Annotated in this window: 104 protein-coding genes and 6 pseudogenes (2 of these 110 cut by a window edge); 65 read left to right on the forward strand and 45 right to left on the reverse strand. The window is 68.9% G+C overall.

The genetic code is table 11. The features are described from left to right. Positions 1–517, reverse strand: partial view of a TetR/AcrR family transcriptional regulator gene (locus ACFYRX_RS25910; RefSeq protein ID WP_389104100.1) — the 5' portion only. 143 nt of this gene lie to the left of the window's left edge; the window shows 517 of its 660 coding nt (coding positions 1–517); its start codon is at positions 515–517; its stop codon lies beyond the left edge, outside the window. 160 nt (positions 518–677) lie between these two features. On the opposite strand from ACFYRX_RS25910, the gene ACFYRX_RS25915 reads away from it, so the two are divergent. The 3 genes and pseudogenes from ACFYRX_RS25915 to ACFYRX_RS25925 all read left to right on the forward strand — a co-directional run. Beyond that, complete coding sequence (locus ACFYRX_RS25915) at positions 678–2,099, forward strand: aldehyde dehydrogenase family protein (RefSeq protein WP_389104103.1); 1,422 nt, start codon at positions 678–680, stop codon at positions 2,097–2,099. Continuing rightward, positions 2,096–2,260, forward strand: a complete 165-nt coding sequence (locus tag ACFYRX_RS25920) for a hypothetical protein (protein WP_389104106.1) — start codon at positions 2,096–2,098, stop codon at positions 2,258–2,260. The genes ACFYRX_RS25915 and ACFYRX_RS25920 overlap by 4 nt, the downstream gene beginning before the upstream one ends. A gap of 59 nt (positions 2,261–2,319) precedes the next feature. Then, a pseudogene (locus ACFYRX_RS25925) lies at positions 2,320–2,610 on the forward strand (ATP-binding protein); the annotation flags it as partial. On the opposite strand, the gene ACFYRX_RS25930 reads toward ACFYRX_RS25925, so the two are convergent. Beyond that, positions 2,495–3,004 (reverse strand): hypothetical protein, encoded by a 510-nt coding sequence (locus ACFYRX_RS25930; protein ID WP_389104109.1) that lies wholly within the window; start codon positions 3,002–3,004, stop codon positions 2,495–2,497. The pseudogene ACFYRX_RS25925 and the gene ACFYRX_RS25930 sit on opposite strands and share 116 nt — an antisense overlap. A gap of 160 nt (positions 3,005–3,164) precedes the next feature. Further along, on the reverse strand, positions 3,165–4,085 hold the full coding sequence (locus tag ACFYRX_RS25935; protein WP_389104649.1) for a helix-turn-helix domain-containing protein: 921 nt from the start codon (positions 4,083–4,085) through the stop codon (positions 3,165–3,167). Positions 4,086–4,282: 197 nt separating this feature from the next. Here ACFYRX_RS25935 and ACFYRX_RS25940 point away from each other — a divergent pair, with 197 nt between their 5' ends. Both ACFYRX_RS25940 and ACFYRX_RS25945 read left to right on the forward strand, forming a co-directional pair. Continuing rightward, a complete protein-coding gene (locus ACFYRX_RS25940; protein WP_389104112.1) occupies positions 4,283–5,065 on the forward strand; it encodes an MBL fold metallo-hydrolase in 783 nt (260 codons plus the stop codon). After that, positions 4,956–5,978 (forward strand): nuclear transport factor 2 family protein, encoded by a 1,023-nt coding sequence (locus ACFYRX_RS25945; protein WP_389104115.1) that lies wholly within the window; start codon positions 4,956–4,958, stop codon positions 5,976–5,978. The genes ACFYRX_RS25940 and ACFYRX_RS25945 overlap by 110 nt, the downstream gene beginning before the upstream one ends. Positions 5,979–6,567: 589 nt before the next feature. Here the strand turns inward: ACFYRX_RS25945 and ACFYRX_RS25950 are convergent. The 6 genes from ACFYRX_RS25950 to ACFYRX_RS25975 form a co-directional block, all read right to left on the reverse strand. Beyond that, entirely contained in the window at positions 6,568–6,909 is a 342-nt protein-coding gene (locus ACFYRX_RS25950; RefSeq protein ID WP_389104118.1) for a hypothetical protein, read from the reverse strand. A gap of 375 nt (positions 6,910–7,284) precedes the next feature. Then, positions 7,285–8,364, reverse strand: a complete 1,080-nt coding sequence (locus tag ACFYRX_RS25955) for an XdhC family protein (protein ID WP_389104121.1) — start codon at positions 8,362–8,364, stop codon at positions 7,285–7,287. A gap of 178 nt (positions 8,365–8,542) precedes the next feature. After that, the gene (locus tag ACFYRX_RS25960; protein ID WP_389104124.1) at positions 8,543–10,675 is read right to left on the reverse strand and encodes a xanthine dehydrogenase family protein molybdopterin-binding subunit; all 2,133 of its coding nucleotides are present in this window, start codon (positions 10,673–10,675) and stop codon (positions 8,543–8,545) included. After that, positions 10,672–11,661 (reverse strand): FAD binding domain-containing protein, encoded by a 990-nt coding sequence (locus ACFYRX_RS25965; RefSeq protein WP_389104127.1) that lies wholly within the window; start codon positions 11,659–11,661, stop codon positions 10,672–10,674. Before ACFYRX_RS25965 ends, ACFYRX_RS25960 begins: the two co-directional genes overlap by 4 nt. After that, positions 11,661–12,167 (reverse strand): (2Fe-2S)-binding protein, encoded by a 507-nt coding sequence (locus ACFYRX_RS25970; RefSeq protein WP_389104130.1) that lies wholly within the window; start codon positions 12,165–12,167, stop codon positions 11,661–11,663. The genes ACFYRX_RS25965 and ACFYRX_RS25970 overlap by 1 nt, the downstream gene beginning before the upstream one ends. Positions 12,168–12,627: 460 nt before the next feature. Next, entirely contained in the window at positions 12,628–13,470 is an 843-nt protein-coding gene (locus ACFYRX_RS25975; RefSeq protein ID WP_389104133.1) for an NAD(P)H-binding protein, read from the reverse strand. A gap of 93 nt (positions 13,471–13,563) precedes the next feature. Between ACFYRX_RS25975 and ACFYRX_RS25980 the strand changes: the two genes are divergently transcribed. Continuing rightward, positions 13,564–14,379, forward strand: a complete 816-nt coding sequence (locus ACFYRX_RS25980; RefSeq protein WP_389104136.1) for a helix-turn-helix transcriptional regulator — start codon at positions 13,564–13,566, stop codon at positions 14,377–14,379. A 448-nt stretch (positions 14,380–14,827) separates the two neighbouring features. Here the strand turns inward: ACFYRX_RS25980 and ACFYRX_RS25985 are convergent, their stop codons facing one another. The 3 genes from ACFYRX_RS25985 to ACFYRX_RS25995 form a co-directional block, all read right to left on the reverse strand. Then, a complete protein-coding gene (locus ACFYRX_RS25985) occupies positions 14,828–14,956 on the reverse strand; it encodes a hypothetical protein (protein ID WP_389104138.1) in 129 nt (42 codons plus the stop codon). Further along, positions 14,953–15,399 (reverse strand): hypothetical protein, encoded by a 447-nt coding sequence (locus ACFYRX_RS25990; protein WP_389104141.1) that lies wholly within the window; start codon positions 15,397–15,399, stop codon positions 14,953–14,955. The genes ACFYRX_RS25985 and ACFYRX_RS25990 overlap by 4 nt, the downstream gene beginning before the upstream one ends. A gap of 219 nt (positions 15,400–15,618) precedes the next feature. Continuing rightward, positions 15,619–16,089, reverse strand: a complete 471-nt coding sequence (locus ACFYRX_RS25995) for a helix-turn-helix domain-containing protein (protein WP_389104652.1) — start codon at positions 16,087–16,089, stop codon at positions 15,619–15,621. On the opposite strand from ACFYRX_RS25995, the gene ACFYRX_RS26000 reads away from it, so the two are divergent. The 3 genes and pseudogenes from ACFYRX_RS26000 (at position 16,026) to ACFYRX_RS26010 (ending at position 17,165) form a co-directional block, all read left to right on the forward strand. Continuing rightward, positions 16,026–16,418: a hypothetical protein gene (locus ACFYRX_RS26000; protein WP_389104664.1), complete on the forward strand. Its 393-nt coding sequence runs from the start codon at positions 16,026–16,028 to the stop codon at positions 16,416–16,418. The genes ACFYRX_RS25995 and ACFYRX_RS26000 overlap by 64 nt on opposite strands. A 114-nt stretch (positions 16,419–16,532) precedes the next feature. Then, positions 16,533–16,649 (forward strand): annotated as a pseudogene (locus ACFYRX_RS26005) (hypothetical protein); the annotation flags it as partial. A gap of 9 nt (positions 16,650–16,658) precedes the next feature. Further along, on the forward strand, positions 16,659–17,165 hold the full coding sequence (locus ACFYRX_RS26010; RefSeq protein ID WP_389104144.1) for a nuclear transport factor 2 family protein: 507 nt from the start codon (positions 16,659–16,661) through the stop codon (positions 17,163–17,165). Positions 17,166–18,075: 910 nt separating this feature from the next. On the opposite strand, the gene ACFYRX_RS26015 is transcribed toward ACFYRX_RS26010, so the two are convergent. Next, entirely contained in the window at positions 18,076–18,672 is a 597-nt protein-coding gene (locus ACFYRX_RS26015; protein ID WP_358537432.1) for a TetR family transcriptional regulator, read from the reverse strand. 72 nt (positions 18,673–18,744) lie between these two features. Between ACFYRX_RS26015 and ACFYRX_RS26020 the strand changes: the two genes are divergently transcribed. Next, positions 18,745–19,587 (forward strand): SDR family NAD(P)-dependent oxidoreductase, encoded by an 843-nt coding sequence (locus ACFYRX_RS26020; RefSeq protein WP_389104147.1) that lies wholly within the window; start codon positions 18,745–18,747, stop codon positions 19,585–19,587. Continuing rightward, positions 19,584–21,011, forward strand: a complete 1,428-nt coding sequence (locus ACFYRX_RS26025; protein WP_389104149.1) for a coniferyl aldehyde dehydrogenase — start codon at positions 19,584–19,586, stop codon at positions 21,009–21,011. The genes ACFYRX_RS26020 and ACFYRX_RS26025 overlap by 4 nt, the downstream gene beginning before the upstream one ends. 756 nt (positions 21,012–21,767) lie before the next feature. Here the strand turns inward: ACFYRX_RS26025 and ACFYRX_RS26030 are convergent. From ACFYRX_RS26030 to ACFYRX_RS26055, 6 genes are all read right to left on the reverse strand, one after another. Beyond that, entirely contained in the window at positions 21,768–22,757 is a 990-nt protein-coding gene (locus ACFYRX_RS26030; protein ID WP_389104152.1) for an alpha/beta hydrolase, read from the reverse strand. 148 nt (positions 22,758–22,905) lie between these two features. Continuing rightward, positions 22,906–23,793 carry an SGNH/GDSL hydrolase family protein gene (locus ACFYRX_RS26035; protein WP_389104155.1) on the reverse strand — a complete coding sequence of 296 codons (888 nt, stop codon included), beginning with the start codon at positions 23,791–23,793 and terminating at the stop codon, positions 22,906–22,908. A gap of 90 nt (positions 23,794–23,883) precedes the next feature. Then, positions 23,884–24,894, reverse strand: a complete 1,011-nt coding sequence (locus ACFYRX_RS26040) for an oligopeptide/dipeptide ABC transporter ATP-binding protein (protein ID WP_389104158.1) — start codon at positions 24,892–24,894, stop codon at positions 23,884–23,886. Beyond that, entirely contained in the window at positions 24,891–26,870 is a 1,980-nt protein-coding gene (locus tag ACFYRX_RS26045) for a dipeptide/oligopeptide/nickel ABC transporter permease/ATP-binding protein (protein WP_389104160.1), read from the reverse strand. The genes ACFYRX_RS26040 and ACFYRX_RS26045 overlap by 4 nt, the downstream gene beginning before the upstream one ends. After that, a complete protein-coding gene (locus tag ACFYRX_RS26050; protein ID WP_389104163.1) occupies positions 26,867–27,805 on the reverse strand; it encodes an ABC transporter permease in 939 nt (312 codons plus the stop codon). Before ACFYRX_RS26050 ends, ACFYRX_RS26045 begins: the two co-directional genes overlap by 4 nt. Before the next feature lie 28 nt (positions 27,806–27,833). Next, positions 27,834–29,420 (reverse strand): ABC transporter substrate-binding protein, encoded by a 1,587-nt coding sequence (locus ACFYRX_RS26055; protein WP_389104166.1) that lies wholly within the window; start codon positions 29,418–29,420, stop codon positions 27,834–27,836. 286 nt (positions 29,421–29,706) lie between these two features. Here ACFYRX_RS26055 and ACFYRX_RS26060 point away from each other — a divergent pair, with 286 nt between their 5' ends. The 4 genes from ACFYRX_RS26060 to ACFYRX_RS26075 all read left to right on the forward strand — a co-directional run bounded on the left by ACFYRX_RS26060 (position 29,707) and on the right by ACFYRX_RS26075 (position 34,895). Beyond that, a complete protein-coding gene (locus ACFYRX_RS26060) occupies positions 29,707–30,732 on the forward strand; it encodes a LacI family DNA-binding transcriptional regulator (protein ID WP_389104169.1) in 1,026 nt (341 codons plus the stop codon). A 100-nt stretch (positions 30,733–30,832) separates the two neighbouring features. After that, positions 30,833–31,780 (forward strand): glycosyl hydrolase family 32, encoded by a 948-nt coding sequence (locus ACFYRX_RS26065; protein WP_389104172.1) that lies wholly within the window; start codon positions 30,833–30,835, stop codon positions 31,778–31,780. 74 nt (positions 31,781–31,854) lie between these two features. Further along, a complete protein-coding gene (locus tag ACFYRX_RS26070; protein ID WP_389104175.1) occupies positions 31,855–33,009 on the forward strand; it encodes a serine hydrolase domain-containing protein in 1,155 nt (384 codons plus the stop codon). A gap of 263 nt (positions 33,010–33,272) precedes the next feature. Further along, complete coding sequence (locus tag ACFYRX_RS26075; RefSeq protein ID WP_389104178.1) at positions 33,273–34,895, forward strand: CocE/NonD family hydrolase; 1,623 nt, start codon at positions 33,273–33,275, stop codon at positions 34,893–34,895. 309 nt (positions 34,896–35,204) lie between these two features. Here the strand turns inward: ACFYRX_RS26075 and ACFYRX_RS26080 are convergent, their stop codons facing one another. Beyond that, positions 35,205–36,122 (reverse strand): alpha/beta hydrolase, encoded by a 918-nt coding sequence (locus tag ACFYRX_RS26080; protein ID WP_389104180.1) that lies wholly within the window; start codon positions 36,120–36,122, stop codon positions 35,205–35,207. Positions 36,123–36,124: 2 nt separating this feature from the next. Beyond that, the gene (locus tag ACFYRX_RS26085; RefSeq protein WP_389104183.1) at positions 36,125–37,300 is read right to left on the reverse strand and encodes an alpha/beta fold hydrolase; all 1,176 of its coding nucleotides are present in this window, start codon (positions 37,298–37,300) and stop codon (positions 36,125–36,127) included. 221 nt (positions 37,301–37,521) lie between these two features. Here ACFYRX_RS26085 and ACFYRX_RS26090 point away from each other — a divergent pair, with 221 nt between their 5' ends. After that, entirely contained in the window at positions 37,522–38,370 is an 849-nt protein-coding gene (locus ACFYRX_RS26090; RefSeq protein ID WP_389104187.1) for an MBL fold metallo-hydrolase, read from the forward strand. Between the two features lie 35 nt (positions 38,371–38,405). Here the strand turns inward: ACFYRX_RS26090 and ACFYRX_RS26095 are convergent, their stop codons facing one another. After that, complete coding sequence (locus tag ACFYRX_RS26095) at positions 38,406–39,002, reverse strand: CGNR zinc finger domain-containing protein (protein ID WP_389104190.1); 597 nt, start codon at positions 39,000–39,002, stop codon at positions 38,406–38,408. 307 nt (positions 39,003–39,309) lie between these two features. Here ACFYRX_RS26095 and ACFYRX_RS26100 point away from each other — a divergent pair. Continuing rightward, positions 39,310–39,656 (forward strand): annotated as a pseudogene (locus tag ACFYRX_RS26100) (3-oxoacid CoA-transferase subunit A); the annotation flags it as partial. A 206-nt stretch (positions 39,657–39,862) separates the two neighbouring features. Here the strand turns inward: ACFYRX_RS26100 and ACFYRX_RS26105 are convergent. Beyond that, the gene (locus ACFYRX_RS26105; RefSeq protein ID WP_389104193.1) at positions 39,863–40,486 is read right to left on the reverse strand and encodes a TetR/AcrR family transcriptional regulator; all 624 of its coding nucleotides are present in this window, start codon (positions 40,484–40,486) and stop codon (positions 39,863–39,865) included. 276 nt (positions 40,487–40,762) lie between these two features. Between ACFYRX_RS26105 and ACFYRX_RS26110 the strand changes: the two genes are divergently transcribed. The 3 genes from ACFYRX_RS26110 to ACFYRX_RS26120 all read left to right on the forward strand — a co-directional run bounded on the left by ACFYRX_RS26110 (position 40,763) and on the right by ACFYRX_RS26120 (position 44,442). Beyond that, positions 40,763–42,004: an FAD-dependent monooxygenase gene (locus ACFYRX_RS26110; RefSeq protein ID WP_389104196.1), complete on the forward strand. Its 1,242-nt coding sequence runs from the start codon at positions 40,763–40,765 to the stop codon at positions 42,002–42,004. Between the two features lie 124 nt (positions 42,005–42,128). Further along, positions 42,129–43,064: an alpha/beta fold hydrolase gene (locus tag ACFYRX_RS26115; RefSeq protein WP_389104199.1), complete on the forward strand. Its 936-nt coding sequence runs from the start codon at positions 42,129–42,131 to the stop codon at positions 43,062–43,064. A 370-nt stretch (positions 43,065–43,434) separates the two neighbouring features. Beyond that, complete coding sequence (locus ACFYRX_RS26120) at positions 43,435–44,442, forward strand: NAD(P)H-binding protein (RefSeq protein WP_389104202.1); 1,008 nt, start codon at positions 43,435–43,437, stop codon at positions 44,440–44,442. A 542-nt stretch (positions 44,443–44,984) separates the two neighbouring features. Here ACFYRX_RS26120 and ACFYRX_RS26125 read toward each other — a convergent pair. The 3 genes from ACFYRX_RS26125 to ACFYRX_RS26135 form a co-directional block, all read right to left on the reverse strand. Further along, positions 44,985–45,155, reverse strand: coding sequence for a hypothetical protein (locus ACFYRX_RS26125; RefSeq protein WP_389104205.1), 171 nt, complete (start codon positions 45,153–45,155; stop codon positions 44,985–44,987). 223 nt (positions 45,156–45,378) lie between these two features. Next, positions 45,379–46,149 (reverse strand): methyltransferase domain-containing protein, encoded by a 771-nt coding sequence (locus ACFYRX_RS26130; RefSeq protein WP_389104208.1) that lies wholly within the window; start codon positions 46,147–46,149, stop codon positions 45,379–45,381. 198 nt (positions 46,150–46,347) lie between these two features. After that, positions 46,348–46,971 carry a TetR/AcrR family transcriptional regulator gene (locus ACFYRX_RS26135; RefSeq protein WP_389104211.1) on the reverse strand — a complete coding sequence of 208 codons (624 nt, stop codon included), beginning with the start codon at positions 46,969–46,971 and terminating at the stop codon, positions 46,348–46,350. Between the two features lie 139 nt (positions 46,972–47,110). Here ACFYRX_RS26135 and ACFYRX_RS26140 point away from each other — a divergent pair, with 139 nt between their 5' ends. The 6 genes from ACFYRX_RS26140 (at position 47,111) to ACFYRX_RS26165 (ending at position 53,181) form a co-directional block, all read left to right on the forward strand. After that, positions 47,111–47,926: an oxidoreductase gene (locus tag ACFYRX_RS26140; RefSeq protein ID WP_389104214.1), complete on the forward strand. Its 816-nt coding sequence runs from the start codon at positions 47,111–47,113 to the stop codon at positions 47,924–47,926. A 35-nt stretch (positions 47,927–47,961) separates the two neighbouring features. Beyond that, positions 47,962–49,680 (forward strand): FAD-dependent oxidoreductase, encoded by a 1,719-nt coding sequence (locus tag ACFYRX_RS26145; protein WP_389104217.1) that lies wholly within the window; start codon positions 47,962–47,964, stop codon positions 49,678–49,680. After that, positions 49,677–51,158, forward strand: a complete 1,482-nt coding sequence (locus ACFYRX_RS26150) for an ATP-binding protein (protein ID WP_389104220.1) — start codon at positions 49,677–49,679, stop codon at positions 51,156–51,158. The genes ACFYRX_RS26145 and ACFYRX_RS26150 overlap by 4 nt, the downstream gene beginning before the upstream one ends. Beyond that, complete coding sequence (locus ACFYRX_RS26155; RefSeq protein WP_389104222.1) at positions 51,155–51,505, forward strand: UBP-type zinc finger domain-containing protein; 351 nt, start codon at positions 51,155–51,157, stop codon at positions 51,503–51,505. The genes ACFYRX_RS26150 and ACFYRX_RS26155 overlap by 4 nt, the downstream gene beginning before the upstream one ends. Before the next feature lie 229 nt (positions 51,506–51,734). Beyond that, positions 51,735–52,613 carry an alpha/beta fold hydrolase gene (locus tag ACFYRX_RS26160; RefSeq protein WP_389104225.1) on the forward strand — a complete coding sequence of 293 codons (879 nt, stop codon included), beginning with the start codon at positions 51,735–51,737 and terminating at the stop codon, positions 52,611–52,613. A 52-nt stretch (positions 52,614–52,665) separates the two neighbouring features. Beyond that, on the forward strand, positions 52,666–53,181 hold the full coding sequence (locus tag ACFYRX_RS26165; RefSeq protein WP_389104228.1) for a DUF302 domain-containing protein: 516 nt from the start codon (positions 52,666–52,668) through the stop codon (positions 53,179–53,181). 347 nt (positions 53,182–53,528) lie between these two features. Here ACFYRX_RS26165 and ACFYRX_RS26170 read toward each other — a convergent pair whose 3' ends face one another. Beyond that, positions 53,529–54,443, reverse strand: coding sequence for a TIGR03564 family F420-dependent LLM class oxidoreductase (locus ACFYRX_RS26170; RefSeq protein ID WP_389104231.1), 915 nt, complete (start codon positions 54,441–54,443; stop codon positions 53,529–53,531). 299 nt (positions 54,444–54,742) lie between these two features. On the opposite strand from ACFYRX_RS26170, the gene ACFYRX_RS26175 reads away from it, so the two are divergent. Genes ACFYRX_RS26175 through ACFYRX_RS26185 form a run of 3 tightly spaced genes read left to right on the forward strand, consistent with a single transcriptional unit; the run spans position 54,743 to position 57,852 of the window. Continuing rightward, positions 54,743–55,576: a TauD/TfdA dioxygenase family protein gene (locus tag ACFYRX_RS26175; RefSeq protein ID WP_389104234.1), complete on the forward strand. Its 834-nt coding sequence runs from the start codon at positions 54,743–54,745 to the stop codon at positions 55,574–55,576. A gap of 1 nt (position 55,577) precedes the next feature. Further along, on the forward strand, positions 55,578–56,156 hold the full coding sequence (locus ACFYRX_RS26180; protein ID WP_389104237.1) for a nuclear transport factor 2 family protein: 579 nt from the start codon (positions 55,578–55,580) through the stop codon (positions 56,154–56,156). Between the two features lie 55 nt (positions 56,157–56,211). Then, the gene (locus ACFYRX_RS26185; protein ID WP_389104240.1) at positions 56,212–57,852 is read left to right on the forward strand and encodes a glycosyl hydrolase family 79 C-terminal domain-containing protein; all 1,641 of its coding nucleotides are present in this window, start codon (positions 56,212–56,214) and stop codon (positions 57,850–57,852) included. Between the two features lie 8 nt (positions 57,853–57,860). On the opposite strand, the gene ACFYRX_RS26190 is transcribed toward ACFYRX_RS26185, so the two are convergent. Further along, a complete protein-coding gene (locus ACFYRX_RS26190) occupies positions 57,861–58,616 on the reverse strand; it encodes a sensor histidine kinase (RefSeq protein ID WP_389104243.1) in 756 nt (251 codons plus the stop codon). A gap of 630 nt (positions 58,617–59,246) precedes the next feature. Between ACFYRX_RS26190 and ACFYRX_RS26195 the strand changes: the two genes are divergently transcribed. From ACFYRX_RS26195 to ACFYRX_RS26205, 3 genes and pseudogenes are all read left to right on the forward strand, one after another. Next, positions 59,247–60,260, forward strand: coding sequence for an NAD(P)/FAD-dependent oxidoreductase (locus tag ACFYRX_RS26195; RefSeq protein WP_389104246.1), 1,014 nt, complete (start codon positions 59,247–59,249; stop codon positions 60,258–60,260). A gap of 98 nt (positions 60,261–60,358) precedes the next feature. Then, a complete protein-coding gene (locus ACFYRX_RS26200; protein WP_389104249.1) occupies positions 60,359–61,858 on the forward strand; it encodes an MFS transporter in 1,500 nt (499 codons plus the stop codon). A 93-nt stretch (positions 61,859–61,951) separates the two neighbouring features. Then, positions 61,952–62,167, forward strand: a pseudogene (locus ACFYRX_RS26205) (TetR family transcriptional regulator); the annotation flags it as partial. A 75-nt stretch (positions 62,168–62,242) separates the two neighbouring features. Here the strand turns inward: ACFYRX_RS26205 and ACFYRX_RS26210 are convergent. The 3 genes from ACFYRX_RS26210 to ACFYRX_RS26220 all read right to left on the reverse strand — a co-directional run bounded on the left by ACFYRX_RS26210 (position 62,243) and on the right by ACFYRX_RS26220 (position 66,389). Beyond that, entirely contained in the window at positions 62,243–62,920 is a 678-nt protein-coding gene (locus ACFYRX_RS26210; RefSeq protein ID WP_389104251.1) for a response regulator, read from the reverse strand. Positions 62,921–62,952: 32 nt separating this feature from the next. After that, positions 62,953–64,131: a sensor histidine kinase gene (locus ACFYRX_RS26215; protein ID WP_389104254.1), complete on the reverse strand. Its 1,179-nt coding sequence runs from the start codon at positions 64,129–64,131 to the stop codon at positions 62,953–62,955. A 77-nt stretch (positions 64,132–64,208) separates the two neighbouring features. Then, entirely contained in the window at positions 64,209–66,389 is a 2,181-nt protein-coding gene (locus tag ACFYRX_RS26220) for an MMPL family transporter (RefSeq protein WP_389104257.1), read from the reverse strand. A 154-nt stretch (positions 66,390–66,543) separates the two neighbouring features. Here ACFYRX_RS26220 and ACFYRX_RS26225 point away from each other — a divergent pair. The 12 genes and pseudogenes from ACFYRX_RS26225 to ACFYRX_RS26280 all read left to right on the forward strand — a co-directional run. Then, positions 66,544–66,720, forward strand: a pseudogene (locus ACFYRX_RS26225) (NAD(P)/FAD-dependent oxidoreductase); the annotation flags it as partial. 322 nt (positions 66,721–67,042) lie between these two features. Continuing rightward, positions 67,043–68,581, forward strand: coding sequence for a class I adenylate-forming enzyme family protein (locus ACFYRX_RS26230; RefSeq protein WP_389104260.1), 1,539 nt, complete (start codon positions 67,043–67,045; stop codon positions 68,579–68,581). A gap of 220 nt (positions 68,582–68,801) precedes the next feature. Then, the gene (locus tag ACFYRX_RS26235) at positions 68,802–69,455 is read left to right on the forward strand and encodes a TetR/AcrR family transcriptional regulator (protein WP_389104263.1); all 654 of its coding nucleotides are present in this window, start codon (positions 68,802–68,804) and stop codon (positions 69,453–69,455) included. Between the two features lie 370 nt (positions 69,456–69,825). Next, the gene (locus tag ACFYRX_RS26240; protein WP_389104266.1) at positions 69,826–70,617 is read left to right on the forward strand and encodes an SDR family NAD(P)-dependent oxidoreductase; all 792 of its coding nucleotides are present in this window, start codon (positions 69,826–69,828) and stop codon (positions 70,615–70,617) included. Between the two features lie 97 nt (positions 70,618–70,714). Continuing rightward, the gene (locus tag ACFYRX_RS26245) at positions 70,715–71,647 is read left to right on the forward strand and encodes an NmrA family NAD(P)-binding protein (protein ID WP_389104269.1); all 933 of its coding nucleotides are present in this window, start codon (positions 70,715–70,717) and stop codon (positions 71,645–71,647) included. Positions 71,648–72,004: 357 nt separating this feature from the next. Then, positions 72,005–72,202, forward strand: a complete 198-nt coding sequence (locus ACFYRX_RS26250; RefSeq protein WP_389104272.1) for a ferredoxin — start codon at positions 72,005–72,007, stop codon at positions 72,200–72,202. A 2-nt stretch (positions 72,203–72,204) separates the two neighbouring features. After that, positions 72,205–73,497 carry an NAD(P)/FAD-dependent oxidoreductase gene (locus ACFYRX_RS26255; RefSeq protein ID WP_389104275.1) on the forward strand — a complete coding sequence of 431 codons (1,293 nt, stop codon included), beginning with the start codon at positions 72,205–72,207 and terminating at the stop codon, positions 73,495–73,497. Positions 73,498–73,511: 14 nt separating this feature from the next. Then, positions 73,512–73,649 carry a hypothetical protein gene (locus ACFYRX_RS26260; protein ID WP_389104278.1) on the forward strand — a complete coding sequence of 46 codons (138 nt, stop codon included), beginning with the start codon at positions 73,512–73,514 and terminating at the stop codon, positions 73,647–73,649. A gap of 102 nt (positions 73,650–73,751) precedes the next feature. Next, a complete protein-coding gene (locus ACFYRX_RS26265) occupies positions 73,752–74,120 on the forward strand; it encodes a hypothetical protein (protein WP_389104281.1) in 369 nt (122 codons plus the stop codon). Beyond that, complete coding sequence (locus ACFYRX_RS26270; protein ID WP_389104284.1) at positions 74,015–74,434, forward strand: SDR family NAD(P)-dependent oxidoreductase; 420 nt, start codon at positions 74,015–74,017, stop codon at positions 74,432–74,434. The genes ACFYRX_RS26265 and ACFYRX_RS26270 overlap by 106 nt, the downstream gene beginning before the upstream one ends. A 111-nt stretch (positions 74,435–74,545) precedes the next feature. Then, complete coding sequence (locus tag ACFYRX_RS26275; RefSeq protein ID WP_389104287.1) at positions 74,546–74,812, forward strand: carboxymuconolactone decarboxylase family protein; 267 nt, start codon at positions 74,546–74,548, stop codon at positions 74,810–74,812. 73 nt (positions 74,813–74,885) lie between these two features. Continuing rightward, positions 74,886–75,539 (forward strand): TetR/AcrR family transcriptional regulator, encoded by a 654-nt coding sequence (locus ACFYRX_RS26280; RefSeq protein WP_389104290.1) that lies wholly within the window; start codon positions 74,886–74,888, stop codon positions 75,537–75,539. Between the two features lie 287 nt (positions 75,540–75,826). Here the strand turns inward: ACFYRX_RS26280 and ACFYRX_RS26285 are convergent, their stop codons facing one another. From ACFYRX_RS26285 to ACFYRX_RS26295, 3 genes are all read right to left on the reverse strand, one after another. Further along, a complete protein-coding gene (locus tag ACFYRX_RS26285; protein WP_389104293.1) occupies positions 75,827–76,954 on the reverse strand; it encodes a hypothetical protein in 1,128 nt (375 codons plus the stop codon). Between the two features lie 75 nt (positions 76,955–77,029). After that, positions 77,030–77,602: a TetR/AcrR family transcriptional regulator gene (locus ACFYRX_RS26290; protein WP_389104296.1), complete on the reverse strand. Its 573-nt coding sequence runs from the start codon at positions 77,600–77,602 to the stop codon at positions 77,030–77,032. A 363-nt stretch (positions 77,603–77,965) separates the two neighbouring features. Further along, positions 77,966–78,595, reverse strand: a complete 630-nt coding sequence (locus ACFYRX_RS26295) for a TetR/AcrR family transcriptional regulator (RefSeq protein WP_389104299.1) — start codon at positions 78,593–78,595, stop codon at positions 77,966–77,968. A gap of 75 nt (positions 78,596–78,670) precedes the next feature. On the opposite strand from ACFYRX_RS26295, the gene ACFYRX_RS26300 reads away from it, so the two are divergent. From ACFYRX_RS26300 to ACFYRX_RS26315, 4 genes are all read left to right on the forward strand, one after another. Next, on the forward strand, positions 78,671–79,513 hold the full coding sequence (locus ACFYRX_RS26300; RefSeq protein ID WP_389104302.1) for an SDR family NAD(P)-dependent oxidoreductase: 843 nt from the start codon (positions 78,671–78,673) through the stop codon (positions 79,511–79,513). After that, entirely contained in the window at positions 79,510–80,769 is a 1,260-nt protein-coding gene (locus ACFYRX_RS26305; protein ID WP_389104304.1) for a cytochrome P450, read from the forward strand. Before ACFYRX_RS26300 ends, ACFYRX_RS26305 begins: the two co-directional genes overlap by 4 nt. 60 nt (positions 80,770–80,829) lie before the next feature. Beyond that, positions 80,830–81,834, forward strand: a complete 1,005-nt coding sequence (locus ACFYRX_RS26310) for an LLM class flavin-dependent oxidoreductase (RefSeq protein ID WP_389104306.1) — start codon at positions 80,830–80,832, stop codon at positions 81,832–81,834. A gap of 167 nt (positions 81,835–82,001) precedes the next feature. Beyond that, positions 82,002–82,724 carry an SDR family NAD(P)-dependent oxidoreductase gene (locus ACFYRX_RS26315; RefSeq protein ID WP_389104309.1) on the forward strand — a complete coding sequence of 241 codons (723 nt, stop codon included), beginning with the start codon at positions 82,002–82,004 and terminating at the stop codon, positions 82,722–82,724. Positions 82,725–83,010: 286 nt separating this feature from the next. Here ACFYRX_RS26315 and ACFYRX_RS26320 read toward each other — a convergent pair whose 3' ends face one another. Further along, positions 83,011–83,817 (reverse strand): enoyl-CoA hydratase/isomerase family protein, encoded by an 807-nt coding sequence (locus ACFYRX_RS26320; protein ID WP_389104311.1) that lies wholly within the window; start codon positions 83,815–83,817, stop codon positions 83,011–83,013. 197 nt (positions 83,818–84,014) lie between these two features. Between ACFYRX_RS26320 and ACFYRX_RS26325 the strand changes: the two genes are divergently transcribed. From ACFYRX_RS26325 to ACFYRX_RS26375, 11 genes and pseudogenes are all read left to right on the forward strand, one after another. Next, a complete protein-coding gene (locus ACFYRX_RS26325) occupies positions 84,015–85,283 on the forward strand; it encodes a phenylacetate--CoA ligase family protein (RefSeq protein WP_389104314.1) in 1,269 nt (422 codons plus the stop codon). Positions 85,284–85,356: 73 nt separating this feature from the next. Further along, the gene (locus ACFYRX_RS26330; protein ID WP_389104667.1) at positions 85,357–85,677 is read left to right on the forward strand and encodes a hypothetical protein; all 321 of its coding nucleotides are present in this window, start codon (positions 85,357–85,359) and stop codon (positions 85,675–85,677) included. A 517-nt stretch (positions 85,678–86,194) separates the two neighbouring features. Beyond that, positions 86,195–86,779: a hypothetical protein gene (locus ACFYRX_RS26335; protein ID WP_389104317.1), complete on the forward strand. Its 585-nt coding sequence runs from the start codon at positions 86,195–86,197 to the stop codon at positions 86,777–86,779. A 181-nt stretch (positions 86,780–86,960) separates the two neighbouring features. Then, positions 86,961–87,209, forward strand: a pseudogene (locus ACFYRX_RS26340) (helix-turn-helix domain-containing protein); the annotation flags it as partial. Positions 87,210–87,357: 148 nt separating this feature from the next. Next, positions 87,358–87,933: a TetR/AcrR family transcriptional regulator gene (locus ACFYRX_RS26345; protein WP_389104320.1), complete on the forward strand. Its 576-nt coding sequence runs from the start codon at positions 87,358–87,360 to the stop codon at positions 87,931–87,933. 88 nt (positions 87,934–88,021) lie between these two features. Further along, a complete protein-coding gene (locus ACFYRX_RS26350; protein ID WP_389104323.1) occupies positions 88,022–88,810 on the forward strand; it encodes an SDR family oxidoreductase in 789 nt (262 codons plus the stop codon). Between the two features lie 87 nt (positions 88,811–88,897). Then, a complete protein-coding gene (locus ACFYRX_RS26355; protein WP_389104326.1) occupies positions 88,898–89,437 on the forward strand; it encodes a hypothetical protein in 540 nt (179 codons plus the stop codon). 71 nt (positions 89,438–89,508) lie between these two features. Then, the gene (locus ACFYRX_RS26360; RefSeq protein ID WP_389104328.1) at positions 89,509–89,937 is read left to right on the forward strand and encodes a tautomerase family protein; all 429 of its coding nucleotides are present in this window, start codon (positions 89,509–89,511) and stop codon (positions 89,935–89,937) included. Positions 89,938–90,178: 241 nt separating this feature from the next. Then, a complete protein-coding gene (locus ACFYRX_RS26365) occupies positions 90,179–90,430 on the forward strand; it encodes a UTRA domain-containing protein (RefSeq protein ID WP_389104331.1) in 252 nt (83 codons plus the stop codon). Between the two features lie 271 nt (positions 90,431–90,701). Then, the gene (locus tag ACFYRX_RS26370; RefSeq protein ID WP_389104334.1) at positions 90,702–91,526 is read left to right on the forward strand and encodes an SDR family oxidoreductase; all 825 of its coding nucleotides are present in this window, start codon (positions 90,702–90,704) and stop codon (positions 91,524–91,526) included. Positions 91,527–91,814: 288 nt separating this feature from the next. After that, a complete protein-coding gene (locus ACFYRX_RS26375) occupies positions 91,815–92,597 on the forward strand; it encodes a hypothetical protein (RefSeq protein WP_389104337.1) in 783 nt (260 codons plus the stop codon). Between the two features lie 168 nt (positions 92,598–92,765). Here the strand turns inward: ACFYRX_RS26375 and ACFYRX_RS26380 are convergent, their stop codons facing one another. Then, positions 92,766–93,752, reverse strand: a complete 987-nt coding sequence (locus tag ACFYRX_RS26380) for a helix-turn-helix transcriptional regulator (protein ID WP_389104340.1) — start codon at positions 93,750–93,752, stop codon at positions 92,766–92,768. 359 nt (positions 93,753–94,111) lie between these two features. On the opposite strand from ACFYRX_RS26380, the gene ACFYRX_RS26385 reads away from it, so the two are divergent. After that, positions 94,112–95,053: a haloalkane dehalogenase gene (locus ACFYRX_RS26385; protein ID WP_389104343.1), complete on the forward strand. Its 942-nt coding sequence runs from the start codon at positions 94,112–94,114 to the stop codon at positions 95,051–95,053. A gap of 409 nt (positions 95,054–95,462) precedes the next feature. Further along, positions 95,463–96,314 (forward strand): helix-turn-helix transcriptional regulator, encoded by an 852-nt coding sequence (locus ACFYRX_RS26390; RefSeq protein ID WP_389104346.1) that lies wholly within the window; start codon positions 95,463–95,465, stop codon positions 96,312–96,314. A 22-nt stretch (positions 96,315–96,336) separates the two neighbouring features. Here the strand turns inward: ACFYRX_RS26390 and ACFYRX_RS26395 are convergent, their stop codons facing one another. Beyond that, the gene (locus ACFYRX_RS26395) at positions 96,337–97,674 is read right to left on the reverse strand and encodes a flavin monoamine oxidase family protein (RefSeq protein WP_389104348.1); all 1,338 of its coding nucleotides are present in this window, start codon (positions 97,672–97,674) and stop codon (positions 96,337–96,339) included. Continuing rightward, a complete protein-coding gene (locus ACFYRX_RS26400) occupies positions 97,671–98,906 on the reverse strand; it encodes a M24 family metallopeptidase (RefSeq protein ID WP_389104350.1) in 1,236 nt (411 codons plus the stop codon). The genes ACFYRX_RS26395 and ACFYRX_RS26400 overlap by 4 nt, the downstream gene beginning before the upstream one ends. A gap of 139 nt (positions 98,907–99,045) precedes the next feature. Here ACFYRX_RS26400 and ACFYRX_RS26405 point away from each other — a divergent pair, with 139 nt between their 5' ends. Beyond that, on the forward strand, positions 99,046–99,477 hold the full coding sequence (locus tag ACFYRX_RS26405; RefSeq protein WP_389104351.1) for a nuclear transport factor 2 family protein: 432 nt from the start codon (positions 99,046–99,048) through the stop codon (positions 99,475–99,477). On the opposite strand, the gene ACFYRX_RS26410 is transcribed toward ACFYRX_RS26405, so the two are convergent. Next, the gene (locus tag ACFYRX_RS26410) at positions 99,417–100,328 is read right to left on the reverse strand and encodes a helix-turn-helix transcriptional regulator (protein ID WP_389104354.1); all 912 of its coding nucleotides are present in this window, start codon (positions 100,326–100,328) and stop codon (positions 99,417–99,419) included. The genes ACFYRX_RS26405 and ACFYRX_RS26410 overlap by 61 nt on opposite strands. 143 nt (positions 100,329–100,471) lie before the next feature. On the opposite strand from ACFYRX_RS26410, the gene ACFYRX_RS26415 reads away from it, so the two are divergent. Together ACFYRX_RS26415 and ACFYRX_RS26420 are read left to right on the forward strand one after the other, a co-directional pair. Then, a complete protein-coding gene (locus ACFYRX_RS26415; protein ID WP_389104357.1) occupies positions 100,472–101,413 on the forward strand; it encodes a zinc-binding alcohol dehydrogenase family protein in 942 nt (313 codons plus the stop codon). Then, complete coding sequence (locus ACFYRX_RS26420) at positions 101,406–102,170, forward strand: SDR family NAD(P)-dependent oxidoreductase (protein ID WP_389104359.1); 765 nt, start codon at positions 101,406–101,408, stop codon at positions 102,168–102,170. Before ACFYRX_RS26415 ends, ACFYRX_RS26420 begins: the two co-directional genes overlap by 8 nt. 52 nt (positions 102,171–102,222) lie before the next feature. Here ACFYRX_RS26420 and ACFYRX_RS26425 read toward each other — a convergent pair whose 3' ends face one another. Beyond that, the gene (locus ACFYRX_RS26425; RefSeq protein ID WP_389104361.1) at positions 102,223–102,486 is read right to left on the reverse strand and encodes a hypothetical protein; all 264 of its coding nucleotides are present in this window, start codon (positions 102,484–102,486) and stop codon (positions 102,223–102,225) included. Between the two features lie 594 nt (positions 102,487–103,080). Between ACFYRX_RS26425 and ACFYRX_RS26430 the strand changes: the two genes are divergently transcribed. Next, positions 103,081–106,836, forward strand: coding sequence for a S8 family serine peptidase (locus ACFYRX_RS26430; RefSeq protein ID WP_389104364.1), 3,756 nt, complete (start codon positions 103,081–103,083; stop codon positions 106,834–106,836). A gap of 264 nt (positions 106,837–107,100) precedes the next feature. On the opposite strand, the gene ACFYRX_RS26435 is transcribed toward ACFYRX_RS26430, so the two are convergent. The 5 genes from ACFYRX_RS26435 to ACFYRX_RS26455 form a co-directional block, all read right to left on the reverse strand. Then, on the reverse strand, positions 107,101–110,043 hold the full coding sequence (locus ACFYRX_RS26435) for an AAA family ATPase (protein ID WP_389104366.1): 2,943 nt from the start codon (positions 110,041–110,043) through the stop codon (positions 107,101–107,103). Positions 110,044–110,420: 377 nt separating this feature from the next. Further along, complete coding sequence (locus ACFYRX_RS26440; RefSeq protein ID WP_389104369.1) at positions 110,421–110,810, reverse strand: hypothetical protein; 390 nt, start codon at positions 110,808–110,810, stop codon at positions 110,421–110,423. Positions 110,811–110,847: 37 nt separating this feature from the next. Next, positions 110,848–111,081, reverse strand: a complete 234-nt coding sequence (locus tag ACFYRX_RS26445) for a hypothetical protein (RefSeq protein WP_389104372.1) — start codon at positions 111,079–111,081, stop codon at positions 110,848–110,850. A 6-nt stretch (positions 111,082–111,087) separates the two neighbouring features. Then, on the reverse strand, positions 111,088–111,783 hold the full coding sequence (locus ACFYRX_RS26450; RefSeq protein ID WP_389104375.1) for a DedA family protein: 696 nt from the start codon (positions 111,781–111,783) through the stop codon (positions 111,088–111,090). A gap of 5 nt (positions 111,784–111,788) precedes the next feature. After that, positions 111,789–112,112 carry the final stretch of a hypothetical protein gene (locus tag ACFYRX_RS26455; protein WP_389104377.1) on the reverse strand. Its footprint extends 396 nt past the window's final position, so only the last 324 of its 720 coding nucleotides appear in the window; the start codon falls outside the window, past its right edge; it ends in the stop codon at positions 111,789–111,791.

The raw sequence follows: 112,112 nt of genomic DNA on the forward strand, positions 1-112,112 counted from the left end.
GGGTGAGGAAGAACCTGCTCATCATGGGACCGATCACCAGATCGCCGAGCAGGTCGGCGTGCTCCACCGGCGGGATCTCACCCCGGTCCACCGCACGATGCGTTATCTCCTCCATGCGTTGGCGCACTGGCACCATGAAGGCGTTCGTGAGTGCCTCGGCCAGGGAGGGGCTGTACGCGGCCTCGCCGATCAGGGTGCGCAGCACCCCTCCCTCGTTGCCGGTCAAAGAAGCCGCCTTGTCCCGGAGCAGGGCGCGCAGGTCACCTTCGAAGGTGCCGGTGTCCGGCTGTGCCGTCAGTTCCTTGGCGTAGGCAGCGGCGGCATCGACGACCATGACCTCTTTGGACGGCCAGCGGCGGTAGAGGGTGGCGGTGGATACTCCGGCGCGGGCGGCTACGGCGCCGGTGGTGAGCCCGCTGTAACCACTCTCGGTGAGCACAGCCAGAGTCGCGTCCAGCAGCGCACGGTCGCGGGAGGCGTCGCGGGGGCGCCCCCGGCGTGCTGGTGTCCCGGTCATCAGACGGCTCCCGAAGAGATCCGGCGGCACACGTGGGCGGTGGAGCTGACGGGACGGACGGGCCGCCGTACGGACCGTTGAGTAAGGGTGCGGTAGGTCACATGGCAAAGCATACAAGCAAGCGAAACGAAAGGCTTTCGTTTCGTATATGGTTCTGGACATGGACACCAACGCACCCACCGGCGGGCAGCCGGACATTGCCGTCACCACGGCGCCTGCGGCGGAGACCGTCGCGCGACTGCGGGCCACGTTCAACACCGGCCGCACCAAGCCCGTCGCCTGGCGCAAGCAGCAGCTGCAGGCGTTGAGGAGTCTGCTGACGGAGCATGCGGACGTGTTCGTCCAGGCGCTGCAGGCTGACCTCGGCAAGAGCGCGACCGAGTCGCGCATGACGGAAATCGGCTTCCTCGTCAGGGAGATCGACCACACCCTGGGTCATCTCGACCGGTGGCTGCGTCCGAAGAGAGCCTCCGTGCCCTTGTCGCTCGTGCCGGCCCATGCCTGGACCGTGCGTGAGCCGCTGGGTGTCGTACTGGTCATCGCCCCCTGGAACTACCCGGTCAATCTGGCGCTGGCGCCGGTCATCGGTGCCCTGGCTGCCGGCAACGCGGTCGTCCTCAAGCCCAGCGAGGTCGCCCCCGCGACCTCGGCCGTGCTCGCCCACTGGCTGCCCCGGGTCCTGGATCCGCAGGCGGTGGCGGTTGTCGAGGGAGGCGTGCCGGAGACGACCGCCCTGCTGGAGCAGCGCTTCGACCACATCTTCTACACCGGCAACGGCGCGGTCGGGCGCATCGTCATGACCGCCGCGGCCCGTCATCTCACTCCGGTCACCCTGGAGTTGGGCGGCAAGAGCCCCGCCGTCGTCGAACCCGGCGCCGACCTCGCGGTGGCCGCCCGCCGCATCGCCCTGGGCAAGTTCATGAACGCGGGCCAGACCTGCGTCGCACCCGACTACGTGCTGGCGATAGGTGAGGCGGGCGCCGAGCTGGAGGCGCACCTGACGCAGGCGGTCCGCGAGATGTACGGCACCGATCCGGCCAGCAGCAAGGACTACGGCCGCATCGTCAACGAGCGCCACTTCGACCGGCTGGCCGGCCTGCTGAACGACGGCCGGACCGTCGTGGGCGGCGACCACGACCGCGACACCCGCTACATCGCGCCGACCGTGCTGGCCGACGTCGACCCCGACTCCCCGGTGATGCGCGACGAGATCTTCGGCCCCGTCCTGCCCATCGTCCGGGTCCCCGACCTGGACGCGGCGATCGCCTTCATCGCCGAACGGGACAAGCCGCTGGCCCTGTACGCCTTCACCGCGTCCAAGCAGTCCAAGCGGCGCCTGACCGCGGAGACGTCCTCCGGCGGCCTGGCCTTCGGCGTCTCGCTCCTCCAGCTCGGCGCGCTCGACCTGCCCTTCGGTGGTGTCGGTGAGAGCGGCATGGGCCGCTACCACGGCTCGTACTCCCTGGACACTTTCAGCCATCTCAAGGCCGTCCTCGACAAGCCTCTCAAGCCGGACACGCTGGGCGTGGCCACCCCGCCCTACACCCCCTTCAAGGACCGCATCCTGCGACGCATCGCGTGAGCCGGATCAGCGATGAGCAAGGGCGCGCGGTCGACGTGATCACCGCCCCGCAGCCAGGGATGACGACCCTGATCGTCCCGACCATCGCCGAGGCGGGCTCCGAGCCTGCCTCGGCAACGGATGAGCACCTGATGACGGTCGCAAACCGTCGCAAGGATTGAAAGGAGAAGGGGTGGAGGCGCCCGCAAGGGCACCGTGTCCCCGACCGCCATGAACAAGACCGGCCGACCCGTCCGCGGTCGCCCAGACCCGCAAGGACGCGTTGGCTCAGGTCGAGGCCTGGGGGCTGGAGGACGCCGCCTTCGTCACCGAGCTGGTCGTCAGCGAACTCGTCACCAACGCCATCCGGCACGGGGAACCTCCGATCCAACTCCGCCTGATCCACGACAAGACCCTCATCTGCGAGGTGTCGGACGGCAGTAACACAGCCCCGCACCTCCGACGCAGGATGCGGTGGTCGCCTGGCCAAGGCCGTGACCTTGTTCGGCCAGGGCGCGCAGGACGGGGCTGACGAAGGCGCCCGTACCGCCCGTGGTCCGGAACGGTACGGCGGTGACGTGCTCGGCGACGGCGCAGCGGGAGGTGAGCATCGCGCGGGGTATCTGAAGGACCACCGAGCGGAACGGGCGATCGAAGCGGAACACATAGGGGTGGGCGCTGTCGACGATGGCGAAGTCTCCGGGTCCCATTTCGGCGGCTCGGTCGTCTTGCCGGAGCCTGGCCGATCCCTCGGTGAGCAGCGTCAGGAAGAAGTCCTCTCCTGCCGCCCTCCTGACCAGGTCAGGCGTACGAGCGGCCTGATGCGGATCCGTCCGCATGGTGCTGACCAGCAGCCCGCCCGTCACCTGGGCGACAGCGGACGCAGCGAAGCCGTGCTTACCTGGGACGGGAGCCGTGTCGGGCACGAATTGCTGCGACCGGCTTCGACGTCCCCTTTCGAGCCGGCGAGGTCGGCCCACTCAGGCTTTTGGCCCAAGGGATGGAATCCGTTGCACGTGACTCAACGGTCCGCCGCCCGAAGCAGCCCTCGCCGAACTCGTTCACACAGTCAGGTGGCGTGGGCGGCTAGGCGGGCGGCGACGCACGTTGGGAGGCGCGGAAGGCCAAGGGGGTGCGGCCGGTGTGGCGTTGGAAGAACTTGCCGAAGTGGGTGGCGCTGGTGAAGCCGAGGTGGGCCGCGATGGTGGAGGCTGGTTCGGTGCCGTGGGCGAGGAGTCGCTTGGCCTCCAGTGCGAGGCGCTGGTCGAGGTAGTCCTTGGCGCTGAGGCCCGCCGCGGCCTGGGTGGCGCGGGTGAGGGTGCGGGTGGAGTAGCCGAGTTCGCGGGCGTAGTCGTCGATGCGATGGGTGCGGGAGAAACCTCGTTCGACAGCGTCACGGAAGCGTAGGAAGGGCTCGGGGGCGGATTCCGCGGCCTGGCCGTGCTGTTGCAGGTGGGCCAGGCGCAGGAGTACGACGTCGAGCAGGCGGTGCAGCAGGGCGGTGTGCACCGGCAGCGGATGGCGGTCCGCCTGGGAGAACTCCGCGGCCAGTTGCTCGGCGGCAGCTGCCAATACCGGGGCCTCCGAAGGATCGGGGCTGTACAAGGGCATCGGGGCAGTGCCGGTGCCCAGTCCGGCCAGTTCCGCGGTCTCGGGGGCGACGAAGTCCTCCTGGAAGAAGATCAGGATGGCCTCGACCTGGTCAAGGTTCTGCCACTGGTGCACCTGGCCGGGCCGGATCCACAGCCAGGAACCGGGCGGCAGTACGTACCCGGTGAAGTCGACGCGGTGGCGCAGGGTGCCGGCGGTGACCAGCATCAGGCCGTGGAAGTCCTGCCGGTGCGGGGTGGCGATGTGCCAGGGCCAGTCACGGGTGCGGTCGCGGAAGTCGGCCAGGGTCATGACCTCCACGCCCGCCGGGGTTCCGGCCGGCGGATGGAAAACCACCTTCGGCAGTCCCGTCTCCCGCCGACCGGACTTCTGCTGTGCTTGTCGCCTGTGGACCATCACGAGACCGCAGCGTACCTCGCTGGAACTCCGGTTCCGTCCCAGTATGGAGTTGTTCCAGGGGTGCGGGCCCGTAGGCATGGAAAGCCGGCCGTGTCCGTTGCGGCCGATGGCCGACCGCGAGCCGGCCATCAACAATCCGCCCCTTCCCGCGTCCCCTCATCACCGCTCATCCGCATTCCGACAGGAGCACAGTCATGCACGGCACCCTCACGGTCATCGACAAGGGCCAGGTCCGCATCCACAGCTACGTCTCGCCCGAGGACGGCCTGGGCGTCACCACCCAGCTGGTCGAGACGCCGTCGCGGATCATCGCCGTCGACGCGCAGTTCGTTCTGGCCTACGCCGACGAGGTCGTCGCCTACGCCAAGAGCCTGGGCAAGCCGCTCGACCGCCTCGTCGTCAGCCACGCGCATCCGGACCACTACCAGGGCGCGGCCCGCTTCGGTGTCCCCGTGCACGCGCTGCCGGAGACCACCGCGGAGATCGTCGCCATGGGTACCAAGACGGACCTGCCCACCGGCGCCGAGATCCCGCTCGCCGACATGACTCCGACCGTGGAGATCACCCCGGGCACCGAGGTCATCGACGGCATCCCGTTCGTGTTCGAGAAGGTCACCGGCGGCGAGATCCACACCACCCTCGTGATCAAGCTGCCCGAGCAGGGTGTCCTGGTCGCTCAGGACGTCGTCTACAACCACACCCACCTGTGGTTCCTGGACAAGGACTTCGACGGCTGGCAGGCCAACATCGACCGCTTCGCGGCCGAGACCGAGTACGACACCATCCTGCCCGGCCACGGCGAGCCGACCACCCCGGCCGTCTGGGCCGAGCTCACCGACTACGTCAACGCCGGCCGGGAGCTGCTCGGTGACGACGGCGACGCCTACAAGAAGGCCATCACCGAGCGCTACCCCACCTACCAGGGCGCAGCCCTCATCGACGTCGCCAACGCCTACATGTTCGGCCCCAAGAACTGAGTCCGCTCCGTCCTTCCAGCACATCGCCACGTCCGCCCTGCTGGGCGCCGCGACCGTACCCGCCTTCGCCTCGCCGCCCGTCAGCGCGGGTCACGTCATCGGGCACGTCGACGGCGGCGCCCGGCTCGACTACCAGAAGACCGTTGCCGTACGCGTCCTCAAGGAGGCGTTCGAGCGGGGTGACACCGAGGTCGTGGACAGGTTCGTGCGGGCCGACTACATCCAGCACAACCCCCTCGCGTCCAATGGCGCCGAGGCGTTGAAGAACTTCGCTGCCGGGTTGCATCAGCAGTTCCCCGACACCAAGTACGACGTCAAGCGGGTCATCTCCGAGAACGACCTTGTCGTGGTGCACTCCAACCTCGTACTGACGCCGCGAAGTCGAGGCTTGGCCGTATTCGACATTTTCCGGTTCCAGGACGGCAAGATCGCCGAGCATTGGGACACCCTGCAAGATGTCCCCGGCAGCAGTGTCAACGGCAACGACATGTTCTCCACCATCAGTCGGCCGCAGACCGGGCAACCTGGTCCGCGCGGGCTCACCGCCTCCAACAAAAAGCTCGTCACCAAGGCGTTCGACCGGCTCATCGTCGACAGGGATCTGTCCGCGCTCGACACGTACTGGAGCGCCGGGTACCACCAGCACCATCCCGGCATCGCGGATGGTCTGGCCGGTGCGCGAGACGGCCTCGGGGCGTACTTCCGGGTGTTCCCGGAACTGGCCGTCTCCCGCAAGCGGGTTGTCGCCGAGGGGGATCTGGTCGCCGTCCACAGCCACTACGTGAACGCGCCCGGCGAGCGCGGGCAGGCCGTCGTGGATCTGTTCCGGGTGCAAGGCGGGAAGATCGTCGAGCACTGGGACGTGCTTCAGGACGTGCCGGCCACGTCCGCCAACGACAACACGATGTTCTGAATCTGAGGGGCGTCCAACGAAGACAGAACACCCCCTGACGGCCCTCAGCGAGCCGCCCATCAGTCCGTCCGTGTGTCCCGACTTCTCTGGGGGAGTGAGGCTGTCGTAGTGGTGTGCACCTCGGGTTTGTGCAGCTCAGCCACTCGTGGTCGAACTCTAGCTAGTGCAACAGCTGTTGTGCTATCGCTGGTTGGAGTGTCTCTGATGGCAACTGAGCTTGACTCTGTCGGGGATCTTGGGGTTTCGCCGTGCGACTGCATGATCAGCGGGCATGCTCGGGTAGTTCCGATTGCCGATTGCCGATTGCCGATGCAGCTGTCGCGGTGCTCGTTGTCCCCCCGTTCCGGTGAGTAAGTCCCGCCTCTGACTGCGCAGGTCGGGTGGGCGAGCAACCCGGACGGAACGACGGCGATATGGGTGCGCGGCCGCCTTGATGGGCTGTGGCGCGACGAGGACTTACCTGCTCAGGCGTGGGCAGGTCCAGCCCGACCGCACCCGCCCCGGGCGCGGTCGGGCCATTAATCCGACCCCCCTATGTGCCGTGTCTCGCCAGTACCGGCCTGCCCCTCACACCGACGGCTTCATGAGTTCAAGCTCCGCAGATGATGCGGTAGCAGTCGGCCGCGAGTTCCATCTGCTCGTCCGGGTCAGCCACCATCGTGAAGAGGACCAGCTGGGCGCCCGCTTCGATCACTTCCTGCACACCGCGGACGCATTCCTTAAAAGCCCGGGCTACTGCGACGTCTTCGAGACTCCGGTTGCCGTAGTCCGTCCGGAGCTCGTTGGCGACGTGTTTGCGGGCCCTGTCACCCTTGTCGTCCACGCCGATGTACGCGATGGGGAAGTCGGGTCTGCCCCTGGAGCGCACGATCTCCGCCTGCTCGGCGAACTTCTCGGTTGCTTGTCGAGCCCACGCCGAAGCAGCCGTCACCAATGAGATCGTTTCATCTGGAACTCGCAGGCCGGGCCGCTGGTGTGGGTGGAGATGGACGCGCTCGTGCTGGTCTCGGACGTGATCATTAGCAGGTGATCGTCTGTCATGGACGGGTTCACGGGTACTGGGGTGTCCGCCCGAGGCGTCTCGTAGGTTCCGCGGCGGGAGGGAGGTGCATGGTGGACGTCCATGCTGCCGATGATCGGCCAGGGACATGCCATCACCTGCCCGTCATCGAGGCAGCCCGGTCGGGTCGTCCCATCTGATCCAACCTAGGGAAGAGCACCTCGGGGTTGTGTGCGCCGCATCCATCGGGAATGTAGGTAATCGTTGTTGTTTGGGGAGCGTTTCGAGGTGGTCTGCCGATGGTTGTCAGGCCACAGCAGCCGACGTAGTTCGGTCGTGGTGGATCGGTCCGTTGGTCTGGGCGAGGGGGAGGGCGGTGCCTCCGCGGCGTTCGGCGACGAACTCCGCCGCGATGGCCACGGCTGTCTCCTCGGGGGTGCGAGCGCCGAGGTCGAGACCGATGGGCGAGCGCAGGCGCGCCAGTTCCCCTTCAGTCAGGCCGACTTGGCGAAGCCGAGCGAGTCTCTCCGTATGAGTGCGACGCGAGCCCATCGCGCCCACGTAGCCGACGGGTAGCCGGAGAGCGACTTCCAGCAGAGGCACATCGAACTTCGGGTCGTGAGTGAGGACCACGACGATCGTGCGGGAGTCGACCTCGGTTGATGTGAGGTAACGGGACGGCCAGTCGACGACAACCTCGTCGGCGTCGGGGAACCGGGCTTGCGTGGCGAACACCGGGCGTGCGTCGCAGATCGTCACCTGAAAGCCCAGGAACTTACCGAGCGTTGCCACTGCGGCTGCGTAGTCGATCGCGCCGAAGATGAGAAGCCTCGGCTTGGTCGCGTACGACTGGATGAAGACCTGCCTGCTGGGATGGCAGCGAGCCGACCAGATGCCGGTCGCGCCGCCGTCCAACATGGCTCTCGCCTGTCCGACCACTTCGGCGTCGAGGTCTGGCAGGCCAGTGGTGCCGTGGACCCGCTCGGGCCAGACTGCGAGGGTCGCGCCCGAATCGTCCAGAAGGCGTGCAACGGCTACCGGAGACGTGCCGAGGGCTGCCTCGACGACCTCCGGTGAGGGGGCGGGCTGCACGAACACCTCGATGGTGCCTCCGCAGGTCAGGCCCACGGCGAACGCGGTGTCGCCGGAATAGCCGAAGCTCTCGCGCACCGCCACACCGGTCTGCATGACCTCGTGGCACAGCTCGTACACCGCGCCTTCGACGCAGCCGCCCGACACACTGCCCACCGCCTCGCCGTCCTCGGCGACGGCCATGGCGGCACCGGGCTGTCGCGGAGCGCTGCTGGCCACTGCGATGACGGTAACCACGGCATACTTCACGCCCGCGCGGTTCCAGGCTCTGAGTCGTTCGGCGATTTCGCGCATGAAGTGCTCCTTGGGTGATCCCGAGAACCGTCGAAGCGGGGCAGTGGCGATGCGGCCGACGATCGGCACGCCGAGTACGTGGGCGGCGCACGGATCTCGGGAAGTTTGTCCTTCCCGGCCTTCGGAAGGGCGAAGGCCGGGACGCCGTTGCTGGGCCGGCGATGATGCCGGCGACAAGTTAGACGAGTTTGTCGGGGGTGATGGGGAGTTCGCGGATGCGTCTGCCGGTTGCGTGGAAGACGGCATCCGCGACAGCCGCGTCGACGCCGGTAGCGCCGATTTCACCGATGCCCTTGCCTCCGATCGGGCTGGCGTGCTCGTCGACCTCGTCGATGAACGCGACGTCGATGTCGGAGGGGATGTCGGCGTTGACGGGCAGCGCGACGCCGGCGAGGTCCTTGGAGAGCCAGCGGCCCAGATGCTCTTCGTGGCGGCTGGCTTCCATCGTCGCCTTGCCCCAGCCCCAGACGATGCCGCCGAGGATCTGCGCGCGGGCGGTGCGTGGGTTGAGGATCCGTCCGACGCTGTAGCGGCCGACGGCCCGGCGCAGTCGCAGGATCCCGAGGTCGGGGTCGAAGCCGATCTCCACGAAGACCGCGCCGAAGGTGTGCAGCGCGTACTCGGTGTCCTGCGGCGTGAACGAGCCGGCACCTACCAGCTCCTGAGCGCCGGCTGCTTGCATCGCCGTCGCCATGGCATCGGCTCCCGGCGCCTCTTCCAGTGGGTGCCCGGAGCGTTCGCGGAGCTTTGCCAGAACGTCCTTGGCGGCGCTCATCACGGCGGCGCCGACACCCATGGTCGACGACGACCCGAACGTCGGGCCGGCTTCTGGGAGATTGGTGTCGCCGATCTCGCACCGAACCTGGTCGGGCGTGAGCCCCAGCACGTCACACGCGATCTGAGTCATGATCGTCACGATGCCGGTGCCGATGTCCTGTGTGCCGGACTGGATCACCGCCCGGCCGTCTGCCAGCAGGCGCACTTGCGCGCCGGCGCCGAACCGAATCGTGCCCATGGCGCAGTCGGCCATGCCCTGGCCCACCACCCACGGTCCGTCGCGCTCGGGCTTGTTCGGACGTCGCCGCCAGCCGAAAGCGCGTGCGCCCTGTTCGTAACACTCGCGCAGCTTCTTCGACGACCACGGCCGGCCAGTGAAGGGATGTACGTCGGCGTGGTTGGCCAGGCGCAGGTCGATGGGGTCGATCTGCAACTGCGCCGCGAGTTCGTTCATGGCGCTTCCCAGCGCCCACAGCCCGGTCCCTTCGAGTGGTGCCCGCATCGCAGTGCCCAGGTTGATGTTGGCGCGCTGTACTCGCTGGCTCACCCGGATGGCCGGTGCCGCATACATGGTCCGGGACGCCAGGGTGGCGTACTCGACGAAGTCGTCGTCCACCGATGTCACGTTGACCGACTCGTGCTCGATCGCCGCCAGGCGTCCGCTGTCCGAGGCTGCCAGAGACACGGTCTGCACCATCTGCGGCTGGTAGGGGATGATGCTGTACATCTGCGCTCGCGACAGGGCGATCCGCACGGGGTGACCGCTGATCCGCGCCGCCACTGGGGCGAGCATTTCGTGGGGCCAGACAACGCTCTTGGCACCGAAGGCGCCGCCGGTGTGCGGCGAGCGCACCCGCACCTGCTCCGGAGCGAGGTCGAACAGCGCGCACATCACCATGCGTACGCCGTAGGACCACTGGGTCGAGTCGACCACGGTCAGCGTGCCGTCGCGCCATTCGGCGAGGGTTGCTGAGGGCTCCATCGGGTTGTGGTGACGCGAAGGCTGGACGTAGGTCCCCGTGTGACGCGCCTGCGCCCCGGCGACCGCCCCCTCGACATCGCCCTTCTCGGCATCCGTCCCGTGGGACAGGTATCCGCTCTCACGCGGCACCACGGCCCCAGCGCGTTCCCCACCGGGGTGGGCCACGAATGGTTTCGACTCGATGTCCGCGCGCACCAGTGACGCGGCGTACTCGGCGGCTTCGAGCGTCTGGGCCAGCACGATCGCGATCGGCTCGCCCTCGTAGTGGATCTCGTCATCCTGCATCGGCATGCGGGACGACCCCGCAACCGGCACCGGAGGAACGCCGAGCTTCGGTATCTCGGCATGCGTGAGTACGTGCGACACGCCAGGCACTGCCAGCGCGTCATCGGCGTCGATCCCGCGCACCCGTCCTGCCGGGACCGATGCGCCGACCAGAACCCCGTAGAGCATGCCTTCTGCGACATGGTCCGCCGTATAGAGCGCGGTACCGGTCACCTTCGCGAAACCGTCCTGCCGCGGCAGTCCGGTCCCTGATCCCGCACTGTTCATGAACGCACTCCCGCCGCCGTTATCAGTGCACGCCGCATGGCTCCGCGGGCGATCGCCAGTTTGTAGGCGCTGCCGGGGACAGGTCGGGCCTGAGCGAGTGCCGCTTCGATCGCGCCGGTCACAGCGTCGTCACCGGGCGCGAGGCCCACGACCCGGTGCTCGGCCTCGGCCAGGCGCCAGGGGCGCATCGCGACCGACCCCAGCGCGATCCTCGCGCTGTCGATCACGCCGTCGTCGCGCAGCCGCAACGCCACCGCCGCCGACACGATCGCGTATTCATACGACTCGCGCTCGCGGACCTTGACGTAGGCCGAATGCGGTGCGGGGGCGCCCAGTTCGATCGCCTCGATCAGCTCACCTGGTTCGAGCACCGTGTCGCGGTCGACGCCGTCGGCCGGCAGCACGTGGAACTCCATCACCGGGATGCGCCGCCCGCCGGTGACGGTGCGAGTGATCACGTGTGCGTCCAGCGCGGCGAGTGCCACAGCAGGGTCGGACGGATGGGTGGCGATGCAGTCGTCCGTCCAGCCGAACAGGGCGTGGCGGTCGTCGTGGCCCTCCTGGGCCGCACATCCCGAGCCCGGTACGCGCCGGTTGCACGGCGTCGGCTCTTCTGAGCGGAAGTAGGCGCATCTCGTCTTCTGGAGGAGGTTGGCGCCGATCGTGGCGAGGTTGCGCAGCTGGGCGGAGGCCGACTTGTGGATCGCCGTCCTGAGCGCCGGCCAGTCACGGGCAACGCTCGGGTGGGCTGCGACGTCGTTGAGTCGCACGAGGGTGCCGATGCGCAGTCCGCCGCCAGGCAGCGGCTCGATCCGGTCGAGGCCGGGGATGCGGGAGATGTCGACCACGCGGTCAGGCACGGCGATACCGAGGCGCAACCAGTTGATCAGCTCGGTCCCGCCGGCAAGTACGGCGGTCCCCGGCGTGTGCGCCGCGTCCAGCGCCTCGTCGAATGTCGTGGCGCGGGCGTAGGTGAGCGGGATCATCAGCTCGGAACCCTCTCGTTCTCGGACGCCGCGGCGGCCTGGACAGCTTCAACGATCTGCGGGTACGAACTGCAGCGGCAGATGTTCCCGCTCATCCACTCGCGGATCTCGTGCTCGTCGTTCGTGTGGCCCTCTGCGATGCAGGCGACAGCAGAGAGCACCTGGCCAGGCGTGCAGAACCCACACTGGAACGCGTCGCAGTCGATGAACGCGCGCTGGACCGGGTGCAACTGCTCACCGTCGGAGAGACCCTCGACAGTCACGACTTCGCGCCCATCCACGGCCGCCGCAAGCACAAGGCACCCGTTCACACGGCGGCCGTCGAGCAGCACCGTGCACGCGCCGCACTCGCCGCGGTTACAGCCCTTCTTCGCGCCGGTCAACGCGACGTGCTCGCGCAGCAGATCGAGCAACGAGGTCCGCGCGTCAACCGCCTCAAGGTGGGTGTCGACGCCATTGACGCGAAAACGAAGATCGATACGGTCGGTGAACTTCAACGCCGTCATCGGACATCACCCAACAGAACCGACGTCGCGCCTATGGTGTTCGAGCAGCTCATGGCCAACTCCGTTGTCTCGATAGAGGAACTGCGGGGCGGTGCCACATACGCGAAGCCCCTGCATGTCAGGAAAGTCGCCGGCGATTCAGATGGACGCCCCCACACTCCCCAGGCGGGCCCATGCGCGTTGACTGCGGAGTTGCCGGCCAGGCCCCAGCCGCGCAGGACCGGGATACGCGGTTTTCCTCACCATCTCGCGAGGTCAGCCCCCATCCGTGCTCGGGATCGGCGGCCCGCGCCCGGTCCCGCAGCGCGTCCGACGAGCGCCGGGAGTGTGCACGAGCCGACTCCGGCAGCGCTGCGGTGGATCGGGGTTATTCGCTCAGGCGAGCAGAAAGAACGGGGCAGTCCGAGTCGAAGATCAAGGGCGGGCCGCCCGCCCTTGATCCCTACGGCCGGTTCTCTTCTCAGGCCCGTGCGAACGAACCCTTGTGGTCTTGTGCCCACTCCCGGTATGTCCGCGCCGGCCGGTGCAGCACCTCCCGTACGTCCTCCGTCACGATGTCGCTGCAGCCCTCTCGGATGTAGTCGGCGGCGTCCGCGAATGCTTCGTCGATGCCCATCGCGCGCATGCCCTCGCGTGCCTCGGCCGCCGACAGGTCGAGCCTCTCGACCGGGTGCCCGAGGACATCGGCGAGTACTCGGACCTGCTCAGGGACGCTCAGTGCCTCCGGGCCGGTCAGCGTGTACGTCCGTCCCGTGTGCCGCCCGTCGAGCAGCGCCTCGACGGCCACCGCGGCGACGTCCCGCGGGTCCACCAGAGCCTGCTTGCCATCGCCGTAGGTGTTGGGCACGGGAGCGCCCTCTCGTACGGCGGACGCCCAGGCCAGCGTGTTCGAGGCGAAGGATGTCGGGCGCAGGATCGTCCACTCAAGCCCGCTGTCCCGTACGGCCTGCTCGCCGGGCACGTGCCAGGTGCCGAACGGGCCGACGGCCGGGTCGCCGGTGCCCAGAGAGGAGAGCTTGACGATACGGCGCACGCCTGCCGCCCGCGCCGCCTCTACCAGGCCCCTGTCATGGTCGGCGTCGTCGGGCCCGAAGGCCCCGATCAGGAAGGCGGCCTGGGCCCCCTCCATCGCCGCCGTCACCGAGGCCCGGTCGCGATGGTGTCCGCGCGCCGCCTCCACTCCGGCGGGCACCTCGGCCTGCGCCGGGTCCCGGGTCAGAGCGCGCACCTTCTCGCCGCGCGCCGCGAGCTGCCGTACTACTTCACTACCGATGGTGCCGGTGGAACCTGTCACAACGATCATGCCTCCACTGTGCGCGGCCCGGGGACATGGTCTATAGGAAATTCCGGCACAGCTGCGAAGCAGTGCGTGTGTGCCCGCGACTACAGTGGAGGGGTGAGTTCCGCCCGCCACGCCACGACCTCTCTGGCCGAGCGTGCCCTGCCCCTCCCCGAGGTAGTGCGCGCCTGGTTGGACAGGGCCGCCCTCGTGTCGATCGTCGGTCGGCTGCAGGGGCGGCCCATCGTTCATTTCCCGGATACGGCGACGAAACTGGTCGTGCGCGTCGAGGAGAACGGCCGCCGTGAAGCCGTCGTCATCGGTCCTCGCATCCACGCCTCGTACCACACGGGCGAGCCACTCCGGTCCTTGGTGCAGCTACGCCTGGCACCGGGCACGGTCAGGCCCCTGCTCGGTGTGCCCGCCGTACAACTGCTCGGCCGCATCACCCCGCTCGGCGAACTGCCGTCCCCGGCGGCGCGTCGGCTGGCGGTCGAGCTGCCCCGCATGGACGCCGACCACATCATGGATCATGTGGCGGACGTACTCCCCAGCCGCCTCGCCGAGACCGCCGACACCTCCCACACCGAGTTGCTGCGGACCGGCGTCGACGCGATGACCATCCGGCCGGGCCGCGTGCCCGGGCAGGTGCGGGAGGTGGCACGCGATCTCGCCATCAGTGAGCGGCATCTGCGCAACCTGTTTACCGAGGGCGTCGGCCTCTCCCCCAAGCGCTATACCCGCATCGACCGCGTACGCGCCGTGCTGGCCGCCGCCGACTACTCCTGGGCTGAACTGGCCGCCCTCACCGGCTACTACGACCAGTCCCACATGACGTCCGACTTCCGCACCTTGATGGGCGTGCCGCCCCACTCGTACGTCACCGGTCACCTCCCAGGTGCCGGGCCCTGCCAAGCCCTCACCGGGTTGTGAGAGGGCGCGGCGAGCCCGGCGGGACGTACGCCGACACCGCCGACGCTCTGCCGCGGATAGCGTCAGCGGGCCTGGTTCAGTGCCCGGGTCAGTTCTCGGTCAGCCGCCCGCGCGGCATCAAGTTCCTCGGTTCGCTCATCGAGCTGGCCTCTTATGTCGGCCAGGTCTTGTTCGAGCAACATGATGAGGCGTTGAAGCTGGTCGATGTCGGCGGACGCACCAAGGCCGGATTCCTGCCATGCGGTTTCACCGAGGCTCTCGGAAGACGCTTCTCCAACAGGCGGACCCGGACTGTCAGCCGCCTGTTCCGCTCCAGTGCGTTGCTCAGGTCTGCCCGCAGCGAGGCCCGGCTGACGGCCGCGATCCGGCCCTCTTTTGGCGGGGCTGCTGCGGCGGCGTGGACGCGTTCGAGGAGGTCGCGGTGTCGGTAGAGGTAGGTGCGGTCCACTCATGCCGCGCGGGCCAGTCCGGAGACGGTGATGTCCTGGTCGCTGCGCAGCAGGGCATCGAGGGCTTTGAGGAAGCGTTCGCGGCGGCGGGCCGAGTCGGCCCGCCACCCGTCGGTCATGCTGGTCATCCGGTTCTCTCCGGGCGAAGGTCGGGCAGGGGCTGGCGGACGCGCGGCATGCCCAGGGAGACGCCGCGGCTGCGGCGGACCAGCGCGACTGCCTCGCGAATCTGGGCCCGGTCCTCGTCGGTGAGCTCGTCGAGGTCCTGGCGCACCCGCTGGACCAGGCGGCGGATCCGGGCGATCTCGTCGTCCGATGGTGTGGCCTCGGCCGTGGCCCAGGGGTCGGCGTTGGCGAAGGCGGCCAGACGTTCACGGTTGCGCAGCAGGTCGGCCAGGTATGCCTCTAGGTCGGGGAGGTAGGAGACGTCGGTGCGGGGAAGTGTCCGCAGCCCACGCAGCGGAAGCGCACGGGGCAGTCGTGGCCGCCGGCGGCAACGTTGGAGGGTTCGGTGCAGGTGCCGTAGGGGACTTGAACGGACCGATGGCGCGGCGGGCGTGTTCGGAGTCAAGCAGGGTGTTGGCCTGGCGCCAGACGCGTGGGCCGTGCCGGTCGAACTGCATGGAGGTGACCCGCTCGACCGCTTCGCCCACGCGAAGCCCGCGAGAACACCTCTGGCCGGGCGACTTCGGGCTCTGCTCTCGGCGACCGAGTGGATGTCGGAGTCGACTCGTTTCGCCACGCCCTTGCCGGAAGTGGAGCCGAATCCGCAGGACGCACGTCCGCAGCGTCAGGGCTCGCCTTGCGGACGTGGGACCTGCCGGGCCGCGTTCCTGAACTGGATCGGGCTCTGTCCGGCTCGGGACTGGAAGTATTTGCTGAAGTTGGTGGCACTGCTGAAGCCGAGGTGTGCGGCAATACGGACGGCGGGCTCGTCGCTGTGGGCCAGGCGGCGCTTGGCCTCCAGCATGACTCGTTCGTCAATGAACCCCTTGGCGCTGGTGCCGACCGCGGATGCGGTTGCCCTCGTGAGCGTGCGCGGGGAGTAGCCCAGGTTTCTGGCGTAGTCAGCGACCTCACGGGTTTTGGTGAAGTCACGCTCGACCGCCTCGCGGAATCGGCGGAAGGTGTCGCTGTCATCCGTGCTGGAAAGCCCACCCGGCTGGTGGCCAGCCGGAGCACCAGCACGGACAGCAGATGTCGCAGGACGGCGATGTGCACGTCGAGCGGACTGCCGCCGACGGCACCGAACTCGTGACAGAGGTGCTCGATCGCCAGATCGACGCCGTGGTCGTCGGCCGCGTCGTACTGCACCGGGCTGCCCGGCGTCTCCAAACGCGCCGCGACCACCGTGGCCGGATCGAGGAAGTCGCTTTCGAAGAGCACGAGATGCCCCTCGACCTCGCTCAGGTCCCCCCACCTCTGGACCTGCCCCGGACGGACCCACAACCAGCTACCGGGGATCGCGTCGTACGTGGTGAAGTCGACCTCCTGTTTCAGCGTCCCGCTGACCGTGGTGATGAGGTGGTGGAAATCGGGGCGCTGCGGCGTGACCCCGCCGCCCCCACGCCGCCGGAACTCGGACAGTGACATCACCTCGACGCCGGCCGGAGTGCCGACGCGCGCGTTGAAGTCCACCACACCGCCGTCGACCGGTGGGTCGCCGCCGACTACCGCCAGCACAGCTCGGCCGCGCCTGACGGCCCCGAAGGCCTGCGCGGGCTGATCGGGTCACTCACCGACGACGTCCGTCACGAGGTCGCACGGGTCATCGCCGAGGGCGACCTGGTCGCGGTACACGGCGTCTACTACGGCTTCGGCCCGGACCCGATGGTCGCCTTCGACCTGTTCCGCGTCGCCGACGGCAAGCTCGCCGAGCACTGGGACGGCCACACCCCCCAGATCGCCAAGACCGTCTCCGGCCGCTCGCAGGTCGACGGCCCGGCAGAGGCCAGCGACCTCGACAAGACTGACGCCAACGGTGCCGTGGTCATCGAGTTCGTCGAGAAGGTCCTCAAGGGTCAAGACTTCTCCGTGCTGACCGACTTCGTCTCCACCGAGCAGTACGACCAGCACCACCCGGAGATCGCTGACGGGCTTGACGGGCTCGGCGCCGCCATGGCGGCCTGGGCCGAGCAGGGCAAGAAAGTCGTCTACGGGACGATTCACCGGGTGATCGCCGAGGGCAACTTCGTGTTGGTGGTCGGCGAGGGCGTGTTCGATGTTCCGGTCGCGTTCTGGGACCTGTTCCGTGTCGCCGACGGCAAGATCGTCGAGCACTGGGACATCGTCCCCGCCATCCCGGAGACCCTGCCGCACGACAACGGCCTGTTCTGATCGCCGGCCCCGAAAGATGACGGCGACGGGCACACCCGCCCAGAGAGGAACCGATGGTGGCACCGGTGACCCGGTGCCAGCCGCCGACCTCGACGGCCAAGCCGAAGGCGGTCAGCGTGCTGACCCCGCGCAAACGTCCCCAGCCGCCCCACCACCGGCGCGAACGGCGAGGGAGCGGTCATCTGCTCGATGGCACTCGGACAGACGCCGCCCCCCGATATCCGCCTGCGCCAACAGACCGTCAAACCTGAAGGACCTTCGCGCCAAGGACGCCACCGAGCTGTCCCGGTTACGGACCGACGTCGAGCACCTCGTCCGCGCTGTCGACCAACCGACTGCGCACAACCGGCAGTTGCTCGATGCCCTGTCCCTGCTCACCTCCCCGGTCCGGGCGCTGCCGATGCAGTCACAACCGCACTCGAGCCACTGAGTTCCTGCACGCGTGGTAAGCGCACCGGACGGGTCAGCTGGCCTGCCCAGTGCATGCGGTGGTGTCAGGCGTCGGTGTCGTCGTGGCCAAGGCTGCCGCCCGTTCACGGGTGAGTCGGAGACTGATCAGGTTCGGTACATGCGAGCGTGCTGACTCGGTTCTCCTACTTGCGGCGGGCCGGCCCTGCCACCCCCTGGTCGAGCGTGCCAGCTACAGGTCGGCGAGGCGAAAAGACGACCGGCACGAGCCGGCCCCGGTGTACTGGCTCGTATGACGGGCACCCACACGGTGGACATCGACGGCGGGCTCGCCGAGCTCGATGCCGACAGCCACCGGCCGCTGCGCCTACCCGTCCAGGGACGACCTCCGGTTGCGCGGCTCACGGTGGCCCAACCCTTCGGTCTTGCCCGGGCGCGGCCAGGCGGTTCGGGCCCTGGTCCCTACGCCGGCGAGTGTGGTGGTGCTGGGGGGCGGCCGGTTTCAGGTGGGGCGGCGGATGGCGTGTACGGCGGTGTCGTAGAGGTCGAGCATGTCGGCCTGTCCGCCCAGGCGTACCCATTCCTCGTTGGCCGCCTGCATACAGACGATCGCTGCGGCCGCGATCGCACGGGCTTGCAGGGTGCGGCGGTCGGAGTCGGGCAGTCGCGGCTCGATCAGCGGTGCGAACAGGTCCTGCCAACGGGCCTGTTTCTCGGTGTGTCCGGCACGCAGGGAATCGTTCCCGAACAGCAGCGTGATGAACTCCAGGCGCCCTTCGGCCGTTATGTCGATCTCCTCGAGTACCTGGAACGCCGCGCGCAGCGCCGTCCAGGCGTCCTCGTCGGCCGGGCGCTCGGCGAGGCGTGCGGCGATCAGTTCGCCCTGTTCGTCCAGGCCGCTGAGGGCTAGGTCCTCCTTGTTGCGGAAGTAGTTGAACAGGGTCCGCCGGGAGACACCCGCAGCGGCGGCGACCTCGTCGAGGGTCGTGTTGTCGAAGCCCTTGGCGCCGAACAGCTCGATGGCGGTACGGGCCAGCAGCGATCGGACCACCGAGCGGGTCTGCTCCCGGATGGGGGAGGGGGCCGGTTTCTGAGTCATGCACCGATGGTACGCCGTATCACTTGATGCAGATACTTGCACTCAGTGCAAAACCGTGCGTACAGTGAACCCATGAGCAAAATCGACTACCACCGCCAGACCGTCATCGTCACCGGCGCCAGCTCCGGCCTCGGCGCCGAATTCGCCCGCCAGCTGGCCCGCCGCGGCGCGAACCTCGTGCTGGTCGCCCGCCGGGCGGACCGGCTCGAGAGCCTGGCCGCCGAACTCACCCGCGCCCACGGCGTCACGGTGACCACCGTCGCCCGCGACCTCGGCAAGCCCGACGCCGGCCGCACGCTGCGCGCCGAGCTCGAGTCCCGCGGCATCCACGCCACCGGACTGGTCAACAACGCCGGCTTCGGCACCCACGACGCCTTCAGCGACGAGGACCCCGACCGCCTGCAGAGCATGATCACGCTGAACATCAGTGCGCTGGTCGACCTCAGCCGCGCCTACATCGACCCGCTGACCTCCGCCGACACCGGCATCCTGATCAACGTCGCGAGCCTGCTGGGCTTCCAGCCGACCCCCTACATGAGCGCGTACGGCGCCACCAAGGCCTTCGTCCGCAACTTCACCGAAGCGCTGTGGGAGGAGGCCCGTGGCACCAACCTGCGCGTCCTCGCCGTGAACCCCGGCGCCACCCGGACCGAGTTCTACGACGTCGCCGGCGGCACCGCCGACTACGGCACGAAGCGGACCACCCCCGAGCAGGTGGTGAAGATCGCCCTCGACACGCTCGACCGCCGGTCCGCGCCCCCGTCGGTGGTCACCAACGGCAAACCGGTCGCACTCCTCGGAAGGCTTCTGCCGCGCCGCTCGATGGTCCGGCTCATGGGCTGGATGGACCGCCGCCAGCGCCCGCAGCACCACGCCCCCGCCACTCTCGTCAACAACCAAGGAACACGATCATGACCAGCACCGATGTCACGACGCAGCCCACCGACGCGGAGCGCTTCCAGCACATCCTCCAGGTCCAGCGCGCCGCCTACCTCCGCGACGGAGCGCCCTCCCTGGAGGCCCGGCGCAGCGATCTGACCAGGTTCAGGACGGCGCTGCTCGCCCGGCGCGGCGCCATCGAGGAGGCGATAGACGCCGACTTCGGACATCGCTCGCGGCACGAGAGCGCGCTGATGGAACTGGTGGGCGTCGTGCAGGGCATCGACTACCTGCACCGCAACCTTCGCCGGTTCATGCGCCCGACCCACCGTCACATCGAGCTGCTGCTGCGTTTCGGCAGCAACCGCATCGAGTACCAGCCGCTCGGCGTGGTCGGCGTCATCTCGCCGTGGAACTATCCGGTCAACCTGTCGCTGATGCCCGTCGTCACCGCGATCGCCGCCGGCAACCGCGTCATGCTCAAGCCGTCGAAGCTGACCCCGGCGACGAACGCGGTGCTCGCGTCGATGCTCAGCGAGCTCTTCCCTCCTGAGCAGGTCACGATGGTCAGCGGCGACGGCTCCGCGTTCTCCTCACTGCCGTTCGACCATCTCGTCTTCACCGGCAGCACCGAGGTCGGCCGTGCCGTGATGAAGGCGGCCAGCGACCACCTCGTCCCCGTCACGCTGGAACTCGGCGGCAAGTCCCCGACCATCGTGGCCAAGGGACACGTCCAGGACCAGGCCGTGTCCGACATCGTCTTCGGCAAGCTCCTCAGCGGCGGGCAGACCTGCATCGCCCCCGACTACGCCCTGGTGCACGAATCCGAGATCGACGCCTTCATCGCCACCTACGACAGGCTGGTGAAGGCGGCCTACCCCGACGGCCCCACCAGTGACGACTACACGTCGATCATCGACGACAAGCAGTACAGGATCCTCACCGACCTGATCGAGGACGCCCGCGCGCACGGGGCGCGGATCATCGAGGTCGGACACCGGCCGGGCGACGCGGCCCGCCGTCCCCACACCCTCGCGCCGACCGTCGTGCTCGGCGTCACCGACGACATGCGCATCGCCCACGAGGAGATATTCGGCCCCATCCTGCCGATCTTCGGCTACCGCGACATCGACGACGCCATCGACTACGTCAACGCCCGGCCGCGCCCGCTCGCCCTCTACTACTTCGGCGACAACGGCCCCGAGCGGCGCAGGGTCCTCGACCGCACGACCTCCGGCAACGTCACCGTCAACGGCACCATCATGCACGTCGCACAGGACGACCTGCCCTTCGGCGGCGTCGGCGCCAGCGGCATGGGCAAGTACCACGGCATCGAAGGCTTCCGCACCCTCAGCCACCCCAAGGGCATCTATGTACAGGGACGCTGGAACGCCACCCGCATGCTGCACGCCCCCTTCAGCAAGCGCACCGAACGTCTCCTCAACTTCTTCCTCCGATGAAGAAGGCACCACCAGCACCCGCAGGCAGAGAAGAGCACGACACCCACACGCACAAGTGCGGCCGGCCGTTCGTCGAGACCGATCGACGGATCGACGACATGGTGTTCACTCCGAGCCCTCCGCGAGGAAGCCACCGATGGCTGATCGACCTCGTTCTCGGCAACGCAGGGATGACCGCGCAGCCGGCGTTCGGGCATTGGGCGCCCAAGCCGTCACCAATTCCTGACCTGGGCCGAAACGGTGGCAGCCGCACACGACGGCGTCCGCCGGACACACTTCGGGCTCGGTGTGTGTCTCCGGACTACCTGCTGCCGGCCACGGTCGCAAAAGCGCACCGCGAACCCGAAGGGGAGATCACAGCCGGGCCCGCCACTGGGGCAGCAGACCTGCAGTGAGCGCGTGCGCCACTGCTGCCGGAGCAGGTTGGCGGGCCAACTGACGGCCTCGCCACTGCCGAGCGGCCAACGCAGGTATGCGCAGTCGCGCTGTCGCCGAAGGCGAGCCGGTCCACCAGTGCCGGTATCCCGCAGAGGCCGCCGCCACATCCGTTCCTTCGCGCACAACGAATGTGGGAGACGTGATCTCCTCGACTCCGCTCCCGCCGGGACCGGTGACAGCGCCCCGGATCATCAAGGGCAGTGCCAACGAGTCGTACCGGCCCCGATGACCGCCAGCCCGAACCGGGCTCCACGACCAAGGTAATGGGCGACTTGCAGGCCGATCGACCCCCACTGCCCGGTCGTACGCCGTGGGCTGTCAGCGGGTTTCGCCGGCGGCTTCGGAGTGCAGCGGAAGGCGGAGGGTGCCGGCGTGCGCCGCACGGAGGACCTCGAGTGCTTCTTCACGCCAGGCTCGTGCGGCGGGCAGGACCTTCGTGAACGCGGGCGAGGGGTGGATGTGACCGTGCTGGAGGGAGAACTGGGCGGGCACTCCTGCTTCGTTGAGCCGGTCGGTGTACGCCTGGCCGTCGTCGCGGAGCAGGTCGAACTCCGCGGACATGATGTACGCCGGTGGCAGGCCGGCGAGGTTGTCGGCGAGCAGGGGCGACGCGTAGGGGTGCGTGGGGTCGCCGTCTTTGCCGAGGTAGAGGGGGATGAGGCGGTCCACGTCCTGTCGGTGCAGCGCGTACTTCGTGCCGAGCTCCGGGTCGGAGTGTGACGGGAGGCTGCCGGTGAGGTCGAGTGCGGGCACTTCGAGGAGTTGCAGTGCGATGGCGGGGCCGTGTTCGTCGCGCAGCTTCAGCGTGAGCGCGGCGGCGAGGTTGGCGCCTGCGGATCCGCCGCCGAGGGTGATCGTGTTCGTGTCGATACCGAGTCGCTCGGCGTGCTGGATCGCCCATTCCAACGCGGCCTGGCAGTCCTGGAGTGGAATGGGGAACTGATGCTCGGGTGCCTTGCGGTAGTTCACGGTGATCACGACACACTGCGCGCCCACGGCGCGTTCGCGCCCGATGATCGCGGTACTGAGGCTGAGGCCCGATCCGGCGACCCATCCGCCGCCGTGCACGTACATGTGCAGCGGAAGTACTCCGTCTTTGACGGGGTGGAAGATCGCCAGTTCGATGGTGCCGCCTTCGACGGGGATGGTCTCGACGCGGTGTTCGGCGACATCGGGACCGGGCTCGGCGATCTGGCCGACGAGCGCTTCACCATTCGCTTCTTCCTGGGCGCGAAAGGCGGGGAAGTCGATGTCCTCGGGCAACGTGGGGAAGGGCAGGAACGGCACAAGTGCGGGATCGATGGGCATGGAGACTCCTGTTCGGGGTGCGCGAGGAAGGTCACGGGCAGGAAGGCAGTACAGCCGAGAGGATCTCCGCGCGTGTCGTCGTAGCCGGCTTGGGCGGTTGGAAGGCAGTGCAGGCGAACACCCTTGTCAGCTCGCCCGCATCACCGGCTTATGGCAGGTGCAGGACGCTGCGGGCTTGGGCGGCCATTTCGGATTCGCCGAGTACGTTCGGATGTCCGAGGGAGAGGGAGTTGGTCGTCACGACCGGTTCGACCCAGCGGACGCCGGGCGCTTCGCAGGCGTCGTGTCCGTTGGACGGGCCGCTCATGTCCACATAGATGGCTCCTGCGGCACCAGCCGCCCGACGGACGGCGTCGTTCAGGGTGGCCTGGATCCCGTGGACGTAGGGGATGTCGCCGACCGCGATCGGAAGCGTGGGGTAGCAACCGCCGGCCGCAGGGGCGATCCAGGGGTAGCCGAGGATGGCGACGCGGGCGTGCGGTGCTTTGGCCTTCACGGCCTTGAGCGCCTGGACGATCGCCGGGTAGGTGGTGCTGTTGATCGTGTCGGCGAAGCTGGAACCGTACTGCTGCTCGCAGGGGTTGCCTTGTCCGAGGGTGGTGGCTGAAGCGACGGTGCAGTCGTTCATCACGTTCGCGAAGACGTTGCTGTCGTTGCCGCCGATCGTCATCGTCACCAGCTGTGCTGCCGAAGTGACGGCATCGAGCTGGGGCGCGATCCCGATTCCTTGCGACGTCGTGAAGTTCGCGGTGGTCGCACCACTACAGGTGACATCGGTCAGGCTGGCGCCGGTCGCACGCGTGATGTCGTTGGCGTAGTTGGCGGTGGAGCGGACGCACGTCGGCGGCGCGGTCAGATCCAGCGGCAGATCTCCTGCTCCGGAACTGTACGAATCGCCCATCGCGACGTACGCCAGTGGAGCAGTGTCCGCACTGGCAGGAACGGCGACACCGGCGACCGCGATGAGGCCGGTGACCGCAGCCAGGGCGGCTACACCGCGACGGACGGTTGGCGCATTCAAAAGGGTTCTCGTCATCCTCGACACTCCATTGAACGATCAGCGCAAACACGAAGACGCATCCCACTGGTGTGGACGGAAGGCGAAGCCTCTTGGGCCCGGCAGGGGTCATCGCGCGATGCCGGTGGTGATCTCGCTCTGCCACTCGGGGTAGCGATGGCAGGCGACCGTCCGGCCGTCGGCCGTAGTCCGGGCCTCCGGTCGGGTCTGTCGGCAGCGTTCCTGGGCGACCGGGCATCGGGCGGCGAAGGGACATCCGCTGCCCGGCTGCGGGTCGCCGCCGTTCGCGAGTTCACCGGCCGCGGCGATGGCGTGGCGCTTGCGTTGGACGGCGGGGTCGGCGACCGGGGCGGCCAGCAGGAGTGCGCGGGTGTACGGGTGTGCGGGGTCCTGCGTGACCAGCCGGGTCGGTCCGGCCTCCATCACCTGCCCTCGGTACAGGACGGTGACGTCGTGGCAGATGTGCCGTACGACGGACATGTCGTGCGAGATGAACAGGTAGCCGACCCCGTGCTCGTCCTGGAGGTCCGCCAGGAGGTTGAGGATCTGGGCCTTGACCGAGAGGTCGAGCGCGCTGACCGACTCGTCGCAGATCACCAGTTGGGGCTCGGTCATCAGGGCACGGGCGATGGAGATGCGCTGGCGTTGCCCGCCCGAGAAGTCGCGCGGGTACTTCGCGGCGGCGGCCGGGTCCAGTCCCACGTCCTCGAGCATCTTCGCCGTGCGGCGCGCGATGGTCTCCCGGGACCGGATGCCCTGGGCCAGCATGGGCTCCGCCAGGCTGCGGCCCACGGTGTAGGAGGGGTTGAGGGAGCTGTTCGGGTCCTGGAAGACGGCTTGCAGCGAGCTGCCGAGCTTCCTTCTTTCCGCAGGCCTCAGGTGAGTTGTGTCCTGGCCGAGCAGACGCACGCTGCCGGACTGGGTGGGCGCGAGGCCCAGCACCGCCTTGGCGAGCGTGGACTTGCCCGATCCCGACTCTCCGACGAGCCCCATGGTCGTACCGCGCGGGATCGTCAGGCTGACGTCGTCGAGTGCCTGGAACAGGGGTTCTCGGCGTCGGCGTCTGAATCCCACGCTGACGTTGCGGACGTCCAGGGCGGGAGACTGCTCCTCGGTCATAGCGGTAGTACTCCTTCGCGGACGAGATCCTCGCTGCGGATGCAGCGCGCGGCCGCGTCCTGGCCGATCGGCAGTAGGGGGATAGGCCCGCTGGTGCAGTCCTCGCGCGCGTGGACGCACCGGCCGGCGAACCGGCATCCGGTGGGCCAGTCCCCGGGGGGCGGCACCCGGCCGGGCAGCGTGGGCAGACGTGCCCCCTCCTGCGCGGTGCTCGGATCGGCGGCCAGCAGCGCCGCGGTGTAGGGGAAGCGGGGCGCGTGGAACAGACGCTGGGCGGGGGCCTGTTCGACCACTTCCCCGGCGTACATGACGACGGCCCGGTCGGCGATGTCCGCGACGACGCCCCAGTCATGGGTGATCAGCAGGATCGCCATTCCGGTGCTCTGCTGCAGCTCGCGCAGCAGAGCGAGGATCTCCGCCTGCACGGTGACGTCCAGCGCGGTCGTGGGTTCGTCGGCGATCACGAGTTTGGGTCGGCCGGAGAGCGCGAGGGCGATGTTGACGCGCTGGGCCATGCCGCCGGAGATCTCGTGCGGGTACGAGGCGAGCACCCGGTCGACGTTGTGCAGCTTGACCTGGTGGAGCAGTTCGGCGGCTCGTGCGCGCGTCGCGGGTCCGGAGAGCCGTTCGTGACGGCGGACGACCTCCTTGAGGTGGCTGCCGACCGTGTGCGTGGGGTCGAGGCTGCCGAGGGCGTCCTGAGCGACGTACGCGATGCCGGAACCGCGGACGGCACGGTAGGCCCTGGGGCCGCCGGCCACGAGGTCCGTACCGCGGTAGAAGACCTCGCCGCCCGTGACGTCGACACCGTCCGGCAGCAGCCCCAGCAGCGCGAGGGCGGTCATGCTCTTGCCGCAGCCGGATTCTCCGACGACGGCGACCGTCTCTCCGGCACCGATGCTGAACGTCACGTCGCTGACCAAGGTGGTGTCCTCGCCGGACGTGCTCGCCGTCACGGTGAGTCCCCGCACGTGGAGCAGGCCGTCCTCCGGATCGGTCGACGGTGTCACCACCATCGGCCGCGGTGCCGCGTTCGTCCCGCGGCCGCGGGACGAACGCCGCCCGCGCGGTGCGGCTGTCCTGCGATCGAACGCCGTCTGCTCACCGATGGCATCGCCGAGCACACCGAACGCCAGCACGGTGAGGGCGATCGTCACACCGGGGGGAACGAGCAGCCACCCGTCCGAGGTGACGACGGTGGAGGCCTGGCTGATCATCTCGCCCCAGCTCGGCCGGTCGCCCGCGGACATGACGCCGAGGAAGGCGAGCGCGGCCTGGAAGCCGAGGCCGATGCCCGCGAACACCGACGCCTGGGCCAGGATCGGGCCGAGTACCCGGCGCAGCACATGGCCGCTCATGATCCGCCAAGGGCGTACACCGGAGACCCGGGCGGCGGTGACGAACAGTTCCTCGCGGACCACCAGCGTGGCGCCCCGCACGAGCCGGACGAGTCCCGGTGCGCCGAGCAGGCCCAGGGTGATCATGGCCGCGGTGGGGCTGGAGGAGAAGACACCGAGCACCACCAGGACGATGATGATCGCAGGGACGCCGAGAACCAGTTCGGCCGTCCGGCTGATCGCGGTGTCGAGCCAGCCACCCCGGTAGCCGGCGAGGATGCCGAGCGGCACACCCAGCAGCAGGAACACCGCCAGCGCGGTCAACGTGTTCACGAGCGCCGGGTTGATTCCGTACAGCAGGCGGCTGAGTACGTCGCGACCGACCGTGTCGGCGCCCAGCCAGTGCGCGCCCGACGGGCCGCTGAGCACGGTGCTCAGGTCCTGCTCATCGGGAGAGTAGGGGGCGATGGCGGGGGCGAACAGGCCGGCCAGTACCAGCAGAGCCAGGTAGGCCGTGGCCACAGCGCCCAGCGGGTGCCGACCGAGGAGGCGGCGCAGCCGATGCGGTCCAGGGGACGGCTTCGCCGGCTGCGAGGAGGCCTGCGAGACCTCTCTGTTCATGGACTTCGTCGTCGTCATGCCGTGCGCACCCTCGGGTTGACGACGTGGTAGGCCACATCGACGAGGAGGTTCACCGCGATGACGATCATCGTGAAGTACACGACGACTCCTTCGATCAGTGGCAGGTCGTGGGAGGCGGTTGCCTGGACGGCGGTGCTTCCCAGCCCGGGGATGGCGAAGATGAACTCCACGGCCACGGCCCCGCCGAGGGCGCCGACGAACACCGTGCCGATCACGGTGAGGACCGGGACGGCGGCGTTCTTCAGGGCGTGCCGGTAGACCACGGACCGTTCCGGCACCCCGGCCGCCCGCAGGGTGCGGACGAAGGGTTGGTCGAGCGCGGTCGCCACGGCGTCGCGGCTCTGCTTGGCGATCACGGCGGTGGCTGGCACCGCCAGGGTGACGACGGGCAGGACCAGGGAGTCGAACCACGCCGCCGGGTCCTCGGGCAGTGCCACATAGCCCGTGGGCGGGAAGAGCGGCAGCTTCACGGCGAACAGGACGACCAGCACGAGGCCCAGCCAGAAGTCGGGTATGGCGAGGCCGATGATCGATCCCGACTTGACCGCGTGGCCCAGTACGCCTCGCTGCGCGCCGCGGACTCCGAGCAGGATTCCGACGACGGCGGCGAGGAGGGTGGCGCCGATGATCAGCGACAGCGACGGCCAGAGCCGGTCGTCGAGTTGGGCGGTCACCGGCTGCCGGTTGATCAGCGAGGTGCCGAAGTCACCGTGCAGCGCCTTGGACAGCCACCGCCAGTACTGGACCCACAGGGGTTGGTCCAGGCCCAGTTCGTGGCGTGCGGTGTCCAGCTGCGCCTCGGTGGCGTTCTGCCCCAGCAGGGAGCGGGCGGCATCGCCTGGCAGGAGCGCCACGAGGACGAAGGAGACCGCAGAGGCCACGAGCGCGAGCGGGACGGCCCAGGCCAGTCGGCGCAGGACGAGCCTCAGCATCGGTCACCTCTGCTCACGGGCGTGCCCATCAGTTCTCCGGGCGCAGATCGGCGAACGTGGGAACCCCGGCGTTGGCCGTCGTGGCCTCCAGCCCGGTCAGGCCCTTGGCGAGGTAGTAGCTCAGCGGTGAGCCGACGACGGGAAGTGCCCATGCCTGCTTCTGGAGGTAGGCGTTGATCTGCTTCTGCAGCGCGGCACTGTCCTTCTCGTCCGCCGCGAAGTACTGCTTGTACAGCGCGTCGAGGTGCGGGTCAGACACGTGGAAGGGGTTGAACGGCCCCGTGGGATTGACGAAGCCGACGTGCAGCGTGGCCATGTTGGCCAGGCCGTACCCGATCACGGGGGCCGGATACTTCCCGGAGGTCATCGCGACGAAGTAGTCGCTCACGCTCGGCTTCGTGGTGATCTTGAGCTTGACGCCGACCTTCGAGAGCTGGCCGGCGACCGCCTGCGTCATCTTGTCGAGCCCGACGAGAGTGGTGTCGAGCACGGAGAGAGTGAACCCGTCCGGGTATCCGGCCGCGGCGAGGAGGCTCTTGGCCCGCGCCGGGTCGTAGGGATAGGTGGAGTCGAGAGAGGCTTCGTACCCGGCCTGTCCTGGGAGGGCGTACTGGCTGAGTGCCAGCTTCTCGTCGCCGTACAGCGCCTTGGCGATGGCCTTGCGGTCGACCGCGTAGTTCAGTGCCTGCCGCACCCGTACATCGCTCAGCGGCTTGCCCTGCCGGTCCGCGAGGTTGAGCCCGGTCATCGCCTGCGGCGGAGCCAGTACCGTGAGTCCGGCGCCCGCGGCCGCCTGGAGCGTGGTGGCATCGCCCATCGCCGCCTGGACCTGACCGGCCCGCATCGCCTGGATCATCGACGACGAGTTGGGGATGACGCGGATCGTCACCTGCTTGAAGTGCTGCCGGTCCTTGTTCCAGTAGTTCGGATTGGGGACGAAGGTGTAGTGGTCCGAGGCGACCGTCCGACTCGCGTCCAGCATGTACGGCCCTGCTCCGGCCGTCCCGTTGTCCAGCGACGCGGGCTTGGCCACCGCCTTCGGGCTGGCGATGTTCCCCACGCCGAACGCCTGGGCGAACGCAAACGTCAGGTTGGGGTCGGACGCGCGCAGCGTCAGCCGCACGGTCAGCGGGCCAGTGGCCTTGACGGACGCCACGTTGCCCAGCATGCCGGGCACACTGCCGGTCTTCTGGGCCCTCTCGTAGTCCAGGTACGTCTTCACCGCCTGGGCGTCGAGCGCCGTGCCGTCGCTGAACTTGACGCCCTTGCGCAGGGTCAGCTCGTAGGCGCGGTTGCCCTTGCCGACGTAGCCCCACTTGACCGCGAGGCCGGGGCCGAACGTGCCGTCGGGCCGCATGACCATCAGCGGGTCGTAGGCCCACTGGTAGAAGGAGCCGTAGGCGGGGTCACCGACCGCCGGGTTCAGGCTCGGCGGCGACAGTGGAGCGCCGAAGGTGAGGTCGTCGCCCACGCTCCCGGCAGCGCCCTTCGAGGACGCGCCCCCCGAGCAGGCGGTGAGGACCAGGGCGGTGGCGGCGACCAGGGCGACCGCCGCGCTGCTGCGCGGGCGGGGTGCCTGGAATCTGCGGTGAGACAGGCGAATGGACACGTTCATCTCCGGCGACTCTGAGGGAGTTTATCGATTTAGCAAACGCGAGATCCGCAACGAGGTGTGCGGGGTGCGCGTGGGAGGCGTCAAGGCGATCGGTGAAGGCCCGCCTGATGGTGCAGGAGGCCCGTTCGCGGCTCACGAACGTCGGGTATCCCGCGGTGGCGAGATCTCGGTGTACCTTGCTCAAAGGTTTTAGCAGGATGCGCCCGACCGGGCCCCTCGTCAAGACCCCGTTCTATGCTTCCCGAGCCCGAGCACCGGACGACGAGAGCCACACATGGAGGAGCCCATGCCCCAGCGGCGGGTGACACTGGCCGACGTGGCCCGGCGTGCGGGACTGTCCACGACCGCGGCCTCGCTGGTGCTGAACAAGCGGCCCGGGACCCGGCTGTCCGAGGACGCGCAGCAGCGTGTTCTCGCAGCCGCCGAGGAACTGGGCTACCGTCCCAACGCCGCGGCCCGCAGTCTCCGTACCCGCAAGAGCGCCACGATCGCCTTCGTGTCGGACACGGTCGCCACCACACGTTTCGCCGGGGACATGATCCGGGGCGCTCTCGACGCGGCACGGGAACAGGGCCATGTGCTGCTCATCGCCGAGACCCAGGGCAACGCCGATCTCGAGCGGGAGGCGATCGAGGCGATGCTGGACCGCCAGGTCGACGGCATCGTCTACGCCGCCATGTACAGCCGTAGGCTCGTCGTTCCGCAGGAGATTTTGGGCCGGCCCACGGTCCTGCTCAACGCCACCTCGGACGACCCGGTGCCCTCCGTACTGCCGGCCGACGAGCAGGCGGGACACGCCGTGGCCACCGCACTCCTCGACCACGGGCACCGCAGAGTCGCCGTGATCGGGCGCACGGAGGAAAAGGAGCGCGACCCGTGGAAGTCACTCGCCGTCGGCCCACGGCTCAAGGGCATACGGCGAGCCCTCGCCGACCGCCGCCTGAGGCTCGTCGGCGCCGAGTCCACCGCCGAATGGGAACCCTCGGACGGATATGAGGCCATGACCTCGCTGCTGGGGCGGGCCAACCCACCCACAGGGGTCATCTGCATGAACGACCGGCTGGCCCTCGGCGCCTACCAGGCCGTGGCCGAGGCGGGGTTGAGCATCCCGGACGACATCTCGGTCGTCTCCTTCGACGACGATCCCATCGCCACCTGGCTCCGCCCCGGGCTCACCACCGCCGCCCTGCCCCACGAGGACATGGGGCGACTGGCCGTGCGGCTGCTGCTCGACGAGGATCCCGGTCCGGGAGTGCGGTGGGTGCCGATGCCCCTGCAGGAGCGCGGTTCCATCGGCGCCCCCTCGCGCTGACCGACATCACCGGTCCGAAACAGCGCGACGAACTGGCCCTTGCGTGGGGGCCGTAGAGCAGCGCATGATGCTAAATCGATTGAGCAGAGGAGACCGAAGCATGCTGCGTCTGGCCGACCACTGGGTATGGGACAGCTGGTACGCGCGGGACGACGAAGGCCGGCACCACGCCTTCTTCCTCCGCGCCTCCCGCGCCCTGCACGATCCCGAACGCCGTCACCGACGGGCGTCGATCGGGCACGCCGTCTCCAGCAACCTGCACACCTGGGAACTCGACGCCGACGCCCTCGTGGCCGCCGACGCGCCGGCCTGGGACGACCTCGCCACCTGGACCGGCAGCGTGGTCCGCGGCCCGGACCGGCGGTGGTACCTCTTCTACACCGGTCTCACCCAGGCCTCCGACCGCCATGTGCAGCGCATAGGCGTGGCCGTGTCGGACGACCTGAGCGTCTGGCGACGGCACGGCGACAAACCCCTCGTGGAGCCCGATCCGGCTTGGTACGAGGACTGCGACGCCACCGCGTGGCCAGGTGAGGCTTGGCGCGACCCCTTCGTCTTCCCCGACCCGTCCGGCGACGGCTGGCACATGCTCATCACCGCCTACGCCAAGCAGCGCCCCGCCCACGGCGGTGGAGTGATCGGACATGCCTGGTCGCCGGACCTGCTCACCTGGCAGGTGCGGCCGCCGCTGACGACACCGGCCGGATTCGGGCACCTGGAGGTCCCGCAGGTGGCCGTCGTCGACGGCCAACCCCTCCTGCTGTTCTGCAGCAACTACGCCGAACGCCCCCTGACCCATCAGATCTGGGCGGTGCCCGGCCCGTCCCTCACCGGCCCATGGGACATGGCACAGGCGCGGCCCGTTCTGCTGGACAACCTCTACGCACCACGCCTGGTGCAGGACGCGACCGGGGGCTGGAACCTCATGGGCTTCGTCGAAGAGCGCGACGGGCTGTTCGCGGGTGAGCTGTCCGACCCGATCCCAGTTCGCTACACACCCGAGGGAGGCCTCGGCATCGTCGGACGAGTGGTGAGTTCCGAATCCTGAGCTCTTGCTAAATCCATTCACCCCTGTGCATCCTGCCTGCGGGGTGCTGACCCAGAACCCTTGAGAGGGACAATATGCACGCTGATCACGACGGTCTCGTCGCCCCGGGTTACGGCAAGGTCGCCGACGCCTTCACCGCGGAGCTGACCCGCAGCTCACGCGGCGGAGCGGCGCTGACGGTCATGGTCGACGGTGAGAAGGTGGTCGATCTGTGGGGCGGAGCGGCTGACGCCGACAACGGCCGCGCCTGGGGCCCGGACACCCCCACCGTGACGTTCTCCTGCAGCAAAGGGCTCCTCGCCCTCCTCGTCGCCCGGCTCGTGGCAGCCGGAAAGATCGACCTCGACCTGCCGGCCAGCACCTACTGGCCCGAGTTCGGCCAAGCCGGCAAGGAGACCATCCCCGTACGGTGGCTGCTCTCGCACCAGGCCGGCCTGTCCTACCCGACCGAGGACATCACGAGGGACGACGTCCTCGCCTGGCATCCCGTCGTGGACAAGCTCGCCGCCCAGGCGCCGCTGTGGGAGCCCGGCACCGGTCACGGCTACCACGCCCTCACCTACGGCTGGCTGGTCGGCGAAGTGGTCCGCCGTGTCACCGGACAGAGCGTGGGGGAGGCGTTCACAGAATTGGTCACCGGGCCGCTCGGCGCCCGGGCGTGGTTCGGCGTGCCGCAGGAGGAGCTTGCGTCGGTGGCGGTTCTCGCGATGGCCCCCGAGATCAACCTCGACTTGTTGCCGTTCACACCGGAGTTCGACCCCGTGAGAAGGGCCTTCACGCTCGGCGATGCTTTCCCCAGCACTGTTGCCGGGAACGGCACGGGCCTGAGCGATCCGGCCATCCAGGCCGCCGAAGTCCCCGGTGGCGGGGCAGTCGCGACCGCACGGGCACTCGCCGCGATCTGGTCCTCGGCGATCCTGCCCACGAGCGCGACCCGGCCTCTCCCCGAGGACGTGCTGACGGACATGGTGCGCGTCCAGTCCTCCGGGCCACAGATCCTGGGCCTCCAGGGCATCCCCCAGCCCAGCTGGGGAACGGGCTTCATGCTCGACAGCCCCGACCGCCCGTTCCTGACCTCGTCGTCCTTCGGCCATGACGGCACCGGCGGCCAGCTCGCCTTCGCCGACCCGACCCATGGAGTCGGTTTCGGCTTCGTCACCAACGACGTGCAGGGAGCAGCGGAAACCCGCACCCTGGACATCCTCGACGCGCTCCGCAATGCCCTCTGAGCCGGCTTCGCCACGATGAGGATCGACGGCCTGCGGGCAGCGACCGGAAGCCGGGATCCGCTGCCGACGGCCGATGATCGACGCGCAGCCGATTGAAAGCGGACTCCCTCGAGGCGCCGGCCATCGTCAAGCACAGCGCGCCGACGAATCACGTTCCGAACCCGTCCACCGAAAGAACCGGAAACCAGGCAATGACCACCGCGCTTCCGCCTCAAACCGCTTCAGCACCGCCGAGCCTGGCCGCTCGCGTCACCGACCGGGTCATGGCTCGCCTGCTGGCGTTGCCGGGCCCGCGATACGGCTACCGGGTCGAGCGGAACCTCCCGATGGCCACACGCGACGGCGCCAATCTGGTGACGGACCACTACGCCCCCCTCACCGACCGGCCGAACGGTACGGTCCTCGTGCGTACTCCGTACGAGCGCGGCTTTCCCGGCGACGTGGAGGCGAGGGTCTACGCGGGCCGCGGGTATCACGTCGTGGTCCAGAGCTGCCGCGGCACGTTCGGCTCCACGGGAGAGTTCTACCCGATGGCGAACGAGGCCGACGACGCCCAGGACGCGGTGGCCTGGCTGCGGACCCAGCCCTGGTTCGACGGGCGGCTGGCGACCTCCGGGGGTTCGTACGTGGGCTGGACCCAGTGGGCGCTGCTGATGGATCCGCCCCCTGAACTGCGTACGTGCTTGATCGCCGTCGCCCCGCACAACATGTACGAGGCGGTCCACGGAGGCGGAGCGTTCCACGTGGGCGACTTCCTGCACTGGGCAGCGATGTTGATCAACCAGGAGCGATTCACCGGACTGCGGGCCGCGGGCCGGGCGCTGACGATGAAGCGACGGCTGGCCCCGGTCTTCGCCGCCCTCCCGTTGGCCCACGCGGCCGACACGGCGACCGAGCACCGTGCGCCGTGGCTTCGGGAATGGCTGACGACTCCCGACTCCGACGACCCGGTATGGGATCGGCTCAGGCTCGACGAGGCTCTTCAGCGGGCGAACGTTCCGGTGCGGCTCACCGCAGGCTGGCAGGACCTCTTCCTCGACCAGACCCTGCACCAGTACCAGGCGCTGCGTACCCGCGGGGTCGACGTCTCGCTCACCGTCGGCCCCTGGACCCACAACGAACTGGCCCTGAAGGGCATGGGGCACCTGCTCCGCGGCAGTCTGGAATGGCTGGAGACACACCTCGCCGACGAAGCGCCGGCCCAGCCACGGTCCATACCCCCGGTCGAGGTGTACGTCACCGGACAGGGCGCCTGGCGACACCTGGCCGAGTGGCCACCGGCGGCGGGCGAGACCGTGCATTACCTGCAGCCGGGCGGACTTCTGGTCGACGAGCCCAGCGGTGGTGCGCCATCCACGTATGTCTACGATCCGGCGAACCCCACCCCGACCCTCGGCGGCCCCCTTCTCTCCCTCGACAGCGGAAGCAAGGACAACGCGAAGCTGGAGAGCCGCTCCGATGTACTCACCTTCACCACCGACCCGCTGACCGCCCCGCTGGAGATCATGGGCACACCCGTCGTCGACCTCGCCCACACCAGGAGCAACCCGCACGCCGACGTCTTCGTACGGCTCTGCGACGTCGACTCCAAGGGCGTGTCCCGCAACTTCACCGAAGGATTCCTTCGGCTGGACCCCACCTCGCCCATCGACCAGGCGCAGACCGTGCGCGTACGGCTGGACGCCTGCGCCCACCAGGTCAAGGCCGGCCACCGGATCCGTCTGCTGATCGCCGGCGGCTCCCACCCGCGGTACTCACGCAACGAGGGCACCGGTGAACTGCCCGGCACCGGAAGCGAGTTGCGGCCCTGCACGCACACCATCCACCACGACGTCGGCTCGGTGTCCCGCGTGATCCTGCCGACGCTTTCCGCAGGGCACGAATAGTCGTGCCAACTGGGAGCCGGGCAGCCAGGCCGTCGCGCCGTGCTCGCCAACACAGGGCGGATGCGGGTGGTTTCTCGCGCCTGCGCGGTCATGTGCGCTGCGTGTCGGCTGGTGGATGTTGCCCGCAACACCGGTACCACTCTTCGCCGTTCGCCTAGATGACGGCCGACGGCCACGTGCTGCCCGACGACCCGGTCGACGGCGGGCACCGCGTCGAGACGACGTCCCTCGGTGGTGTAACCGACTGTGACACGGAGCGGTCACCTGTCTGGGGAGGCGGTTCCAGCAGCAGCCGGAACCGCCTCCGTTTCACGAGCCGGTTGAGGCCGGGGCCTTGTCGAGGTGGGTTTGGAACCAGGACAGCGCGGCCCCGCTGGATTCCTCGAAGTGCACCTTGTACGCGTCGAAGTGCCCGCCGGGCAGCAGCACCAGTTCCTTCGGGGCCAGCGCGCGCTCGAAGGCGGCGAGCTGGATGTCGGCCGGGACCACCGTCTCGCCGGTCTCGACGATCATCATGAGCGGCTTGGGCGAGACCCGGGAGATCCATACGCCCGGCTCGTACAGCCGCGCGGCCCTGCTGGAGCGCAGCGTCACCGTGTTGTTCTCGCGGCCCGGGGGAACCAGGTCGTGGTAGAAGCGCACGGCGTCCGGGCTGTTGTACAGGGCCGGGTCGGTGGGATCGTCGCCGATGGAGGTCTGGTACGGCAGTTCACCGCCGGCGGCCAGGGCGCGTTCGGCGTCGGCCTGGGCGAGCTCGAAGGCGGCGATGCGCTCCGGCGGGACCTTGCGCTGCCACTGCTCGAATCCGCTGATGGTGGGCACCTGCGACACCACGGCCTTGATCCGCACGTCGGTTGCGCCGAGCACGATCGCATGGCCGCCCGAGAAGCTCGAACCCCACACTCCGATGCGGTCCGCGTCGACCTCCGGACGGGCCTCCAGGAAGCTGATCGCGCGGCGCCAGTCCGCGATCTGACGCCACGGGTCGACGTCGTTGCGGGGTTCGCCGTCGCTGGCGCCGAACGTGCGGTGGTCGTGGACGAGGACCACGAACCCGGCGTCGGCGAACTTGCGCGCGTACGGGTCGAGGCCCATCTCCCGGTTGGCGCCGAATCCGTGCGCCATCGTGATCGCGGGGCGCGGGCCCTCGGCGTCCGGCAGGTAGAGCCAGCCGCGCAGCGTCACGTCCCCGTCTGCCGTGAACTCCACGTCGATACGTTCTGTCATGGTCATTCGCCTTCCGTGAAGTTGAAGTACTCGGCGGGGATGAGGCCGGCCTCGACGAGGGGTCCGCCGACCTTCGCGTTGATCTGCAGCACGGCGCCGATGGGCCGGTGGTGAATGGCGATCTCCGTGATGAGCCCTTCGTCATCACGCGTGAGGATCGTGATCCCCTTCATCTGGAAGCCACCGAACGCGGCGGCCTCCCACTCCAGATACGTCCGCGGGCCGTCCTGCGCCTTCCGGACGAACTCGAGCCGTTCGTACACGGAACTCACCGCGGCCATCAGGGCCTCGACGTGCTCCTTGCGCTCGACCGGCTTGGCGAGCGCGCTCGCCTCCATCCGCACGTTCGGCGAGAGCGCCGCCGAGAAGGCATCCTCGGTGCGCTGCTCGAACGCGCTCGTCCAGGCCTCGGCCGGGCGGCCGTCGGCGGCGTTCGACGCGCTCTCCTCGACGACCGTGGTGATGACAGCGGCGACCGCCGCCGGGTTCTCGGCGTGCGCCCAGTGACCTGCGCCGACGATCGTCTGCGTGGCGGCGCCGGGGAAGCGGGGCGCGACATACGCGGAGACGATCTCTTCCGTGACGAAGGGGTCGTTCTCGCCGCGCAGGACGGTGACGCTCCCGTGGAACTTGCTGGGCTGCTGTCCGTCCGGGTGGCCGTTGTTCCATGCCGTCGCCGTGTCGGAGATCGTCGACGGGTCGACGTGCAGGGCGACTTGGGCGAGCCGGTCGTTCTCCTCGGCCGGGAAAGCGGTGGCGAGCGCACCGCGGAAGGCGCGCTGCGCGTCGAGTCCGAGATCTGGTGCCTGGAAGGGAGCGAGCTGCTCCGGCGGAAGGTGAGTACCGGCCAGCGGGATCGGGTTGACCAGGACGAGCGAACGCACCTGCTCGGGCAGGCGAGTGGCGACGAGCTCGGCGATCTGGCCTCCCATGCTGTGGCCCACCAGCACGACGGGGCCCTCCGTCGCGCGTACGAGGCTCTCGAGATCGTCGGCCCAGCGGGCGAGGGTGAACGGCCCTTGGTCCGAGGCACGCCCACCCATGCCGGCGAGCTCGAACGCGATCGACGGGATCGACTGCTCGTCGAGGACAGCGCGGACACTGCTCCAGATGGGGCCGTCGTCCAGATATCCGTGGACGAGCACCGCGGTCGGCGCCTGCGTCGCTGGGCTGTTCATCTCGTGTCTCCTTTGACGATCGCTCTCTTGCGGCGACGGAATCGGAGCCGGTGGCTCTCGGGATTCTCGGCCGACGCGAGCAGTATGACGTAAGCATGAGGGCTATGCTTATGTCAATGTCATCGCTCTGAGATCGAGGCGACGAGGGCCGGTCCCTCCCGGCGTCCGCCGCGTTCCGGCCGGAGCGGAAGTGACCACCCGAGAATCCGAGGAGTCCACCCATGACGTCGAACGCCTTGTCCTACGCCGTGCACATCGCGGGCGGCATGCCGACCACCAACGCCGACGTGCCGCCCGATCAGACCGAGCGTGCCTGGTCACCGACGTCGAGCATCCTCATCTCGAACGGGGGAGAGGCGCTCCTGGTGGATCCGCTCTTCACGACCGCGCAGTCCGAGGGCCTGCTCCGCTGGCTCGGTGAGCGCGACGCCCCGGTGACGAGCGTGTACGTCACACACGGCCACGGGGACCACTGGTTCGGCCTCGGAGCCGTTCTGGAGCAGTACCCGGGTGCGCGCGCCTTCGCGTTGCCCGAGGTCGTCGAGGACATGGCGTACCAGTCCTCGCCCGAGGTCCTCAAGGCGGTCTGGCGCGCATGGTTCCCCGGGCAGATCCCTGAGCGACTCGTGCTCGCCGAACCGCTGGAGGGTGACGTCCTGACCGTGGGCGGGGCGGAGATTCGCCCGGTCCGCCTGGGGCACACCGACAGCGACAACACCACCTGCCTGCACGTGCCCGACCTGGGGCTGGTCGTCGCGGGCGACGTGATCTACAACAACGTGCACCTCATGCTCGCCGCCTCGGACGCGGAGGGACGGGACGAGTGGCTGAGGGCCCTCGACACGGTCGAGGCGCTGGCGCCGACCGCGATAGTCGCGGGCCACAAGGATCCGGCCGCCGATGACGATCCCCGTCACATCGAGGAGACCCGCCGCTACATCCTCGATTTCAACACCGGGGTGCGCCGCACCGGCAGCACCCTCGAACTCTACGAGTACATGCTGGAGCGCCACCCGTCGCGCATCAATCCCGGTGCGCTGTGGGGCTCCTGCCGGGCAGCCAAAGGCTGAGTAGTCCGAGCGGCGGTCGGGAGGCCTGCGGCGCGCTACGCGCTCGCGGCCGCCCGGCGGGCCCGCGAGGCCCGAAGGTTCACGGCGTTACCGCAAATGCGTACGTCGTGCCAGACGCCGTTGTTGGGGTTCGTGCCGTCGTAGAACGCAACCGAGCAGACCCGGTTACGGCACATCTTCAAACGACGCCACGTACCCGTCAGCTGAGCGTTCGTGATCTCGTTGAGCACGGCCGCGGCGACCCACCCGACGTCCTTGCCGCGCGGCGCCACCGAGAAGACGCCGTCGGCGTCGATCCGCACCTCAAGCGCGCCGCTCACCCCCTTCGGCGCGGACCGGACCGGAGCGTCACGCACCGCACCCGACAGCGTCATCTGCAGTGACGCGCGTAGCTGCTGAAGCCGCATCAGCCCCGGCTCGTCGACCTCGACCGCCGGCGCCGCCTCCGCCCCGGTACGTCGACTCCATTCGTTCAGTGCGCCGGAGAGCCACGACGTCGCGGAATCGGGCGTCGAGAGCAGGTCCTCGAGCGCGGGTTTGCCGGCGGCGCGGGTGTTCAAGACCTCCTGGACGAGGACGAGCGGTCCGGTGGCGATGCGGTCGGTGTAGCGCTCGCTCGCGAGTTCAGACATAGGCATAGCTTATTAGCTCCAGTCTTCATTGGCGAGGAGAGCGGGGTCGCCACCGAAAAGACCCTAACGGTGACGCCGCCCGTTCGTCGCACCGGAGATTGCGCGGTACCACGTGGTCACCGTAAGGCCGGTGCGCTGCACTCCACGCTCATCGCGCCTGACCGAGGCGACCATGATGTGATATGACGTAAGCATAGTAGCTATGCCTGCGTCGAATGGTGCCGATCGTCGTGCACCCGTCACCACGGGGGCCGGTCATGTGAAATCGCTGGAGAGGTCGCGCGATGCCTGAACGCGTGGAGGAACAATGATCGACAAGACCGTCGAGGACACCGCGACTGCCGTCTCGGGCATCCGTGACGGCCACCGTGATGATTGGTGGATTCGGGCCGTGCGGGCCAGCCGGTGGAGCTGATTGACGCGCTCATCTCCCATGGCGCACGTGATCTGACCGTCGTCAACAACAACGCGGGCAACGGCGACGCGGGTCTTGCCGCGCTTCTCGCGGCGCGACGGGTACGGAAGATCATCTGCTCGTTCCCGAGGCAGAGCGACTCGTGGGTGTTCGACGGCCTCTAGCTCGCGGGAGACATTGAACTGGAGCTCGTGCCGCAGGCCAGGAGGTCCCGACAACAGGATGCGACGCAAGGGGGAGGTCCCCACAGCGGACAGCTGCTGGCAGACCGTGAGCGCCTGTGTGCCGCGAGCGCCGGGTGACGCTGCTGGAATCGAGCGCAGTTCTTCGCCGACCGCCCAAGGCGACCGCCCGGTGGCGCGTGAACCTGCGGGCCGTGTCTTCGCGGCGTCGAAGTGGGCCGACCGCATCGGATGTCTGTGCAGCGAGCCCGGCCGTGTCCTTCTCAGGTGCGGCGCGGACGAGGCAGCAGGGCGAACGCGCTCTCCGCGATTGAGGTCAGGCGGTCGGGGCTGTGGCCGTTGGCGCCTACGACATCGCTGCCGCGGATGACGGTCAGCAGCAGGTACGCGAGGTCGTCGGGGTCCGGGTCGGGGTCGATGTCGCCGTTGCGCTGTGCCGCTCGCACGCACTCGGCCACCGCCGCCCGGACCACGGAGAAGCACTCGCTGGCCAGGCGTTTCACCTCGGGGTCGGAGGCGCCGATCTCCAGGGCCATCTTGGCGGCGAAGCAGGCCGCCCCCGCCCGGTCGGGGGCGGGGGCTACGTCGGGGGCGAGTGGCACCCCGTGGACGGCGCGGAGCAAGTACTGGTGCAGTCGTTCCAGGGCGCCCTCGTCCGGTCCGGCGAGCGCCTTCGGCGCAAACTGCCCCAGCCGGGTGAAGTAGCCGGTCATCGCCTCCAGCAGCACGCCGTGCTTGCCGTCGAACGCGCCGTAGAGGCTGCCGCGGCCCAGGCCGGTGGCGGCGCTGATGTCGTCGACGCTCGTGCCGTTGTAGCCCGAGGTCCGGAACTGCCGCTCGGCGGCATGCAGGACGTGGTCGCGGTCGAAGCTGCGTGGTCTGGCCATGCGCCGAAGGTAAAGCCGACGCAGCGTATTTGACAACCCAGTACAGAACTATCTAGGTTTCGGACTGTTCAGTAAACAACCCTGCTGAGCTCACCAGACTGGCTTGGTCCGGGCACGCGGGACCGTGACGCCGCGAAGGCGGTTTGGAGGTTGCAGCAGGAGCGTCCCGCTGAGGCAACGCCCCGCTCCTCGACGTCCTCGCCCGCCTCGACGACTCCACATCCTCGGCTTCCTGAACGGCCGCCCCCACCCCCCCACCAGATGGAGAACGCGACAATGTCGGAGCGCAATCCCGTGGACAAGAACACGACATCGCGACAGCGGGCCCTGGTGGTCGGCCTCGGGATCAGCGGAACCGCCTCCGCGCTGCGACTGCATCGCGCGGGCTGGGACGTGGTGGTGCTGGAGAAGGCCCCCGAGCGGCGCCGCGGCGGATACTTCATCGCCGTGTTCGGGACCGGGCTCGCCGCCGCCGAACGGCTGGGCTTCGCCGATGCGGTGCCGGATCGCCTCGCTCCGGATGGCGTGAACTACGACGTCGCCCGCACGGGCCGGCGCCGCCTCGGTGTGAGCTACGCCGATGTGTTCCCCGGGTCTCGACTGGTGGTGCGGGGCGACGTCGAAGAAGCGGCCTTCACCGCCCTGCCCGACGAGGTCGAGATCCGGCACTCGAACGTGCCGGTCGCGGTGGACCAGTACCCCGACGGGGTGGACGTCGAGATCCGCGACCTGACGACGCAGACGACGACCGTCGAACGGTTCGACCTGGTGGTCGGGGCAGACGGACTGCGCTCGACGGTGCGCCGGCTTGCGTTCGAGCCCGAGCAGAGCCCGATCCGTCGGCTGAACTACATGATGGCCGTGTACAGCCTGCCCGAGCCGATACCCGGCTACCGCCCACATGACGGGCTGACCATGGCCGAGGCGGGACGATCGGTGTGGGTGTTCCCGTTCGCCAACCGTCCGCCGTCGGTGCTGTTCTCCTACCGCACCGACGACGTGGACGCCGAGTTCACCCGGCCGGCCATCGACTCGCTGCGCGCCGCCTACGGCCCCGAGCCCACCGGTTCCACGCTCGGTTGGCTGCTCGACCAGTTCGAGAAGGCCCCGGACCACCTGTTCGACTCCGCCGAGCAGGTGCACCTCGACCACTGGCACCGCGGCCGGGTCGTGCTCGTCGGCGACGCCGCGTGGTGCCTGACCGTTTACTCCGCCATGGGGGCATCCACCGGCCTGGCCGGGGCGGACCTGCTCGGCACCATGCTGGAACGCCACCCCCACGACGTGCCACGAGCGCTGCAGGACTGGGAGGACCACCTGCGCCCGTTCATCGCCCACCACCTCGGCAACGCTGTGAGCATGCGCGCTTTCCTCACCCCGGGCAACCGCGCCGAGTTGCTGCTTCGGTCCGTGATGATCCGCGTCGCCCGGATGCCGATCGCCGGCCGGCTGCTCGCCAAGGTGATGGCCAACAGGGCGCGGATGAAAAGTCTGGATATCGCCGCCGCTGCAGCGTGAGTGGAGTTTCTCGAACACGAGCGGGAGAACGAGGTCGTCCGGGCCCGCAACTCGCCGCTTATTTGCTACTTGGTCCGGGCTTGCCGGGCCGCGACGCCGCGAAGGCGGCTTGGGGGTTGAACTCATGACACAGATGACCCAGCGACCGCCCTTTGGCGAGGACTCCCCGGCCAGAGGGTCCCAGGCGAGCGACCGCGTCCGGCATCGGACGGTTCAGGCAGGCGGACTGGAGGTTCCGATCCTTGAGGCCGGCAGCGGGCCGCTCGTGGTGTGCCTCCACGGGTTTCCCGATCATGCCGCCAGCTGGGCAGCGGTCCTCGACCGCCTTGCGCAGGAAGGGTACTGGGCGGTCGCGCCCGCACAGCGCGGATACTGGCCCGGCGGCGCGGCCCCCGACGGCTCCTACCGCGTTGCCTCGACCGGCCAGGACGTCCTGACCCTGATCGAAGCGCTCGGGCGCGAGCAGGCGGATCTCATCGGCCACGACTTCGGAGCCGCGGCGGCGTACGGGGCTGCGAGCCTCGACGCGAGGCGTGTCCGCAAGCTTGTCACCGTGGCGGCTCCCCATGGCCGTCAACTGCTGAACGCGTTGGTCACCGACGGTGACCAGCAGAGACGCAGCTGGTACATGTTCTTCTTCCAGACAGCCCTGGCGGAGGCGGCCGTCGCACACGACGACTTCGCCTTCATCGACCGGCTCTGGCGGGAATGGTCACCCGGCTACGAGCTGCCGGACGCGGAGCGTGCCGCGCTCAAGGAAACCCTGGGTGCTCCAGGGGTCCTGACCGAGGTCCTGGGCTACTACCGCCAGTTGTTCACGCCCCCCGCGGACGAGGCGACCCAATCCCTGCAAGCCCGGGCCTTCGGCGCCCTCACCGTCCCGTCGCTCTACCTCCACGGTGCCGACGACAACTGCTTTTCCGTGGAGTTGAGCGACGGCATGGACGACCTGTTCACGAACGGCCTCGAACGCATCGTCATACCCGGCGTGGGGCACTTCCCGCACGTCGAACAGCCCACGACGGTCGCCGACCACATCCTCGGCTTCCTGAACAGCTGACCCTCCTCCGCCCGCCCAGGTCGGGGCCTCCGCAGCGGGCGGCGCACTGGCCGGCGCCGACATCAACAAGACGCTGGCCATCGCGGACACCGACGCGGCCCTCCAGAAGACCGCCGAGGCAAGCCCCAAAGCGGCCACACGATGATCTCGAAGCCCTGAGATCCCAGCCCGCCACCCACTCGCCTCACCTTCACCGGCGAGGAAACCCCTCAGATTCCAGACGGCTTTCAGTCATGCCCAGCGAGCAGGCAGCAGGAGCGTCGCGCCGAGGTCAATGCCACACTCCTCGACTTCCTCGCCGTCTGGGACGACTTCACATCTTCGGCTTCCTGAACGGCCGACCCACCCCCACCAGATGGAGGACACAACAATGTCGGAGCGCAATCCCATTCTGATCACCGGTGCCGGCGGTCATGTCGGTGGCGTGAGCAGGGTGATGATCGACATGCTGCTCGAACAGGGCCACCCGGTGCGCGCGTTCGTGCGACGGGACGACGAACGCGCGCAGACGCTGCGCGAGGCCGGGGCCGAGGTCTTCGTCGGCGACCTGTTCAAGCTCGCGGACGTGGCCGCCGCACTGAAGGGTGTCAAGCGCATCTACTTCAGCATGACCCCGCAGCCGTACTACGTCGATGCCCTCACCTTGATGGCCACGGCGGCGCGAGCCCAGGGCGACATCGAGGCCTTCGTGCACATGTCCAACCAAGAGCAGTCGTACATGACGTTCGAGAAGATGACCGCACCGGATGAGGAGCGGCGTTCATGGCTCGGCGGCCTGGTCACGGACTTTTCACCGCAGCAGCGGGCGCACTGGGTCTGCGAGCGGGTGCTGGAGTGGTCCGGCCTCCCGACCGTCAACGTGCGTGCGACCCTGTTCGCCGAGAACCCCCATCTGACCTGGATGCTGGCGGGCCCGCTGAGCAACGGTGAACTGCGCCTGCCCTTCGGCAACCAGCGGCTTGCGCCCATCGCCGTGCACGACGTGGCAGAGGTGTGCGTGAAGGTGCTGGTCGACCCCGCACCGCACATCTCGAAGTCCTACACGCTCACCGGCCCGGAGCTGAAGGACATGTACGGGTTCGCTGAGGACTACGCAGCCGTGCTGGAACGCGAGGTCGTCTACATCCCTGAGGAATTGGAGGCCTGGCAAGATACCTTCCTCGACGAGACCGCCCTGCAGAAGGACCTGGGCGATCCGGGTACGGCCCGGCACGTGGCGGCGCACCTGAGGATCCAGACCAGTCTGATCGCCACCGGGCGGTACGACGAAGTCTCCGACCAACTGGAAACCCTGCTCGGGCGCCCGCCGCGGACCCTGCGGTGGGTGCTGCAGAACAACACTCGCCTGCGCGAACTGGTGGGTGCCCCGAACAACTGAGCGCTCCGGAACAGAACATGACGCCACACCGGAGTCCTCAGCCTGAGGGGTGGCTCTCAGACGTCGGGGCGGGCGAACACGGGGCGCTGTTGACGAGCGGCGAACCAGGTGGCAAGTAACCACTGAGTGACTTTCGGAGCCGGATCTTCCTCGTGGGATTCGTCGTGGCCCTCGTCCTCGCGGGGATCGGGTGTTCGGCCGAACGGGCCGATCTGTGCAGGGCGTTCGGCTCAAAGTGCCCCGGGGCCCTTCGCACGGTGTGACGCCCAGGGGATCACGCGTGATCCCCTGGGCGTCGGGCATGCGCGAGCAGCGCGGCCGCGACGTCGTTCGCCTGGTCCTCGGTCTGTTCAACGACCGTGCCCACCGCGTCGGTGGTGCCGCTTCCGGGCCCGGTGAGGTCCACCCGGGTTTGCCGGCGCGGGGCGACGGTGACCAGTCGGCCGGGGTGACCACGCGGTACTCGTCGTCGGCGACCGGCGCGGACGCCAGGTCGCGCCACTGCTCGTGCGGATCGGGATCGTCGCCGTCGTACTCGACGATCAGGCGGAGGCCCGCCGTGAACTCGCCGAGCTGACCGGCCGTTCGACGAGGCTGGTGACGATCGCCGCGTTCTCCTCGGGCATCGGCTCGTCCCGGCCCTCGCCGCCCTCGCCCGCATACACCGGAAAGCTCGTCGACTGGGCGAAACAGCGCTTCAACCTGACCGTCAAGCCGGTCAGCCGACACCTCTGGCTTGGTCATGCTGTCCCGCTGCCGGGGCGTCTGGGCATGAGGGTGATGACGGCCCAGGTGTTCAGGGTCTCGCGTCTCGCACGGAAGGGGGCCACCCCCCCCAGCCGGCCAAGGAAACCCGTATCGGCCACGAGTGCCTGACAGGCGTGGTCACCGTTCCCCGGTCAAGCGGATTCCCGCAGCCCGTGCTCCATCTGCTCTCTAGGCGGAGGCGGCAGCCACGAAGAACGGAATGGCGATGAGGAAGCGGCCGGCCTCGGCGCGTCGGCGCTGTTCGGCGACCCACTCATCGGCCTGGCCACGGCCGACCGCACCGCTCGTGCGGGCCCCCTCGGAGAGCATGGTGGCCAACGACAGCATCGCGGGATCGGTGAACACGCTCGTGTGCACCTCGACGGTGACGTCGTTGAAGCCGCCGTCCAGGAGCAGGTTGCGGTACTGGCGGCCGGCGCGGGGCGTGCCCAGGAGGTCGGCACGGGCGTGCACGATCGTGCGGGTCAGCGCCGCATCGTCAGAGTCGACCATGATGGCGTCCCAGTCCTGCCCGACCAGGACGATCCTGCCGCCCGGGCAGAGGACGCGCCGCGCTTCCGCCACCGCGCGCCACGGCTCCTGAAGAAATTGGAAGACCTTGTCGGCACGATAGCCGCGCACACTTCCGTCGGCGAACGGCAGATCCTCCGCCCCCGCCTCCCGGAACTCGGCCCCCGGCCACCGCTCCCGGGCCGCGGCCAGAATCCACGGATCGGGATCCACGCCCACCGCGTGGACGCCACGCTCGGCCAGCTCGGCGACGGCCCTCCCGGCACCGCAGCCGATGTCCACGACGGACGAGCCCGGGACAAGAGACAACAGTTCATAGGAGCGGGCCCGCAGCAGGCTTGCGCTCGCCATCTGGTCCATCGCGTCGAGGAGGGCCAGCATGGCCTCGGTGTCTCGGTGCTTTTCCACAGCTTCCTGGTTCTTGGACATGGACGCCAGGCTCCGACTTGATGTCAACATGAAGTCGAGCGGAGACAACGGCGCGAGCGCGATGAGCATCGGCGCTCTTGCGGCACGGTTGGGTCTCGCACTCACGTCCTGCGGTATTGGGAGTTGATGGGCCTGCTGCACCCCGTACGGGACGCAGGCTGACGCCGTCGCTACGGCGCGGACGGCGCCGTGCCCTTGTCAGTGGTGGTGCGGGCGAGGCAGCAGGGCGAACGCGCTCTCCGCTATCGAGGTCAGGCGCTCGGGGCTGTGGCCGTACGCTCCCACGACATCGCTGCCGCGGATGACGGTCAGCAGCAGGTACGCGAGGTCGTCGGGATCCGCGTCGGGGTCGATGTCGCCGTTGCGCTGCGCCGCTCGCACGCACTCGGCCACCGCCGCCCGGACCACGGAGAAGCACTCGCTGGCCAGGCGTTTCACCTCGGGGTCGGAGGCGCCGATCTCCAGGGCCATCTTGGCGGCGAAGCAGGCCGCCCCCGCACGGTCGGAGGCGGGGGCTACGTCGGGGGCGAGTGGCACCCCGTGGACGGCGCGGAGCAGGTATGCGTGCAGTCGTTCCAGGGCGCCCTCGTCCGGTCCGTCGAGCATCTTCCGCGGACCCTGCGCCAGCCGACCGAAGTAGCCGGACATCGCTTCCAGCAGCACGCCGTGCTTGCCGTCGAACGCGCCGTAGAGGCTGCCGCGGCCCAGGCCGGTGGCGGCGCTGATGTCGTCGACGCTCGTGCCGTTGTAGCCCGAGGTCCGGAACTGCCGCTCGGCGGCATGCAGGACGTGGTCGCGGTCAAAGCTTCGTGGTCTGGCCATACAAAGACGGTAAAGCCGACCCACCCTTCTTGACAAGTCAGTACAGAACTGCGTAGGTTCCGGACTGTTCAGTAAACAACCGTCCTGAACCCACCGGACAGCGCCCGACGAAGCCATGCCCACAACCCAAGGAACCACCATGCAGACAGCTCACCGAGTGGCCCTCGTGACGGGCGCCTCCTCCGGGATCGGGCGGGCGGCGGCGCTCGCTCTCGTGGGCGCCGGCTTCACGGTGGTCGGCACGAGCCTCAACGCGGCGAAGGCCGAGCCGCTCGCCGGGGTGACGTTCCTCGATCTCGACGTGGCCTACGACAAGTCGGTCCGCTCGCTGGTCGGGGAGGTGATCGATCGGTTCGGCCGGATCGACGTCCTGGTCAACAACGCAGGCGTGGGCGCGGTCGGCGCCGGCGAGGAGAGCTCGATCAGCCAGGCCAAGGAGGTCTTCGACATCAACGTCTTCGGCGTGATGCGGATGGCCAACGCGGTCCTGCCCCACATGCGCGCCCAGGGCAGTGGTCGCGTGATCAACGTCTCCTCGGTACTCGGTCTGATCCCCGCCCCCTTCATGGCCGTCTACGCCGCCACCAAGCATGCGGTCGAGGGCTACTCCGAGTCCGTCGACCACGAGCTTCGCGAGTACGGCGTCCGGATGCTGCTGGTCGAACCGGCCTACACCAGCACGAGTTTCGAGGCGAGCAGCATGGCACCCGACTCGCCCCTGCCGGTCTACGCCGCACAGCGGGAGGTCTCCCGAGACGTGGTGGCCACGGCCGTGCGCAACGCCGACGGCCCGGACGTCGTCGCGAAGGTGATCGTCGCGGCCGCCACCGATTCCAGGCCCAAGCTCCGGTACACCGCCGGCCCGATGGCCAAACGCGTCAGCCTCCTGCGCCGGATCGTGCCCTCGAGCGCCTTCGACGGACAGATCCGCAAGCTCAACCGACTGGCCGGCTGACCCCGCAGTACGGGGCGGCGCCCGAGGAGACGCACATGTCCGAACCAGAGACACCGAAGCCGGCATCCCCACCTCTCGTCCGACCGCTCCTGGACGCTGCGCGGACCGTCATCATGACCGTGGACGACGACCCGGGGGTCTCCCGGGCCGTCGCCCGTGACCTGCGGCGGCGCTACGGCGCGTCGTACCGGATCGTGCGCGCCGAGTCCGGCGAGTCCGCGCTGGAGGCGCTGCAGGAGCTGAAGCTGCGGGGCGATCTGGTCGCGGTGATCCTTGCCGACTACCGGATGCCGCAGATGAACGGCATCGAGTTCCTCGAACAGGCCATGGACGTTTACCCGGGTGCCCGGCGCGTGCTGCTGACCGCGTACGCGGACTCGGATGCGGCGATCGACGCGATCAACGTCGTCGACCTCGACCACTACCTCCTCAAGCCGTGGGATCCGCCGGAGGAGAAGCTCTACCCGGTGCTCGACGATCTCCTGGAGGCGTGGCGGTGCAGTGACTTCCGGCCGGTGCCGAGCACCAAGGTGATCGGTCACCGGTGGTCGGCGCGCTCGTCGGACGTACGGGAGTTCCTGGCCCGCAACCAGGTGCCGTACCGCTGGTACTCCACCGACGAGCCCGAGGGGCAGCGGTTGCTGGCCGCTGCGGGCGAGGACGGGCAGCGGCTGCCAGTGGTGATCACGGCGGACGGTACGGCTCTCGTCGAGCCGGAGGTGCCCGAACTGGCTGCGCACGTGGGGCTGGCGACGACACCGACGGCCGACTTCTACGACCTCGTGGTCATCGGCGGCGGCCCGGCCGGACTCGGTGCCGCGGTGTACGGGGCCTCGGAGGGCCTGAGGACCGTGCTGGTGGAGCGGTCGGCGACCGGCGGGCAGGCCGGGCAGAGTTCGCGGATCGAGAACTATCTGGGCTTTCCGGACGGGGTGTCCGGCGGTCAGCTCACCGACCGGGCGCGGCGCCAGGCCACGAAGTTCGGCGCCGAGATCCTCTCCGCGCGTGAGGTGACCGGTCTGGAGAGCAGCGGGGCGGCGCGGCTCGTACGGTTCGCGGACGGGTCGCAGATCGCGGCGCACAGCGTGATCCTGGCGACCGGTGTGTCGTACCGGCAGCTGGAGGCGCCGGGTGCCGACGAGTTGTCGGGCCGCGGGGTGTTCTACGGGTCCGCGCTGACCGAGGCCGCCGCCTGCCAGGGCCACGACGTGTACATCGTCGGGGGCGCCAACTCGGCCGGGCAGGCGGCGATGTACCTGTCCAGGGGCGCCAAGTCGGTCACGCTGCTGGTGCGCGGAGCGGACCTCACCGCGTCGATGTCGCACTATCTGATCCAGCAGATCGCCCAGTCGCCGAACATCTCGGTGCGGGCCCACACGGTCGTCGAGGCCGCGCACGGCGACAACGACCTGGAACAGCTGACGTTGCGCGACACGGTGAGCGGTCAGACCGAACTCGTGGACGCGCAGTGGCTGTTCGTGTTCATCGGCGCGGCCCCGCTGACCGACTGGCTGGAGGGCACGGTGTCGCGGGACGAGCGCGGGTTCATCCTCGCCGGACCCGATCTGACCGCCGACGGGCGGCCACCGGCCAACTGGGAGCTGGACCGGCCGCCGTACCACCTGGAGACCAACATCCCCGGCGTGTTCGTCGCCGGGGACGCGCGCACGGAGTCCGCCAAGCGGGTCGCGTCCGCCGTCGGAGAGGGAGCCATGGCCGTGATGCTCGTACACCGTTATCTGGAGCAGTCATGAGCGGGCGGCCGATGCCGTGCAGCACGGCGGAGATCAGCTCACTGTTCCTCTTCGAGAAGCTCAGCGCCGAGCAGCTCGACAGGCTGTGCAGCGCGGGACGGGTCGAACTGTTCGACCCCGGGCCGGTGTTCGCCGAAGGTGACCCGGCGACCTGCTTCTACGTGATGATCGAGGGCACCGTCGTCATGTCGCGCCGGGTGGGCAGCGACGACATCGAGGTGAGCCGCACGTCCCAGCCAGGGGTGTACGCGGGGGCCGTCATGGCGTACCTCGGGGACGGGAAACCGCAGCGGTACATCAACTCGCTGCGGGTGTCGGAGCCGACACGGTTCTTCGTCCTGCCCGCCGAATCGTTCGCGAACTTCATCCACGAGTGGTTTCCGATGGCGGTCCATCTCCTGGAGGGGCTCACCCTCGGTGCGCAGACCTTTCAGCAGGCCATCGGGCAGCGCGAACGCCTGCTCGCGCTGGGCTCATTGTCCGCCGGGCTCACCCATGAACTCAACAACCCGGCCGCGGCCGCCGTGCGGGCCACCGCGTCGCTCAGGGACCGGGCCGCGCACATGCGCAACAAACTCAGCGCCATCGCCTCGGACCCCTACCACCGCGACGCCCTGAAAGCCCTGGTCGACCTCCAGGAGCGCACGGCCGAGCGGGTCTCCAAGGCGCCGCCACTGAGCCCGCTCGAAGCCTCCGACCGGGAGGACGAACTCGCCGACTGGCTCGACGACCACGGCATCCAGAACGGCTGGCAGATCGCGCCGACCTTCGTGCAGGGCGGACTCGACGTCGACTGGCTGGAGCAGATCGCGGCGGCCGTCGACGAGGAAATCCTGCAGAGTGCCTTTGAGTGCCTCAACTACACGGTCGAGACCGAGCTGTTGATGTCCGAGATCGAGGACTCCACCACGCGTATCTCGCACCTCGTCGACGCCGCCAAGCAGTACTCGCAGCTGGACCGCGCGCCCTACCAGGTCACCGATGTGCACGAATTCCTCGACAGCACGCTGCTGATGCTGTCGGGCAAGATCGGTCCACAGATCGAGGTCGTGAAGGAGTACGACCGTTCGGTGCCGAGGGTTCCGGCCTACCCGGCCGAACTGAACCAGGTGTGGACCAACCTGATCGACAACGCCGTCTTCGCCATCAAGAGCGCGGGCGGCGAAGGGACGTTGACCGTACGGACGGCCATCGAACACGACCGGCTGCTTGTGGAGTTCCGCGACACGGGCCCGGGAGTGCCGGCCGAGATCCGCGGCCGGATCTTCGACCCGTTCTTCACCACCAAGCCGGTGGGCGAGGGTACGGGGCTGGGGCTCGACATCTCCTGGCGGATCGTCGTCAACAAGCACCACGGTGACCTGAAAGTCGAGTCCGTACCCGGCGACACCCGCTTCCAGGTGCTGCTCCCCCTCACCGCCACCGAGCCCGACACCGAGCCCGATTCCGTCGCCGACACGGCCCAGGAGCCCTCATGACCATGGACACCGGCATCGACCCCAGCGTCCCGCCCAGCGGTGCCGGCTGCGTCGAGTGCGACGCCGATGGCGGCTGGTGGTTCCATCTGCGGCGCTGCGCCCAGTGCGGTCACATCGGCTGCTGCGACGACTCACCCTCCAAGCACGCCACCGGCCACTTCCGTGACACCGGCCATCCGGTGATCCGCAGTTACGAGCCGGGCGAGACCTGGTTCTGGAACTTCGAGACGTCCGAGATGTACGAGTCCGGTCCGGACCTGGCGCCCCCGGACGCCCACCCTGCCGACCAGCCCTCCCCGGGACCGGCGGGGCGCGTGCCGGCGAACTGGGCGGACACGCTGCGCTGAGCCCGGCCGACCAGGGCCTCTTGCAGAACATCCGCGCCGGGCTGCGGGACATGGCCAAGACGTGCGACCGGCCGACGCTCCACCAGATCACCGACACGGCCCTCGCGGGCCGCTGAGACAGGACACTTCGGGCGACCGCACCTCTTTGCGCCCTGATCAACTTCACAGATCAAAGAAATGAGCGGATTGCCCGCATCGCGGCATTCTCCTCGCCTGAAAGGACAGAACCATGGAACGCAACGACTCTCCCGACGCGACGTACGCGAGAACCTGGAGCAACGGCCGCGGCGAGGTGCGGTTCTTCACCCGGACCGACGGCTCGCGGCTGCGCTACTACACGGTGGGCACCGGCCCGGCCCTCGTGCTGATGCACACTGTGCGCGGTCAGCTCGACTACTTCCAGCGCGTGATCCCGCTGTTGTGGGACCACTACACGATCTACGCGCTGGACCTGCCCGGGATGGGATGGTCCGACATCGTCCCCGGCGCCCAGTACGAGGAGCCGCAGCTGCGGGCCGCGGTCGTCGAGTTCGTCCGCGGACTGGACCTTCACGACGTCACCCTGTCGGGCGAATCACTCGGGGGCGCCCTGTCCCTGTCGGCATCGATCGACCTGAAGGACCGGGTCAGCCGAGTCGTGGCGTTCAACAGCTACGACTACCCTCAGGGCGGCGAACGCGGAAACTGGCTCTCCCGCGCCATCATCTCCAGCGTGCGGATGCCCGTGCTGGGCCCCCTCTTCGCCCCCCTCGAGCCGCGGCCCATCTTCCGGGCCATCCTGCAGGGCGGCTACGTCGACAAGACCCGGCTGCCCGAGGACTTCATCACTGAGCTATTGAGGAGCGGCCGCCGCAAGGGCTACGCCAAGGTGTCCCGAGGGATCTTCCGCAGCCTCAAGGGATTCGACCGGGCCCGCGAGCGCTACCCGCGGGTGTCGGCGCCCGTCACCCTCGTCTACAGCGAGAACGACTGGTCCCGGCCTGCTGAACGAGACCGCGTGGCCAACGCGCTGACGGACGTCCACCGCATCACCGTGCCCCGCACCGGCCACTTCTCCGCCTTGGAGCGCCCTGACGAGATGGCGCGGATCCTGCTCGGCGCGGCCTGACCCCAAACGATCGGCACCCCCGCCCATCCCCGTCAGGACATGAGGAAGCGCCATGACTCAGGCCGTCCCCCACCTCGTCAACCGCCTTGTCGTCGACGCCGAGGACGCCTTCGACGACGTCCGCCGGCGCTACGAATCGCTGGTACCCGCCATCGATTTCGCCGAACTCGCCGAGGTGGCCGGCACAGGCGACCTCACGGCGTTGCAGGCCTACATCACCGCACACACGCCTCATTCGTTTGCCATTTACTGGACGCTGGATCCGATGCCGGTGATGCGGCTGTCGGGCCATCAACATCGCGCCGTGACTTACATGATGGGAAACAACGTCATCGCGGAAACCATGTTCCGCCACGACCCCGGCACCATCCTGTACGCCCCGCTGCGAACCGCGATCTACGAGACCGCCTCCGGCCACGTACAGATCAGCATCGACCAGCCGTCGAGCAAATTCGCCAGCTTCGGCGATCCCCGCATCGCCGAGGTCGGAGCACAACTCGACGCCAAAGTCGCTGAACTGCTCCGCCTCATGACACTGCCGGTACCACCGGAGCTGATCACGGCCTGACCCCTGGCACTCCAGCACTGTTTCGCTGTCTGACCTGGTCAGAGGCATCGTCGGGAGTGTGGTGGGCTGGTGGCCCATCAGGGGCGGTCCTGCCGGACCGCCCCTCCGATGAGGGGCATTGTCGCCGGAGCAGCCACAACGACTTCTGCCTACCCCGACCTGCTTTGACAGCGTCAGCACCGCCGCGACATTTGGTCGGGTACTCGGCACGGTGCTACCGCACCAGCCGGACGGCTCGGGCCCCCAGCTCGGGATCCACCTTCTTCGGCATGACATGCATCCTTCCCACTCGGGAGGATGCGGCATCAAACCGGCCCTACCTGGTCCACGCTGAGTGCTGCGGTTCGCTAGGTCGCGAGCTCGCGAAGGAGGTCCATGGTGCGGCGCCGGGATGCGGATCGGTCGTTCCCCACGGGGAAGACGTCCGCCCAGATGTCCGTGGCGCCGGCGTCGAGCACAGCCGTCAACTGCTTACTCACCGACTTCTCGTCGCCGACGATGGCAGCGTCGGCCGGCTCGGTGGCGCCGCCGGCGTGGAGAATCCGGTTGTAGTTCGGCATTCCGGCGTAAACCCTGGCGCGTGCGGCCGCGGCCGCACGCGCCTCGGCCCGATCATCGTGGACCGCCACCGGCAGCCCGGCGACGATCCGGGGCGCCGTCCGTCCGGCCGAGGCTGCGGCCGCGTGCAGCCGCGGAGCGACGTGCGTCTCGATCGCCTGCGCCGAGGCCATCCAGAGCACAGTTCCTTCGCCGAGCTCACCCGCGACCCGCAGCAGGCGCGGGCTCAGCGCCGCGACCAGCACCGGAACCGGATGATCGAGCGAGACCATCCGGCCTGCGCTGCGCGTTGTCCACTCGGTGCCGACGTGGTCCATCTCCTCGCCGCGCAGTAAGCCGGTCAGAATCGCCATGTACTCCTCCGTGTTGCGGCCGGGCCTTTCATAGGAGAGGCCGTACACGTCACGGATCAGTGTTTCGTGCGAAGGGCCGACGCCGAGGGTGAGGCCGGGCCGGCCCATCGCGTTCACCACGGATGCCGCACGGTTGGCCTGCAGCAGCGGATGGCACGGATAGGTCTGCAGGACGGCGGTGCCGAGTTCGATCGACGATGTCGCTTGCCCGGCGAACGCCATGGCGACGAGGGGGTCGCCCGCAACAACGCTGGCATACCAAAGGGATCTGAAGCCGTCGTGCTCGGCGCGCTGTGCCTGCTGGACGATCTTGTCGAGGGACGAACCGCCGCCGGTCAGGCCGATCCGCATCGCTGCCTCCTTGGTTCAGTACGTCCGACCGGAAGGTCGGAGCTCGACTCGGCCGAGAGAAACCGCCCTGTGAGGAAGGCCGCATCCCGCGCGTGGGTGATCCGGCCAGCGCTCTCTTCCAGGTCGATCGTCATCGAGGTGCCGGACATGAAGTTCTCCAGGCTGTGATCGGCGCCGACTGCACCCGTGGGATACCCCTTCCGTCTAATGAAAGTCCAAGTTCTCGGAGATGAGAACTTGACTCTCCTTATCTGAATATAGTCTTCTTGTACAAAACAGCAAACCTCTGAGGAGATGCCATGGCCTTCACCTACGCAACTCTGAAGCCGTTCGGGGTCGAGGTCACCGGCGCTGCCGGCCACCAGCTGGTCAACCGCGAGGCAGCTGAGGAGTGCCGCGCGGCACTGGACGAGCATGGTGTCGTGGTCTATCGCGAACTCAACATCAGCGATGACGAACTGGTCGCGCTCAGTCGACTGCTCGGCGACGTGGTGACCGCCAAAACGGGGGAACACCGGTATCCCGAGATAGCTACGATCACCCTGGACCCGGCGAAGACGAACGCTGCGCTCGCGACATACCGGCAGGGCAACTTCCTGTGGCACATCGACGGTGCAACGGACATGCTTCCGCAGAAGGCCACGTTGCTGACCGCTCGCGAGGTCGATGATGCCGACGGCGACACCGAGTTCGCCAACACCTACCTCGCCTACGAATCGCTACCCGACGAAGAGCGCGCCAAGATCCCGGATCTTCGCGTGGCGCACAGCTTCGCCGCCGCACAGCTGCGAGCGAACCCGGATGCCTCGGAACAGGAGCGCGCCGCGTGGGATCGGGTGCCCTCCACCGTGCATCCGCTGGTGTGGACCCGGCGCAACGGCCGAAAGTCCCTGCTGCTCGGCGCCACCGCCGGTGAGATCGTCGGCCTGCCCGCCGACGAAGGACGGGCATTGCTGGACCATCTGCTGGAATGGGCCACCCAGCCGCGCTTCGCGCTGCGCCACCACTGGCGCCGCGGTGACCTGGTCATCTGGGACAACACCGGCATGCTGCACCGGGCGTTGCCTTTCGACCCCACATCACGGCGGCTGATGCACCGCACCACACTCGTCGGCGAGGAGACGGTGGCCTGAGATGAAGACCCGTCCCGACACCGTCGAACGCGACGTGCGTTACCTGTTGGACCGCAGCGAGATCCTCGACTGCCTCGCCCGCCACGCTCGCGGCTGCGACCGGCACGACGACGAGTTGATCACCAGCGCGTACCATGCCGACGCGCTCGACGAGCACGGCTTCGCCACCAACACCGGCGCCGACTACGCGGACTGGGTCAACCCCGCGCACGCCGCCACCTCACAGGTGCATACGCACAACATCACGACCCATTCCTGCGAGATCGACGGCGACACGGCGCACTGCGAAAGCTACGCCTTGGTTGTCCTGCTGGGCATCGACGGGCGCACAGCGCAAATCGTCAGCGGCCGCTACCTCGACCGGCTGGAACGACGCGAAGGCCGTTGGCGCATCGCGCTACGTCGCTCCACCGTCGAGGTCATGTTCACTGCGGACGCCTCCGTGCTGCGGTCTCCGTTCTTCACCGCACAGGGCTATCTCAAAGGGACCCGGGACCGGACCGATCTCGCCTATCAGCGTCCGCTGCGGGCCGATGCGCCCGCACCCGCCCGCTGGGAAGCCACCCAAAGCGGAACGTAGCCGACACTCCGACGCATCCGGATCTCAAAGGTCCTGCCGCAGCAAGCGCTGGACCATGCGCTGGAAGACACCCCTCCACGCGTTCCATCGCCTTCGAGGGTCGCCCGACCTCGAGCAGCAACTGACCACTCAACAACCAAAATCAGCCGTTGAATCGACCCACCCGCAGCCCTTGAATCGACCCGAGGTGACCATGCGTAAAGTCCGGCTTCCGGCCGCCGTGGCAGCCGCCGTGCTCGCGATCACGCCCGCTGCCGCCCACGCATCGACCGCCCGCCCGTCCCCGGCGCTGACGGTGACCGTTGACGCCTCCAGTCAGGGCGGGGTGACCGTTCCCGGCAATTTCCTCGGCCTGTCGTTCGAAGAGGGAGCACTGCACGAACCGTGGGTGAGCGCCGACCACGGCAACCTGGCCCAGATGCTGGACAACCTCGGCCGCGGCTCGATGCGGTTCGCCGCCAACGGTGCCGACGCGACCGCCTGGCAGCCAGATCCTTCCGTGCCGCCGCCGGCCTGGGCCGACGGGCAGGTCATCACCCCGACCGACCTGGCCCGCGCCGGCGCCTTGGCGCGGCGCACCCGGTGGCCGATCGATCTGGGCGTCAACCTGTTCCACGACGACCCGGCCGCGGCCGCGAGCCTGGCCGCCGCCGCAGGGCGCCAGTTCGGGCCACTGCTGCGCACGATCCAGCTCGGCAACGAACCCAACCTGTACCTGCCGGTACGCGGCGTCCCCAACTACACCACCGACGCCTACGTCAAGCAGGCCACCGCCTACCTGGCCGCCATCGGCAAGTCCGCGCACGGGGTGCGCTTCTCCGGCCCCGACGCCGCGGGATTCCTGTGGGGCCTGCCCCAGGCCGACCCGATCACCAAGCCGATACCGAGCTGGTGGTCGGCCTACGCAAGCGCGTTCGGTCACCAGACCCGGTTCCTCGACCAGCACTACTACCCGCTGGTCAACAGGCCCGAGATCCAAACACCGGCGACCATCGACAACCTCCTGTCCAAAACGACCGCCGCGAACACCAGGAACTTCGTCGACCTGTTCGCACAGCAAGCGCGCACTGCCGGGCTGCCGGCGCACCTTTCAGAGACCAACAACGTCGCCAACGGAGGCAAGGCCGGGGTGTCCAACACCCTGGCCGCTGCCTTGTGGACCGTCGACTACGCGCTGACCGCCGCTCACGAGGGAATCAGCGGGATCAATTTTCACCAGCAGCCCCACGACTGTGGTGGCTACACCTGGATCTGCTTCCCCGACCAGACCGCCACCACCGACGCACGGCTACAGGCGCAACCTTCCTACTACGCCGGCCTGCTGGTCTCCGCCCTGCGCGGAGGACAGTTCCTGCCCACCCGTGTCTCAGGCACCGAAGCGAACGTCACCGCCTATGCCGTGCGGAGTCCTGACGGCGCTGTCCGAGTCGTGATCGACAATCTCGACAACACGCTGAAAGGCACCGTCGCGGTGAGGATCAACGGCGGTACCGCCCGCTGGGCCAGTCTTCAACGACTGGAAGGTCCCTCGCTGGAGGCGACCTCTGGAGTCCGGTTCGCCGGCTCCCAGGTCGCTCCCGACGGCAGCTTCACCCCGAACAGGCCACGGCAGATCCCCGTCACCGGCAGCACCTTCAACGTCCCATTCACCACTCCGAGCGCCGTGTTGCTGAACATCACCGACCGCAGACGATGACTCGACGGTCACCGATCCGTGGAGTCAGCCCCACCGAGCCAGCCGAGTGTGTCAATTTGACGGCCCTGCCTCACATTCGGGGGTGCGTCGGGAGGGATGCCCGCAGCCTCCACTCGTGGCCGGCCGCCGCCGAGTGCGGTGACATGTTCGCGTAGTCCGCCGAGGCCAAAGCCGTCGCCGTGTGCGGCGGCGGGCAGCCAGGTGCCGCCCCGGCCGTCATCGGTCACGGTGAGCTCCAGCCGCCGAGGCGACGTCGGTCGATCGTGATCTGGGTGGCGTCGGCGGCCGGCATGGCGTCGGACGTTGGTCAACGCTTCCTGGACGACACGGAAGGCGGCCGCCTGCACCTCGTGCGGCAGATCGCCCGGTACGTCGCCGCGATGGTGCAGCGTGACGCGCCGGCCGAGCGTCTCGAAGTTCTTCGCCAGGTCGGCGATGGCGGCCAGGTCGCCGACCGGGTGCAGATCCGGGTCCGGTGACTCGGTGTCCCGCAGGACGCCGACCGTACGACGCATGGATGCCGGCGCCTCCGTGGCCGCACGCTCGATCCCCACCAGGACGGGGTCGAGATCGTCCGGCCGGTCGGGGGCCGTCATGCGGGCCATCTGCGTCTGTATGAAAATGCCGGTGACATGGTGGGCGACGAAGTCGTGCAGGTCGGCCGAGATCGCCAGCCTCCCGCCGCGCCGTGTCTCAGCAACGGCGACCGTACGGCGGTAGTCCAGCGAGCGCAGGTAGGCGGCGCGTCCCGCGACGAGGCCCACCAGGATAAGGCCGACCAGCCGAAACCGGCGAACTCACCATGTTCTCCGCGGCCAGCGCTGACACGGGCTCCTCACGCCCCACCCGGGCCGGCTCGACCCGCTCCCGCGCGGCGTGCACCTCCGCCTGAGCCTGCTCCAGGACCTCCGTCCAGGAGTCCAACTCCTGCCGCGCCCGCGCCCCACGCCGTCACAACAAGCCGCCCCCTGCCTGCCCCTACCCCGTCGCGATCACGCCCCGCACACGAAGAAGCCCCCGCTCGTCGAACAGGAACCCCCTTTTCCACAACGCACTGAGTCTCGATCAGAGCGCGGCACTGCGGTCTTCTGCTGTTCGCCTCGCGAGGACTTCGCCTGCCGGCCAAGCCCGTGATCACCCAGAAGACCAAACTTCACATTCCGGGCATCGTCGTGGTGAGCGAGGGCCGACCTGTCGCACTTGACAACTCAGTACAGAACCGCCTACGTTTCTGACTGTTCAGTACACAACGGTTCTGAGCTCACCGGACAGGCTGCCTGCACTCCTCCGCGCAGCCCTCCACGACAGCCCAAGACGGTCGCCCACCATTTCCTGGGCTTCCCGAACAGCTGACCCCCCTGCAATCACCCAGAACTCGAAGGGTTGAGCGAACCATGACTGACAAGGAAAAGCAGGAGGCGACAGCTGTGACAGCTCCTGCGTACACGAGCGACGCACTGGCCGAGGGGACCGTCGACGCGGTGGTGATCGGCGGGGGCGCCGCGGGGCTGAACGGTGCACTGATCCTCGCCCGCTCCCGCCGCTCGGTCGTCGTGATCGACAGCGGCTCCCCGCGCAACGCGCCCGCCGATGCCGTACACGGCCTCATCGCCCTGGACGGCACCCCGCCGTCCGAGATCCTTCGACGGGGCCGGGAGCAGGTGCGCCAGTACGGTGGACGCGTCGTCCACGGCGAGGTGGTCTCGGCCGAGCCTGCCGCCCCGTCGGCAGACGGGGACCTGCGGTTCACCGTCACCCTGGCCGACGGCCGCCACCTCACCGCCCGCCGCATCCTGGTGGCCACCGGCCTGAAGGATGTGCTGCCGCAGGTGCCCGGGCTCGCCGAGCACTGGGGGCACAGTGTGGTGCACTGCCCGTACTGCCACGGCTGGGAGGTGCGCGACGAGCCCATCGGCATCCTCGCCACCGGCCCCGCCTCCATCGGCCCCGCGTTGTTGTTCCGTCAGCTGACGGAGGACCTGACCTACTTCACCCACGGCACCGACCTGGACGAGGACAGCCGCGCCCGCTTCGCCGCCCGCGGCATCCGCGTCATCGACACCCCGGTCACCGAGGTCGTCAGCGACGAGGACGGTGCCCTCGCCGGGGTGCGCCTGGCCGACGGCCAGGTCGTGGCCCGCCGCGTCCTCGGGGTCGTCCCGCAGATCCAGGCCCGCACCCAGGGCCTGGAAGGTCTGGGCCTGCCGGTCCAGGACCTGCCGAATGTGGGTCGCGCTTTCGCCTCCGGCCCGGACGGCGCCACCGAGGTGCCGGGTGTGTGGGTGGCAGGCAACGTCACCGATCCGGTCGCCCAGGTCGGGGCCTCCGCGGCGGCCGGCGCACTGGCCGGCATCGACATCAACAAGAAGCTGGCCGTCGCGGACACCGACGCGGCCCTCCAGGGCTGAAATCCCCACTCACAACCCACCACCCTCACCTTCACCGGCGAGGAAACCAATCAGATTCCAGACGGCGTTCAGTCATGCCCACCAAGCAAGGGAAGAAAATGAGTATCAGCATCGACCGCGGGGCGCCCGCCCCCGGAAAGAGAGACTCGGGCCTTCGCGGCTCACATGCCGTGCGCTGGTGGGTGCTGGTCGTCATAGGCATGGCCCAGCTCATGGTCATGCTCGATGCGACCGTCGTGAACATCGCGCTGCCCGAGGCGCAGCAAGCCCTCGGCTTCAGCGACGGCAGTAGGCAGTGGGTCATCACGGGTTACGCCCTGGCGTTCGGCAGCCTGCTGCTGCTCGGCGGCCGACTCGGTGACCTGTTGGGTCGACGCACCCTCTTCGTGATCGGCCTGGCAGGTTTCGGGGTCGCGTCCGTCGTCGGCGGCTCGGCCACCAGCTTCGAGATCCTCGTCGCGGCACGCGTGGCCCAGGGCCTCTTCGCCGCGGTGCTCGCGCCCGCGGCACTCTCCCTGCTCAGCGTGACCTTCACCGAACCGTCCGAAAGGGCGAAGGCCTTCGGTATCTTCAGTGCGCTGGGTGGTGCAGGCGGCGCGATCGGGCTGCTGGTCGGCGGCATGCTCACCGAATGGGCCTCCTGGCGGTGGGTGATGTACGTGAACGTCGCCTTCGCGGTCCCCGCCCTGATCGGTGCGTTGCTGCTGCTGGCCAAGCCCGCGATCACCCAGAAGCCCAAACTCGACATTCCCGGCATCGTCGTGGTGAGCGCCGCGCTGTTCGCCGTCGTCTACGGGTTCGCGCACGTCGAGTCCACCAGCTGGACCAACCCGGTCGCCCTCGGCTCCATGATCGTCGGCGCCGTGCTGCTCGCGGTGTTCGTCTGGTTGGAGACCAGGGTCGCGCATCCGCTGCTGCCGCTGCGCGTCGTGCTGGACCGGACCCGCGGTGGTTCGTTCATGGCGGTGTTCGTGCTGGGCATGGGGATGTTCTCGATCTTCCTGTTCCTGACCTACTACTTCGCGGCCAGCCTCGGCTACTCGCCGATCAGGACCGGTCTGGCGTTCCTGCCGATGGTCGCGGGCGTCGTCGCCTCGTCGACCACGATGCCTTCGCTGGTGCTGCCCAGGGTCGGCCCGAAGATCGTAGTCAGCGCCGGATTCCTGGTCGCCGCGTCCGGCATGGCTCTGCTGACCCGGCTCGAGCTGGACAGCACCTACGTCGCACACATCATGCCCGGCCTGATCCTGCTGGGTCTCGGCATCGGCGCGGTGATGTCCACTGCGTTCCAGGGGGCGACCTCGGGCATTCACCACGAGGACGCGGGCGTCGCCTCGGCGCTGATCAACACCGGTCAGCAGATCGGCGGCTCGATCAGCACGGCCCTGCTGACCACCGTCGCCTCCTCCGCCGCGACCGACTACCTGACCTCGCACAAGCCCGGCGCGCTGGCCGCGGCGCAGGCCGGGGTCGAGGGCTACACGGCCACCCTGGCGTGGGGCTCCGGGTTCTTCGTGGTCGGTGCGGTGATCGCCGCCTTCCTGATTCCGAACCGGGCTCTGGAGCCGTCCGAGGGCGAGCCCGTGATGGCCCACTGAGCCTGGATCCGCCCTGGAGATGCCCTGCTACCTGCGCTGACTGTTGTTCTCAGGACACGAATCAGCGCAGGAAAGCAGGGCATCTCCAGGGTGGTGGATACGCCGTCACTGCGCGCCCGACACTTCGAGAAGCAGTTGGGCCGGCAGGAGATGGTGGTCCCGGAGCTCGCACGGCGACCGGGGGCCGACCCCGACCGGCCCGAGGCACCCAGGCCGACCGCCCTGGTCGCGGCCGCCCTCGCCTGCGCGGATGCCGCTACGGCGGGCTGGGTGGTCTGCGAGGGAACTGTCCCCATGGCCGTGCTGCTTGACCGCGCAATCGCGTGGGGTCCTCGCGGTAGCAGGACAGGAACCAGCTATGAACCTCGTCGTCCTCGAACCGGTTCAGGGGTGGGTCTCTCCGGCGCGGACCAGACCGCTTTCGTAGGCGATGACGACGAGTTGGGCGCGGTCGCGGGCGCCGAGTTTGGCCATGGCGCGGTTGGCGTGGGTCTTGACGGTGACAGGGGTGACGAAGAGGCGTTCGGCGATCTCGCCGTTGGACAGGCCGGTGGCGATGAGGGTCATCACCTCGCGCTCCCGCGGGGTGAGAGTGGCCAGGCGGCCTGGGTCGGAGAGCCCGCCGGGGGACGGCTGGGCGAGGAAGCGGACGATCAGTTTCTTGGTCGCGACGGGGGACAGCAGCGCCTCGTCCGCCGCGACCAGCCGGATGGCGTCGAGAAGTTGGGCGGGTTCGACGCCCTTTCCGAGGAAGCCGCTCGCACCTGCCCGAAGTGCTTCGACGACGAACTCGTCGACCTCGAACGTGGTGAGGACGAGGACTTTCACCCCGGCCAGGTCCTCGTCCCGGCCGATGAGCCGGGTGGCCTCGATGCCGTCCACCTCGGGCATGCGGATGTCCATCACCACGACGTCGGCCCGCTCGGACCGGGCCAGCTGTACGGCTTCGCGGCCGTGGGATGCCTCCGCGACGACCTCCATGTCCGGTTGCGCGTCAATCAGCAGCCGGAAGGTGCCGCGCAGCAGGGCCTGGTCGTCGGCGAGCAGGACGCGAATCGTCATGGGTGGGGCTTCCTTGGGTTCGTCGAGGTCGGTCAGGTGGTCGCGGGGGTGAGAAAGAGGGGCAGTTCGGCGACGACCCGGAAGCCGCCCTCGGGCCGTGGGCCGGCGGTGACGGTGCCACCGACGGCAGTGGCGCGTTCCCGCATGCCGATCAGGCCGTGACCGGTGCCGGGCCCCTTGGGCGCGTGCGGCTCACCGTCGTCCGTGACGGTGACGCGCAGGACGGTGGCACCGTAGTCCAGGGCCACCTCGGCGTGTGCCGCGAGGGCGTGTTTGTGGGTGTTGGTGAGGGCTTCCTGGATGATGCGGTAGGCCGTCAGTTCGGTGGAGGGCGCCAGCGGCCGGGGGGCACCCGTGCGTGACACCGACACGGGCAGACCCCCGCCGCGGATACCGCTGACCAGGGCGTCCAGGTCGGCCAGGCGGGGGATGGGCGCCCGGGAGTCCGGTGCGTCGTCGGACTGGCGCAACAGGCCGACGGTGGCCCGCAGTTCGTCGAGGGCGGCCCGGCTGTTGTCCTTGATGTGGGCCAGCGCCTCGTAGGCCCGGTCCGGGTCGGTGCGCATGAGGTGGTGGGCCACGCCCGCCTGGGCGTTGACCAGGGTGATGTGGTGGGCGACCACGTCATGGAGTTCGCGGGCGATGCGCACGCGTTCCTCGGCGACGCGGCGCCGGGCCTCCTCCTCCCGGGTGCGCTCGGCGTTTTCCGCGCGCGCTTCGGCCCGCGCGAGATGCAGGCGGCGGCTGCGGACGGCGTCGCCCAGGCCGGTGGCGGCGATAGCGAAGTCGAACCGGAGCAGACTCGTTCCCACCAGGAGCGGTTCGTTGTGGGTGGCGGCGTAGACCCACGTGATCATGACGGAGGCGATGACGCCGACGGTCCAGGCGGTCCGCCGGCTGCTGCGGGTGGCGAACGTGTACAGGGCGACGAGGCTCGCCGCCGGCGTGAAGGCATGGTCCGGGGCCAGGGCCATGCCGGTCAGATCGACCGCCAGGGTGAGTACGACGACGGGCAGCGGCCAGCGGCTCCGGAACACGAGGGGGATGCAGGACAGCGCCGTCCAGGCCACCCACGTCGCCCGGGGTTCGTGCCAGCCGGACTTTCCCGCGGCCGTGGCGGCCACGGCGACGACGATCAGCACCAGCGCGGGGAGCGCGTCCCTGATCCGGTCATGGCGAGCGAGCCACCACCTCATCGCTGTCACCTGCATCTCCTCAATGTACGAGGCGCGGGCCGACGACGGGCCGACCCACCCCGGCCTGTCACCGACCCGCGAGTACGGCGGTCTCAGTCGGTCAGTCCGGCGGGCTGCGGCTCCCGCACCGGGTGCAGCTGCCGCTCCGGTTCGTCCGACGGTCCCTCCACGGACACCCGCGGCAGCGCCTTGTCCAGCCGGCGCGGCAGCCACCAGTTCGCCCGTCCGCACACGTGCATGAGCGCCGGGACGAGGACCATCCGGATCAGCAGCGCGTCCACGGCGACGGCGACGGCGAGGCTCACGCCGAACTCGGAGATCACCCGCATGCCACCGAACACGAACGAGCCGAAGACGCAGAACATGATGGTGGCGGCAACGACGATCACCTTGCCGGTCTCCGCCTGGCCGACCCGCACGGCCCGGTGGCTGTCGCCCGTGTGGGCCCACTCCTCGCGCATCCGGCTGACCAGGAACACCTGGTAGTCCATGGACAGGCCGAACATGATGCCGACGACCAGGATCGGCACGAACGACTCGATCGGTCCGGCGGCGCCCAGTCCGAGGAGCGAGGCGCCGTAGCCGTACTGGAAGACGACGACGATCGCGCCGAAGGCCACCCCGATGCTCAGGATGTTGAGGACGGCGCCCACGGCGGGGATGAGCAGGCTGCGGAACGCGACCGTCAGCAGCAGGAACCCGAGCGCGGCGATCACCAGCACGAACATCGGCAGTTTGCCCAGCAGCACCGACGCGAAGTCGTCGTTGCTCGCGGTGATACCGCCGACGTACACCGTCATCGACGTGCCCTGCGCTGCCTTCGGGATGACGTCGTCGCGCAGGTGGTCGATCAGCTCGGAGGTGGCCGCCGACTGCGGGGAGGTCGTCGGTACGACGGAGATCACACCGACCGTCTGCCCCTCCTTCATGGGGGCGGCGCCGGCACTGGCGACTCCGTCGACCTCCTGAAGAGCGGTGACCAGCTTCGCCTCGGCCACCTCGTCGGCAGCGGTGGAGACTTGGACGGCGAGGACGAGCGGGCCGTTGAAGCCGGGCCCGAAACCGTCCGCGATCATGTCGTATGCCTGGCGGTTCGTCGACGTCGTGGGCAGGTTGCCGTCGTCGGCCGCGCCCAGGCGCAGCGACAGGGTCGGGAGCGCGAGCGCCGCCAGCACGGCCAGCGCGACCAGGCCGAGGGCCTTGGGGTGGGCCTGGATCCGTGTGGCCCACCGGCCCCACAGACCGGTCCCGGTCGTGCCGCCGCCGGGCGCGCTGCGCTCGCGGCGGCTGAGGACCCGGGGTCCGATCATGGCGAGCAGCGCCGGCAGCAGGGTGATGGCCGCCAGCACCGTCAGGAGGACGGTCACGGCTGCGCCGATGGCCATGCCGTTGATGATGCCGACGTTCAGGGTGAGCATGCCGAGCAGCGCGATGACGACGGTCAGCCCGGCGAACACCACGGCCCGGCCGGAGGTGTTGAGGGCCTTGGCGATCGACTCGGCCGTACCCAGGCCCGCCTTCAGGTTGGCGCGGTGCCGGTTGACGATGAACAGGGCGTAGTCGATGCCCACGCCGAGGCCGATCAGTGAGCCGAGGGTCAGGGTGGTGTCGGAGAGCGTGATGACGTGGCTGAGCAGGATCACGGCGACGGCTGAGGTGCCGACGCCGGCTATCGCCGTGAGGATGGGCAGCACCGCCACCCACACCGCGCGGAAGACGAAGAGCAGCACGACGAAGGCGAGCAGGATTCCCATGGCGTCGGCGACCGGATTCGGCGCTGCGTTGACGGTGAAGGCCTGCCCGTTCAGGGCGATGTGCAGGCTCCTCGTCTCCAGGGCGGTGGCGAGTTCCTTGACGTGGTCGATCTGACTGTCCGCCACGTCGGGGTCGAAGGCGACCGTGGCGTAGGCCGTCTTCCCGTCCTTGCTGACCTGCGCCTTGCCGCTGGGCGCGTAGGGGCTGGTCACGGAGGCGACACCCGGCGCGTGGGCGATCCGCCCCAGCGCGCCGGTCATCGCCTGCTCGGCGGCCGGCTCGGTGACCTTGCCGTCCTTCAGTTGCCAGACGACCCGGCCGCTCTTGCCCGCCGCGCTGTTCGAGGCGTGCTGCAACAGGGCCGTGGCCTTGGCCGAGTCGGTGTTCTGCGAGGTCGGGCTGTTGCCGAAGGCGCTGCCGGCCGCACCTGCCCCGGCCCCCAGACCGATCAACAGGCCCACCCAGACCAGGACGACGGCGAGCCGGTGCCGGTGACACCAGCGGGCGAGAGGGGACATCGACGAGCCTTTCAGGGGTGCACCACATGGGTGGGCCGACGATCCCGGCCCACCCTCACGCTCGCATTCCTACGGTCTCTCGTCCTTGGCCGTTCGCAGACACTTGTCTCTACTGCGATCGCAGTAGGGCCGAACGCCTCGCCGGCGAACAGGTCAGTACAGCGGACGCGTCGTGTTCGGCGAGGTGGTCTCGGCCGAGTCTGCCGCCCCGTCGGCAGACGGGGACCTGCGGTTCACCGTCGCCCTGGCCGACGGCCGTCACATCAGCGCCCGCCGCGTCCTGGTGGCCACCAGCCTGAAGGATGTGCTCCCGGGGGTGCCCGGACTCGCCGCCGTCAAGGTGGTGCGCACACAAGGGTGAAGTTCTTGGAGCGACGTCCCGACTCGGCGTCACGGAGGGTTGCGTGATGAAGGGAATGAGTTATATCTATAAGCTCATAGCTCTCTTTGTAATGCGCTTGTCGGAGACGATCCACCGGGTGCGCCCCACGCCGCCGACCTCCTTGTGTGCTGATGGCATGGGCATGATCGGAGGGGTGCGCCACGGCCGTGCGCGGAGAACCCGCAGGCGACAGGAGACCCGAGTGCCGCCCCATGTTCCTGACAGGACCTTTCTCGCTGAAGCTCATCGGCTCGCAGACAGCCGGCGTGTCTTGTGGCGTCTCTCCGTCGGTGAGCTCCTGCTGCGCAACGCGGACCGGTATCCCGATCGGCCGGCCATCCAGGTGGCCTCCGACTCCGGCCTGGAGAGTCTGAGCTGGGGCGAACTGGCCGACCGGTCGCGTGGTGCCGCACACCAACTGCTGCGGCTGGTCGCCCCCGGCGCCACCGTCGGCGTATGGGCTGCGAACTCGGTGGCCTGGGTGGTGGCCGAGTACACCTGTGCGCTCGCCGGCGTCGTGCTCGTCCCGCTGAACACCTCGCTCGCCGACGCGGAGGTAGGGGATCAACTGCACCGGGCCGACGTGCGGTTGGTCCTGGCGGCGGAGGACCATCGCGGCAGGCCGTTGCTGGACCGTGCCCGGAAGATCGCGAAAGGTCTGCCGCGGGCGCCCCTGGTTCTTTCGCTGACGGAATGGGAGGAGAGGGGCACGGTCACGGGGAGCCTGCCGCGGGTGTCGGCGGACGCACCCTTCCTGATCCAGTACACCTCGGGGACCACAGGCCGGCCCAAGGGAGCGGTCCTGTCCCACTTCGCCTGCGTCAACACCGCCCGATTCGGGATGGATCGGCAACGCACCGGCGCGGACCACGAGGTCATGTGCTCGTTGCTTCCGCTGCACCATGTGGGAGCCTCGGTGTGCGGAGTGCTGGTCGCGGCCTCGCGGGGAGCCACGCTGGTCACGGCGCCACGCTTCGACGTCGGCCGACTGCTCGGGCTCATCGAGTCGACGGGGACCACGATTCTGGGAGTGGTGCCCACCATGGTCGCCGACCTGTTGGCGCATCCGGAGTTGGGCAACCGTGACCTCAGTGCGCTGCGTGTGGTGATGGGGGGTGGCGCGACGGTTTCACCCGGCATCGTCCGAGACTTCCAGCGGGCGCTGGGGGTGGAGTTCGTGGTCGGCTACGGCCAGTCCGAGAGTCCGCAGGCGTGTTCGACGGAAATCGGTGACAGTGATGAGGACAAGGCCCTGACTCTGGGGCGCCCGTCGCCGCACCGCGAGGTGCGCATCGTCCGCCTGGGCACGCCCGAGACAGCGGCGCTGGGAGAACCGGGAGAGCTGTGGATCCGTTCTCCGCTGAACATGACGCGTTACCACGACATGCCCGAGGAGACCTCGGCCGTGCTCGACGCCGAGGGGTGGCTTCATACCGGTGACCTGTGCAGCATGGACGGCCGTGGGCTGATCACGTTCCAGGGCAGGATGCGCGAGGTGATAATCCGGGGCGGTGAGAACGTCTACCCCCGGGAGGTGGAAGAGGTTCTGGAGACCCACCCTGCCGTCGCTGCGGCAGTGGTTCTCGGCCTCCCGGACGCCCGTCTCGGCGAGACAGTCGCGGCTTGCGTCCAACTGCGCCCGCACGCCGACCCCGACCCCGAGGGGCTGCGGGCGTACGTGGCCGAACGGCTCGCCTCGTTCAAAGTGCCCCGGACGTGGCGGTTCGTTTCCGAGTTTCCCTTGACCGGTTCCGGCAAGGTGCGCCGAGCCGAGCTACGGGGCGAGTTCGCGTCGTCCGGTCGGGACTGACCTTCGCTCGGACGGGCGACGGGCGACGGGGACGGCCGACGGGGCGGTGTGGGTTCCGGCTCGCTCCGACGGACAGGGGCGCCGTGATCGACTCTCGACGGCGGAGGTTCAGGGGTGCTCCGGGTGTGAGGCGGCCCGTTGCCACGCGGTCCAGAGAGCGTGTTCAGGCACCTGGTCTCCTCCCGGAACACGGCCGTCTCGGTACGGTAGCGTTCTCGGTATGAGCGAGGCGCGGAGATCGTCGGGACGTCAGCGCCCGACTGCCACGCGCGGGCCGGTGCGGGATGCCGCACGGGACGCTCGCATCATCGCGGCGGCGCTGGACCTGTTGGCCGAAGGCGGCTATGCGGCGCTGACCATGGAGAAGGCGGCGGTCCGTGCCGGCGTGGGCAAGGCCACGGTCTACCGGCGCTGGTCCTCCCGGGAAGATCTCGCCGCGGACGCCGTGGAGACCCTGGGATTCGCCGCTGGGCCGGACCAGGAAGCGCCGCATCCCACGACATTGCGCGACGACCTGGTGCGAACTCTGGTGATCACCTCGGGCTGCACGGACGGGAATCGGCATCGGCTGGTGGCGGTGCTGCTGGAGACCTCGCGCAGCCACGCCGAGCTGACCGCTGCGCTGCGGGAGAGGTTCGTCGCCGGCCAGCGGGCGGGAATCAGCGGCTGCCTGGAAAGGGCCATGACCCGGGGCGAGATCACCGATTCCCGCGTGGAGCGGTTGCTTGAACCCGGACGGCTGGAACTCGCGGCGGCGATCACGCTCCTCGTGCATCTGCCGTCATTGGAGGACCGGCCGTTGGGTGCCGAGGGTGTCGCACGGATCGTGGATCAAGTGCTGATGCCGCTCATCACAGGTTCCTCGAACACCTGAGCCAGTCACCCGCGCACGGCGATGACACAGAGCGAGCGAGCCTCGGGCCGCCGCGGCCATGGCCGGCGCCCCTCGGTCGCCCCGGGTAGCCGGCGTCCGCCCGCCGGAACGTCATCCCGTCCCCATCACTGGCCAGCCCTTTCGATCGACTCCCCGCGCAGGCATGTGCCCCGCATGCCGACCACCCCTTCGTTCCACGGACTCGACGCCAGCCCACGATCCTCGGCTCTGACCCCTTCCGGAACGTCTGGCACGTCACACCGAAAACCCTGAACGCCATCTACTCGATACGGTACCGTCTCGCGTTAAGGGGAGGCTGATGCAAGGTCGTCGTCTCCCGGTACACCTGCGAGAAAGTCTGGAACCGATCATGAAAAGGCTCATTGGCAAGACCGCGGTGGTTACCGGTTCGGCTTCCGGTATCGGTGCGGCGACGGCCGCCCGCGTCGCCGCGGAAGGCGCGCGCACCGTGGTCGCCGACATCAACCTCGACGGCGCACGGGAGGTCGCCCGCTCCATCACGCGGTCCGGGGGTGAGGCGACGGCGGTCCACCTCGATCTGGGTGACATCGCCTCGGTCCGCGCCGCCGTACAGTCCGCTGTCGACATCTACGGCGGGCTCGACATCCTGCACAACAACGCGGCGGCCACCCACCTGGCGGCCCGCTTCGACCTGCCCGTCCTCGAGGCCGACCCCGACATCTGGGACCAGACGATGCGCATCAACGTGCGGGGCACGATGGTCGCCACCCAGGCGGCGCTGCCCCACCTGATCGCGGCCGGCGGCGGGTCGGTCATCAACACCGTCTCCGCCTCCGGTCTGGTCGGTGATCTGAGGAACCCCGCCTACGGCGCTTCCAAGGCGGCCTTGATAGCGCTGACCCAGTACACGGCGACGCAGTACGGCAAGGAAGGGGTCCGCGCCAACGCGATCAGCCCCGGATACATCACCACTCCGGCCAGCAAGGCATCCGCTCACGGACAGGTCGCCGACACCATGCTGCGGCACAGCCTGACCCCGCGTCTCGGTCTTCCCGACGACATCGCGGCGGCCGTGGTCTTCCTCGCCTCCGAGGAGTCCGCCTACATCACCGGTCAGGTCATCAGCGTGGACGGCGGCCTCCTGGCCCACCAGCCCTACGTCGCCGACATGCGTTCCTGACCCCCCGCCCCGGGCCCGGCCGAGAGCGTCGGCGCCCGCTTTCCCACCACCGAACGTCCCCGCGCCGCGCCGCGCCAAGGGACCGAAAGGCAACGCCATGAACGCCCTGAGCAACACCACCGTTTTGGTCACCGGCGCCGCGGGAGACCAGGGAGTCGCCACCGTCCGGCACCTGCTGGAGGCCGGTCACACCGTCCGCGCCTTCGATGTCGCCGACCCCGACTCACCCCGTCCCCAGTACCTGCGCGGCCTCGGCGCCGAGTACGTACAAGGCGATCTGGCCGACAGTGCCTCCATCGACAAGGTCATGACCGGAGCGGAGGCCGTCTTCGCTGTCCCCGTCGGGGCTCCCGGCAGCGAGTCGGTCAAAACCGACAACGCCGCGCGCCTGATCGAAGGCGCCGAACGGGCCGACGTGGGCATGTTCGTCCAGACCACCGTCGCCGGCCTCGAACGCCACCTGGTCGCGGGCGACTTCGGCACCGGCCACCACGCCGACGAGTACGCCGCGGCCCGCCTGAAGATCGAGGCCCGACTGCGCACCTCCACACTGGAGCGCTGGGTGGTACTGCGGCCGGTGACACTGATGGAGAACTTCCTGCCGCCCAAGGCGTACGGCATGTTTCCCTGGCTGGCCGAGGGCCGCCTGGACTCCGTTCACGCCGTCGGCGTGCCGGTCCAGCTGGTCAGCGTCGTCGACATCGCGCGGTTCACGGTGGCCGCGCTGCGTGAACCGGAGCGCTTCGACCGGCAGATCATCGAACTCATCGCGGACGAGCTGCCCCTTGAGGAGGTCGCCACCTCCCTCAGTGATGCCACCGGCAGTCGCATCACGTATCAGCCCTTGTCCGTCCCCCGCGCCGTCGAGGCCGGAATGCGTCCTGGTGTCGCGCACAGCCAGGAGTGGGCCAATCGGATCGGCTACGGCGCGCCCTCGGCCGACGCACTCCACAAAGCGTGGGGCATCGCGATGACCCCCTTCGCCGAATGGGCCCGCGCGCACGCCGACACCTTCGACGTGCCGCACTGACGCATGGCCGCGCGATCCGCGGTGGCACGGGCCCAACACGCAGGCCAGGCCCATCTGAGGCGGCCTGCCCGCTCATGAATCGGCTCCTTTCAAGGTGCCGCGACAGCCCCTTGACCTCGCAGAACACCCATAAAGAAGCGCCTGAGGCTGTTGCCCACCGGTTGCGTTCGCCGGGACATCGGACGCCGGAGAGGCGACGAAGTGCGCGCGGTTCTCCGGTTCTTCCTTCAGGCAACATCCCCACAGGCCTTCAGTACAGGCAGCTGTAAGGTGACGCATGTCAGGTGTTAGGTGTCAGGTCTCAGGCTGGCGGTCTCGCATCGATCCGCCGACCTGGCTGTCGGAAGGTCAAGTGGCATGAAAATCACTGTTGACGAGCCCAAGTGCTGCGGAGCGGGCCAGTGCGTGTTGGTGGCTCCGGACGTGTTCGACCAGCGTGACGAGGACGGCATCGTGGTCCTGCTGGACGCGGAGCCTGCGGCGGATCAGCACTTCGCCGTGCGGGAAGCGGCTCAGGTGTGCCCGGCCGCGGCGATCCTCATCGAGGAGAGCTGAACGTGTCGGCCGCGACGGGACTTCACCGGCTTGTCGTGGTCGGCGGTTCGGCCGCGGGGCTGGGAGTCGCCGAGGAGGTTCGTCGTCGCGGCTTCACCGGCGACGTGGTCATGGTCGACGGGGAGCCCGGCCTGCCGTACGACCGGCCGCCGTTGTCGAAGCAGTTGCTGGCGGGGGAGTGGGAGATCGAGCGGCTCCTGCTGCGCCCGCGGGAGCAGTGGGACGCCCTGGGCATCACCCACCTGCCCGGCACCGCTGCCGTGTGGGTGGACGCCGATGCCTCGACGGTGGGTCTCGCCGGCGGTGGGCAACTCGCGTACGACGCCTTGGTCATCGCCACCGGCGCTGCGGCGGTGCATCCTCCTTCCCTCGGTGCCGGCCTGCACGGTGTCCAGGTGTTGCGGAACCTGCCGGACGCCCTCCGCCTGCGCGAGGCCCTCGGGCACGGTGGACGGCTGGTCGTCGTGGGTGCTGGATTCGTCGGTGCGGAAGCCGCGGCGGTGGCCCGGGGGATGAACATTGCAGTGACGATGGTCGACCCGCTGCCGCTCCCCATGGTCAACGTGCTGGGAGAGGACGTGGCAGGCATGATCGCGTCCCGTCACCACGGCGCCGGGGTCGACCTGCGGTGCGGCCGGGGAGTCGTCGAGGTGCTCGCCGAGGACAACCGGGCCACGGGGGTCGTGCTCGACGACGGCTCCGTGGTCGAGGCTTCCACCGTCCTCGTCGCGGTCGGCGCGCGTCCGGCGGTGGGCTGGCTCGCCGGATCCGGCGTGCCGCTCGGGAGCAAGGAGCGGGACGGCGTCGAGGGCGTGCTGTGCGATGCGCGGGGCCGGGCCGCGGAGCGGATCTGGGCTGTCGGCGACGTGGCCGCCTGGCTGGATCCCGCCACGGACCGCTACGTACGCAGCGAGCACCGGCTGGCCGCCACAGAACAGGGACGTGCGGTCGGCGCGGCCCTCCTGGGCGGCGAACCGGCCGCCCCCACGTTGCCCTATTTCTGGTCCGACCAGTACGACCTGAAACTTCAGTCCTACGGCTCCACGGGGCGGCAGATGGCCTTCACGGTCGTCGAGGGCTCCCTGGCGGAAGGCCGGTTCGTCGGGGTCTACGGCCATCGTGACTCCGAGGGACGCCCCCACCGGATCGACGGCGTGCTGGGTAACGGCATGGCACGCGCCCTGCGCACCTGGCGCCAGGCCGTACTCGACCGCGCGCCCTGGCCCGCCACCACCGCAGTCGCGGTTCCCACCCCCACAGCCGCAGGTTCCGCCACTGCGGCATCAGATCTTTGATCGAGGAAGACGACATGACGACGACCGCAGCAGAGATCCCCGCAGCCGACGAGTCATCGTTCTTTCCGGCTCCACGCAGTTGTCCCTTCAGCGAGCCGCCGCAGTACGCCGAGTTCCGGGAGGCAGGCGGACTGCACCAGGTCACCATCTGAAACGGCACCCGGCACTGGCTGGCGACCCGGCACGCGGACATCCGCGCCGTCCTGTCCGGCCCCTCCGTCAGCGCCGACGTACGCAACCCCGACTTCCCCCTGGTGCATTCCAACCAGCCCGAGCACGAAGGCGGGCTGTTCCTGCGCCTGGACGACCCCGAGCACCCGCGGCTGCGGCAGATGCTCACCAAGGAGTTCAACGTCAAGCGCACTCAGGCGATGCGTGGCCAACTGCTGGAGATCACGGATGAGTTGATCGACGCGATGCTCTCCAAGGGAGGCCCGGTCGACCTCATCGAGGACTTCGCCCTGCCGATGCCCTGTCTGGCGATCTGCCGGTGGCCCGCGCCGCACACCCCCACCTCGTGCGCGGCGGTGGCGGATCCGTCGTCACCATCTCCTCCATCGCGGCGCTGCGCGGTTTCGGCAGTGGTGCCTACGGACCCAGCAAGGGTGCGCTGCAGTCGCTGACCACCGACCTCGCCTACAGCTGGGGGCCGGACCACATCCGCGTCAACTGCCTGGTCCCGGGCCACCTGCACACCCCTATCGGGGACCACGGCGGCGCGGAGGGACGGCGGATGCGCAGCGCGGCCAACCTCCTCGGTCTGGAACGCACAGCCTGGGATCTGGCCTGGGCCGTTCTCTTCCTCGCGGGCGCGGAATCGCGCTGGATCACGGGTACGGTGCTCCCCGTCGACGCGGGCACCACCACGGCCACGGTGCTGGGCATGCTGCCCCGCATGAGTGCAGCGCAGGGAAAGGACACCGGTGACCAGCAGTGAACCCGGTGAGCGTCGCACCGCCGGCGAGCAGGTCGTACGGGAGATGTTCGGCGAGACCTTCCTGCAGAAGAACATGGTCGCTCCCGCGAGGGCACGGGCCCTGGAGCGGACATGGCCCGGCTCGCACTGGAGCAGTGCTTCGGCCAGATCTGGTCCCGGCCGGGTCTGGACCGCCGCGGTCGTAGTCTGGTCACGCTGGGCGTGCTCATGGCCCTGGGCCATCAGTGGGAGGTGCGCAATCACGTCCTCGGCGCTCTCGCCAACGGTCTGACCTCGGAGGAGATCCTCGAGGCCGTGCTCCAGACCGCTCCGTACATCGGGCTTCCCGCCGCCGGCCAGGCCATGACCACCGCGGCCCGCGCGCTCGAGGAGGCGTAACCGCGGCGCCTTGCGGGGCCACGGACACGACCGTGCAACCCCGCAAGGCGTCGCCTCCCGCAGAATGAGAGGCATGAACCAGGACGCCGCAACCAGCACCGACACCACCCGCAGACGTAACCCACGCGGCCAGGGCGATCGGCTCCGCGCGGAGATCCTGGCCGCCGTCGCACGTCTTCTCGACGAGAAACTGACCGACAACGCCCTCCCGGTGTCCCTTCGGGAGGTCGCGCGGGAAGTCGGCATTGCTGCCCAGAGCATGTATCTGCACTTCGCGGACAAGGACCAACTAGCCCACGCGGTTGCCGAGGACGGATACCAGCGGGTGGTCGCAGCGATGCGTGAGGCCAATATCCGGGCGGCGGATCACGGAGCCGATGCCAGCGAACGCCTCCGTGCCCAGGCGAACGCCTTCTGTGCCTTTGCCGTCGCCGAGCGCGGAGTCATCCGCATCATGTTCGGCCACGATGCCTCGAGCTTCGGCGAGCCCGGTCAGGAACACCCCGCTCGCGTTCTCTGGCAACAGTGGGTGGACGCCGTGCACGCCTGCGAGGGCGAGGGACTGCGCTGGCCGGACGGCGCGGAATCAGCCGCTTTACTGCTCTGGTCCGCGCTCCTCGGCCGGTTCGCGCTATGGACTTCGACCTTCGGACGGCACGACCAGAACGAACTCACCCTCTTCGCCGGTCGTGTCGTCGACACTGTCCTGCGTGACGGGAAACGGTGACCGGCCAACGGGTCAACGGCGTCGAGTGGGTGCCGACTTCACCGGCCGCGTACCGCCGGACTTGAGCTGGATGCCTGGAACGCAGACATGCCCAGGGAGAGGTTCGCGCAGTCGGTGAACCCGGAGCCGTGTCCGCCAGCAACGCGGGGCCGCCACCCGGAACGCCGTGGCTCCAACGGGCTCGGAGGAGCCACACGTAGGCGTCTCGCCGACCTCACCGGTCGTACGTCAGCGGGAGCCGACGAGCAGCCTCCCGCTTCTTCCCTCAGGAACAGCTGCACATCTGGTCAGACCATGTCACCGCGTGCGCCCTGGCTCGTCTCCCGTGCGGTGAGGACCGTACGGCAGAACGAGTTGACGGTGAGGTGATTGTCGAGTTCGATCGTTCGCCCGTCGGGGAGATCGACGGTGCCGGTCATCGTGGACAGCAGGTAGCAGTACATGCGTGTGCCGTTCGCGGTGGGCCAGTGGCTGTACGCGCGACCGTGGGCGGCGATCTCGACATCCACCTTGACTCCGTCGTTAGCCATCGCGAGCCGCCACTTGACCGGCAGGTTCATTCCGGTGCGGGGGTCCTCCCACTTCTCGGTGACCGCGAAGTGCATGTCACCGCGCCCGGTCGCGACGTTCACCTGTTGGTCGGCGAACTTGACGAAGCCGAGCTGAAGTCCGTCGCGGGGCTGGAAGAAGTTGACCTTGACGTCGTCCTTGATGGTGTAGAGCCACCACATCCAGTTCGGCGCGGGCAGGTTGGCGACCGGGTCGTTCGACTGTCCGGTGATGATGTGCTCGCGCACGCCATAGCCGTTGGTCAGCTCAAGCTCGTGCGCCGGGGTGCGGATCGTGCCGTCGACCCCGACGAAGACGTCGTAACCGGCGCGGTCCTGCTTGTCCGCCTCGGCGAAGGGGCCCCAGTTCCACAGCGGGGTGCCCTTCGTCCGGTAGGTGAGGTCGAACTCCGCGTCGCCCGCGGTCCCTTCCAGGCGCCACTGCGGTGGTTGGGCGACGAAGCGCAGGCCGTCGAAGTCCCAGGTGACGTCGTCGCTTCCTTCCGTGATGACGAGCTGCTCGCCGCGCAGACGCTCGGTCGGCGTCCAGCCGACTCGCACGAAGTCGTTGTCGGTCATCGTGCCCCGCTGGGACTTGGGCACGACGATGAGCTGCACCTCACGCTCGGCAGACGCTCCGGGACCCCAGACGCCCTTGCCGTTGCCGAACAGCGCATACCCGGCCGCCCACAGCAGCACGTCGTGATCGCCCGACTCCGCGACCACTCCCAGAGCGGTCTCCTCCCAGATGTCGGTCTGGTCCGAGGGGAGCGCGAGTGCCTCGAAGTGGCTTTTCTCGTCCTCCAGTGTCACCGGGGCGACCGAGTGGTCGATCTCGGTGTACTTGGCGCTGTAGTCGTCGGACACGTCGTACCTCTTTCTGTTCGTGAAGGCATGCTGACCGCGTGCCCTGGGACGTACGGGGGGCGAGGAAATCGAGTGTCAGGCTTCGCGGGTGGCGCACAGCGGCATCAGGACCTGGTCCACGAAGGTGAGGATGCGTTCGCGACCCGGGGGCTCGTCGCGGACGAGGATCTCGTGCAGGAAGAACGAACGTGCGAGGTCGGCCACGAACTCGGGATCGACATCGGGACGTGCCTCACCGCGCGCGACGGCGTCCTGGAGCAGCACTGCGCAGTACGTGGTCTCGTGCTGCCTGATGACCTGGCGGGCCATGGCGCCGAGATCGCCGTCGACGCGCGAGGCCACCAGCAGTCCGATCACGAGGTTGGCGGAGGCGCGGTAGGAGTCCGCCTGCGCCTGAAGGTTCGCGATCAGTGCTTCCCGCAGACGGTCCTCGCGGATCAGAGCCGGTACGCCCTCGACCTCTCGCTCGACGGCGCGACGCAGTGCCGCGACGAGCAGCTCGTCCTTGTTCGCCCAGCGCCGGTAGGCCGTCTTGGTGCTGGCTCCCGCCAGCTCGCACACGGCCACCACGGTCAGTTTGTCGTAGCCGACGGAGCGGAGGACCTTGAGTGCGGCGTCCAGAAGCGCCTGCTCCCGCTCTGTACTCATGGGCCGACCCGCAGGGCGGGTGTTCGTCGCATTCATCGGTTCTCCTTTCGATCGCATGAGGAAACGACACTATAGCGTTTCCTAATGCGATTCAATCGGAGTGACGCTCCGCCGGGCGTCCAGGGCGCCAGCGGCACACTGGGGACGTGTCGGACTGCTCGGGGGAGGATCCGGCCCTCCCCGTGCACTCGCCGGGACGAACTCCTCGGCCGTCGGGAGTCTCGGAGCACCCTGCGGTGAGGCGGGCCCGTGATCCGCCTCGCCGCCTGTCGGGTTCTGCGCCGGACATCGTCGCTTTATGCCGCGTCCGAGAGGAGTGCGGACCGGAGTTTCAACGACATGTGCGGTCCGCGGTGTGCTCCGTCATCGGTCGCCGGTGGCGCAGCACAGGGCGGCCACCTGACTCAGCACCGCCCGCCGGCAGGCGGTCAGGTCGAGTGAGCTGTCGGTGAACCATTCCCAGACGATCCCCCGGATCATGGCCATGACCGCGATGCTCACCGAGGCGGCGTCGACATCCGGGCGGACGGTAGCGAGCGTCTTGCCCTCCCGCAGCGCGGACTCGATCCGGCTCCGGAACGCCACGTTCTGCTCGTGGACCACCGACCGCAGCTCCGGCAACGAGGTGATCGCCTCGAAGGTGATGACGATGTAGGCGCGGGCCATGTCCGGATTCTCGTCGAGGCCGTCGAACACCGCGTCGATCTCGGCCTCAATGCGCGCGAATCCGCGGAGCGACTCGTCGAGCCGCGCCGGCGGATTGTGGTCGAGCACGTGCTGGACGACCGCCGTGAGCAGTTTCGGCTTGGAGCCGAAGTAGTGCGTGGCCAGGCTTCTGCTGTATCCGGCGCGCTCGCCCAGGTCAGCCAGTGTCATGTTCGCGTACCCGCCGTCGGCGAGCAGCCGGATCGCGGTGTCGACGATGGCGGAGCGGGCGGTACCGCGGCGCTGTGCCTGTGTACGTCTCGGCGTCCGAGTGATTGACGTCACCATGGAGCCATGTTACTTGTTGGGCGTCCAATTACTTGTTGGGCGCCCAACAAGTCGATGCAGACCTTGGGGGTCGGCATGGCAGACAGAGAAGTCGCCGTGGTGACCGGGGCCGCGAGTGGTCTCGGACTCGGGCTGGTCTCCAGCCTCGTCGCCAGGGGGATGAGCGCGGTGATCGCCGATATCGACGGCGAAGCGCTGGCATCGGCGGAGAAGCGCCTGCGCGCGGAAGGTGCGGATGTCCTCGCCGTCCGCACCGATGTCACCAAGTCCGAGTCGGTCCTGGAGTTGTCCGCGCGCACCCTCGACCGGTTCGGCCGGGTGGATGTGGTGTGCCTGAACGCCGGGGTCTCGTTGCGGGGACGGGCGTGGGAGCTGTCGGTCGCGGACTGGCGCTGGGTCTACGACGTCAACGTCTTCGGCGTCGTCCACGGGATCCAGGCCTTCGTTCCGGCCCTGCTGGACGCGGGTGCCGGTCACGTCGTGATCACTGCGTCGAACAGCGCCGCGACCACGCTCCCGGCGCTCGCGCCCTACGTGTCCAGCAAGCATGCCGTGGTGGCCGTCGCGGAGTCCTTGCAGCACGATCTGCGCGAGGTCGGCTCCGAGGTCCATGTCTCGGTCGTGCTGCCCGGCGCGATCCGGTCGGGCATGGCGGACGCGGTCCGCCACCGCCCGGCCGACTACGGCAGCGCGTCGGTTCCGGAGGAACTGGCCCGCGCGAGCCGCGTGTTCCTCGACCGGTTCGGGGCGGATCCGCGAGCGATGGCGGACGACGTCCTGCACCGCGCCCTGGACGAGCGTCGTTTCTGCATCTTCACCGACCCGGCGGACACGGCGATGCTCGTCGCCCACGCCGGAGCCCTGTCCGACGGCGGGCTTCCACCCCTGGTGGCGCCCGTCTCCCAGGAGGTCAAGTGAGTCAAGGAACCGTGACGTCGGCGGACGCGGAGGCGCGGGCTCGCAGCGCCGGCGTACCCGTCGTGGACTTCGACCCGGAATGCGATCCGGTCTTCAAGGACGACCCGCTCGGCACGATCCTGGCTGCGCGGCAGATAGGCGACATTTTCTACAGCACGGCGGCACGCGGTTTCTGGGTCGTCTCCCGGCACGAACTGTGCCGGGAGATCAGCCAGGACCCGGCCGGCTACTCGAACCGGGAGACGTTCACCTTCTACCGGAACCCGCCTCCGGTCTTCCAGAGCCCGGCGAACCTCGATCCGCCCGACCACGCCAAGATCCGGCGGTTGATCGCGCCGCTCCTGTCGCCCGCCGCGGTGCGCAGGCTCGAGCCGCGGGCCAGGGCCTCGGTCGCGGCGATTGCGGACGAGGTCCTCGAGCGGGGGGCCTGCGACTTCATGGCCGACGTGGCCCTGCGGATCCCGGCTGAGGTATTCCTCGAGCAGATGGGGCTGCCGCTCTCCCGCGCTGACGAGATCATCGCCACCCGGCTGCTGCCGGGCAAGCTCAACGCCAGCAATGACCCCGACGGCACGCTGCTCGCCGCGGCGGTGTCCGAGGTGCGGAGCATGTTCGAGGAGGTGGTGGCCGAACGCCGCCGCCGGCCCGCCGACGACGTCCCGAGCTATCTGCTGTCCCAGACCGTCGACGGCAGGCCGCTCAGCGACGAGGAGGTGCTGCAGCTGTGCCACACCCTGCTCGGCACGTCGCTGGGCACGACCGCGTCGACCATGGCGTTCCTGTTCCAGTGGCTCGCCGGGCAACCGGAGATGCGCCGACGCATCACGGACACACCGGAGGTGGTCCACGGCCTGGTCGACGAGGCGGTGCGACGCTTCCCGGCGATCCCGATGGTGTCCCGGACCGTTCGGGCCGACCGCGACGTTCGAGGGGTCACGTGGAAGGAGGGCGACCGGCTGCTGCTGCTCCTGGCCGCGGCGAACGCCGATCCCGACGTGTTCCCGGCGCCGGCGCACGTCGATCCGGAGCGCCGCCCGGCACGTCACCTCGGGTTCGGTGGCGGCGGACCGCATCGATGCGCCGGCGCGCTCCTGGCCCACATGGAGCTCCGCGTGCTCGTCGAGGAATGGCATCGACGCATCGCGGACTATCACCTCGGCGATCTGTCCGATCTCACGCACGAGGTGTCGGTCGCGGTCCGCATGACGAGCCTGCCCCTGGTGGTCGGCACGGCCGGCGTGCCGTCCGCGCGCTGAACCCTTTCCCCGGCTTCCCCGGCGGCAACACGCCCTTGCCAACGTCGTAAGGAGCAACACATGCCCCGCCTACGCCTGTCCTTCGACCTCCGCCGCCCCGACTTCGTCACTGCCGGCTCGGCCGAGCTCGCCGCGACGATGCTCGACATCTGTGAGTGGGCCGATCAGCTCGGCTTCGACATGACCTATTTCGGCGAGCACCACGCTGCCGAGGACCACTACCTGCCCTCGCCGCTGATCGCTTCGGCCGCCGCCGCCGGGCGCACCTCGCGGATGCGGTTCCGGCCCATCCTGCTCACTCCGCTCTACCACCCGATCCGCCTCGCCGAGGACATCGCGGTGGCCGACCTGCTCAGCGGTGGCCGGATGAGCCCGGTGTTCGCCGCGGGGTACCGGCAGCAGGAGTTCGACATGTTCCAGGTCGGCCTGGGCGAGCGGCGGCGCCGGCTCATCGAAGCCGTGGAGGTCTGCAAGCAGGCCTGGACGGGCGAGCCGTTCGACTTCCGAGGTACCACCGTCACGGTCACCCCCCGCCCTGCCCAACAGCCCCGCCCGCCGATCATCATGGGCGGGGCGGCCGAGGCCCCCTCCCGGCGCGCCGCCCACCTCGGCGACGGCTTCGATCCCGCGGAGCCGCGCTCATGGGACCACTACCGCGACGAATGCCTCAAGCTGGGGAGCGACCCGGGTCCGTGGGTCCCCCGCGGCCCGACGTTCCTGTACGTCACCCACGACCCCGACGCGGCATGGGCGGAGGTCGGCCCGAACCTCCTGCACGCCGCGAACACTTACGCCCGGTGGATCGCGGACTCCGCGCAGGGGAAGAGCGAGTGGTACCCCCCGATCGCATCTGTCGACGAGCTGCGGGCCGGGGGTGCCTACGAAATAGTCACTCCCGAGCGCTGCGTCGCCATCGGTCGCGAGCTCGGACCGGAGGGGCACCTGATCCTGAGGCCGCTCTTCGGCGGGACCGAGCCGAAGAAGGCGTGGGCCAGCCTGCAACTCTTCGAGTCCGAGGTCCTGCCCCACCTTGAGGTACCCGACCCGGCCCCCGTGACGATCTGAGATCGGTGCTCTATCAGCGCCCTGCAGAGCAGTTTCCAGCTGCACCAGCTCAATCACGCGCACTGGCGGGACATGCAGTCGCCGGCCGGACATCAGGCATCTCATTCACCTGAACATCGAAGCGGAGCGAAGTGGATATGAAGGGAAAGCGACTTACCGGACAGGTCGTGCTGGTCACAGGTGCAGGGCAGGGCATCGGCCGGGGAATCGCGCTCGCACTGGCGAAGGAAGGGGCGCAGGTCGCCCTCGCCGGCCGGACGAAAGCGAAGTGCGACCTTGTCGCCAAGGAGATCGAATCGGTTGGCGGAACGGCGCTGTCGCTGGCGTGTGACGTCACCGACCGGTCCCAGGTCGACCGCACTGTCGCGGAGACGGTGGAGCAATTCGGGAGCCTGCACGGCCTGGTGAACAATGCCGCCTCCAGCGACCAGCAGCCACTCGCGGAGGTCACCGACGCCGACGTCGAGCTCTGCTGGCGTTCCGGTGCGATGGGCACCCTGTACGCGATGCAGGCGGCGCTGCCGCATCTGCGGGCCTCAGGCGGTGGCTCGATCGTCAACTTCGGCTCGAGCACAGCGGTGTACGGCAACGCCACCTTCGGCGCCTACGCCATGGCGAAGGAAGCAATCCGCGGACTCTCCCGGGTCGCCGCACGGGAGTGGGGGCGCTACGGCATCCGAGTCAACGTGGTTGTGCCGGTGGCCATGTCGCCGACTTCTGTGGAGTTCGCGCACAAGCACCCGGAACGCTTCGACGCGATGCGGAACTCGCTCGCGTTGCGTCGGGTAGGTGACTGCGAGACGGACATCGGCCGTGCGGTCGTTTCGCTCATGTCAGACGATCTCTCGTACATGACCGGCGACACGCTGATGCTGACCGGCGGCATGTGACCCGCGCGGGCGGTGTGCCCTCCGGGGTGCCGTCTCGCGGCACGGCACGCAGGAGACGCTCACGGCATTCCTCGCTGACGGACCACGCATTGACGTCAAGTCCTTCTCGGGCGTGTCCCGTTGGGGTGGCCGAGACGCAGGTACGCGGTGCGCAGGTCGTCTCCGAGTCCAGTGAGGTTGCCCCGCGGGACGTGGATGAGGACGCCGCCCGGCACCGGTGCTGGGTCGAACCGCTCGGCGACTTCGCCGCCGACCTCGGACTCTTCGGACCGGTCTGCGTCGCTCCTCAGCGACCCTTCCAGAGTGGGGCGCGCCGCTCGGCGAAGGCCAGCGGGCCCTCCATGGCGTCCTCCGAGTTGATGACGTGTTCGTAGTGGACCTCGTTGGCCTCCCAGGCGCTGCTCTCCGGGAGCCGCGACGACTCCTGGATCATCTTCTTGCCGGCCGTGACCGCCAAGGGTGCATTGCGCGCGATGGCCCGGCCGAGGGCGACCGCTGCCTCCAGCACGTCGGGGCCGGCGGTCACCTGGTTGACGAGTCCCCAGCTCAGCGCCTCGCGAGCGTCGATCGTGCCAGCGGTCAGAGCGAGTTGGAGGGCGCGGCGCGGCCCGACCACGTGAGGGAGCCGCACCAGGCCGCCGCCGCTCGCCACAATGCCGCGCGATGCCTCGGGCAGGGCGAACGTGGCGTGGTCGGCGCATACCGCGAGGTCGCAGGCCAGCACGAGCTCGAGGCCTCCGCCGTACGCCAGTCCGTTGATCGCGGCGATGAGCGGCGTGTCCGGCCGGTTCTTGAGCATCTTCGTGACGAAACGTGCGCCGTCACCGTTCATCGGCCCGGCGGCCCTCTCCTTGAGGTCGCCACCTGCGCTGAAGGCGCGCTCACCGGTACCGGTCACGACGATCGCGCGAATTGCGGGATCGGATTCCGCCGCGGCGAACGCCTCGGTCATGGCACGGCTGAGGCCGACAGAGAGGGCGTTCAGGACATGCGGCCGGTTGATACGCAGGATGCGCACCGGGCCGTCGGTGCTGACGATGAGAGGCGTGGACGGCTCGGTGCCGCTCGTGTGGCGGTGAGTGTGGCTGCTCATGCTGTGACCGACCCCTTTGCAGGACTAATTAGTGCTATTAGTTAACTACATAAGCGCTCGAAGTGTCCGAGAACCCGTCGAATCAGTTGACTGATTGCTCTGATGGCTGGAAGATCTGAGCAGCTGAGCCGCGAGGAGGCGCCATGGCCGGTGACAGAGACATCGCTGGCCGGTTTTTCGAGCCACAGGTGGAGACCATGCCCCGTGAACAGCTGCGGGCACTGCAGGAGGAACGGGTACTCGGTCTCGTCGAGTACGCCTATGCCAACTCCACGTTCTACCGGGAGTTCTGGGGCGAGCACGGGGTACACCCGCGTGACATCCGGTCACTGGAGGACTTCCGCGCCCGCGTGCCGTTCATGACCAAGGACATGGTGCGCTCCTACCGGGCCCGTACCGGCGACGCCTTCGGCGGTCTGCTCTGTGTCCCGGTCGAGGAGCTGACCTCGGTCTCGTCCAGCTCGGGAACCACCGGGGACCCGGAGTTCTTCGCCGAGATCTGGCAGGACGCACCGCCCCTGGTGACCGCGCAGGTCCGCGATCTGTGGGAACTGGGCGTGCGGCCCGGTGACCGGGTGTTGAGCCCGGCCGGCACCATGCGCAACCTGATGGACCTCGGCTACCAGGCGCTGGGCGCGGTGGTCATCGAGGTGGACGCCTGGCTCGGGAAGATGAACGACGTCGTCGAGGTGCTGCGGACCTATCGCCCGGCCTACATGCAGTTGTTGTATCCGCAGGTGGTGGAGTTGGAGCACCTCGCTGAGAAGGTGGACCTGAGGGAGGCGTTCTCCTCCGTCAAGGGCGTCTCGTGCGCCGGGCAGCCCCTCAGTCGGAGGATGCGCGAGCGCATGCGCGACGAGTGGGGCGTCGAGGTGTACGAGTACACCAGCGCCGCCGACACCGGCACCGCGTGGGAGTGCCGGGAGCGGGACGGCTATCACCTCTGGGAGGACACCGTCTACCCGGAGAGCGTCGAGGTCGACGAGAACGGCTGGCGCGACGTCGCGGAGAGCGACCTCGGCGAACTGGTCGCCACCGATCTGGACAACCGGGCCGCCCCGCTGATCCGCTACCGCAGCGAGGACCTCGTGCGTCTGTCGCGGGAGCGCTGCCGTTGTGGGCGCACCCATGCACGTTTCTGGGTGGCGGGGCGTCGTGGTGACGAGACGCTGGTCCGGGGCCGTGTCGTGGTTCTGCGGGACATCTGGCAGGCGGTGGAGGATCAGCCGGAGACGGCGGCGGGCGTGTTCCAGATCGTCCGGCAGCGGCGCGAGGTCGACGAACTCCGGCTGCGGGTCGGCTACGACCCCGAGGTCACCGGAGATGTCGACACGCTGGCCGGGCGGCTGATAGAGGCCGTGCGGGAGCGGACCGGCGTCGAGCCGGTGCTGGAACTGCGCACTGAGGAGGACCTGCTGAAGACCATGACGAGCGTCGCCAAGTTCCCCCGGATGGTGAAGAGTTGATGGCACGAACCGATTCGCCTGCCGGGCCGGGACGCTGACAGCCTCCGGGTTCGAAGGCTTCTGGGACCATGCTGTGATCGGTGCCCTGCGGACGCTGGGAGTCCCGTACGGCATTGCCGCAACGATGGGCTGGGACCACCGCCGTACCGCGAAGGTCTTTGATCATCTTCTGGTCGAACGCCGGTCGTTCGGCCGCTCCGTTGAAGAGGCTGTGCACCGCGTACAGCTCGTCGGTGGCCGGGTCGCCCGGGGAGTCGGCGAGGGCGAGAGTGGTCTCTCCTTCGGCGACCGCGAAGTTGAAGAAGTCCGGCCCGGGCACGTGGAGGACAGCGCGTGCGTCGCGCAGCAGGTTGCGGCAACTTTCTTCCCGGCCGGGGTCAGCCCGTGGCCGTGATGTGTGCTCTTGCCGACGTCCAGGCCAAGGAAGACGCCCATCCCGTCGATCTCGATCACCGTGCCCCCACATCGTTCGATCCGGTGCCGGCCCCGGCGGTGGGTCCGTTCGCGCGCATCCACGTTATGCAGACCTGCCGCCCGCAGTTGGCCGGGCATTGCGCCCGGCCGGGCGGTGGTCGGGCCTCTGGTCAGCGTCTCCGACGGGACCCCTCGAGCCCGGTGACACCACCCCCCAGGTCATCCGATCGACAGGGGGCAACAGTCATGCCGGGCCCGGAGGCCAGCGGCCCTCTTGCAGGACCGCGAAGAAGATAACGGGGGCACCCCTCGCTTCCCGAAGGCAGGTCTGCCCGAGCAGGTCGGCATCGCCTCGGGGCGCCTGACCCAACCCGAGGAGGTGGCGGACCTGGTCGCCTTCCTGCTGTCGGAGCGCGCCGCCAACATTCATGGCGCCAGTCACATCATCGACGGCGCAGCGCGGCCGCTCATCCCCTCCCACCGGTCAGGAGCAGTCAATGACAGTCGTCACCGATCCCTCCTTCGACCTCGACCTCGACCCCGACGTCGCTTCGAGCGCCGACGAGGCCGTGCGGGCCTGGCAGATGGCCGAGAACGCCTTCGCCGCCGTCGCCCTTCGACCCACGGGTCGGCACGGCCTCAGGGCGGCCGTGCGCACCCGGGCGCTCGGCGACCTCGTCATCGCCGACTGGAGCACCCCCGACTTCGAGGGCGTCCGCACCCGTGAGATGGCTGACGCCGACTCAGTCATCCTGGTCACCGTGTCCGAGGGGCGCCAGATCATCGAGACGTCCCACGATGCGCTCGTCCTGCGTCCGGGCAGCCTCGCCCTCGTCAACACCGGCCGGCCAGGCAGGGTCGTAGTGCCGGGGACGCTCGTGAAGCGGGCCATCCGCATTCCGATGACGGCACTCGCCCCTTTCGACACCGGACATGGGTCTCCGCAGTCCGTCGTCTTCGAGGCCCGCGACAACGCTCTGTCCACCCTGCTCCACGACCACGCCGCCGCATCGACCAGTACCTGGGCGGCATGTCACGGCTCGAGATGGAAACGGCGCGTAACGCCCTGCTGGTGCTGGTGACCGGCCTGCTGCGGTCGGCCCAGCCGCCGCCCGTCGGCGAGACCAGTGGGCTCTCGTTCCTGCGCACACGCATCGAGGCCTCCATCATCGAGCGCCTGCCCCAGGGGGCTATCAGCGTCAGCGAGCTGGCCGCGACCCACAACGTCGCCGTCCGTACGGTGCAACGAGCCTTCGCCGAGAGCCGAGAGCCGAGAGCCGAGAGCCGAGAGCCGAGAGCCGTGAGACGGTACGGTCGGTGGCGCGCAGGCATCGTCTCGCCGCCGCTCGATCCGATCTGGTCAACACGTCGTTGCCCATCGCACGGATCGCCGTTCGGTGGGGGTTCTGCGACGCCAGCCACTTCAGCCGACAGTTCCGGCGCGAGTTCTCGATGTCTCCGGGTGACTATCGCGACGCCTACGCGGTGACAGAACTGACCCCCGGGGCGTGAGCCACGCGATGAGTCGAAGGGCGGCGCTTTCATGGGGCGGGATGGAACTGTTCGACCCAGAGCGGGCCGACCTCCTCGCGGATCTCCGGCGCCGACTTGCAGTCCAAGTATTTGACCTATAGGTCAAATACTTGCTACGGTAGCGAGCATGGGCAGACCGAAGGGCTTCGAGCCGGACGTGGTCATCGCGCAGGCGATGGAGACGTTCTGGACCAAGGGCTACACCGACACCTCACCGGCCGACCTCGCGGAGGCGACCGGAGTGGCCAAGGGCAGCCTGTACCACTCCTTCGGCTCCAAGCGTCAGCTGTTCGGCAAGGTGCTGGACCTCTACGGCCGGACGCGAGCCGAGCAGGCTGATGAGTTCCTCTCTCGGCCGGGCACCGCCAAGGAGCGCATCCGTGCCTACTTCGTGCTGCTCATGGACGCGGACCTGGACGGGCCGGTCCGGCGCGGGTGTCTGGCGCAGAACACGGTCGGGGAGCTCGGCGGACGTGACGCGGAAGCCACCCGCGCGGTGCTCCGCATGGAACAGGGCCTGATCGAGCTCCTCGCCGCCCGCATCGCGCAAGGGCAGCGGGACGGTGACGTCGACCGAGACGTCGACGCCGGAGCGCAGGCGCTGTTCCTCCAGAACACCCTCGCCGGACTGCGGGTCATGGCCAGGACGTTCGAGCGGCCGGCGCTCCATCGGATCATCGACACGGCCCTCGCGGGCCTCTGAGGCGCGCCACCTCGGACGATGGCCTTTTTGTGGCCTAATTTTTGACCTTCAGTTCAAGAATATGCGGTTCTTCAAGAAAGAGGAGATCATGGACCTTGGCATCAGCGGGAAGACCGCTTTGGTCACCGGCGCGAGTCGTGGCATCGGCCTCGCGATCGCCCGGACCCTGGCCGCGGAGGGCGTGCGGGTGGTGGGTGCCGCCCGGACCATCACGTCCGAGCTGGAGGAGGTCGCAGCCGCGGCCTTCTCCGTCGACCTCAGCGCCCGCGACGGGGCGACGTCGATCGCCGATCAGGCACGCGACGCGGTCGGCGGGATCGACTTCCTCGTCAACAACGTCGGCGCCGGCGACCCGGACGGGATGGGCGTCGGCGGAGTCCTCGACACCGGCGACGAGCAGTGGCAGCGGATATTCGATCTCAACCTGTTCAGCGCGGTGTGGACCACCAGGGCGGCGTTGCCGAGCATCCTGGAACGCAGGGGCGCGATCGTGAACATCTCCTCGATCAACGCCCGCGTGCACACCGGCACGCCGGTCGGCTACGCGGAGGCCAAGGCGGCGCTGACGCAGTTCGGCAAGCGGCTCAGCGAGGAGCTGGCGCCGCGCGGTGTCCGCGTGAACACCGTCTCCCCGGGCACCGTGGCCAGCCGGCTGTGGACCGACCCGGACGGTTACGGCGGCAAGGTCGCCGCCGCCTTCGGCGTCGGCCACCACGATCTTCTGGCAGGTCTGCCCGGGCAGGTCGGCATCGCCTCGGGGCGCCTGACCGAACCTGCGGAGGTGGCGGACCTGGTCGCGTTCCTGCTGTCCGAGCGCGCCGCCAACATCCATGGCGCCGACCACGTCATCGACGGCGGCACCCTCAAGGCCGCCTGACAGCACCGCAGTCGGCGGCGAGTTGTGCGGCCGCGCGGCTCGCGTCCAGTCCTTCAGTTCCCGTCGCCTGGAACAGGACAGCGCACGATGAGCACGACCATCCCCGGAACCATCACCACGGTGATGCACGAGGTCGTCCAGTTCTCGATCGGCACGGGGCTGTCTTTCGACGACCTCCGCACCAGCTATGAGCGTGCTGTGCCGTCGTTCGATACCGCTCGGTTCAGCGAGATGGCGCCTGAGCCGGTCACCTGGGACACCGTTCTCGCCGCCACCGGCGAGAACGCACCGCACGGGTTCGTCCGGTACTGGGGCTCCGGCGTCGGGGGCCTGGCACGACTGAGCGTGGCCGCTGACACCGGCTCCTGCGCCACGTACCTGATGGGCAACCACACGATCGCCCATCGGGTGTACACCCGCGACCCGGCCGTGCTGGTCGCCCCACAGCGCGCCACCATCCACGAGGACCGCCAGGGAGCCGCCTGGTTCTCCGTCGAACAGCCCAGCACCCGGTTCGCCACCTTCGGCAATCCCGACATCACCAAAGTTGGCCTGGAACTCGACGCCAAACTCGTGGACCTGCTGAGGTTCCTGGACATTCCGGTGCCGCCCGCCCTGACCACGTAATCCGGCGGACCAACCGGAAAGTGCTTATCGAACCCTGTGACAGGCCCAATGACAGAACGGAAAGGGAATTCATGCCGATCTATCAGTGTCTCGTCCCGGCCGGCTCGCTCGATACCGACCGCCGCGCCGAGCTGGCGGAAGCAATCACCACCGTGCATACCTCGGTCACCGGAGCGCCCCGGGGGTTCGTCCACGTCGTGTTCAGTGAATACGAGCCGTCGGAGTTCTTCACCGCCGGACGGCCTAACACACTGTCGGTGATCAATGGAGCGATCCGGGCCGGCAGGGATTGTGCGGCGCGCGCGGAACTTTTGGCCCGGCTGTCCGAAGCCTGGACCGCGATCACGGGCCAGCATCCCCGCAGCGTGGTGATCGGGCTCAACGAACTCGATTCGACCTCCGTCATGGAAGCCGGCCTGATCATGCCCGCTCCCGGCGAAGAGGCGGCTTGGGTCGAACGTCACAAGGAGGAACTCGGGCAGGTGCTGTCCAGTACATAGCAGCCTGCAACCCGGCGTGCTCAGCCACGGCAACTCATCCGCAACGGGTCGTTCCCGGGCAGCACAGGCCGTGGTGTGGGTTGCTCGTAGCCCCTTGCGGGCGGGGGAGGCCATCCCGAATCCAGTAACGCCCGGCAGGTGACCTGGTACGGGCCTCGATCGAAAGGAAAAATCGTGAACGCCGTCCCTAAAGTCAAGCGGAATACTGCCGGGCGTTATTCGTACGAAGCCCGGCTTCAAAATGGATCCCGCGTCGGTCAGAACGGTCACCAAGGCTGCTCCACCTGAGCAGGTTGCAGCCATTCTGGGTGTGTCCCCGAAAGAGATCAGCAGGGTAAAGCGGGCTCGTATAATGCTCGCGAATGAGGCCCCGGTGCAGCTTGCCGAATCTTACATCCCTGTCGAGATCGCCGACGGGACGGCTCTCGAAGAAGAAAACAGCGGCCCGGGTGGGATCATTGCGCGTTTTGCCGAGATGGGCTCGCTCAGGTGAGGATCACCGAGGAGATCAACGTTCGTCCCTCAACTGCTCAGGAAATCGAATCACTTGAGCTGAGGGAAAACCACGGGATGGACTTCCCAGCACCGACCGGTTGAAGTCTGCCTCCACGTAATGCCCACTCACCTGTGGACCCTCAACTACGAGTTTCCGGCCGACGCGCCCGCGTAACCCCTCAAAGACGGAATCTGTGCCCCGGGACATCTCGCTCCGGAGCCCAACAAATGCCCTTGGCTCAAGACGTCATCTCGATCGGAGTGTTTTCATGAGCAAGATCTGGTTCATCACCGGCTCGTCGCGCGGTTTCGGCCGCCAGTTCGCCAAGGCGGCCCTGGAGCGCGGCGACAAGGTTGCGGCCACCGCCCGCAACACGGACTCCCTCGCCGACCTGGTGGCCGCTCACGGCGAGGCGATCCTCCCCCTGACCCTGGACGTCACCGACAAAGCCGCCGCCACCGATGCCGTCCAGCGGGCGCACGCCCACTTCGGGCGCTTGGACGTTGTCGTCAACAACGCCGGCTACGGCCTGTTCGGCATGGTCGAGGAACTGACAGAACAGCAGATCCGCGACCAGATGGAGACCAACTTCTTCGGCGCCCTGTGGGTGACCCAGGCCGCCCTGCCGCTCCTGCGGGAGCAGGGCAGCGGCCACATCGTGCAGATCTCCACCATCGCCGGTGTCGTGGCGTTCCCCTATGTCGGCGGCTACAACGCCTCGAAGTGGGCTCTGGAGGGACTCAGTGATGCCCTCGCCCAGGAGGCCGCCGGCTTCGGGATCAAGGTCACCCTCGTCGAGCCCGGCGGGTTCGCCACAGACTGGGCCGGTTCCTCGGCCGTAGCCGCCGAACCGCTCCCCGCCTATGACGAGGTGCGCGCCGTCGCGCACGCCGGGGCGAGCCAGCTGGGGAACAGCGACCCGGCCACCTCCGGTGAGGCACTGCTGAAGATCGTGGACGCCGACACCCCGCCCCTGCGTGTCTTCTTCGGCACCGCCCCGCTGCAGGTCGCCCCGCCGGTCTATACCGAGCGGCTCAAGACGTGGGAGGAGTGGGCCAAGGTCTCCGCCGAGGCCGAAGGCACCACCGCCTAGAACCAGCCCTGCCAGCACCGGACTGACCTTGAGAAAGGGGTCATTGGGGGCGGTGCGTGCGATGACCGTCTGTACGACGAGGTCTTCGTAGATGGGTTCCCCGCGGCTGCCCGCTGACACGGGCGCCGGCAGCGGCATGGTGGGGCCGGCCTCACGCCTGCAGAAGAGCGGGGGCCGGCCTCACGCCTGCAGAAGAAGGTACTTCCGTTGAGTGACAACTCAAGCCCCGCGCTGCGGACCGCGCTGGCCTACTGAGAGGTCCGGACCACGCACGACCTCGATCGTGCGATGACCTACATCGCCGACAACATCGTCTGCTGCACACCCGGCGGGCCGATCGAGGGTGCCGAAGGTTACCGCGCCTTCATGTCGCTGCTCGTGCAGATCCTTGCATCGGCCGAACTGATCGCCGCTTTAGGGGTCGACGAGAAGGCGACCCTCGTCTACGACACCCGCACGGTGCCAGTGGAAAGCTCGCCCGCTGCCGAGTGCGTGACCGTCACCAACGCAAAGATCGTCGCCAACCTGCTACCTCTTCGACCGGCTGCCATTCGAAACCCCGCAGTGCACAAAAAACACGGATCCCATTTCCGACGAAACCGCACCGCCACCAGCTGCACCCCACCGCGCTTGGGGATCCAGTGCAGCAACGCCAGACACCTACGAATTCAAGGATGCGCCATGGCAACCTCGGAGATCATTACCTCACTTCCCCTGCAAATCCTGATCGGCGGTCGTATCTTTGCCGCTGCCACCCACTTGTTCGCACCCAGGTGGGCCGCTCGCCTCATTCGCATGGACGCCACTGGCACACCGGCGATCACCTACGCGCGGATGTTCGCCATCCGCAACGCGATCTTGGCCGCAGGGCTGCTGCACCTCGAAAGCTTCACCGAGCCCAGCACTTTCGTCGCACTCAACGTGCTCGTCGATTCGGTCGACGCCGTCGCCTTCCTGGCCGCGGGACTGAGGAAGGACATCAGTGCAAGGTCCGCCGCACTGGGTGCGGGAATATCCCTGTTCGCTGTCGCCGCCGGCACCGCCGCGCTTCTCATCGACCCTGCCCTATGACCGTCGGATCAGAAGAACAGTTGCAGCCGATGAGTTGTGGGAACGCGCGGATCGTGCAAAGCACCGTCTCTGCCCGCTCCTTGGCCGTCGGCCTGCGCAAGGATGAAGTCCGGGTCAGTGACATCGTGGGCCTGCTCACGCGCCGACGCGTTCGGGCGATGACTACTGTCAGTCTGCTGGGGCGCCGTCGTACAGGGCGATGGTCTCCTGTGCCCTGCGGACCAGCGCCTCACGCAGTTCGGCCGGCTGAAGGACCTCGACGGCGGGACCGAAGAGGAGAAGCTGCTCAGCCAGGCGCAGCGAATGGAACCTCACCTCCAGCCGCACCGGATCGGTGCTCTCGGTATCGGCCGGCTCCTGCGGTGGCGGGGCGGCGAGTTCCGCGCCGTGCAGAGCCAGGAATTTCGCCAGCACGGGGCGCTGGACCTTGACCGTCACGCTCACCGGTGTGGGTACGTTGTCGACCCTGTATCGCAGGCTCTCCCACAGCTCGGCCAGCTCCACCCCGCTGCGCCGCTGGACGGGATCCTCGGTGACCGTCGCCGAGAGCATCCGGTCCGCCCGGAACATCATGGGCTTCTCGCGGTGGTCGGCGATCAGGTACCAGATACCCGCCTTGCTCACCAGCCCGTACGGATCAAGGGTGTAGGAGCGGATCTGGGCATCGCGGCCGTGACGGTAGCGCAGTCGCAGCCGCCGGTCGTTGAAGACCGCGGCCTGGAGCACGCCGAGGTCGACGGTGAGCTCCTGAGCGCTGCCGCGCCAGCGCACCGGGTCGATCAGGATGCGACGGCTGGCGAGATCGGCGTCGCCGCGAAAAGGCGCGGGCACGGCGGCCATGACCTTGCGCAGCGCCGAGCCGATCGCCTGGCCCAGTCCCAGGTCGGCGTGGGCCCGGTCGGTGACCAGGACGAACAGGGCGCGGGCTTCGTCGGCCGTCAGGCCGGTGACATCGGTGCGGTAGCCGGGAAGCAGGGCGATGCCCCCGTTGCAGCCTCGCTCGGCGTACACAGGCACACCGGCCGCGGACAGCGCCTCGACATCGCGGAAGATGGTCCGGACCGACACTTCCAGGCGCTCGGCCAGGTCGGTCGCGGGCACCTGCCCGTGGGTCTGCAGCAACAGCAGCAGCGACAGCAATCGGTCGGATTTCATACCCCAAGAATGACCCGTATACATGACGAAGTCCGTCATGTATCAAGAGGTGCTCCTCCATACCGGCTCCACCCGTCCCGCACCGGGCTGCGGCCGGTGCCAGCACCAACGCGGCTCCTGCGGGTGCCGGTCCGGACACTTTGCGTGTCGACCCCATGACTCAAAAGCCGCCGCATACGCTCGGCTCCGCACAAGTCGGCCCGGCCAGCCGCCGCTGCCTCTCCCGCGGAGCGTGCCGAAAAAGTCCCAGATAAACATGACGGCACCTGTCATGTATCCGGTCGTACGTTCATGGGGCAACAGCACACGGCTCGGCACTGGAGCGAGCCGGCCAATCCACACTGCAGGAAGGGAGCGACATGTCGAACTCAACAGCCGGCATGCACATCGAGCGGACCCCGGACGAGCGTTTCGAAGGTCTCGCCGACTGGCCGTACGAGCCGCACTACGTCACAGTCGGCGACGGTCTGCGCATGCACTACGTCGACGAAGGGCCGTCCGACGGCCCGGTCGTGGTCCTCGCTCACGGTGAGCCGTCCTGGGGCTACCTGTACCGCAAGATGATCCCCGGCCTGGTGGCAGCGGGCCGACGGGTCCTGGTCCCGGATCTGATCGGCTTCGGCCGCTCGGACAAGCCGGTCGACCGGGCCGCGTACACCTACGAGTCCCACATCGCCTGGACCGGTGACTGGCTCGACCAGCTCGGCCTCACCGACATCACCCTGTTCGGCCAGGACTGGGGCGGCTACATCTTCAACGTGCACGTCGGGCTCACGCCCGACCGGTTCGTGGCCGTGGTCGCCTCCAACACCGGCCTGACCGACCCGGAGTTCATGGCCTCCCTGACCCCGGAGACGTTCGCGCAGGGATTCAGTGCGTTCCTGGAATGGCGGGAGATGTCCGAGGCGCCCGACCTGACCGCCTCGCGGGCGGTGGCCAGCGCGCTGAGCGTGAGCGGTGACATCCTGACCGAGGAGGAGGCCGCCGCCTACGACGCCCCCTTCCCCTCCGAGCGGTACTTCGCCGGGGCACGGCAGTTCCCACACCTCGTCACGCTCGAGACCCCGGAACCGCTCGCGGCGACGCTGCGCAGTGCCTGGGCCGGGCTGGAAGCCTTCGACAAGCCGTTCCTGACCGCCTTCGCCGAACACGATCACATCTCGCGCCCCTTCGAGGGAATCTTCCAGGCCCGCGTCCCGGGTGCGAAGGGGCAGAAGCACGTGACGGTCCCCGACGCCGGTCACTTCCTGCAGGAGCAGCAGCCCGACCTGCTGGTCGAGGCCATCCTCAGCCTCGGCTGACAGCCCACCCGCACGCCACGCCCCACACCCAGCGGCTCACGCGATCGGTGTGGGGGCAGGGCGGCGACCGGCCTCACACCTGCCGGGAGTGGGGTCCGCCCCGGGGGCGCTCTGCTTGGGGGTCGCTTCAAGATCCGGTTCTCGTGATCGGTGAGTTCTTCCCCGCGGTCCTCGGAGGGGGCTTCCCGGTGACCGATTCCTTTGTCCACCTGCACAATCACACCGAGTACTCGATGCTCGACGGTGCCCAGCGGCTGCTGGGATTCGGCGGACCCACACGCGCCGAACCTGGCCACGCCCCCTACAGGACGGCAACCGGCGGGCACAGCTTCGACGCGGGACGCCCCGACCAAGGCGGCAGCGAGGGAGCAACCGGCTGGAGGGTGGAGCGACAAGGGATACTGAGAACATGGGTGCGGATTTGGGTGAATTCCTGCGGGCGCGTCGAGCGAGGGTCCTGCCTACCGATGTGGGGCTCGACGATGGTTTTCGCAGGCGCCGTGTCCCGGGCCTGCGACGCGAGGAGGTCGCCGAGCTCGCCGGAGTCAGCGTCGACTACTACATGCGTCTTGAGCAGGGACGAACCCCCAACCCTTCCGTGTCGGTGCTCGACGCGGTGGCGCGTGCCCTGCACTTGGACCATGACGAGCGGCACCACCTGTACGACCTGGCCCGCCGACCCGCCGTTCTCAAGGAGGACGACCCGAAAGCCGACGGAGACATCGACGAGGTGATGCACCGCTTGCTGACGAGCCTCGCAGACCAGCCGGCGCTGGTCCTCACCCCGGCCATGACTGTCGCAGCCGCCAACGCCGCCGCCGATGTGCTCTTCGGACCGCTGGCCGCTGTGGGCGGCAACATGCTCCGCTACGCGTTCACCGACGCCACGGCACGAGCCAGAACGCCGAACTGGGAGGATGTGGCGGTCGAGGCGGTCGCCTCGCTCCATGTCCAGGCCGCCCGCTATCCCTTCGACGAGGACCTCCACGACCTCGTCGAGGAACTGAGCGCCGGCAGCGCGGACTTCGCCCGGCTCTGGGCTCGGCACGACGCCCGCGAGCGCGGGACGACGACAGTGAACGTCGTGCACCCGGACGTCGGCGTGGTGTCGCTGACAAACCTGTGGCTCTCCCCGCCCGCCAGCCCTCGCCGCACCTTGGTCGTGTACACGGTCAAGCCGGGTTCACCGAGCGCGACCCGACTGGACCGGCTCCTGGGAAAGAAGGGCCGACCGGAGGATGGAGCCCCCGGTCGGCCTTGACGCGTCGGGTCGGGGCCGGCCTCTAGGCGGGAGAGAACCGCCGAGAGACATCTGAGCCCGCGACGGCAACAGCGTCGGCCGCCGCTTTGATGCCGGTCTGGACGGCGCCGTCGTATCCCGGCATGGTCGAGGAGATGTCAGCGGTCGCGAAGGCGATGCGGCCCTCAGGCGCACGCAGGGCGTCGAGATTCCGCAGATGACCGGGCCGCAGGAGGCTGGTGCCGCCAAGCGTGTGTGGATCCGAGACCCAGTCGTGAGCGCGTACCGCGACGATTTCCGCGCCCGGCAGGGGCAGGGTCTCGGTGAAGGCGCGGGCGATCGCCGAGTCGTCGGCCTTGGCGAGACCGGGGTCGTTGCTGAAGGCGATCACCTGGGTGGTGCCGTCCTCGCGCGGGAGGTCCTTCCGGAGGTGGACGATCGGGTGTTCGCCGACAGCGGGTCGTTGAACGTAGACGTTGGGGACGGGCCCCTGCACCAAGGCCCAGATCTTGGTGAAGCTGACCGGAGTCTGCAGACCGGTACGCGAGGCGTCGAGCTTCACGTCCGACAGACCACCCGGAAAGGAGATCCGCGACCAGAGGTTCCCGGAAGTTGCCATCACGACCGTGGAGGCGACGTACCGTTCGCCGCCCGCTGTCGTCACCTCGACCGACCGGCCGTCGTCCGCGACTGTCACGACAGGCTGCCCCAGCCGCACGACGGCACCCGAGTCGGCGATCACCCGGTCGATGAGGGTCTTGATGCCGCCCACCAGCCGGAACCGTCCGCTCACCTCGAGCATGCGGGGCCACCGCTGCTCGGCGAGCGCGAAGATGTGCGCGATCCAGGTGAACGCCCCTTCCTCGAGTGAACCACCCGTGCGCATGGCCAGCCAGGGGCGCAGCCATCGAGCCTCCTCCTCGGGCAGATCGAGAGAGGCCAGCCGGTCCGCGATCGACCACGAGTCGATCTGTGACAGGGCGTCGGCGTCGTACGTCGGGTCGTACGGGCGGGGGAAGGCCCCGCCGAACGATCCGAAGAACGCCTCGAAGGCGCGCCCGAGCTGTGCTCCGGCCTCCGCCGGGGGGAACAAGCGCAGTCCGTCGCTTTCGGCCAGCCCCCACGATTCGAACGGCGGTACCTCCGCTATCGGGAGTCCGTAGCGGGTGATCTCCGACCAGATGAAGGGCTCGGCCCAGTGCACGTTCTGCCCGCCCATCTCAATGGGTGCGCCCTGCCACTGGTCGGTCCAGGCGCGGCCCCCCAGACGCTCCCTGGCTTCCAGCACCACCGTGCTGAGCCCGCGGTGCGCCAGCTCACGCGCCGCGATGACGCCGGCCAGTCCTCCGCCGACGACGATGGCGTCGAAGCGCTCTGTCATTGCTCAACCTCCTGCTGTGTCGCATGCTGCGAGTGCGCTGAAAGGGGAAGGACCCGGCCCTTGGCCACGACGAACTGCTCACCGACCAGGACCGTCTCGTTGCTCTCGGGGTCGAGTACCGAGGCGTGCAGGGCAAGGCAGGTTCCATCGGCCACGACGTTGTCGTCTCCCGGTGCGACCGCGAGACTCTCGTCCGCCGAGAGACCCGTGCCGTGTCCGAAACGACCCCATGGCTGCAACCCGGCCCGCTTGATGGGCTCCGTCGCCACCTGATAGAGATCGTCCCCGGTCGCGCCGACTCGCAGCCTGTCGACCATGGCGGTCAGGCTCGCGTGAGCCGTTTCGAGGAGGGCCTGTTGGGCCCCGGAAGACGGACCCAAAGTCGTGGCACGGGCGTATTGGGCGACATAGCCGTGGTAGCGGGCATTCGTTTCCAACGTGAGGACGTGATGGTCCGAGAACCTGCGCTGCTCCTGCGCGTTCCACCACATCCAGGGATCACTGCCGCAGTTCATGATCGTCAGCTGGTCCTCGGCGCCTGCACGAACGGCGGCGACGTGCGCCTCCGCGACAGCCTCGGTGAGCCGACGGCCGGGCGTAGCGGCGGCCAGGAACGCTTCCATGCCTGCTTCGGCACACCGCTGTGCCTCGACCAGCGCCGCCACCTCCCAGGGGGACTTGCGCGCACGGACCCGTTCAAGGAGATCGCGTCGTGACCCGCCGCCGTCGCGCACAGCCGTGTCGACCAGCTCCGCATGTGGCAGGTTCTCCGCCAGGGCCTCGGGCCAACCCGCGAAAGTACCGCTGAGCCCGACCCTGGCCCGAGGACCCGCCGACTCTCTCACCACGGCCGCGATGTCTTCCATCAGGTCACCGGCGAGGCCGCCTTCCGGGTCGCTCCGTACCTGGGCGCCTCGTGCTGTCCGACGAGCCCAGGCCGCGATGCCACCCCGTGGTCCTTGAGGCACGACCAGTACCGGCGGCCCCTGCGCGGGGACGACGACTGCCGCTTTCTCGATGACACCGGCCATGGGCCCGAAAGCGAAGCCGGTCAGATAACGCGTCGCACCCGACGGCTGGAACCAGCCTCCGGAATCGGCGCACACCAGAACGTCCAGACCGGCCTTCTCCATGCCCGCGCGAACCTCCACAAGGCGTTTCGCGAGTTCACGGTCGAAATCGCTGTCCGGAACAGGCAGAGAGCCTGCTGGATCCGATACCGAGATGTTCATGCATCTGACGCTAGGACGCTTTCTCCGGCCTAACCACGGTCAGCTGGTCCCTAGGTCTGGCAGGGCCAGGCAGCCTGCCGGACGGCCCGATAAAGTGCGCTGCACGCGAGCCGATGAATTACGCGAAAGGGGCGGAAAAATGAGCGCAGAGCAGGTTGAAGTGGTGAAGAGGCTGTTTGCGGCTGCGGCCCGCGGCGACACCGATGGAATCAACGATTGCCTGCACCCGCAGTTCACGATCGACCAGGCCCACGGCACGCCGTACGCCGGCACCTATCGCGGCTTGGACGGATTCCTTAAGATGTTCGGGATCCTGACATCTCACTTCGACATAAAGTCGCGTGACCAGGTGTTCCACGACACCGGAAATGCCGAGATCGGCGTGATCGTCACCTTCGATGTCGAGTTCACCTCCCGAAAGACCGGGCGACGGGCGATCTGCGGCAACGTCGAGCTCTATCGCTTCACAGACGGACGCATCCGCCACATCGACGTCTTCTACAAGAATGCTCAGGCGGTCGCCGAGCTCGCGTCCCCGTCGGACTCCCGTGCTGCGGCGGGAACTTCCTGATCGGCCGGGTCGGGTCGGTGGGCAACCCAGCTCAGCAGCATCCCGAGGGCCTCAGCCGTCGGTGAGTCGGGCTGCGGCAGGTAAGTGATCAGTGAGCGATCGGGGCGTGCGGGCACGGTGAGTGCGTGGTAGTCGAACTCGAGCGTGCCGACGACGGGATGCACGATACGGGCGACGCCCAGCCGCTTCTCCCGTACGTCGCCGGTCGCCCACAGTCGTTGGAAGGGCTCGCTGCGGATGGCCAGCTCGCCGACCAATGCTGCCAGCTTGGCGTCGTCGGGCCGGCGCCCGGTGAGCAGGCGCAACTGGGCGACCGTCTCCGCGGCGATCGCCTCCCAGTTCGCGTACCGGGATCGAGCCTCAGGGTGCAGGAACAGCTCTCGTGCCGCGTTGCGGGGCTGCGGCATGCCGCTCACGTCGAACACGGCCTCGGCTGCGGCGTTGGCCGCCACGATGTCGAGGCGGGCGTCGAGCAGCACCGCGGGCGCGTTCCCCATGGCTTCCAGCAGCCGGACCAGCGGCTCGTCGGGCACCGCTCTCGACGCCCGCCGCGGGGCTCTCGCCCGGGCGTCGGCTCGACTCGGGCGGGCCAGGTTGCGAAGGTGCTCGGTCTCGACGTCCGAGAGGGAGAGCGCAAGCGCCACGGCGTCGAGCACCTGGTCGGAGACCTGCGGGGTACGGCCCTGCTCCAGCCGTTGGTAGTAGTCCGGGCTGACGCCGGCGAGCAGGGCGACCTCCTCGCGTCGCAGTCCCGGCACCCGCCGCCGCGTGAGAGTGGGCGGCAGTCCTGCCTGTTCGGGCGTGATGCGCTCGCGTCGGGTGCGCAGGAACTCACCGATGGTCGTCTCCACCCCGTCGACGGTACGCCGCCACCGGCAGCCCTGCCTGGCCCTGCCGGACCCAGGTAACAGCGGACCTTCCTCGCAGCTCACCGGTGGACGAACGTCGGAGTCGCGCCTTCCACACGGGACGCGCGGAGAGGAAGACAGGACAGATGCGTGCAGCAGTAGTTCGAGAGTCCGGCGGCCCCGAGGCGATTGAGGTCGTCGAGGTGGCGACACCCGAACCGGGGCCCGGAGAGGTACTGGTCAAGGTGGCCGCCGCCACGGTCAACTTCGCCGACGTCATGGTGCGCATGGGGCTCAACGTTCAGTACGGCGCGACCGCGGCACGCCCGCAGTTCGGCCTCGGCACGGATGTGGCCGGCACGGTCGCCGCGCTCGGCGAGGGCGTCACCAGGTTCGCCGTCGGCGACGCCGTCCTCGGTACGCAGGAGCGACTGGACCGGCCGTTGGGCACGCAGGCCGAGTACGTCGTACTCGAAGACTGGGAACTCGCCCCCGCACCGGGTGGAACAGACCTGGTGCACCTGGCCACCGTCGGGCTGAACGCGACCACCGCCGATCAGGCGCTGGATGCGTTGGCTCTGGAGCCGGGGCAGTGGCTGCTGGTGTCGGGCGCTGCCGGCGGGGTCGGGCTCTTCACGGTGGAGCTTGCGCGGCTGCGGGGGCTGAACGTGATCGCCCAGGCGGGACCGGGCGACGAGAAGCTCGTCCTGGAGGCCGGTGCGCAGTTTTTCGTCTCGCGTGACGACGACCTGGTGCCCACCGTGCGCCGACTGGTGCCCGGCGGGGTGGACGGCGCGGTGGACGCGGCCAACCTGGCCGCCGGGGCGGCGGACGCCGTGCGGCACGGCGGTGCGTTCGTGTCGCTGCTCAACTCCGCGCCCATGGCGCGCCGCGAGGTGCGGATGATCAATATGGCGTGGCACACTGACGCCGAGCGTCTGGCCAAGCTGGCGGCCTACGCGGGCGCCGGTCTGATCAGCCTGCGGGTGGCGAAGACCTATCCGCTGCAGCAGATCGCCGATGCCCACCGGGCCCTCGCCGAAGGCGGACTCCGGGGCCGGATCGTCCTGGTCCCGGATCATGAGTGAGGCAGGCCTTGTCGTGATGAAGCGATTCGAGGAGCGCACGGTGGTCGTCACCGGGGGTTCCACCGGCCTGGGGCTCGGCACCGCCGAGCGTTTCGTCGCCGAGGGCGCCACTGTCTACCTTGTCGGCCGCCGACAGGCCGAGCTCGACGTCGCGGTCGCCCGGCTGGGTCCTTCTGCGGTCGCGGTCCGCGCCGACGTGACCGTCAACGACGATCTCGACCGGCTCTACGCCACCCTTGCCGAGCGCGACGGACAAGTGGATGTGGTGGTCGCCAACGCCGGCGCACCCTCATTCGGCACCATCGACAGCTACACGGGCGAGGAGCTCGACGCGTCGTACGCGCTCAACCTGCGCGGCGTGGCCTTCACCGTCCAGAAGGCGTTGCCTTTGATGCCCGAGGGCGGATCGATCGTCCTGGTGAGCTCCATCGAGGGGGAGCGGGGCAGCCCCGGACTCGGGGCCTACGCCGCCATGAAGGCCGCCCAGCAGTCAATGGCCCGTACCTGGGCCAACGAGCTGCGCGAGCGACGTATCCGGGTCAACGCCATCAGCCCCGGCGTGGTCTACACACCCGCGTTCGAGGATGCGGGTGTGAGCCGCGAGCAGGCCGAGTCGGTCATCCCCCTCATACCCGCCGGGCGACTCGGTCTGGAATCGGAGATCGCTGCCTCGATCGCCTTCCTCGCCTCCGAGGACGCCTCGTTCGTCAACGGCGCGAACCTGGTGGTCGACGGCGGGCAGACGGAGATCGTCTGACTGTTCCACGGCAGCTTGCCCATCAGCCGGTGGGTAAGCTGCCGCGGAACCGCTAGCGCACGGCTTCGGCCAGCCGTTCGACCTCGGCCAGATCGTCGATGGTCGGGTTGAAGAACAGCTCGTCGACGCCCAGATCCTCGTACTGCTTGACCACGTCGTGTGCCGCGCCGGTGCTCCCGACCGCCGCGCTCGAGGTGAGTGTGGCGACGTCCTCACCCTGAAGGCTGTAGTAGTCGTAGACGCGGGTCCGTGCACTCTCGGCGTCGCCGTCCTGATCGCCTGCGCCGCGGACCATCATGGCCAGATCCGCGAACATCCGGCCCGCCGCACACGCCGGGCTTCGGTGCAGCCGCGTGACGCGCCGGGTCCACCGCACACGCCGGGCTTCGGTGCAGCCGCGTGACGCGCCGGGTCCACCGCACACGCCGGGCTTCGGTGCAGCCGCGTGACGCCCGGCCTTTGGCGATCTGCCGGTTCGGTGGTGGTCGGGAACGCGACGGGTGCGGCATCCAGGACCGTGAAGTTCTGCATGCCTGTGATCCGGGCGGGAGGCCATGCCGACCCAGGTGACCTTGTCCGACGGTCTCGCCACGATGTGTACAGCCCCCCCACGAACTCCGGGGCATGACTGCGTCTTTGGCTCCCACTCCAGGACCTCTTCTCCGGATCGGTTCTTCCGGCCCCGCGAGGCCCATGGCGTACGCCGCGTCTCGGCGAGCGGACGGCGCGCGGCTGTCACCACTACGTCATATGGACGCTCGCTGCCTGGTCGGTGCCGGTGACACCATGCGTGCGCATGACAAATCCCGCCGTCGCCCGGCTCAGGTGCCTGGAAACGCCGGGCATTCGACGAAACGCCCGATCTCGGTGAGTGCTGTGCCCCCCGCCCCAAACCCCCGGAGACAAAAGCATGTACCGACACCCCTCCTCCTGGCCGGACAGACGATCCCGCCGCGGCCGCCTCCTCGCATTACTGGCGGCACCCCTGCTGTCCGTGCCGATGCTGGGCGTGACGACGGCTTCCGCCGCGAGTTCGCCGCCGGCCGCCGCGGATGCCGCACCCGTGCAGGGGAGTGCCGGAATCAAGGCGACCCATGACGTCACACTCGTCACCGGAGACGTCGTCACGGTCACGACGTTCGAAGGCGACACCCAGCCGGCCGTCCGGGTACACCCGGAAGGACCGTCGCGAGGCCTGGCCGTCGTCCAGAACTCGGAGACCGGGACATACGTCATCCCGCAGGCGGCGCGGCAGGCGGTGATCGACAAGGCGATCGATCCCGAGCTGTTCGACGTCGAGCGACTCGTCGCGGACGGCTACGACGACGCATCCACCAGTGTGCTTCCGCTGGTGCTCGACAACAGCGACGGCGCCGGTGCGCCGAAGGCGGCCCCACAGGCGAAGGTCACCAGCAAGCTGCAGAGCATCAACTCCCGTGGCGTCAGCGTGCCCAAGGCCAAGGCCGAGGCCTTCTGGCAGCTGAACAACAGCTCCGGCGAGCGCAAGGCGCTGCACGTCGGCAAGATCTGGCTGGACGCCAAGGTCACGGTCGACCTCGCCCAGTCGGTACCCCAGATCGGTGCCCCCACGCTGTGGAAGTCCGGGTTCGACGGCAAGGGCGTCAAGGTCGCGGTGCTCGACACCGGTGTCGACGCGACCCATCCCGATCTGGCCGGGCGGGTGTCGGAGCAGGAGAACTTCAGCCACGCTGCCGACGCGGTCGACCACTCCGGCCACGGCACGCACGTGGCGGCCACGATCGGCGGCTCGGGGACCGGCAACGGAGCGAAAGGCGTGGCGCCCGACGCCGATCTCATATCGGGCAAGGTGCTGGACGACACCGGCAGCGGTTACCTCTCGGACATCATCTCGGGTATCGAGTGGGCCGCCGCCGAGCACGCGGACATCGTCAACATGAGCCTGGGTACATCCGACCCCGACGACGGGACCGGCCCGCTGAGCGTGGCCGTCGACCAGGCCACGGCCGAGTACGGCACCCTCTTCGTCGTCGCGGCGGGCAACTCGGGCCCGAACACCATCGGCAGCCCGGCCTCGGCCAGGGACGCGCTCACCGTGGGGGCGCTGAACCGGGACGGATCCCGACCGTACTTCTCGAGCACGGGCCCGCGTATCGGCGACTACGGCGTCAAGCCGGAGATCTCCGCTCCGGGGGTCGGCATCGTCGCCGCCCGCGCCAAGGGCACCTCTCTGGGCACCCCGGTCGACGACCTCTACACCTCGATGGACGGCACATCCATGGCCTCGCCGCACGTGGCCGGTGCCGCGGCGCTGCTCAAGCAGGCGCATCCGGACTGGACCTGGCAGCAGCTCAAGTCGGCGCTGGTCGGCTCGGCCGTGCCGAGCGAGGAGCGGGTCGAGGAGCGCGGTTCCGGCCGGGTCGATGTCGCACGGGCGCAGGATCAGCTGGCCTACGCCGTTCCCGCGGCCGTCAACCTCGGTGCCGCGCAGTTCGTCGACGGCGGACCGTACAAGACACTGACCGCCGAGGCGGCGATCCACAACGACGCCGCCACCGAGCGCACCTTCACCCTCACGACGTCGATCACGTCGTCCATCGGTGACCCGCTCCCTGACGGTGCGGTGCGTCTGTCCGCGAACGAGGTGACGGTGCCCGCCGGGGGAGCGGTGTCCGTGACGATCACCGCGGACCCCAACCTGCTGACCGCCGAGACGCCGTACTCCGGGCTCGTCACCGCCGTCGCGACCGACTCGACCGCGTCGGTGCGGGTGCCGGTCTCGCTCTACGTCGAGCCGCCGCTGCGCACCATCACGGTGCGTGGCACCGCCACCAACGGCAAGCCGGTCCTGGACGACAGCTTCGTCCTCGTCCTCGACGAGAACAGCTCAAACATGTACGAGGGTGTCTTCCACGACGGCGTGGCGACCGTGCGCGCCAAGCCCGGCACCTACGCCATCCAGACCCTCCTGCTGAGCCCCGACGCGGGTGGTGTGCAGGTCGGGAACGTCGCGATGCACGTCAAGCCCGAGGTCCCGATCGGGGACCACGGCTTCGAACTCGCGATCGACGCGCGCAAAGCCGCGGAAGTCACCTACCGCACCGGTCGGGACACCGAGCAGCAGGCCGGCTCGCTGGGCTACTGGCGCAGTACGCGCCCGGCCTGGGGCATGAGGATCACGCTGCCGACGGACTTCAAGCACGTCAGCCTGTTTCCCACCCAGGCACCGAAGAACGGGACGCAGGAGATCACCGTCTTCTCCACCCGGACCGCTCCGATCCTGGCTGCGAAGGCCGGCCGGCAGGATCTGAGTCCCCACCAGCTCGGCTCGGCCAAACAGTTCGAGGGCAAGGCCGAGCTGAAGTTGGTCGACGTCGGGGACGGCTCCGTGGACGCTTTCGCGGGCAAGGACGTCAAGGGCAAGCTCGTGCTCGCCACCCCGGCACCGGGCCCGGACATCTCCTCCGTCATCGAGCGGGCGGGAGCCGAGGGCGCCGCGGCGGTAGCGATCGGGAACACCGGACCCGGCCGCCTCGACGCGGCGGTCAGCTCGCAGGCGGCCCCGGCGTTCGCCCTGCCCGGGGAGGACGTGGGCGGCCTGCGCCACCTCCTGGCCGCCGGCAAGCGTGTCGAGGTCACCCTCGTGGGCACCCTGCTGACGCCGTTCGTGTACGACCTCGTCACGCCCTACATCGACACGGTCCCCCGCGGCCCGCTGACGGTCAAGGTCGACGAGTCCAGCCACGCACACGTCAGTGCCCGCATCCATGACCGCGGCAGTGTCGTCGGCCCCGCGAACTACGTGAACTTCATTGCACGGACGGACGGGGGCTACGGCTCGCTCTACCCTCCGTTCACCGTCCAACTCGCGGTACGGCGCGGCGCGGTGCTCGACGAGTGGCTCAGTGTCGACCCGCGGACTTCCTACACGGCCGGGGTGGCCTACACCCGGACGGGCGGATCGGTGTGGTACGCCGATACGCAGCACAAGATCCAGGAGCCCGGTCGCCGCACGGTCGAGTACTTCAAGGTCGTCAACAACTGGAAGCTCGGGGAGCTGAAGTCCAGCGGCAACTACCTCTGGGTGGTGGGGGACCGCTTCCTCGATCCCACCGGGCTGTACACGATGAGGGAGCCGGCCGACACCAAGGGGATGATCCTTTACCGCAACGGCGTCCAGGTGTTCAAGAGTACGATTTCGGACTTCGCCGCCGTTCCGGTCGCTTCGGGTGAGGCGGACTACAAGCTGGACGTCGAGGCGCGGCGGGACATTCCGGGGTGGGAGTACTCGACCCGGGTCACCACCACGGCCTCGTTCCGGGTGAATCCGCAGCCGGACTCGATCGGCAACTACGTCTCCATCCCGGAGGTCGGCTACGTCGTCGGGGTGGACCTGTCCAACAGGATCCGCGCCGACAAGCCGCAGCGGCTCACGGTCACGGCCCGCCCCACCCGGACCGGCCAGGCGGAGATCACCAAGGTGCGGTCGTGGATCTCTTACGACGACGGTCAGACGTGGAGCAGGCTCAAGCTCGGCCCGGCCGGTGCCGACGGCACGTGGCAGGCGTCGTTCAAGGTTCCCGGCGGCAAGAACACGCCGAAGTACGCGAGCCTGCGCACCGTGGCGACCGACGCGAACGGGCACTCGATCGACCAGACCGTGGAACGTGCCTTCGGGGTCAGGTGACCATCGCGGAAGGGAAGTGCTGGTCCCACGGACCCTGACGGGGGTGCAACGGCCGGCATTCACATGAACGGGCGGCGATCGGTGCCCTCTTCGAACGAGGCCCCGGTCGCCGTCCATGTCCTTGCCGACGTCGACCGCGGCGTGTGTCGGCTCCGTCCCGCCGTCGGTACGGCGATCTTCACGGTGCCGAACGGCGTGCCGACCGTCCCGGCACCGGATCGGGAGGTCACGCGCGCGGTCGCTGCCCTCGCCGACCCCCATGTGTCACTCCGGCTCCGGCGGCAGCAGCCCCGCTCTGGAGGCCGCCACCGCCAGCGCGGTGCGGGACGAGACACCGAGCTTGCGCATCGCTCCGGACAGGTGCTGCCCGACCGTGCGGTGGCTGATGTACAGCCTTCCCGCGATCTGTCGGTTCGTCATACCTCGCGCGGCCAGCCCGGCCACCTCCAGCTCCCGGGGCGACAACTGGTCGCCGTAGCCCTGCGGTCCACGCCGCCACGTGCGCGCCACCTCGGCGCCGTGCTCGCGCAGCAGGTGGGCAACGCGGTCGGCGTCCCGTTTCGCGCCCAGTTCACGCAACCGCCGCTCGGCGTCCGACAGTTGCCGCAGCGCCTCGTCCTGACGGCCCGCCGCGATCAGACATCGGCCGCGACGCTCGAGAGCGAGCAGTTCGTCGTACGGCCGTGGCAGTGCCGCCCATGCCGCTGCGGCGTCGGCGAACAGTTCGGAGGCATCGGGGCGGTGCCTCGCTTCGGCCACGACGGCCCGGCAGGTGGCCAGTGCCGCGGCCGGCGCCGGCGCGGTGCGCTCGTCGAGCCAGGCCGCGAACTGTTCGAGCAGCGCGTCGACTTCGGCGTCCGCGCCGGCGGCCACCAGTGCCTCGACCCGGACGGGAAGCACGTCGGTGGCCCACAGCCACAGGCCCTTCCGCGTGATCGTCGCCACCAGTTCGGCGGTGACGTCCAGCGCCTCGTCGACCGCGCCGTCGAGCAGGCCCACGCGGGCAAGGGCAGCCGCGGGGAGGACCATGGCGTCCACCATGCCGCGTCGGCCGGTTTCGTCGAGGAGGTCGCGCAGCCGGCGTCGGGCCGTGTCCCGGCGTCCTTCGACCAGATCCAGCAGTGCGAGGACCCCGCTCGCCTCGATCCTCGCCTCGTGCAGGCTCGCGGCGGACTCCACCACCGTCGCGGCCTTGTCAGCCAGGCCTGACCAGGTGCCGACATGCCAGTCCAACCGGGCTCGGGTGCTGCTCACCATGCCGAGCAGTCGCTGGTAGCCGGTCGCGTCGATCTCCTCGACGGCCCTGACCAGGAACTGCTCAGCCTGCTCGTACAGACCCCAGGCGATCGCCACGTGACCGAAATTGATCAAGCCACGTACGATCTGCCGCCGCTCGGCGACGGTCCGGGCGTCACCGAGCAGAACCTCATGGGCCGCCTGCCAGCCGGCTTCCTCACCGAGCATCAGAAGGATCGACGTCCGGTCGACAGCCAGTTCCAGTTGTTCCGCCCGCGTCCGCACCTGCGACGCCAGCTCGTTCGCGCGCTCCAACCAGGCCAGGTGGACGCTCGCGGGCCACGGTCCACGGGGGAGCGCCAAGGACAGCATCGCCTTCGCCGCGAGCGTGGGCCGGTCGGCCAGGTCGGGCACGGCGGCCTCGACCTCCTGGTAGACGACGTCGAACTGTCCCAGCTGGAGCAGGAGGCGTCCCAACAGCAGCCTGATCTCACCGCGGTCGACCGCCGGCAGGTCGTCATGGGCCAGGACGGAACGCAGGGCGCTCAGGACGCCGGCCGCCGTGGTGGCGAACGAAGCGGCTCCGGCCGCCGTGAACCGTCCGATCTTCCGCGCCAGACGGACCTGCGCCTCCACGGGGTGTTCGACCTCGGTCAACACCTCCAGCAGCAGCGCCACCGCGGTGTGGTCGTCACCCGATTCCCACGCCATGTCCGCGGCCTGCTCGCTGTACCTGGACCACCCGCTCATGTCGTTGGCCTCGCGCAGGTGCCGGATCAGCCGGGCCACCGGCTGCGGATCGAGGTCACGCAGATGGTCCGCTGCGTCCTGGTGCAGCCGCCATCGCTCCGACGCCGGGATCGCGTCCGCCACGGCCGCCGCGTCGAGCACGTGCCGGAACGCCAGCCGGCCACCACCCGCGTCACGCAGCAGCCCCGCGGCAAGGCTGCGCGCGATGCCGTCCAGGCCGGCCTCGCCCTCCACGCCGGCGACCGCCCGCAACAGCGCCACGTCGGCCGGCTCGCCCAGCACGGCGGCGGCTTCCAGCACCCGCCGCGCCTTTGGGGGAAGCCGGTCCACGCGCTCCAGGACCGAGTCCCGAAGTGTCGGTGACACGTGCAGCTCATCGAGCGCGCGGCGGGTCCACTCGCTGTCCCGGTGGTCGATGCCGCGGCGCTCCCGCATCGACCGGACGGTCTCTTCCAACGCCAGCGGGATGCCGTCGGTGCGCTGGTGCAGTGAAACGGCGAGCGGCTCGGAGACCTCGTCCGCGCCGAGCATCGACCGGACCAACTCCCCGGTCTGCCGCACGTCCAGCGGTTCGAGCTCGACCCTGGTCAGGGTCATGCCCGCGGGCCGGCGGGACGTCAGCCGCCGCAGCAGCGACCCTGCGGGGACGTCGTGCGGGCGGTACGTCAGCAGGATCGACATACGCAGTTCACCAGCGGCGCACAGGGTGAGCAGCCATTCCATCGTCGCCGAATCCGCCCAGTGCGCGTCCTCGACCACGAGTGCCGTGACGTCGAGCCGTTCGAGCAGCTCCGACATCGCGCGCAGCAGCCGGTGCCGCGTCTCCTTCGGGTCCTCCAGCGCTTCCAGGGCCGGCGGCAACTCATCGGCCCACTCGGGAAACAGTGGCCGCAACGCGCCGGCGAGCGGGCTCAGCCCCAGGCCGGACGGCTTCGGGCTCAGACGCCGGACCCCGTCCACGATCGGACCCAGCGGAAACGGCTCGCGCACAGGCGGGCACGGTGCGAGCAGGACGGCGTCGCCCGCGAGAGCCCTGAGTGCCTCGCGCAGCAGTCGGGACTTGCCGATACCGGGCTCGCCTTCGACGAGCACCAGCGAGCCCCCGGCCCGCAGCGCCCGTGTCACGTCGGCGAGGGCATCGTCGCGGCCCACGAGGGCGGGAGCCAGTGCTGTATCCGTGACAGCACCGGACGGTTCGTCGCGCTGCGCGCCGGATTCCAAGCCCTCACGGTGTCGTCCGGTCTGCGTCACCATCAGGCTTCCGGGCTCCCCTCGATCGTGGATATGACGGGGTCACGGTGCACCCACCGACAGGAGGCTAAGCGACGTCGCACAGCACTGTGAAGGCGGCGCCCGATGTCGGCTACGCCTCAGCCACCGTCCGCCGAGCGCATGATCGCCGCGGGCCTGCTCCGGACCGACACCGACCCGCAGCGGCTGGCCCGCTCGATTCTCGCCATCCTGGGGCGGGCTGCTGATGACCAAGACGACCCGTACCGAAGAGCCGCTCCTCGACGCACTCGACACGATCTTCCTCACCCTGCGAGCACACGCCGTCCACTGACCTCCCCTGCTCACCGGCGCCTTCCTGTCAGAGTTCAGCTCCGGCGTTCGGCCTGTCCGTCGCCCAGGACGACGGCGCTGGTGCGGTTGGTGTTGGCGTCCTGGAGGCAGCCGCGCAGGCGCATCACATCGTGCGACGGCAGGGCGGGGCGGATGACGCCGGTGTACACGCCGTCGTTCATCCGGTTCAGCGTGGCGTTGTCGTTGGTGGCCGCGGTGGAGCGGCGGCAGGTCTCCCACAGATCCTGCGCGGCGAGCTGGACGGCCCCCTCGCTCCGGTCGCCGTATGTCTCGACGCGGAAGACCATGGTCGTGCTCGCCGCGTCCGGCGGCTGCTCGGCCCGGGTCTGGGTCGCGTCCGCCAGGGCGGACCACAGCACGGGCACCAGGAGCAGACCGCCGACCGCCGCCGCGACAGCGACCACCTTGCGGCCGATGCGGGCCGCCGGTACGGCCGGGAGGCTACGCTCGCTCCTCGGGGCCGACCAGCGCCCGCCATGCGGAGCGCACCGCGTCCTCCCCTGTGGGCGCCCCCGGTGCCCGGTCCGCGGGTACCAGCACGAACCCCGGCAGCACAGGCAGCCCCGCCACGGCGGCACGGGCCAGATTGGCGGCCTTGGCGCCGGTGGCGGCCGCGTCCTTCGCCTGTTCTGCGTCCAGCGGTACGACCGCCAGTTCCGCGCCCTCGAATCCCATGGGTCACTACTCCTTCGAAGAGGTGATGAGGTAGATCGGCTCCTGTTCAGGGCGCCGAATGACCGCGCCGGAGGCCACCACCACGGCGGACGGCGCCCGTGCGCCGCCGCGCCGACGCCTGAGCAGCCACACGACACCGAACAGCACCACCGCCACGGCGGCGAGCACGGCCGCGCCGATCAGTCCGGCCGCGTGCAGGAAGTCGGTGGCGGCGGCGCCGGCGAAGTAGCCCAGGAGCACGTTCCCGATCCCCCAGAGCAGCGAGGCGACCGTGCTGAAGAGGAAGAAGCGGCGGTACGGCATGCCGGACGCCCCGGCGGCGAACGGCAGGAAGGTCCGCACGAAGCCGATGAACCGGCCCCCGACGACCGCCGCCCCGCCATGACGCGTCAGGAAGTCATGAGCCCGGCCGATCCGGCTGTTGTCCCGTACCCAGCGGGTCAGACGTGCGTTCGGGCGTCGCCCGTACCAGTGGCCCAGGGCATAGCCGAGGCTGTCGCCGGTGATCCCACCGGTCACGACGAGGGTGGCGAGGAGCACGGGGTTGAGGTCGCCTCGACTCGCGATCGCGGACGCGAGGAGGATGACGGTCTCGCCGGGCAACAGCACACCGACGAAGGCGCTGGTCTCACCAGCCGTCAGAGCGAACACGAGGACGTACGACCACCATCCGGCAGCCTCGACCAGAGCACCGACGTCCATGGCCGTCAGCCCGCTTCTCGCAGCGGGGCGGGTCCCGGGGTACCCGTCGGCTCGGACGTCCGGGTGCGGGGCCGGAACGACAGCACCCGCCCCCGCGACTCCCCGGCAGGCAAAGCGTCCGCGCCCCCGCGTGATGTCTTCTCCTTGTCCTCCGGGAGGTGCCCTGCGGCCCACCACGCCAGAAGGGGTACGACCACGGTCGGCAGCGGTGCGAGCCAGAGGTCGCCCCCGGTCGAGGTCCCCGTCACCGCCGCGAGCACCGCGATCAGCAGTGCGGCCGTCCGCGGCCAGGTCTTCGAGGTGGTGGCGACCACCGCCAGCGCCATCAG

Origin of the sequence: Streptomyces sp. NPDC005374, assembly GCF_042872225.1 — a bacterium.
Lineage (GTDB): Bacteria > Actinomycetota > Actinomycetes > Streptomycetales > Streptomycetaceae > Streptomyces.

What these genes read in the sequence shown, in the direction of transcription:
- ACFYRX_RS25915 (WP_389104103.1), top strand. Translation starts at nt 678, where the DNA reads ATGGACACCAACGCACCCACCGGCGGGCAGCCGGACATTGCCGTCACC.
- ACFYRX_RS25935 (WP_389104649.1), bottom strand. Translation starts at nt 4,085, where the DNA reads ATGGTCCACAGGCGACAAGCACAGCAGAAGTCCGGTCGGCGGGAGACG.
- ACFYRX_RS25940 (WP_389104112.1), top strand. Translation starts at nt 4,283, where the DNA reads ATGCACGGCACCCTCACGGTCATCGACAAGGGCCAGGTCCGCATCCAC.
- ACFYRX_RS25955 (WP_389104121.1), bottom strand. Translation starts at nt 8,364, where the DNA reads ATGCGCGAAATCGCCGAACGACTCAGAGCCTGGAACCGCGCGGGCGTG.
- ACFYRX_RS25960 (WP_389104124.1), bottom strand. Translation starts at nt 10,675, where the DNA reads ATGAACAGTGCGGGATCAGGGACCGGACTGCCGCGGCAGGACGGTTTC.
- ACFYRX_RS25965 (WP_389104127.1), bottom strand. Translation starts at nt 11,661, where the DNA reads ATGATCCCGCTCACCTACGCCCGCGCCACGACATTCGACGAGGCGCTG.
- ACFYRX_RS25970 (WP_389104130.1), bottom strand. Translation starts at nt 12,167, where the DNA reads ATGACGGCGTTGAAGTTCACCGACCGTATCGATCTTCGTTTTCGCGTC.
- ACFYRX_RS25975 (WP_389104133.1), bottom strand. Translation starts at nt 13,470, where the DNA reads ATGATCGTTGTGACAGGTTCCACCGGCACCATCGGTAGTGAAGTAGTA.
- ACFYRX_RS25985 (WP_389104138.1), bottom strand. Translation starts at nt 14,956, where the DNA reads ATGACCAGCATGACCGACGGGTGGCGGGCCGACTCGGCCCGCCGCCGC.
- ACFYRX_RS26000 (WP_389104664.1), top strand. Translation starts at nt 16,026, where the DNA reads ATGTCGCAGGACGGCGATGTGCACGTCGAGCGGACTGCCGCCGACGGC.
- ACFYRX_RS26010 (WP_389104144.1), top strand. Translation starts at nt 16,659, where the DNA reads ATGGTCGCCTTCGACCTGTTCCGCGTCGCCGACGGCAAGCTCGCCGAG.
- ACFYRX_RS26015 (WP_358537432.1), bottom strand. Translation starts at nt 18,672, where the DNA reads ATGACTCAGAAACCGGCCCCCTCCCCCATCCGGGAGCAGACCCGCTCG.
- ACFYRX_RS26020 (WP_389104147.1), top strand. Translation starts at nt 18,745, where the DNA reads ATGAGCAAAATCGACTACCACCGCCAGACCGTCATCGTCACCGGCGCC.
- ACFYRX_RS26025 (WP_389104149.1), top strand. Translation starts at nt 19,584, where the DNA reads ATGACCAGCACCGATGTCACGACGCAGCCCACCGACGCGGAGCGCTTC.
- ACFYRX_RS26030 (WP_389104152.1), bottom strand. Translation starts at nt 22,757, where the DNA reads ATGCCCATCGATCCCGCACTTGTGCCGTTCCTGCCCTTCCCCACGTTG.
- ACFYRX_RS26035 (WP_389104155.1), bottom strand. Translation starts at nt 23,793, where the DNA reads ATGACGAGAACCCTTTTGAATGCGCCAACCGTCCGTCGCGGTGTAGCC.
- ACFYRX_RS26040 (WP_389104158.1), bottom strand. Translation starts at nt 24,894, where the DNA reads ATGACCGAGGAGCAGTCTCCCGCCCTGGACGTCCGCAACGTCAGCGTG.
- ACFYRX_RS26045 (WP_389104160.1), bottom strand. Translation starts at nt 26,870, where the DNA reads ATGACGACGACGAAGTCCATGAACAGAGAGGTCTCGCAGGCCTCCTCG.
- ACFYRX_RS26050 (WP_389104163.1), bottom strand. Translation starts at nt 27,805, where the DNA reads ATGCTGAGGCTCGTCCTGCGCCGACTGGCCTGGGCCGTCCCGCTCGCG.
- ACFYRX_RS26055 (WP_389104166.1), bottom strand. Translation starts at nt 29,420, where the DNA reads ATGAACGTGTCCATTCGCCTGTCTCACCGCAGATTCCAGGCACCCCGC.
- ACFYRX_RS26060 (WP_389104169.1), top strand. Translation starts at nt 29,707, where the DNA reads ATGCCCCAGCGGCGGGTGACACTGGCCGACGTGGCCCGGCGTGCGGGA.
- ACFYRX_RS26065 (WP_389104172.1), top strand. Translation starts at nt 30,833, where the DNA reads ATGCTGCGTCTGGCCGACCACTGGGTATGGGACAGCTGGTACGCGCGG.
- ACFYRX_RS26070 (WP_389104175.1), top strand. Translation starts at nt 31,855, where the DNA reads ATGCACGCTGATCACGACGGTCTCGTCGCCCCGGGTTACGGCAAGGTC.
- ACFYRX_RS26075 (WP_389104178.1), top strand. Translation starts at nt 33,273, where the DNA reads ATGGCTCGCCTGCTGGCGTTGCCGGGCCCGCGATACGGCTACCGGGTC.
- ACFYRX_RS26080 (WP_389104180.1), bottom strand. Translation starts at nt 36,122, where the DNA reads ATGACAGAACGTATCGACGTGGAGTTCACGGCAGACGGGGACGTGACG.
- ACFYRX_RS26085 (WP_389104183.1), bottom strand. Translation starts at nt 37,300, where the DNA reads ATGAACAGCCCAGCGACGCAGGCGCCGACCGCGGTGCTCGTCCACGGA.
- ACFYRX_RS26090 (WP_389104187.1), top strand. Translation starts at nt 37,522, where the DNA reads ATGACGTCGAACGCCTTGTCCTACGCCGTGCACATCGCGGGCGGCATG.
- ACFYRX_RS26095 (WP_389104190.1), bottom strand. Translation starts at nt 39,002, where the DNA reads ATGTCTGAACTCGCGAGCGAGCGCTACACCGACCGCATCGCCACCGGA.
- ACFYRX_RS26105 (WP_389104193.1), bottom strand. Translation starts at nt 40,486, where the DNA reads ATGGCCAGACCACGCAGCTTCGACCGCGACCACGTCCTGCATGCCGCC.
- ACFYRX_RS26110 (WP_389104196.1), top strand. Translation starts at nt 40,763, where the DNA reads ATGTCGGAGCGCAATCCCGTGGACAAGAACACGACATCGCGACAGCGG.
- ACFYRX_RS26115 (WP_389104199.1), top strand. Translation starts at nt 42,129, where the DNA reads ATGACACAGATGACCCAGCGACCGCCCTTTGGCGAGGACTCCCCGGCC.
- ACFYRX_RS26120 (WP_389104202.1), top strand. Translation starts at nt 43,435, where the DNA reads ATGTCGGAGCGCAATCCCATTCTGATCACCGGTGCCGGCGGTCATGTC.
- ACFYRX_RS26130 (WP_389104208.1), bottom strand. Translation starts at nt 46,149, where the DNA reads ATGTCCAAGAACCAGGAAGCTGTGGAAAAGCACCGAGACACCGAGGCC.
- ACFYRX_RS26135 (WP_389104211.1), bottom strand. Translation starts at nt 46,971, where the DNA reads ATGGCCAGACCACGAAGCTTTGACCGCGACCACGTCCTGCATGCCGCC.
- ACFYRX_RS26140 (WP_389104214.1), top strand. Translation starts at nt 47,111, where the DNA reads ATGCAGACAGCTCACCGAGTGGCCCTCGTGACGGGCGCCTCCTCCGGG.
- ACFYRX_RS26145 (WP_389104217.1), top strand. Translation starts at nt 47,962, where the DNA reads ATGTCCGAACCAGAGACACCGAAGCCGGCATCCCCACCTCTCGTCCGA.
- ACFYRX_RS26150 (WP_389104220.1), top strand. Translation starts at nt 49,677, where the DNA reads ATGAGCGGGCGGCCGATGCCGTGCAGCACGGCGGAGATCAGCTCACTG.
- ACFYRX_RS26155 (WP_389104222.1), top strand. Translation starts at nt 51,155, where the DNA reads ATGACCATGGACACCGGCATCGACCCCAGCGTCCCGCCCAGCGGTGCC.
- ACFYRX_RS26160 (WP_389104225.1), top strand. Translation starts at nt 51,735, where the DNA reads ATGGAACGCAACGACTCTCCCGACGCGACGTACGCGAGAACCTGGAGC.
- ACFYRX_RS26165 (WP_389104228.1), top strand. Translation starts at nt 52,666, where the DNA reads ATGACTCAGGCCGTCCCCCACCTCGTCAACCGCCTTGTCGTCGACGCC.
- ACFYRX_RS26170 (WP_389104231.1), bottom strand. Translation starts at nt 54,443, where the DNA reads ATGCGGATCGGCCTGACCGGCGGCGGTTCGTCCCTCGACAAGATCGTC.
- ACFYRX_RS26175 (WP_389104234.1), top strand. Translation starts at nt 54,743, where the DNA reads ATGGCCTTCACCTACGCAACTCTGAAGCCGTTCGGGGTCGAGGTCACC.
- ACFYRX_RS26180 (WP_389104237.1), top strand. Translation starts at nt 55,578, where the DNA reads ATGAAGACCCGTCCCGACACCGTCGAACGCGACGTGCGTTACCTGTTG.
- ACFYRX_RS26185 (WP_389104240.1), top strand. Translation starts at nt 56,212, where the DNA reads ATGCGCTGGAAGACACCCCTCCACGCGTTCCATCGCCTTCGAGGGTCG.
- ACFYRX_RS26195 (WP_389104246.1), top strand. Translation starts at nt 59,247, where the DNA reads ATGACTGACAAGGAAAAGCAGGAGGCGACAGCTGTGACAGCTCCTGCG.
- ACFYRX_RS26200 (WP_389104249.1), top strand. Translation starts at nt 60,359, where the DNA reads ATGAGTATCAGCATCGACCGCGGGGCGCCCGCCCCCGGAAAGAGAGAC.
- ACFYRX_RS26210 (WP_389104251.1), bottom strand. Translation starts at nt 62,920, where the DNA reads ATGACGATTCGCGTCCTGCTCGCCGACGACCAGGCCCTGCTGCGCGGC.
- ACFYRX_RS26215 (WP_389104254.1), bottom strand. Translation starts at nt 64,131, where the DNA reads ATGCAGGTGACAGCGATGAGGTGGTGGCTCGCTCGCCATGACCGGATC.
- ACFYRX_RS26220 (WP_389104257.1), bottom strand. Translation starts at nt 66,389, where the DNA reads ATGTCCCCTCTCGCCCGCTGGTGTCACCGGCACCGGCTCGCCGTCGTC.
- ACFYRX_RS26235 (WP_389104263.1), top strand. Translation starts at nt 68,802, where the DNA reads ATGAGCGAGGCGCGGAGATCGTCGGGACGTCAGCGCCCGACTGCCACG.
- ACFYRX_RS26240 (WP_389104266.1), top strand. Translation starts at nt 69,826, where the DNA reads ATGAAAAGGCTCATTGGCAAGACCGCGGTGGTTACCGGTTCGGCTTCC.
- ACFYRX_RS26245 (WP_389104269.1), top strand. Translation starts at nt 70,715, where the DNA reads ATGAACGCCCTGAGCAACACCACCGTTTTGGTCACCGGCGCCGCGGGA.
- ACFYRX_RS26250 (WP_389104272.1), top strand. Translation starts at nt 72,005, where the DNA reads ATGAAAATCACTGTTGACGAGCCCAAGTGCTGCGGAGCGGGCCAGTGC.
- ACFYRX_RS26260 (WP_389104278.1), top strand. Translation starts at nt 73,512, where the DNA reads ATGACGACGACCGCAGCAGAGATCCCCGCAGCCGACGAGTCATCGTTC.
- ACFYRX_RS26275 (WP_389104287.1), top strand. Translation starts at nt 74,546, where the DNA reads ATGGCCCGGCTCGCACTGGAGCAGTGCTTCGGCCAGATCTGGTCCCGG.
- ACFYRX_RS26280 (WP_389104290.1), top strand. Translation starts at nt 74,886, where the DNA reads ATGAACCAGGACGCCGCAACCAGCACCGACACCACCCGCAGACGTAAC.
- ACFYRX_RS26290 (WP_389104296.1), bottom strand. Translation starts at nt 77,602, where the DNA reads ATGAGTACAGAGCGGGAGCAGGCGCTTCTGGACGCCGCACTCAAGGTC.
- ACFYRX_RS26295 (WP_389104299.1), bottom strand. Translation starts at nt 78,595, where the DNA reads ATGGTGACGTCAATCACTCGGACGCCGAGACGTACACAGGCACAGCGC.
- ACFYRX_RS26300 (WP_389104302.1), top strand. Translation starts at nt 78,671, where the DNA reads ATGGCAGACAGAGAAGTCGCCGTGGTGACCGGGGCCGCGAGTGGTCTC.
- ACFYRX_RS26310 (WP_389104306.1), top strand. Translation starts at nt 80,830, where the DNA reads ATGCCCCGCCTACGCCTGTCCTTCGACCTCCGCCGCCCCGACTTCGTC.
- ACFYRX_RS26320 (WP_389104311.1), bottom strand. Translation starts at nt 83,817, where the DNA reads ATGAGCAGCCACACTCACCGCCACACGAGCGGCACCGAGCCGTCCACG.
- ACFYRX_RS26325 (WP_389104314.1), top strand. Translation starts at nt 84,015, where the DNA reads ATGCCCCGTGAACAGCTGCGGGCACTGCAGGAGGAACGGGTACTCGGT.
- ACFYRX_RS26335 (WP_389104317.1), top strand. Translation starts at nt 86,195, where the DNA reads ATGACAGTCGTCACCGATCCCTCCTTCGACCTCGACCTCGACCCCGAC.
- ACFYRX_RS26345 (WP_389104320.1), top strand. Translation starts at nt 87,358, where the DNA reads ATGGGCAGACCGAAGGGCTTCGAGCCGGACGTGGTCATCGCGCAGGCG.
- ACFYRX_RS26350 (WP_389104323.1), top strand. Translation starts at nt 88,022, where the DNA reads ATGGACCTTGGCATCAGCGGGAAGACCGCTTTGGTCACCGGCGCGAGT.
- ACFYRX_RS26355 (WP_389104326.1), top strand. Translation starts at nt 88,898, where the DNA reads ATGAGCACGACCATCCCCGGAACCATCACCACGGTGATGCACGAGGTC.
- ACFYRX_RS26360 (WP_389104328.1), top strand. Translation starts at nt 89,509, where the DNA reads ATGCCGATCTATCAGTGTCTCGTCCCGGCCGGCTCGCTCGATACCGAC.
- ACFYRX_RS26365 (WP_389104331.1), top strand. Translation starts at nt 90,179, where the DNA reads ATGGATCCCGCGTCGGTCAGAACGGTCACCAAGGCTGCTCCACCTGAG.
- ACFYRX_RS26370 (WP_389104334.1), top strand. Translation starts at nt 90,702, where the DNA reads ATGAGCAAGATCTGGTTCATCACCGGCTCGTCGCGCGGTTTCGGCCGC.
- ACFYRX_RS26375 (WP_389104337.1), top strand. Translation starts at nt 91,815, where the DNA reads ATGACCTACATCGCCGACAACATCGTCTGCTGCACACCCGGCGGGCCG.
- ACFYRX_RS26380 (WP_389104340.1), bottom strand. Translation starts at nt 93,752, where the DNA reads ATGAAATCCGACCGATTGCTGTCGCTGCTGCTGTTGCTGCAGACCCAC.
- ACFYRX_RS26385 (WP_389104343.1), top strand. Translation starts at nt 94,112, where the DNA reads ATGTCGAACTCAACAGCCGGCATGCACATCGAGCGGACCCCGGACGAG.
- ACFYRX_RS26390 (WP_389104346.1), top strand. Translation starts at nt 95,463, where the DNA reads ATGGGTGCGGATTTGGGTGAATTCCTGCGGGCGCGTCGAGCGAGGGTC.
- ACFYRX_RS26395 (WP_389104348.1), bottom strand. Translation starts at nt 97,674, where the DNA reads ATGACAGAGCGCTTCGACGCCATCGTCGTCGGCGGAGGACTGGCCGGC.
- ACFYRX_RS26400 (WP_389104350.1), bottom strand. Translation starts at nt 98,906, where the DNA reads ATGAACATCTCGGTATCGGATCCAGCAGGCTCTCTGCCTGTTCCGGAC.
- ACFYRX_RS26405 (WP_389104351.1), top strand. Translation starts at nt 99,046, where the DNA reads ATGAGCGCAGAGCAGGTTGAAGTGGTGAAGAGGCTGTTTGCGGCTGCG.
- ACFYRX_RS26415 (WP_389104357.1), top strand. Translation starts at nt 100,472, where the DNA reads ATGCGTGCAGCAGTAGTTCGAGAGTCCGGCGGCCCCGAGGCGATTGAG.
- ACFYRX_RS26420 (WP_389104359.1), top strand. Translation starts at nt 101,406, where the DNA reads ATGAGTGAGGCAGGCCTTGTCGTGATGAAGCGATTCGAGGAGCGCACG.
- ACFYRX_RS26425 (WP_389104361.1), bottom strand. Translation starts at nt 102,486, where the DNA reads ATGTTCGCGGATCTGGCCATGATGGTCCGCGGCGCAGGCGATCAGGAC.
- ACFYRX_RS26430 (WP_389104364.1), top strand. Translation starts at nt 103,081, where the DNA reads ATGTACCGACACCCCTCCTCCTGGCCGGACAGACGATCCCGCCGCGGC.
- ACFYRX_RS26445 (WP_389104372.1), bottom strand. Translation starts at nt 111,081, where the DNA reads ATGGGATTCGAGGGCGCGGAACTGGCGGTCGTACCGCTGGACGCAGAA.
- ACFYRX_RS26450 (WP_389104375.1), bottom strand. Translation starts at nt 111,783, where the DNA reads ATGGACGTCGGTGCTCTGGTCGAGGCTGCCGGATGGTGGTCGTACGTC.